A 115,343-nucleotide genomic window follows, 5' to 3' on the forward strand; every position below is an offset into this window, starting at 1 on the left:
GGCGACTCGCACGTCACCGGCCCGGCGGGGCCCGGACACCGGACGGCCGGCTGGTGGGAGGACGTCGTCGGCCCCGGTCGGGCGATCGACATCGACCGGTGGTTCGTCGTCGCGCCGAACATGCTCGGCGGCTGCCAGGGCACGACGGGGCCGTCCGCACTCGCCCCCGACGGCGTCGAGTGGGGGTCGCGGTTCCCGTTCCTCACCGTCCGCGACCAGGTGGGCGTCCAGGCGCGCCTGGCGGACCATCTGGGCATCGACCGGTTCGCGGCGGTCGTCGGCGGTTCGATGGGCGGCATGCACGCCCTCGAGTTCGCCGTGACGTACCCGGAGCGGGTCGAGCGGCTGGCGGTGCTGTCGGCACCGGCGCAGACCACGGCGGACCAGATCGCGGGGAACTCCCTGCAGCGCGCCGCGATCCAGATGGACCCCGGGTATGCCGGCGGCGACTACTTCGACGCCGAACCCGGCGACGGCCCGCACCGCGGCCTCGCGCTCGCCCGCCGGATGGCGCTCCTGACCTACCGCGCTCGCGACGAGCTCAACGGGCGGTTCGCCCGGAGCTGGCAGAGCGATGTGTCGCCGCTCGGCGACGACGGACGGTTCTCGGTCGAGAGCTACCTCGACTTCCACGGGAACAAGTTCACCCGCCGGTTCGACGCCGACTCGTACCTGACGCTCCTGCACGCGATGGACTCCCACGACGTCGGGACCGGCCGAGGCGGCGTCGTCCCGGCACTCGGGCGGGTCCGTGCCCGCACCCTCGTCGTCGGGATCACGAGCGACCGCTTGTTCCCCCTCGAGGACCAGGACCGCATCGCCGCGGGCATCCCGGACACCCTCGACGGCGACCGCGCGACGGTCATCGCGAGCGCGTACGGACACGACGGCTTCCTCATCGAGCACGAGGCCGTGGGGCGACACCTCCGGCGGCTGCTGCACGACGCGTGACCGCGGCGATCGTTCGCTGGTGATAACGATTCAGCACCAGACCGGGGACCCGGACCGTGCCGGATCCCCTCGAACGGGTGCCGTCTGTGCGAGCATGGTCGAACGCGAAGGAACCACCTCGCGGATCCGTTTCCCCCTGCAGGACATCGATGGACCTCATCGCGCAAGAACGTGACCGGTTGCTCCGGACGACGACGCGCGTTGTCGGCATCGTCTGCGCACTCGTCAGCGTCGTGGCGGTCCTGTGCGCGGGCAGCATCCCGACCGCGCCGCTCGTCGTCGGGCTCCTCGGCGTCGCGGTGCTCGTCGGCGCGCTCTGGGGTGTCGGTGCGAACGGCGCCTGGTACTGGACCGTCCTGGCGGTCGTGGGCGGCGTCGGTGCCCTCGTCGCGCTCACCCAGTCGGTCGGCGACGCCGGCGACCGCGACGTCGTCGCCGCGGGCCTGGTCCCCCTCGCCGCGGGTGGCCTGTCGTCGCTCGTCATGTCGCAACGCGGCCGTCCGGCGCTGCTCGTGCTCGTGCTCCTGTCCGGCGTCGCCGCGGTCGGCATCGTCGTCTGGACGTGTCGCTCGCCGTTCGCGAGCCCCGTCGGCGGCGTGCTGCTCGGCTGGGTGCTCACCTGCGTCATCGCCTACTGGGTGTCGCTGAGCATCCCGCGGGTCGCTCGCAGGATCTTCAGCATCGGCAACGCACACCGCGCCGAGCGGCAGGCGAGCGAGACCGAGGCACAGCGTCGCCAGGGGGCCCGCCTCCTGCACGACACCGTCCTCGCGACCCTGACGCTCCTCGCCCACTCCGGGGTCGGCGTCTCGGAGCAGGCCATGCGCGAGCAGGCAGCGGAGGACGCCCGACTGCTCCGCCACCTCCGCCTCGGCGCGACCCCGCAGCCCCAGGAGTCGAACGGCTACACGCTGACCCAGACCGAGGAGTCACCCCTCGGGCAGACCCTCGAGTCCGTCAAGCAGCGGTTCGGCCGCATGGGACTCGAGGTGAGCTGGCACGGCACCGGTCAGGTCCTCCTGCCCACACACGTGCTCGACGCATTCCTGCTCGCGCTCGCCGAGTGCCTGGAGAACGTGCGCCGCCACGCGGGTGTCGCCGAGGCGCACGTCACGATCGTCCACGACACGAGCATGGTCCGCGCCATGGTGACCGACTCCGGCGTCGGGTTCGAGATCGACTCCATCAACGAGGAGCGCCTCGGGTTCAAGGAGAGCGTCGTGAACCGCCTCCGAGAGGTCGGCGGCGACGCCCGCCTGTTCTCGGCGCCCGGCTCGGGCACGACGGTCGTCCTGGAGGCCCCGCGATGACCTTCCCCGAGGACACCATCGGCCGCGAGACCATCGGCAGCCGGGAGGAACCCCCACGCACACGGCGCGAGGCCCGCGAGCGTGCGAAGGGCAACGACCGGCGCCAGGCGCGTGGTCTGCCGTCGACCTCGACCGGGGCGCGCTCGTTGCAGCAGGCGGCGCAGCCCGGGGCGTCGCTCGGCACCGGTCACCTCGGCCTCGGTGCGGCCGTGCTCACCGCCCTGCAGGCCGTGTCGGGCATCGTGCTGTTCCTCGTGCACTGGCCCGACTACAGCGACCCGTACGCCGCCGCGGCCGCGTGGCTGCTCTACATCGTCGCCGCGATCGGGGTGACCGCGACGGTGCTGACGTACGGCGAGCGCCTCACCGGGCTCGCGTTCACGCTCATCTGCCTCGTGCTCGCCTGCGTCGTCGCCCTCGACTTCATCGCGGTCTGGCCCGAGCACGACATCGCCCACACCGCGACCGCGTCGATCGCCGCCGGATTCGCGCTCCTGCCGATGACCACGCTGCGTCCCGCCCGCGAGGTCGTCGTGGCGATCGTCGCGCTCGGTGTGGCGTTCGTCGTCATGACGTTGGTCTCGACGCCGATCGACCGGACGACCCTGCCCGGGCAGGTCTCGATGCTCGCGCTCGTCCTCGTCCCGCCGTCGGTCGCGCTCTTCATCGTGCATCGGTTCCGACAGCTCGTGCAGCGCGAACTCGACCGCGTGCTCGTCCAGAGCACCGTGACGGCGCCGCAGTTCGCCGTCGGGATGCTCGCGTCCGAGGAACTCGCGCGCCTCGACCTCGCCGCCGAGAAGCTCCTGGACAGCGTCGCGAACGGCACCGATCCCCTGCCGCTCTCCCCCGCCAGTGCGTCCGTGGCCGCGCAGCTCGCCACCGAGCTCCGGCTGCACCTCATCGAGGGGCGCCGGGAGACCTGGCTGTACCACGCGATCACGGAATCCGACCACCTCGGGCGCGCCGTGAGCGTGACCGATCCGGGCTCGCTCGCCGGCCACCTGACCCCCGCGCAGCGCGACGGTCTCCTGCAGGCGATCTGGCTCATGGTCGGCGACGGACGCGCCGCGACGACCGGCAGCGCGACCGTGTCGGTGACCCTCGGTCCGATGGGCGCCGCCGGTCATCCCGTGTCGGACGAGACGATGGACGTGCCCGTCGTCATCGAGTCACGCGGCGTCCCACGACGTCGGCTCGGCCCGGCGGCGTGGAGCGCGCTCCAACGCGTGGGGCCGTACACGGACACCGTCCGCGACGGCGTCCTGCACGTCGTCGTGCACTGCGTGGTCAACCGACACCCGTCGATGTGACCGCCGTCACCGGATCCCGGGCACCAGCCGCGACACACTGACCGCCTGTTCCTCCACCGCCGATCGATCCACCTAGGATCCCGGTACCGCCAAGAAAGGACGCCGCTCGTGGCAGCTCCCGAGGACCCCATCCGACTCGCACTCGTCGACGACCACCGCATGCTGCTCGGAGCGCTCACGGAGTGGATCCGTGGAGCCGCCGACGACATCACGCTCGTCGCGGCGGTCACCACGTGGCCCGAACTCCTGACCAATCCGGCGTTCCCCGTCGACGTCGTGCTCCTCGACCTCGACCTCAAGGACTCCATCCCGATCTCCCTCAAGATCTCCACGCTGAAGACCGCGGGCGTCACGACCGTCGTCATGAGCACCTACTCGGAGCCGAACGTCGTGCGCGAGGCCCTCGGCTCCGGTGCGATGGGCTACCTCGTCAAGAGCGAGGGCGCCGAGATGATCGTCGAGGCGATCCGCTCCGCCCACCGCGGCGAGCCGTACATCTCCGCTGAGCTCGACCTGGCGCTCAACGCGGGGGACGTCGGCGGCGTGCCGAAGCTGAGTGCCCAGGAGCGCCGCGTCATGGCGCTGTACGGCGGTGGCGAGCCGGTCAAGAGCGTCGCCTACCAGCTGGGGATCTCGGAGGAGACCGCGAAGAGCTACCTCAAGCGCATCCGCGAGAAGTACCGGGTCGCGGGCTTCGACGTCGGCACGAAGGTCGCCCTGCGGAAGCGTGCGATCACCGACGGCATCATCATCCAGACGGACGCTCCGCACGGGCTCTGAGGATCCGCGACGGCCGAGACCCCGAGGGGTCTCGGCCGTTTCGCACGTCAGACGGTCGGCACCGGCGACGTGATCGGGCCGGTGCGCGGGTGCTGGTCCCGCGCCAGGGCCGTGCGACGGTTCGTCCGCCGCTCCATCGAGAAGCTGATGGTGATGATGCCGAGGCCGAGCAGTGCCAGGACGATGCCGATCCAGCCCGGGGCGGCGTAGCCCCAGCCGGCGGCGATCGCGCTGCCCCCGAGGAGCGCGCCGAGGCTGTTCCCGATGTTGAACGCCGAGTGGTTGAGCGCCGCGGCGATGCCCTTCGACTCCCCCGCGACGTCCATGAGCCGCGACTGGACACTCGGCGAGATCATGGACGAGGTGGCACCGAGGGCGAACATCCCGACGAACAGCCCGACGACGGTCGCGGCGGTGAGCGTCACGAGCAGGAGCGCGGCGATGAGCGCGGCGAACCCGACGTACGTGGCCCGGCGCAGGTCGACGTCGGCGAAGTGACCACCCGCGATGTTGCCGACCGTCATGCCGACGCCGACGGTGACGAGCACGAACGGAACGAACGACACGGGCAGGTGCGTGACGTGCTGCACCAGCGGTGAGATGTACGAGTACACGGCGAAGAAGCCGCCGAAGCCGATGGCACCGCACGCCATCATGATCCACACCTGCGGGACCCGGAACGCGCGGAGCTCCCGCCGGAACGACGCGCCCGGCTCGGCCGGGTGGAACGGTACGAGCGTGGCGACCGCGACGAAGGTGAGCGCGAACAGCGCCGCGACGATGAGGTACGCGGCGCGCCATCCGGCGTGCTGACCGATGAACGTGACGAGCGGGACGCCGACGACGTTCGCGATGGTGAGTCCGCCGAGCACCATCGACACGCCCTTGCCGCGGCTGCCCGGGCCCATGATCTCCGCGGCCACGAGCGAGGCGATGCCGAAGTACGCCCCGTGCGGCAGGCCGGCCACGAACCGCGCCGCGAGGACGAGGCCGAACGACGGGAGCACCGCGCTGGCGACCGTGGCGAGCGTGAAGCCCACGAGCAGGCCGAGCAGGAGCTGCTTGCGGGGGAACCGCGCCGCCGCCGCCGCGATCGTCGGAGCGCCGACGACGACGCCGAGCGCGTAGGCGCTGACCAGCCAGCCCGCGTGGGCGATACCGGCCTCGGGGTCGACCACGTACTGGTGGTGCAGCAGGGAGGACGCGAGGTTCGGCAGGAGGCCCATGGCGACGAACTCGGTCGTGCCGATGGCGAACCCACCGAGGGCGAGCGCGAGGAGCGCCGCGGTCTTGCGCGCGGGCGTGAGCGTGGTCATGGCGTGTCTTCCGGCGGGGGTCGGACGGGATCGCACCGCGGAGCTGGTGTCAGGGCCCCGCTGCTCCCTCGCCGCGCCGACGGGGCCGTCACGACCGGCGGAGCCGGGGCGCTCGGCGGCGAGCATGCCCGTTCGCAACGGGCTCCGTCCATGCTAGGTCGGCATCAGTGGCCTCGGAAGCACAGCTCGGCGTGTCCGGTCGAATCGGTTCGACCTGCTTGACGTCCGGCCCACGCCTCGGTTCGGGCCGTGCATGCGCTCAGGCCGCGCGAGCCGCGACCTCGTTGTCGTCGCTGCGGTCACGGGCGGACGTCCTCGGCTCGGGAAGCGCGTCACGCCAGGTCCAGCCGACACCGCACTCGGTGCAGGTCGCCCACGCCTGCTCGCCGTGCTCCGGCCCGTCGCCGGTGTCCACCAGCACGGTCTGCAGATCGCAGTCGGGGCACCATCCCTCGAAGATCATCCGAGCCTCCTGTCCGTGACCACGTCGTGGCCCGTCGCGCTTCGTCCTGTCGACCGGGTCGGGCAGGTCCCTGGTGTGGGGATCACGTCCGCCCCGATGATCCAAGGACACACCCGACCACCGACATCGCCAGAACCACCGCGGCGTGTCGGCCGATCGCACGCAGCGCTCCCAGGTCTGCGCATGCGCCGCTCGCGGCGAGCACCGGAGCCGGCCGAAGTCGCGGCCCGGTCAGCGCTCAGCCGCGGCGCCAGCAGTGCTCAGTCGCGGCCCAGAGCGCGCTCGAGGCGGGCGAGCTTGCCGTCGATCTCGCCCGTGTGCCCCGGCCGGATGTCGGCCTTGAGCACGAGGGACACGCGCGTGCCGAAGGGTGCGACGGCCTCGGTCGCGGCCTTGACCACGGCCATGACCTCGTCCCACTCGCCCTCGAGCTCGGTGAACATCGACGAGGTGCGGTTCGGGAGCCCGGACGCCCGCACGACGCGGACAGCCGCGGCGACGGCGTCGTGCACCGAGCCGTCCTCGGCGGCGGCGGGACCCCCGGACGGGGCGACGGAGAACGCGACGATCATGCGTCCATCGTGCCACCGACCCGTCGACCGTCCTCCCGGTCGCCGGCGGTGACGGGACGTCGCATGCGGACGAGCGCGACGACCGCCCACACGAGGATCGCCAGTTCGAGCGCGTTCCGCACGGACAGGACCGCCAGGGTCACCGGGTCGAGCGCCAGCAGCCGGTCGTACGGGGCGGGGTACACCAGCTGCGTGGTGAACGCGGTGACGAGGGCGAGCCCCGCCGACGCCAGGAAGCGCAGGGCGCTCGCCCGACCCGCCAGGAGGCCCCACACCACCGGCACCGCGAACCACCCGATGTACTGCGGGGACCCGACCTTGTTCGTGACGAGCAGCGCGCCGACGAGCGCGGTCGCGAGGACCGGAGCGACCTCGGCTCGTCGTGCACCGCCGGTCACGGCCCACAGGGCGAGGAGCACCACGGCCACGACGACGAGTGCCATGAACGGTGTCGAGAGGGCGGCGGCGGCGGCCGTCCCGGATCCGCGCACCTGGAACGTCAGGATCGTCTGGTCGTAGTACACGACGGTGCCGGGCACCCCGGCGTGCGCGCGCCACAGGAACGCGGTCGCCAGCGGCGCCTCGATCTGGAGGCCCCGCCCGGTCTGCTGCCCGACGAACGACAGCAGGTGGGCGCCCCCGCCGAGCACGAGGTCGACCAGCACCACGACGAGGGTCGTCGCCCCGGCCGCCATGAGCACCGGTCGACGACCGCGCCGCAGGAGCACGAGCGTCCCGACGAGCACGGCCGGCCAGACCTTGATCCAGGCGGCGAGGGTGAACAGGGACGACGCGACGGCCGGACGCGCGGCGAGGACGACCACGCCGGCGAGGGCGAGACACGTCGCCACGGTGTCGATCCGACCGAGGGCGATCGGTCCGAGCGCCACGAGGAACACCGTCCACCACCACGCGACGCGCACCCCGAGGACGCGGTGCCGCCAGAGCAGCACGAACACCCCGAGGTCGAGCACGGTCATGAGCACGAGCCAGCCGGTGCCGATGGTCGCGACACCCCCCGCCGCGGCGAGCACCATCGGCACGAGGGCGACCACCGGGTAGACCCAGTCGCGGTCGATGCCGACCCAGGTGCCGGATGCGGCGCCCTCGGCGACCCAGTTCCGGTAGGTGTACGTGACGTCGCCGAGCGGCAGGTTCGGGAGCACGCGGTCGAGGTACCAGAGCAGTGCGTGCACGCCGAGGAACGCGACCACGAGCGCGAAGTCCGCCGAGCGGGCGACGAGGGCGCGACGCGCGTGCGACGCGACGGCGTCAGGCGGGGCGGTCACCACCGGACGAGCGTAGCGGTGGCCGGTGCGGGTGCCCGCGGCGACGGGCGGCGTTCCTGCGGTCCGTGGCGGGGTCTCCAGGGACCTCCCAGGGGTGACGCAGCGCGCCGTGCCACGGTTCGGCCATGCGCAAGCGGACGATCTGGATCGGCATCGGCGTCGTCGTGGTGGTGTTCGCGGTGATCGCCGCGGTCGTCGGCCCCGTGGTGTACCGGAACCACGTGGATGCCCAGGCCGAGGCGACCCCGAGCGTCGCCGCGAGCCGGGCACCGTCGACGCTCCACACCGCGGAGATGGACGGCACCTGGCGCGTGGCGAGTGGCTCGACCGCGGGGTACCGCGTGCACGAGGTCCTCAACGGGCAGCCGGTCACGGTCACGGGTCGGACGGGGCAGGTGTCCGGCACCGCCACGGTGGCGGGCAGCGCGATCACGGCCGCGACGATCCGGGTCGACGTGGCGAGCATCCACACGGACTCCAGCCAGCGCGACGCGTACTTCCGGGACTCGGCGATGGACGCCGATGCCTTCCCGACCGCCACGTTCACCACGACGGCGTCGACCCCCGGTGCGGTGCCGTCCTCGTCGAGCAGGACGACGACCAGCCGGGTCACCGGGGAACTCACCCTGCACGGCGTGACGCGGACGGTCACGGCGACCATCCAGTCGGGACTCGACGGCGACGGTGCGGACGTGTCCGGCACGATCCCGATCCGGTTCGCCGACTACGGCGTGACCGCCCCGAGTCTCGGGTTCGTCAGGGTCGAGGACACCGGGTCGGTCGAGTTCGAGGTGCACGCGACCCCGGCCTCCTGACCCTCCCTGCCGCACGTCCGCGCACGTGCCCCCGCGTACGGTCCTCGGCATGGGCACCCCGAGCAGCGGAACGATCGACATCCCGGGCCTCGGCCCCGTGGACTGGCGCGGCGAGGACGAGGTGGACGACCGCGGTGGACCGACGAGGCGGGTCGTGCACGAGGCGAAGCGCGCGGACGGCACCAACCTCACCCCTCCCGAGCTGAGCCAGGTCAAGCGGCAACTCGACGCGCGGTAGCCCCGCGCGGGCAGCCTCCGACCCCGCTGCCGTGTCCCCAGGACTGGCGGTCGCGCCGGAGACCCGATCTGCGGTCGGATGGTCGAGTGACCGACACCGCGCTGGACGGGGCTCCGACCGTCGACGACCGCCGCACCCCGATCCTGGAGGCGGCGATCGCGATGTTCCGCGATGTCGCGTTCCACGAGGCGTCGCCCGAGCTGCTCGCGGAGCGCGCGGGGACGACGGTCGCGGAGCTCGAGGAGACGATCGGGCCCTGGGACACCCTCGTGCTCGCCACCATCGAGCACTGGAACGCACAGCGGATGGCACCGATCCTCCCGCTCGCCGAGCGCTACGGCGCCGTGCGGTTCCTCCGCGGCATCGTCGAGGCGAACGTCGAGGACCCGGCGCTCATGCGTCTGCTCACGGCGATGCTCAACATCGCCGCGACGCCCGGGCACCCGCTCGCGCCGCGCCTCCAGGACCGGTGGCTGACGTTCCAGCTCATGGTGCAGCGGCAGCTGTCCCGCGACATCGAGGCCGGACGGGAGCCGGACACCATGGTGCCGGCGTACGGCTCCGAGCAGCTCATCGCGCTCTACGAGGGCCTGCAGCTGCAGTCGATGGTGCGCCCGGGCATGGACCTGGTCGAGGCGTTCGACCGCGCGATCACGCGCATGCGCGAGGGGTGGTCCCGTGCCTACATCCCGCCCGTGTGGGAGATCGACCTGCCGCTGTAGCGCTCCGCCACTCTCAGACGGTCCGTCCGGTCGCGAGGTCCGCGACGACACGCGAGACGTGTTCCGCGAGTGACGTCATCGTGAACGGGCCACCGTCCGAGGCACGGACGGCGGCGGTGCCGTGCAGCACGGCCGCCGCCGCAGCCAGATGCGCCAGGTCCGTCGGTGTCAGTGGGCCCCGCGCGGCCCGCGTCGCCACGAGCGCGCCGAGCACGCCGCCGAGCGCGTCCCCGGCGCCCGCCGCCGCGAGCCACGGGGTGGCGCTGTCCGCGGTGAACGACGGCCCGCCGTCGGGTGTGGCGACGTGCGTGATCCGGCCCTTGAGCAGGACGGTCGAGCCGGTCCGGTCGGCGGCGCGACGCGCGGATCCACGCGGATCTGCCTGCACCGCGGCCCGGTCGACGCCGAGGAGCTTCGCCAGCTCGCCCGCGTGGGGCGTCAGGACGGCGGCCGGTCCGAGGTCGACCGCGCCGAGCGCCCCGGCGTCCACGACGACCGGCACGCCGTCGTCCGACGCGTGCGCGAGCCCCTCACGGGTCTCGGCGTCGAGGGCGTCGGCGTTCGTCCCGGAGCCGACGAGCCACGCCTGGACGCGTCCCACACCGGACACGACCTCGGGGCGTCGCGCGAGCACGAAGTCCGTCGCCCGCTCCGGGCCGACGTACCGCACCATGCCGACGCCCGTGTGGACGGCCGCGTCGACACCGATCACGGCAGCGCCCGGGTACGCACTCGACCCCGTCGCGATGCCGAGCACGCCGCGACCGTACTTGTCGGTGTCCGGCTCGGGCGGGGTGATCCAGTCGGCGGCGTCCTCGATGCGGAAGGGGCGGAATGCGTTCACGTCCCCCACGTTACGGTTGAGCGGAGGAGTCCGTTCCGCTCGGGGCCACGGAGGACGCCGGGCCGACGGCGGCACGACGCCGTCCCCGTCCCGCGGGCACTCCTCCACACCCTCGCCGCACCGTCCGGCGCGGCGGGCACCCCCGACACGAGGAGACCACCGCGTGACGCACGCCCTGTTCGAACCCATCACCCTCCGCGGACTCGAGGTCCGCAACCGCATCTGGGTCTCCCCGATGTGCCAGTACTCGGTGGAACGACAGGACGGCGTCCCGACGCCGTGGCACCTGGTGCACCTCGGGTCGTTCGCGCGTGGGGGCGCGGGTGCCGTGCTCGCCGAGGCCACGGCCGTCGTGCCGGAGGGACGCATCACCCCGCACGACCTCGGGATCTGGAACGACGAGCAGCGCGACGCCTTCCGTCCGATCGTCGACTTCATCCACAGCCAGGGTGCGGCCGCCGGCATCCAGCTCGCGCACGCCGGCCGGAAGGCGTCGACCCACCGCACCTGGGCCGAACAGCACGGCAGCGTCCCCGCCGACGAGGGCGGATGGACGACCGTCGCGCCGAGTGCGATCGCGTTCGACGGCTACGCCGAGCCGGCCGCGCTCGGCACCGACGGCATCCACGAGGTCGTCCGGGCCTTCGCCGCCGCCGCTCGCCGTGCCGTCGACGCGGGCTTCGACCTGCTCGAGGTGCACGCCGCGCACGGGTACCTGCTCCACCAGTTCCTCTCGCCGCTGAGCAACACCCGGACCGATGCTTACGGAGGCTCCCTCGAGAACCGGGCACGCGCGCTCGTCGAGGTGGTCGACGCCGTCCGGGCCGAGGTCGGCGCCGACGTGCCGATCGTCGTGCGGTTCTCGGCCACCGACTGGGTCGACGGCGGATGGACGCTCGAGGACACCGAGCAGGTGACACGCTGGGTCGCCGAGCACGGAGCCGACATGGTGGACGTCTCGACGGGTGGCAACGTCCCGCAGGCCACCATCCCCGTCGGTCCCGGCTACCAGGTGCCGTTCGCGGCGGCCATCCGAGCGGCGACCGGTGTGCCCACGGCAGCGGTCGGGATGATCGACGAGCCGCACCAGGCCGAGCAGGTCCTCGTCACCGGGCAGGCGGACGTCGTCATGATCGGTCGGGCACTCCTGCGCGACCCGAACTTCGCCCTCCGGGCCGCGGCGGCGCTCCGCGTCGAGCTGCCGTACGCGCCCCGGCAGTACCACCGCGCGCCGATCGTCTAGTCCGGCCGAGCGGGCCCGCTCCGGGCCCGCTCGGGACTATCGTGAGCCCGTGAACCGGACCGACCGCCTGTACGCGATCGTCGAGGAACTCCGTGCCGTCGCACCGCGCCCGCGGAGCGCCGCGTGGCTCGCCGACCGGTTCTCCGTCAGCCGACGCACGATCGAACGCGATGTCAGCGCGCTGCAACAGTCGGGTGCCGCGGTGTGGGCCGAGCCTGGTCGGACGGGTGGGTACTGCATCGACCGCGCGCGGACGCTCCCGCCGGTCAACTTCGGTCCGGACGAGGCGGTCGCGGTCGCGGTCGCCCTGCAGGCCCTCGCCGGCAGCCCGTTCCGCGACGCAGGAGCCGTGGCACTGCGCAAGGTCCTCGCGGCCATGCGGTCCGACGACGCGGACGCCGCGCGGGACCTGGCCGACCGCGTGCACTTCCTCGGCGCGGTCCCGCTCGACGCCGCCGCCCCGCCCGCGCTCGGGCACGCGGTCTCGGCGCGGCGCGTCCTCCGGCTCCGCTACACGGACCGTGCGGGGCGCACGACACTCCGGGACGTCGAGCCCGTGGGATGGATCGGCGCCGCCGGCGGGTGGTACCTCCTCGGGTGGTGCCGCCTCCGTGACGACCTCCGCGCGTTCCGCGTCGACCGGATCGACGGCCTCACGGTGACGGCCGAGACCGCGCCGCGCCGGACCGTGCGCCCCGAGGAGATCGCGGTGCCGGACGGGGACCTCCGGACGCTGACACTCGTCTGACGCGGATCGGCCATCGGCACCGGAAACACCGACACAGGGCTGTCGCTCGCGCCCGCGATCCTGGTCGTCGCCGCACTCCGCGGCCGTCACCGTGCCGCACCAGCGGCGCCACCGAACCGGGAGCCCCACTGTGAACCTCGTCTCCGTCCGCCTCATCACCGACGACGTCGACCGCCTCGTCGCCTTCCACGAGCGCGTGACCGGTGTCACCGCCGTCCGCCCCGCACCGGACTTCGCCGAACTCCGGACCGCCGGCGGGACCCTCGCGATCGGCAGCACCCGCACGATGGTCGCCGTGCTCGGCGGCCGGTCGGACCGGAGCACGGGCCGGACGCCGATCGTCGAGTTCCTCGTCGACGACGTCGACGCGCTCGCGGCCGAACTCGACGACGGCACGGTCGAGGTGGTCGCACCGCCGACGACGATGCCGTGGGGCAACCGGTCGCTGCTCCTCCGGGATCCCGACGGCACGCTCGTGAACTGCTTCACGCCGGTCACCCCCGCCGCGATCACGAAGTTCGAGGGCGTCCCGCGCTGAGTTCCCGCGTGCCGGCACGAGCCGACCGCGCGCGCCGCCGTCCGGGAGGCGCGACCCGGCTCAGCGACGCCGGGTCGCGTCCTCGACCTCGCCGACGAGTTCCTCGAGGATGTCCTCGAGGAACAGCACGCCCGTCGTCCGACCGTCGGCGTCGAACGCGCGCGCCAGGTGGACACCCGCCGCCCGCATCGTCGCGAGTGCGTCCTCGAGGTCCATGTCGCGGTACAGCGAGATGAGCTGGCGGATGCGCTTCGGCGGCACCGGGTCGTCGAACTCGTCCTCGCGCAGGTCGATGACGTCCTTGACGTGCACGTAGCCCGTCGGGTCGCCGTCGTCGCCGACGAGCACGTACCGGGAGAACCCACGGGTCGCGACCGCCCGTTCGACGTCGCCCGGCGTGGCGTCGTCCGGGAGCGTGACGAGGTCGGGCATCGGCACCGCGACGTCCCGCACCTTCTTCGCCGTGAACTCGAACGCGGCGGCGAGCGTGCCGGCGGCGTCGACGAGCGTGCCCTCGCGGCGGGACTGCTCCACCATCGTCTGGACCTCGTCGACCGTGAACGCGCTGACGGCCTCGTCCTTCGGCTCGACCCGGAACACGCGGAGGAACCCGTTCGCCAGTGCGTTCAGGACCACGGTGATCCCGCGGACGCCGTGCCCGAGGTACCAGAGCGTCGGGACGAGCACGAGCGCGGCCCGGTCCGGCATCGAGAACGAGATGTTCTTCGGCACCATCTCGCCGAACACGACGTGCAGGAACGACACGATCACGAGCGTGATGACGAACGCGATGGTGCCGGTCACCTCGACGTCCCACCCCGTGAGGTGCAGCGGCCCCTCGAGCAGGTGGTGGATCGAGGGTTCCGAGACGTTGAGGATGAGCAGCGAGCACACGGTGATGCCGAGCTGCGTCGTCGCGAGCATGCGGGTGGCGTGCTCCATCGCCCAGAGCGTGCGCTGCGCGGCCCGCGAGCCCTGCTCCGCGCGCGGTTCGATCTGGGACCGTCGCGCCGAGATGACGGCGAACTCCGCAGCCACGAAGAACGCGTTGCCGAGCAGCAGCACGACGAGCCAGAGGATGCCGAGCCAGTCGCTCATCGCGGGACCCCCAGTCGGACCCCGACCTCGTCGGGCACCTCGGGCGCGATGCTCGACGACCCGGGCACCGCCGGTTCACCCTCGTCGACCGCCGTCGGCGTGGGCGTGAACCGGATGCGGTCGATCCGGCGGCCGTCGAGGCGCTCCACACGGAGCATCCCGCCGTCGACGGGGACCGTGTCGCCGACCACCGGGAGGCGCCCGAGTCGGCTCATCACGAAGCCACCGATGGTCTCGTACGGGCCGTCGTCGGGGACACGGACGCCCGCACGGTCCTGCAGCTCGTCCGGGCGCAGCAGGCCCGGGAACGTCAGCCAGCCCCGGGACCGCACCACGTCGACCCGCGTCCGGTCGTGCTCGTCGGAGACCTCACCGACGAGCTCCTCGACGAGGTCCTCGAGCGTGACGACCCCGGCGGTGCCGCCGTACTCGTCGACGACGATCACCATCTGGTACCCGCGACCGCGGACGGCGGTGAGCAGGGAGTCGAGGTGCATCGTCTCGGGGACGCGCTCGGCCTCGGTCCGGAGCGCACCGACCGGCACCTCCGCCCGTTTGTCGCGCGGTACGGCGACGGCTGCCTTGACGTGCACGATGCCGACGACGTCGTCCGCGTCCTCGTCGATCACCGGGAACCGGCTGAACCCGGTGCGGCGGGCGAGGGCGATGACGTCGGCGGCGGACTCGGCCACCCCGATCGTCGACACCCGCGGGCGCGGCGTCATGACGTCGCTCGCGGTGTGCTCCGAGAACGCGATCGTGCGGGTGAGCAGCGTGGCGGTGTCCTGCTCGAGGCTGCCCTCCATCGCGGATCGGCGGAGCAGGCTCGTGAGCTCCTCGGCGCTCCGGGCACCGGACAGTTCCTCTTGCGGCTCGATCCCGATCGTGCGGAGCACGGCGTTCGCGGTGCCGTTGAGCAACGCGACCGCGGGACGGAACACCGTCGTGAACACGATCTGCACGGGCACGACGAGTCGGGCGGTACCGAGCGGCAGGGCGAGCGCGAAGTTCTTCGGCACGAGCTCTCCGAGCACCATCGACAGCAGGGTCGCGATGACGAGCGCCACGACGGACCCGACGGGCTCGACGACCTCGTCCGGCAGACCGAGCGCCGTGGACGGGCCCTCGATGAGATGCGCGATGGAGGGTTCGAGGAGGTACCCGCTGAGGAGCGTGGTGAGCGTGATGCCGAGCTGGGCGCTCGACAGGTGGGTCGCCGTCACCTTGAGCGCCTGGATGACGGGCGTCAGCCCCGCTGCGCCGCGCTCACGCCGGGCCTCGAGGTCGGCGCGGTCGAGGTTGACGAGCGCGAACTCGCTCGCGACGAACACGCCCGTCCCGAGGGTGAGGAGGACGCCGCCCACGAGCATGAGGAGGTCGACGACGGTCATACCGAGGGCCTCCGGAACAGGAGGAGCTGGCGGCGCGGGCGGGCGTGTCGGGCCGCGTTCGGATGTCGGCCCGGCGACGTGCGATCAGGAGGGTCGTCCACAGTGTGGTCAACAGTAGCGCCCGGGGGCCCGCCCTGGCCGGGAATCCCCCCAGCGCGGAACCGATGCGCTCGGCGCGGTGCCGCTCAGCGGGACACGGTCCGGTTCACCAGGACACCGGGACCGGCTTGCCCTCCTCGTACCCCGCGGCGGACTGGATGCCGACGAGCGCACGGTCCGCGAACGCGGGGAGATCACGTGCGCCGGCGTACGTCGCCGAGCTCCGCACTCCGGCCGTGATCATGTCGAGCAGGTCCTCGACGCTCGGACGCTCCGGGTCGAGGTAGATGGTCGAGGACGAGATCCCCTCGGCGAACAGGGCCTTGCGCGCGCGCTCGTACGGGTCGAGCCGCTCGAACCGCTCGCGAACGGCCTTCGCGGACGCCATCCCCCAGCTCTCCTTGTACCGTCGCCCCTGCGCGTCGACCTTGAGGACGCCCGGCGCCTCGACCGTGCCGGCGAACCACGACCCGATCATGACGCTCGCGGCGCCGGCCGCCAGGGCGAGGGCGACGTCGCGCGGGTACCGGACACCGCCGTCCGCCCAGACGTGGGCGCCGAGCGCCCGCGCCGCCGCCGCGGTCTCGAGCACCGCCGAGAACTGCGGTCGCCCGACCGCGGTCATCATGCGGGTCGTGCACATGGCCCCGGGGCCGACACCGACCTTGATGATCGAGGCGCCCGCGTCGACGAGGTGCGTCACCGCGTCGGCGGTCACGACGTTGCCCGCGACGAGCGGGACGCCGAGTCCGAGGTCGGCCACGGTGCGCAGCGCACGGAGCATGCCCTCCTGGTGCCCGTGCGCGGTGTCGAGGACGAGCACGTCGACGCCCGCGGCGACGAGCGCGGACGCCTTGCGTGCCACGTCGCCGTTGATGCCGACCGCGGCGGCGACCCGGAGCCTCCCGTCCGCGTCGACCGCGGGCCGGTAGATGCCGGAACGGATCGCACTCGTGGGACTCGTGGTGCCCACGACGCGACCGTGCCGGAGGACGGGCGCGAAGTCGACCTCGGCGGCGGCGAGCAGGTCGAACACGGCCCGCGGCGAGTCGACGTCGTCGGCGTCGATCGCGGTCACCGCGCCGTGCAGGAGGTCACCGACCGTCGCGTCCTCGCCGGCGGTCGCGAGCCGGACCGCGGGGACGCAGCCGAGGTACTCCCCGCCGGCGTCCTGCACGACGACGCCGTGCCCGGGGACCGGCGCGAGCTGCGTCAGCGCCTCGGCCACGGTCGTGTCGGGCGTCATCGTGACCGGGGTGTCGTGATCGACCGGCTGGGCCTTGACCCAGCGGATGGCGGCGTCCAGGTCCTGCGGGTGCATGTCCTGCGGCAGGACCCCGAGGCCGCCGCGCCGCGCCAACGTGGCCGCGAGCCGCGGACCCGTGACCGAGTTCATGTTGGCGCTGACGACCGGGATGGTCGCGCCGGTGCCGTCGGGCGGCGTGAGGTCGACGTCGAACCGGCTCGACACGCCGGAGCGGCTCGGCACGAGGAACACGTCCGAGTACGTCAGGTCGTGGGTCGGTCGCGTCTCGTAGAACCTCATGCGCTCACCGTAATACGGCCCTCCTCGGGGGCGACCGTGCCGCAGCGGGGTGACGGCCACCGGGGCGGACGGGTCCGTCCCGACACCCTGGGCGCTCCCGCCGAGGCGGCCCGCAGGCGGGTTAGGCTTGACGGGCGCGGGCGATGCTGCCCGCACGGTGCACGGGTCGTGTGTGTGCGACCGGCACCAGCATCAATCGACGGAGAGTGGGCGATCGGCTGTGTCGAGCCATCTGACGGGGACATCGGACGAGACCGCAGGCGAATTCGGCGCGAACGAGTGGCTGGTGGACGAGCTCTACGAGCAGTTCCTGGTCGACAGGGACGCCGTGGACCGGTCCTGGTGGCCGGTCCTCGAGAGCTACCACCGGACGCAGGTGAGCGACCCGGGCGCGTCCGACGACCGCCCGGGAGGTCCCTCCCCGGCTGCCGGGTCCACTCCCGATCCGGCGGGTCCCGTCGAGCCGGCCGCGCCGGTCGCGCAGCCCGCGCGCGCCGCGGACGGCGGTGCCCCGCGCACCTCGTCGATCCAGATGCCGGCACGGACGACGTCGAAGCAGCCGACCCCGGCCCCGATCCCGGCCGACCCGAGCGACGAGCGGGACGACCACGAGGAGACCCACGAGGACGTCCGGACGCCGCTGCGGGGCATGGCGAAGACCCTCGCCGCGAACATGGAGGCCTCGCTCCAGGTACCGACCGCGACGAGCGTGCGGACGATCCCCGCGAAGCTCATGATCGACAACCGCATCGCCATCAACAACCACCTGCGGCGGACGCGCGGCGGCAAGGTGTCCTTCACGCACCTCATCGGCTGGGCGCTCGTCAAGGCGGTCCAGGAGTTCCCGAGCCAGAACGTCTACCACGACGAGCAGGACGGCAAGCCCGTCGTCGTGACCCCGGCGCACGTCGGCCTCGGCATCGCCATCGACGTCCCGAAGTCCGACGGCACCCGTGCGCTGCTCGTCCCGAGCATCAAGCGGGCCGAGACCCTGACGTTCTCGCAGTTCATCGCAGCGTACGAGGACCTCGTCAAGCGCGCGCGGGCGAACAAGCTCACGGCCGAGGACTTCGCCGGCACGACGATCTCGCTGACGAACCCGGGCGGCATCGGCACGGTGCACTCCGTGCCGCGGCTCATGAAGGGGCAGGGGTCGATCATCGGTGCCGGTGCCCTCGAGTACCCGGCGCAGTTCCAGGGCTCCGCGCCGAAGACCCTGGTCGAGCTCGGGGTCGGCAAGACGATCACGCTGACGAGCACCTACGACCACCGCGTCATCCAGGGCGCCGGGTCCGGGGAGTTCCTCAAGACGGTCCACGAGCTGCTCATCGGCGAGCGCGGCTTCTACGAGGGCATCTTCGCGGCGCTCCGGATCCCGTACAAGCCGATCCGCTGGGCGAACGACATCAACGTCGACCTGTCGTCGCGCGTCAACAAGACCGCACGCGTGCAGGAGCTCATCAACAGCTTCCGGGTGCGCGGACACCTCATGGCGGACATCGACCCGCTCGAGTACCAGCAGCGGACCCACCCGGACCTCGAGATCGAGAACCACGGGCTGACGTTCTGGGACCTCGACCGCGAGTTCGTCACGGGTGGCCTCGCCGGCACCACGAGCGCGCCGCTCCGGGACATCCTCGGGATCCTCCGCGACTCGTACTGCCGCACGATCGGCGTGGAGTACATGCACATCCAGGACCCGGCCCAGCGCCGGTGGATGCAGGACCACGTCGAGGTGCCGTACGCCAAGCCGGGCAAGGACGAGCAGCTGCGGATCCTCGGCAAGCTCAACGAGGCCGAGGCGTTCGAGACCTTCCTGCAGACGAAGTACGTCGGCCAGAAGCGGTTCAGCCTCGAGGGCAGCGAGTCGATGATCGCGTTCCTCGACACGCTCATCCAGGAGTCCGCGCGCGAGGGTCTCGACGAGGTCGCGATCGGCATGGCGCACCGTGGTCGGCTCAACGTGCTCACGAACATCGCGGGCAAGACCTACGGGCAGATCTTCCGCGAGTTCGAGGGGACACAGCTGCCCGGCGCCGTCGCGGGCCAGGGCTCCGGCGACGTCAAGTACCACGTCGGGACGGAGGGCGTGTTCCGCTCGGCCGAGGGCACCGCGATCCCGGTGACCATTGCCGCGAACCCGTCGCACCTCGAGGCCGTCGACGGCGTGCTCGAGGGCATCGTCCGCGGCAAGCAGGACCGGACCCCGATCGGCACCTTCGGCGTCCTGCCGGTGCTCGTCCACGGCGACGCGGCGATGGCCGGACAGGGCGTGGTCGTCGAGACCCTGCAGCTGTCGCAGTTGCGGGGCTACCGCACGGGCGGCACCGTCCACGTCGTGGTGAACAACCAGGTCGGGTTCACGACGTCGCCGAGCGCGTCGCGGTCATCGGTGTACTCGACCGACGTCGCCAAGACGATCCAGGCGCCGGTCTTCCACGTGAACGGGGACGACCCGGAGGCCGTCGCACGCGTCGCCGAGATCGCGTTCGCGTACCGGCAGCAGTTCCACCGCGACGTCGTCATCGACCTCGTCTCGTACCGCCGCCGCGGCCACAACGAGGGCGACGACCCGTCGATGACGCAGCCGCTCATGTACAACCTCATCGAGGCGAAGCGCTCGGTCCGCACGCTCTACACCGACGCCCTCGTCGGTCGCGGCGACATCACGCAGGACGAGTACGACCAGGCGCACCGGGACTTCCAGGACCGCCTCGAGCGTGCGTTCGCCGAGACCCACGAGGCACAGACGGGGTCGATCCCGGTCGTCCCCGCGGACGGCGGCGCGGTGCAGGGGCTCGAACGGCCCTCCGCGCAGCGCGACGACTCGGAGCACGAGGTGCACGAGACGGCGGTGAGCGCGGACGTCCTCCGACTCGTCGGCGACGCGCACGACAACCCCCCGGCGGGGTTCACGGTCCACCCGAAGCTCCAGCAGCTGCTCACCAAGCGGGTCGAGATGTCGCGCAGCGGCGGCATCGACTGGGCGTTCGCGGAGCTCGCCGCGATCGGGTCCCTCCTCGTCGAGGGCAAGCCGGTCCGGCTCACCGGCCAGGACACCCGGCGTGGCACCTTCGTGCAGCGCCAGGCGGTGTTCCACGACCGCGTCAACGGCCAGGAGTGGCTCCCCCTCGCGAACCTCACCGAGGACCAGGGCCGGCTGTACATCTACGACTCGCCGCTCAGTGAGTACGCGGCCATGGCGTTCGAGTACGGCTACTCCGTGGAGCGGCCCGAGGCCCTCGTCATGTGGGAGGCCCAGTTCGGCGACTTCGCCAACGGGGCGCAGACGGTGATCGACGAGTTCATCTCGTCGGCCGAGCAGAAGTGGGGCCAGCGGTCCGGGCTCGTGCTGCTCCTCCCCCACGGCTACGAGGGCCAGGGGCCGGACCACTCCTCGGCTCGGATCGAGCGCTACCTGCAGCTCTGCGCCGAGGACAACATGGTCGTGGCGCGGCCGTCGACCCCGGCGTCGTACTTCCACCTGCTCCGTCGGCAGGCCCACGCGCGTCCGCAGAAGCCGCTCGTGGTGTTCACGCCGAAGGCGATGCTCCGCATGCGGCAGGCGACGAGCGCGGTCGAGGAGTTCACGACCGGCGGCTTCCGAGAGGTGATCGACGACCAGCGGATCGCCGACCGTCAGGCCGTGCGGCGGGTCGTGCTCCACTCGGGCAAGATCCACCACGACCTCGCTGCCGAGGTCGCCAAGCGCGGGGTCGAGGACATCGCACTCGTCCGGCTCGAGCAGCTCGCGCCGCTCCCGCTCGACCAGATCCTCGCGACCCTCCGCTCCTACCCGCAGGCGGACCTCGTCTGGGCGCAGGAGGAGCCGGAGAACCAGGGCGCCTGGCCGTTCGTCTGCATGGCGCTGTCGCGCCACCTCGACGGCCGTCCGCTCTCGGTGTCGTCACGTCCCGCCAGCGCGGCTCCGGCGACGGGGTCGTCGAAGCGCTCCGCGAGCGAGGCGGCCGAGGTCATCGACCGCGCGCTCACCATCTGATCGGGCGCCGACCCCGACCGGCCGGGAGACCCCCCGCACCGCCGCCGACGAGGCGGACGGCGGGCGGGCCTCCCGGTCGGGTCAGTGGGTCGCCTGCGCCTCGCGCAGCGCGGCGATGACCTGGGTCCGCAGGTCCTCCGGGGCGGTCTCCTTGCAGGCGCGCTGCACGGCCGTCATGAGCACCACGCCGACGCGGTGCTCGCTCGAGCAGTCCTCGCAGCCGGCCATGTGCTCGCGGATGTCCGCGAGGTCGTCGCGCTCGAGCTCGTCGTGCAGGAACTCCTCGAGCTCCGCCTTGGCCTTCGAGCAGTCGCAGCCGCTCATCGTCCGTTCCTCCCCGTGCTCCGGCCCGTCGTGGCGGGCGTCTTCGTGGTGCGGGTCCGCGGTCGCATCGTCTCCGTCGACGCTGCGTCGGGCACCACACCGGTCTCTCGTGCGTGGTCGGCCAGCAGCCCGCGGAGCAGGCGCCGGCCGCGGTGGAGCCGGCTCATGACCGTGCCCACCGGGGTCTTCATGATGTCGGCGATCTCCTGGTACGAGAACCCCTCGACGTCGGCGAAGTAGACCGCCATCCGGAAGTCCTCGGGGATCGCCTGCAGGGCGTCCTTGACCGCGGACGACGGCAGGTGGTCGATCGCGTCGGCCTCGGCCGACCGCGACGAGATGCTCTGCGTGACGCTCTCCGCCCCGCCGAGCTGCCAGTCCTCGAGCTCGTCGATGGTGCCCTGGTAGGGGTTCCGCTGGTTCTTCCGGTAGCTGTTGATGAACGTGTTCGTCAGGATCCGGTACAGCCAGGCCTTGAGGTTCGTGCCCTGCCGGAACGACCGGAACGCCGCGAACGCCTTGACGAAGGTCTCCTGCACGAGGTCCGACGCGTCGGCCGGGTTCCGTGTCATCCGCATCGCCGCGCCGTACAGCTGGTCCATGAACGGCAACGCCTGCTCCTCGAACAGCCGGCGGAGCTCCTGCGCGTCGGGGGTCGTGACCGCGTCCGCACCGTCCGTCTCGGCGAGCGCGAGGGACTCCTCCTCGACGGCGTCGAGCTGCTCCTCCGTCTCGTCGACCGGGGGTCGTCCGAGCGGACCGTCGGGGTTCGTCGCGTCGTCCTGGCTCGTCATCGCCCGCCATCGTAGTCGGCGGTCGTCGTCGAGGTCCCCGATCAGCGACGTCGACGCGGACGGGAACGTCCGCACCCGTGGACGCTCCGTTGTCAGCGCGGTGGCCATGGTCCTCCTGTCCGGCACGCACCTCGCCAGGCAGGCGGGGCACGCGCATCGCTATCCTGGGGAACCGATGCAGGCTCCCGTTGATTCCCGCTCTGTCCCCGCCGGTGACGACTGGCCGGCGCCCGTGGCGCGCGGTCCCCTCCACGGCGACGTCGCCCTGCCCGGGTCGAAGTCCCTGACGAACCGCGAGCTCGTGCTCGCGGCCCTCGCCGACGGTCCGTCCACGATCCGGCTCCCCCTGCACTCGCGGGACTCGGCGCTCATGGTCGACGCCCTCCGCGCGCTCGGTGTCCGGATCGACCCGGCGGGTGGGGCCGGCCCGTACGGCCCGGACCTCCGCGTGACCCCCGCGCCGCTGCACGGCGACGTCCGGGTCGACTGCGGCCTCGCCGGCACCGTGATGCGGTTCCTCCCGCCCCTGGCCGCGCTCGCCGACGGTCCAGTGGTGTTCGACGGTGACGAGGCCGCGCGCCGGCGCCCCATGGACACCACCATCGCGTCGCTCGTCGCGCTCGGTGTGGACGTCACCGACGACGGCGGGGGCAGCCTGCCGTTCGCGTTCACCGGGACGGGCCGTGTGCGCGGTGGCGAGCTGACGATCGACGCGAGCCGTTCGAGCCAGTTCGTGTCGGGCCTCCTGCTGTCGGCGCCCCGGTTCGACGAGGGCCTGCTGCTCCGGCACCGCGGGGAACGGCTGCCGAGCATGCCGCACATCGCGATGACCGTCGCGGCGCTCCGCGACCGTGGGGTCGTCGTCGACGAACCCGACACGGGCGTCTGGCACGTGCACCCGGGTCCGATCGCCGCCCGCGACGTCACGATCGAGCCGGACCTGTCGAACGCGGCACCGTTCGCGGTGGCCGCGCTCGTCGCCGGAGGGACCGTCCGCATCCGGACCTGGCCGACCGCCACCACCCAGGTGGGCGCGGACCTCGAGACCCTCCTGCCGCACTGGGGCGCGACCGTCACGCGCGACGGCGCGGACCTCGTCGTCGACGGCGGCGTCGGTGTCCGTGGCGGGGCGTCGCTGCCCGGCGTCGACCTCGACCTGTCGCGCGGCGGCGAGCTCGCGCCCGCGCTCGTCGCGCTCGCGGCCCTCGCCGAGGGCCCGTCGACGGTCACCGGCATCGGGCACCTGCGCGGACACGAGACCGATCGGCTCGCCGCACTCGCCGCCGACGTCGTCGGTCTCGGAGGCGCGGTGACGGAACTCGACGACGGCCTCCGGATCGAGCCCCGTCCGCTGCACGGGGGGGCGTGGGGCGCGTACGAGGACCACCGGATGGCGACCGCGGGCGCGATCATCGGCCTCGTCGTCGACGGCGTCGCGGTCGACGACATCGGGTCCACCGCGAAGACCCTGCCGCAGTTCCCGGAGCTGTGGGACGCCCTCGTGGCGACGTCGGGCGCATGAGCTGGTTCGACGGCGGGGACGACGACGACCTCGACGAACCGTACGGGCAGTACGACGAGTCCGCGGTGCGGGTGCGGCCGAACCCGAAGGGCAGTCGTCCGCGCACCAAGCAGCGCCCCACCCACGAGGACGCCACGCCCGGCTGGGTGACGAACGTCGACCGCGGACGGTTCGGCGTGCTCGTCGGGGGCGGTCCCCTCGACGCCGAGTCCGGCCAGGCCCGGGTGATCACCGCCACGAAGGCGCGCGAGCTCGGCAAGAAGGCCGTCGTGACCGGTGACCACGTGTCGCTCGTCGGCGACGTGAGCGGCGACGAGGGCTCCCTCGCCCGCATCGTCAAGGTCGCGGATCGCTCGACGTTCCTCCGCCGCAGCGCGGACGACACGGACGACGTCGAACGCGTCATCGTCGCGAACGCGGACCAGATGCTCATCGTCATCGCCGCGGCCGACCCCGAGCCCCGGCCCCGGCTCGTCGACCGGTACCTCGTGGCCGCCTTCGACGCCGGGCTCGACCCGGTGCTCTGCATCACGAAGACCGACCTCGCCGACCCGGAGCCGTTCCTCGCGCACTTCGCGTGCCTCGACCTGCGCGTCGTCACGAGCGCCGCGGGTGACGTGCCGTTCGACGCGTTCGCGGCCGTGCTCCGTGACCAGGTGACGGTGACGGTCGGACACTCGGGCGTCGGCAAGTCCACGCTCGTGAACGCCCTGACGGGGGCCTCCCGGGCGACCGGCGTCGTGAACGCGGTCACCGGACGCGGGCGCCACACGTCGTCGTCCTCGATCGCGCTGCCGGTGCACGGCGGCGGCTGGATCATCGACACTCCCGGCGTGCGGTCGTTCGGCCTCGGGCACGTGCAGCCCGAGAACGTGTTCCGCGCGTTCGCCGCGCACGCGGTGCCGGTCCGCGAGCCCGCCGACGGCATACCGCTCGACCAGGCGCACGACTGGGAGATCGTCGACCGGGTCCAGGACGGCGAGCTCGGCCCCACGGGCATCGAGCGGCTCGACTCGTTCCGCGCGCTGCTCACGGGCATGGGCGAGCTGGACCCGGGCGCGGACTGACCTGCCCCGGCCCCTCGCCCCTCCTTCCGCCGCCATCGCAGTCGTTGCCGCTCCGACCGGTCTGCGAGCGGCACCGGGCGCGATCTCGCGGGGAAGGACGGCCGGGCCAGGTGCACCGTCGGTGCTCGGTAGGCTCGGCGCGTGGACCTCGCCGCCGACCTCGCGTTCGCCCGTTCCCTGGCCGACACGGCGGACGCGATCAGCCTCGCCCGCTTCCGGGCGGCCGACCTGCACGTCGACGTCAAGGCCGACCGCACGCACGTGACCGACGCCGACCAGGCGGTCGAGGCGGCCCTCCGCGAGCGGATCGCGGCCGAGCGTCCCGACGACACGTTCCTCGGCGAGGAGTCGACCGCTGCCGCAGGGACCACCGCGAGGAGTTCCGGACACCGGCAGTGGGTGATCGACCCGATCGACGGCACGGCGAACTACCTGCGCGGCGTGCCCGTGTGGGCGACGCTCATCGCCCTGGCCGTCGACGGCGTCCCCCGGGTCGGCGTCGTGTCCGCCCCCGCGATGGGCAAGCGGTGGTGGGGGGCGACGGGACTCGGGGCTTCCTCGTTGGAGGGTCCCCTGCGGGTGTCGGGGGTGGCGGAGCTGGCGGACGCCTCGGTGAGCTACCAGAGCCTCCAGGACTGGGACGAGGCCGGGCGGCTCGACGGCCTCCTGCGGTTGTCCCGGTCCGTCTGGCGGACCCGTGCCTACGGCGAGGCCTGGGCCTACATGATGGTCGCCGAGGGCACCCTCGACGTCGCGGGCGAGGGTGACCTGAAGCCGTGGGACATGGCTGCGATCGTCCCCGTGGTCGAGGAGGCGGGCGGGCGCTTCACGTCGCTCGACGGCGAGCCCGGCCCGTGGCACGGCACCGCCCTCGCGACGAACGGGCTCCTGCACGACGCGGTCGTGCGCACCATCCGCGGGTAGCCGCGACGACCCGGCGACGTCTCAGGCCTCCTGCGGCACGGGCGTCTCCTCGCCGCGCTTCTTCCGCGACACGAGGTCGACGATCGCGAGCGCGAGCACGAGCACGACGAGTCCCACGGTGAACGCCGTGCCCGCGCGGAACGCGTCGTGGTACGCCGTGAGGTCCCCCGCCTTCCGGTCCTCGCTCCGCACGATCCCGTAGAAGACGCTCGTGGCGACGGCCGTGCCGATCGCGGTGCCCACGCGCTGGCCGAGCTGCTGCATCGACCCCGCGACACCGGAGTGCTCGACGGGGACCTGCGCGAGCGTCAGGGTCTGGTTCGGCGACACGACGAGGCCACCGCCCGCGCCACCGATGAGGAACGCACCCGCCATCGCCCATGGCGTGATCGACGCGGGGGTCGTGGTCGCGGCGACGAGCAGCGCCACGAACCCGACGACCACCGCGCAGAGCCCCCAGACGACGAGCGCCCTGCCGATGCGGTTGACGAGGCGACCGCCGAACCAGGCGCCGGCGGCGGCCGTGGCGGCGAACGGGATGCTCACCATGCCGGCGAACAGCGGCTCGAGGTGCAGGCCCTCCTGCAGGTAGAGGGTCACCATGAGGAACGTCGCCGGCAGCGCCGCGAAGTACACCGCGGCGATGAGCAGGCCGTTCCGGTAGGACGACAGCCGGAACAGGTCGAAGTGCACGACCGGGGACCGTCCCGTGTGCGCGTAGTGCCGCTCCCACCAGACGAACAGGGCCCCGGACACCGCGGTGCCGACGAGTGCGAGCCACCGCAGGGGCGAGTCGCCCGTGCCCGAGGTGAGCACGAACGGCAGCATGAGCGTGACGACCGCGACGCCGAGCAGGACGATCCCGACGAGGTCGAGCTCGCGGTCGCGTGACGGGTCCTGGCGCTTCCGGGGCAGCAGGCGGACCGCGAAGTACAGGGCCGCGAGGCCGTACGGGACGTTGAGCCAGAAGATGTAGCGCCATCCGGTCTGTTCGCCGCCGAGGGCGATCAGCGCGCCGCCGATCGTCGGACCGAGCGCGGTGGAGATGCCCACCATCGCCCCGAAGATGCCGAACGCGCGCCCGCGCTCCTCCCCACGGAACAGCTGCTGCACCAGGCCGATCACCTGGGGCATCTGCGTCCCCGCGGCGAAGCCCTGCAGGATCCGCGTGACGACGAGCACCTGGATGGACGGGGCGATCGCGCACAACAGGCTGGCGGTCGTGAACGCGATCAGGCCGACCACGAACATGAGCCGGCGGCTCCGGAGGTCACCGAGGCGCCCGGCCGGGACGAGCGCCAGGCCGAACGCCAGTGCGTAGCCGGCGACGATGAGCTGCAGCTCCGAGTTCGACGCGCCGAGCGACCGCTGGATCGACGGCAGCGCGACGTTCACCGTCGACAGGTCGATGATCGTGATCCCGGCGACGGCGATGCACACCGCGAACGCGTGCCACCGCTGCCGGTCGCGCTCGGTGTCCTGGTCGCCGGCGTCGGATCGGGAGGTCGTCGTCACCCGTCTCGTCTACTCCGCGTCGACGCCGTGGTCGCCGAGCGGACGTCCCCCATGCCGGCGCGCGTCTGCCACCGCGGCTCCACCAGGAGCGCCGATCGGCGGCGGCCGGGGGTCGCCCCCCGCGTTCCCAGGCTCGACATCGGCCGGGTGCGCGAAGATCCCCGGGTGCCGTCCGCCGCGCTCCTGGTCGCCCTGCTCGTCGGGGCGGCGCTGCCCTTCGTGCCCGCCGTCGGACGCGTCGCCCGGATCGCCACGACCATCGTGCACGAGGTCGGCCACTGCGTCGTCGTCGTGCCGTTCGGCGGCCGCATCCGCCGGATCGACCTCCACGCGGACGGCTCGGGAGAGGCATGGGTCGACCTCGGTCGCGTCCCCCGCGCCGCGCGGTGGGCGGTCCGGCTCGGCAACCTCTACGCCGGGTACTCGGCACCGCTCTGGGCCGGGGCCCTGCTCGTGATCGGGTCCGTGCACGCCGACCGCGTGCTCACGACTGCCGTCCTCGGCGTCGCCGCCGTGGTCGCCGTCCTGTTCGTCCGGAACGCCTTCGGCGTCCTGGTCGTCGTCGGGTTCGCGGCCGTCGCCGTCTGGGTCGCGGTGCGTCCCTCGGAGTGGACCGTGCTCGTCGTCGCTGCGATCGGCGCGCTGTTCGTCGTCGACGGTGTGCGGTCGGTCGTGCGGGTGGCCGGCTGGATCGCCGCCGGCGCTCCGGTCCGGACGGACTTCCACATCGTCGCGAGCGAGTACCGGCTCCCCGCAGCGGTCTGGTACGTCCTGTTCGTGCTCGTGGAACTCGGCGTCGTCTGGCTGGCGCGGGCCCCGCTCGGCGCGGTCGTCGACACGGTCGCGGTCGGTGTGCGGACGCTCGTCGTGGGGGTGGTGTCGTAACCGGACGACGCCGGTCGTGCCTCCCGGCTCCGGCAGTGGGAGGATCGCCCGATGGGCGCAGGTGCGCCGGCAGAGGCAGAGAGAGGTGGGACGTGCCCGAGAGCGACACGGCGACGGCGGGGTTCGGGTTCAGCACCGAGCAGGTGCACGGCGGGGTCGTGCCCGACTCGGCGCACGGCGCGCGGATCACCCCGATCCACATGTCGTCCGGCTTCCTGTTCGACGACTTCGGGCAGGCGCGCGACCGGTTCGCCGGCGACGACGCCGGGTACACGTACACACGGCTCGGCAACCCGACGAACGCCTCGCTCGAGCGCCGCGTCGCCGTCCTCGAGCGCGGGGTCGAGGCGATCCTCGTCGGCAGCGGACAGGCCGCGGTGACCGTGGCGCTCCTCGGTCTGCTGCAGGCCGGCGACCACGTCGTGTCGGCGTCGAGCATCTACGAGGGCACCCGCGGCCTCCTGCTGCAGAACCTCGGACGACTCGGGATCAGCGTGGACTTCGTCGACGACGCCCGTGATCCGGACGCCTGGCGGGCGCTGATCCGCCCCGAGACGCGGCTCCTGTTCGGCGAGTCGATCCCGAACCCGAAGAACGACGTCCTCGACATCGCGATGGTCGCCGCGGTGGCGCACGAGCACGGCGTACCGCTGGTCGTCGACAACACACTCGCCACGCCGTACCTCGTCCGGCCGCTCGAGCACGGCGCGGACATCGTGGTGCACTCCGCGTCGAAGTTCCTGGCGGGACACGGCTCCGCCATCGGTGGGGTCGTCGTCGACGGCGGTCGCTTCGACTGGGCTGCCAGGGGCGGCCGGTTCCCCCATCTGACCGAACCGGACCGCGCGCTCGGCGGCCGGAGCCACGTCGACCGCCACGGCGACCGGGCGTTCGTCGTGTACGCACGCGACGTCGTCGCCGCACGGCTCGGCCCAACCCCCTCGCCCTTCAACGCGTTCCTCATCCAGCAGGGCGTCGAGACGCTCTCGCTGCGCATGGAGCGACACGGCGCGAACGCGCTGACGATCGCCCGGTGGCTCGACGCGCAGCCCGAGGTCGCGAACGTGGACCACGCGGGGCTCGAGTCCAACCCCTACCACGACCTCGCGACGCGCTACCTGCCGCGTGGGGCCGGTTCGGTGTTCGCCTTCTCGCTCGTGGGCGGACGGGACGCCGCCCAGCGGTTCGTCGACGCACTCGGCCTGTTCAGTCGCATGACGCACCTCGGCGACGTCCGGTCACTCATCCTGCATCCGGCGTCGACGACGCATGCCCAGCGGACGCCCGAGGAACGCGCCGCAACCGGCATCGACGAGGGCCTGCTGCGCGTCTCGGTCGGCATCGAGGACGTCGAGGACCTGATCCGCGACCTCGAGCGCGGCTTGGCGGCGGTCCGGTCCGCCGAGGGGCCGGGGGTCGGTCTGCCCGCCGACGGTCCGGGAGGCCCGACACCGGTCGCGGAGACCGCCACCGTGGACGAAGACGTCCGGTCCGGCGAGTTCGGCGCTCCCCACATCGTGCTCGAGGAGATCTGATGCCACGGATGCAGCACTTCGGGTGGTTCTTCGCCCGCGGGTTCGGCCCCCAGGGGTGGGGTCGGCCCGACTGGGACTGGGGGTACGACTGGACCCGTCCGGACCTGTACCAGCAGTCCGTCCGGACACTCGAACAGGCCGGCCTCGACCTCGTCATCGCCGAGGACGCGATCTCGCTCGGCAACCCGTCGACCCTCGACCTGCGCATCCGGCAGGCGTACGGCGGCCCGAAGCACGATCCGCTCCTGCTCGCGCCGTACCTCTTCGCAGCGACGCAGCACATCGGCGTCGTGCCGACCGTCAACGCGGGCATCACCCCGCCGTACCTGGCGGCACGACAGGCGTCGACCCTGGCGCACCTGTCGGGCGGCCGGTTCGGGCTCAACGTCGTCACCGACGTCGGGAGCGCGCGGCACGTCGGCGCCGCGCCGCTGCCCCATGACGCCGCGTACGACCGCGCCGAGGAGTGGCTCGGCGTCATCCGGCACCTGTGGCACAGCTGGGGCGAGGACGCCGTCGTGGCCGACACCGACACGTGGCACTTCGCCGACGGCGAGCGCACCGACGGCTCACGGCGTCAGGGCACGTACTTCGACGTCACCGGCCCCCTCAACGCGCTCCCGCTCGCGGACGACCCGGTCATCGTCTCGCCGGGTGGCTCAGGGCGTGGGCTCGCGTTCGCGGGCACGCACTCGGACGTGCAGCTCGCCCTCGCCCCGCTCGACGCCGCCACGGTGCGCGGCTACCGGTCCCGCATCGCCGAGGCGTCGGCGGCCGCCGGACGGGCACCGGGTGCCGTCCGGACGATGTTCGTCGTGAAGCCGGAGATCGTGTCCTCGGCGGCGGAGGCCGACCGGCTCGTCGACGCGTCGCGGCACCCGAGCGACGAGGACCTGCTCGTCGTCGCGATGGGCCAGTCGAGCGACCTCGAGACGGACCTCACGACGCTCGACCTCGACGCACCCCTGCCCGCGGGACTGTTCGGCGACCACGTCTCCGCGGGCACGATCCGCGGTCTCGTCGGCGACACCCCGGACGCCCCGCTCCGCGCGCTCCTGGCCCGCAAGGCACGGAAGGGCCGGCTCGCGGACCGCACCGGCTTCGTCGGCACGGCGGAGGAGTTCGCCGACTTCGCCGAGGAGCTCGGCGACGACGCCGACAACGACGGCTTCATCCTCTCCGGAGACCTCCACCCCGTCGCCGTGACGCGGATGCTCGCGGACCTCGTCCCGGTCCTCCGTCGCCGCGGTCTGCTCCGTCGCGAGTTCGGTGACGGCGGCCTCCGGGCCAACCTCACCGACTTCTGACGCTCGACCGCGCCACGATCACGGGTCCGGGAGCGACGAACGGGAGGCGGTGCGCACGTCGTGCGCACCGCCTCCCGTTCGATGTGAGCGGAGACCGCGATCAGTGGGTCGGCACGGCGTCGACGACGCTGGTCTCCTCGGTCTCGCGGACGTCCTCGGCGGTACGGAGGATCTCCTCACGGCTCGAGGCGCTGTTCACGGCCCAGTAGTAGATGACGATCGAGAACACCGCGGTGACCGCAATGTCCCACCAGAGCGGGAACCACGGGTGCTTCAGCGGACCGAAGTCGCTGAGGAACACGATGAGACCCATGCCGATGAGGTACGGGAACAGCCACTGCGCGGCCCGCCAGTCCCAACGCGGCTGGACCGCACGGTTCCCACCGAGCACCCGGTTCAGGATGATGATGACGAAGCCGAGCGCCACCGCGATCCCGAGCTTCCAGTCCGTGGACCAGCCCGTCCACAGGATGATGAGGTTCGCGACGATGAACGACAGCGGTGCGAGGACGCTGGCGGCCGGCAGCCGGTAGGGGCGCTCGGCGTCCGGGATCCGCTTGCGGAACGCACCGAGCGCGAGCGGGGCACCGCCGTACATGAGGACCGAGGCGCTCGTGATGAGGCCGACGAGCGACTGCCAGGACGGGAACGGCAGGAAGCACACGACGCCGATGACGAAGGCGAAGATGAGGCCGAACCACGGCACCGCGCCCTTCGTGATCCACTCGAACGCCCGCGGGAAGTACCCGTTCTTGCTGAGGCCGTACGAGACACGCGACGACGCCGTGACGTAGATGAGGCCGGTGCCACCGGGCGAGATGACCGCGTCGATGTAGATGATGACCGCGAGCCAGGTGATCCCGGCGCCCATGGCGATGTCCGCGAACGGGCCGGTGAACTTCGTGTAGGCACCGGAGAGCCAGGTGTGGCCGATCTCGGACGGGTTGAGCGCACCGAGGAAGAAGATCTGGAGCAGCAGGTAGATCACGAGGCCGATGACGACCGAGCCGATGACCGCGCGCGGGATGTCACGCTTCGGGTTGCTCGACTCACCCGCGAGCTGGTCGGCCTGCTCGAACCCGAGCAACGAGAAGATGATGCCCGAGGTCGAGACCGCGGCGAGGATGCCCTTCGCACCCTCGGGAGCGAACCCGTCGGCGGCCGTGAAGTTGCTGCCGTGGAACCCGGAGAACCCGAGCACGATGATGACGAGGACGGGGATGCCGACCTTCCACCAGGTCGCCGCGGAGTTCGTGTTCGCGAGGATCTTGACGCTGAACAGGTTGATCACGGTGAGGATCAGCATGAGGAAGATCGCGACGGCGATGCCCGAGCCCGTGAGGACGCCCGTCGACGGCGTGACGAAGGTCTGCGCCCACTTCCAGTGCTGCGCGTAGTTGATCATCGCCTCGACCTCGATCGGGGCGACGGTCGCGGCCTGCAGCCATGAGAACCAACCGAACGACGCGCCGGCGACGCCACCGAACGCGATGTGCGGGAAGCGAGCCGTGCCTCCGGCGATCGGGAACATCCCGCCGAGCTCGGCGTGGACGAGTGCGAGCACGAGGATCGCGACACCGCCGATCGCCCACGAGATGATCGCCGAGGGACCAGCTGCCTCGAGGGCATGCTGGGAACCGAAGAGCCACCCGGAACCGATGATCGATCCGGTCGAGGCCCAGATGAGCCCGATGAAGCCGACGTTGCGCTTGAGTCCGGTGTCCGGCGGCGTCGTCGTGGTGGTGGTCGTAGCCAAAGTCGCTCCTGTGTCGGATTGCTGAGGACTATGCGACTCTTCCACCATCCGCACCCGGTGAACGTTCAGGCAACGCGATCGGAACACAGCCGTAACCGGATGGAAACACAGCGACTGTACGATCACACAGGTTTGGACGGGTCACCCGCACCGCGGGACCCTCGTGTGAGCGAGCGGACCGGCGCCCGCCGACCCGACGCCGACGCTCCCGACGGGACACGCTCGATCGATCGCGCTGCCCAGGCACCCCACGAGAACCCGACCGTGTAGGTACGCAGGCCCGGAGTACCTGTGCCTCCGAGCACCGATGAGCCCCGGAGAACCGCCGGGCCCCGGAGAACCGCGGGGTGCCGGAGAACCGCCGGGCGCCGGAGAACCGCCGGGCGCCGGAGAACCGCTGGGCGCTGGAGATGGGGGCTGAAACGTCCGAGGCCGCACCGGCGCCCGCGGAGCGGAACCGGTGCGGCCTCGGACGACCACGTGTGTGACAGTGACCCCGCGGATCGATCCGCAGTGGTGGAGATGGGGGGAATTGAACCCCCGTCCATCGCTGTGATTCGACGTCTTCTACGGGCGTAGCCAGATGAGGCGTTCTGCTCGACTCCGCCCTTTGCTACTGGCTTCTAGGACGACGAGCCCAGCCCGGATGCAAGTCCCGCGTGACCTCCGGACGGAATCACGCAGCGAGTCCCCTGGATGACGCCGGACACGGGATAGGGAACGATCACCCGGCCGACGGACTTCATGTGGCTCTACTGCTTACGCAGCGAGAGCGAAGTCAGTGCGCTTGGAATTGGCACTTGTTGTTTTCCACGGATCGTTGACGAGATGACCGTGGATCCTCGGCCCGCTTCCCGTCGGCACGCAGGCGATGTCGAAACCGATCATCCCCATGACGGAGGGCCACTGTCACACTGTGGAGTTGTCAGCGCCGCGTGAGCGGCACCACACGCCTCGTGGTGGAGGCGGTTGCCCAGTCTAGCGCGCTCACACCGGACCCTGCCAGGCCCGCACGGTCCTCCCGGGTCCGCCGGGGGCGAACGGCGCCGGAGCGAACGGCTCGCGAGGCCCGCCCCGTCACTCCCCGAGGTGCCCGCGCGTCGAGATGGCGCGCTCGGCCTCACGGCGATCCTGGCGCTCGCGCAGCGCCTGCCGCTTGTCGTGCTCGCGCTTGCCCTTCGCCACGGCGATCTCGACCTTCGCCCGGCCGTCCGAGAAGTAGATCTGCAGGGGGACGAGGGTGTACCCGCCCTCCTTCGTCTTGTGGCTGATCTTGACGATCTGCTGCTTGTGGAGGAGCAGCTTGCGCTTGCGGCGGGGCGCGTGGTTGTTCCAGGTGCCCTCGGTGTACTCGGGGATGTGCACGGCGTCGAGCCAGGCCTCACCGCCGTCGATGAAGGCGTACCCGTCGACGAGCGAGGCCCGGCCCTGTCGCAACGACTTCACCTCGGTGCCCGAGAGCACGATGCCGGCCTCGTACGTGTCCTCGATGAGGTAGTCGTGCCGCGCGCGCCGGTTCGTCGCGACGACCTTCTCCCCGCGTTCCTTCGGCATGTCGAGTCCTCTCCGCCGGCCACCGGTGTGTGGCGGCCGCCCAGTCTACCCAACCGGTGTCGACCACCCACGCTTCCCGAACGACAGCCGCAGCAGCGCGCGGGAAGGTCAGACCTTGAGGTACCGCCGGATCGCGACGCTCGCGGACAGCGCCGCCAGGATGCCGCCGATGACCACCACCGCCGGCACCACCAGCACCGTCTCGCTCATGCCGATGAACGGCGTGCCCGTGAACCGCGTCGCGAGGTAGCCACGCACGAAGAACCAGACGACGGCGACGATCGCTCCCCCGGCGAGGACCGCCCCGATGAGCGAGGCGATCACCCCCTCGAGGATGAACGGTGTCTGGATGAACCGGTTCGACGCACCGACCAGCCGCATGATGCCGAGCTCTCGACGTCGCGAGAACGCCGACAACCGGATGGTCGTCGCGATGAGGAGCACCGCCGCCACGAGCATGAGGGCCGCGATGCCGACCGCCGTGTACGACGACGCGTTGAGCACCGAGAAGATCGGCTGCAGGTACCCCCGCTGGTCGACGACGCTCTGCACCCCCGCGAGCTTCGACAGGCTCTCGATGAGCACGTCGGACTGTGACGGGTCCTTGAGGTTCACCCAGAAGGTCTCGTTGAGGTACTGCGGCTTGACGAACTCGGTCGCCGGGGAGTCCTTGAACTGCGACTTGAAGCGTGTGTACGCCTGGTCCTGCGTCTCGAAGTAGGTCTTCTGGATGAACGGCTTGAGTGTCGACGAGCGGAGCTGCTCCTCGACCTGCTGACGCTGGTCCGCCGTCGCCTTCGCCCCGGTGCAGTTCCCCGTGGTGTCCGTGTCGGTGCACAGGTAGACGGCGACCTGCGCCCGGTCGTACCAGTACCCCTTCATCTGGGTGATCTGCATCTGCAGCAGGATCGCGGTGCCGACGAACGTCAGCGAGATGAACGTCACGAGCACGACCGACACGACCATGGACGCGTTGCGGCGGAGGCCGGAGCCGACCTCCGACATGACGAGCCCGAGCCTCATCGGACGATCCCCGGCAGCGTCTGGATGCCCGTGGTGGTCGACACCGGCTGCTGCCGCACGATCGGCACCGCCTGCGTCTGGTAGCCACCGGACTGCTCGTCGCGGAGCACGTTGCCCGCCGACAGCTCGATCACGCGACGCTGCATCTGGTTCACGATGCCGGCGTCGTGCGTCGCCATGAGCACGGTGGTCCCGCCCTGGTTGATGCGCTCGAGCAGGGCCATGATGCCCGCCGAGGTCGTCGGGTCGAGGTTGCCCGTCGGCTCGTCCGCGAGCAGGATCGCAGGCTTGTTCACGACCGCACGGGCGATCGCGACGCGCTGCTGCTCACCACCGGAGAGCTCGTGCGGCAGGCGGTTCGCCTTGCCCGACAGTCCGACCATCTTGAGCACGTCCGGCACGGCCTCGCCGATGAACCCCTTGCTCTTGCCGATCACCTGCAGCGTGAACGCGACGTTGTCGAAGACGTTCTTGTTGGGCAGGAGCCGGAAGTCCTGGAACACCACCCCGAGGTTGCGGCGGAAGTAGGGGACCTTGCGCGATGACAGGGAGCCGAGCCGCTGCCCGAGGACGTGGATCTGACCCTTGGTGGGGCGCTCCTCCTTGAGGACGAGCCGCAAGAAGCTGGACTTGCCGGAGCCGGAGGCCCCGACGAGGAACACGAACTCGCCCTTGAGGATCTCGAGGGTGAGGTCGTTGAGCGCCGGATTCGGGTTGCCCGAATACACCTTGGTGACCTGGTCGAATCTGATCATGACCCGATCAGGGTAGGTGCCGTTCCTCGGAACGCAAGTCAGGCGCGCGGTTCGCGGCCGGGAGGGACGGGGCCGGTCCCGGCGCCGTCGTCACGGGCTCCTCAGGCGGCGACGCGCAACGCTGGCGCGGTGCCTGTCAGGCGTCGCCGCGCTTGCGCCACCGGATCCCGGCGTTGAGGAAGCCGTCGAGGTCGCCGTCGAACACGGCGCTCGGGTTGTTGACCTCGTACTCGCTCCGGAGGTCCTTGACCATCTGGTACGGCGCGAGCACGTACGAGCGGATCTGGTCCCCCCAGCTCGCCGTGATGTTCCCGGCGAGCTCCTTCTTCTTCGCGTTCTCCTCTTCCTTCTTGAGGAGCAGGAGGCGCGACTGCAGCACGCGCATCGCCGCGGCGCGGTTCTGGATCTGGGACTTCTCGTTCTGCATCGAGACGACGGTGCCGGTCGGGATGTGCGTCAGGCGGACGGCGGAGTCCGTCGTGTTCACCGACTGTCCACCCGGGCCGGAGGACCGGAACACGTCGACCCGGATGTCGTTCTCGGGGATGTCGATGGCCTCGGTCTCCTCCATGAGCGGGATGACCTCGACCGCGGCGAAGGACGTCTGGCGCTTACCGGCGGCGCCGAACGGCGACATCCGGACGAGGCGGTGGGTGCCGGCCTCGACCGACAGGTTGCCGAACGCGTACGGGGCGTCGACCTCGAACGTCGCGGACTTGATCCCGGCCTCTTCCGCGTAGCTGGTGTCCATCACCTGGACCGGGAACCCGTGCTGCTCGGCGTACCGGAGGTACATGCGCAGGAGCATCTCGGCGAAGTCCGCGGCATCGACGCCGCCCGCGCCGGCGCGGATCGTGATGACGGCCGGGCGTGCGTCGTACTCGCCGTCGAGGAGCGTCTGCACCTCGAGCTCGCCCATCGTCCGCGAGAGGGCGGTCAGCTCGTCGCGGGCCTCCTGCGCGCTCTCCTCGTCCTCGGCCTCGTTCGCCATGTCGACGAGGACCTCGAGGTCGTCGAGACGCTGCTCGGTCTCGGTGATCTTCTTGAGCTCGGCCTGCCGGTGGCTCAACGCGCTCGTCACCTGCTGCGCGTGCGCGGTGTCGTCCCACAGATCAGGCGCGCCGGCCTGCTCGCTCAGCTCGGCGATCTCACGCTCGAGGCGGTCCACGTCGACCACCGAGCGGATGTTCCCGAACGTCTCGCGGAGGGCGGAGATCTGCTCGCTGATGTCCAGTTCGACCATGATCGACAAGCCTACCGGCCCAGCCGCCACCGTCCCCGCGGCCGGGGTCGGCAGTGGAGCAGCATGCGCGGCGGCACCGTCCGCGCCACCGTCGTCCCGGCTGGCGGCCTCAGCGGGCGCCGATGGCGGGCGCGTGTCCGGCCATGCCCGCGCGGGTGGCTCGTCGGACCGCGTCGGGCAGTGCATCGAGGAACGCGGCCACGTCGTCCGCCGTGCTCGTGTGCCCGAGGGTGATCCGCAGCGCGCCGCGCGCGGTCTCCTCGGACAGGCCCATGGCGAGCAGGACGTGCGAGGGCTCGGGCACCCCGGCCTGGCACGCCGACCCCGTCGAGACCGCGACGCCTGCCGCGTCGAGCAGGAACAGCAGGGAGTCCCCCTCGCACCCCGGGAACGTGAAGTGCGCGTTCCCCGGCAAGCGGTCCACCGGGTCGCCGCGCAGCACCGCGGTCGGCACGCGCTCCGCGACCCCGGCGACGAGCGCCTGCCGGAGCGGCGTGAGGTCCGGGTGGGGCGCCGACGCGGCGACGCCGAACGCCGCGGCCGCCGCCGCGTCCTGCGTCCCGGACCGGACCTGTCGCTGCTGCCCACCACCGTGGAGGAGCGGCTCGACCACGGCGGTCCGCGACAGGACGAGCGCACCGATCCCGACGGGGCCGCCGATCTTGTGCGCCGAGACGCTCATGGCGTCGACACCGCTGCTGTGGAAGTCGACGGGCACCTGGCCGAACGCCGAGACCGCGTCACAGTGGACGGGCACGCCCGCCGCGTGCGCCAGGCGGACGACGTCGGCCACGGGCTGGATCGTGCCGACCTCGTTGTTGGCCCACAGGAACGTGACCAGGGCGACGTCCGCGGGATCGGCGAGCGCCGCCTCCAGGGCGACGAGGTCGAGGCGACCCCGCTCGTCGAGCGGGACCACGTCGACGACCGCGCCCTCGTGCCGGGCGAGCCACTCGACGGTGTCGACGGTCGCGTGGTGCTCCCCGGCGGGTACCACGACGCGTGGTCGACGGGCGTCGCGCTGCCGGGCCCAGTACAGGCCCTTGACGCCGAGGTTGACGCTCTCCGTGCCACCGGAGGTGAAGACGACCTCGACCGGATCGGCGCCGAGCGAGCGAGCGACCCGTTCCCGGCCCGTCTCGAGCGTCGTGCGCGCCCCCTGGCCCGCGCTGTGGATGGACGCGGGATTGCCGACCACCGACAGCGCACGCGTGTACTCGGCGAGCGCGGCGGGCAGCATCGGCGTCGTCGCAGCGTGGTCGAGGTAGACCGGCACGGTGCCTCCCGGGTGGTGCGTCCTCGCGCCCCCGGCCGTGGGCGCCTCCACAGGGTACGCCGGTCGCTCGCTAGCCTTGATCGGGTGCAGACCGTCGACATCGTGCCCGAGCCGGGGCTCCGTCCCGACGCTGACGGCGCGTCGTTCGCCGTCCGTTCCGCCACCGCGACCGCGGTGACCCTCGTGGTCGACGCCTCCGCGTCCCACGGTCCGATCCACGTCCCCCTGCAGCGCGACGGCGACGTCTGGACCGGCCGCGCCGACGGCGCCCGTGTGGGCGACACGTACCACCTGCTCGCGGACGGACCACGGGGTGCCCGTGACGACTTCGACCCCCTCCGTCCGCTGCTCGACCCGTACGCGCGCGGGATCGAGCCGGCCGGCGACGGCTGGACCTCGGTCGTGGTGGACGAGGGCTTCGACTGGGGCGGCGTGCCGAAGCCGGGCACGCCCATCGACCGGACCGTCCTGTACGAGGCACACGTCCGCACCCTGACCGCCGGCAACCCGGCCCTGCCCGAACACCTGCGCGGCACCTACGCGGGACTGGCGCACGAGAGCACGATCGCCCACCTCCGGCGGCTCGGGGTGACCGCGGTGGAGCTCCTGCCCGTGCACGCCTTCCGCTCCGAGGAGTGGCTCCGGCGAGCCGGGCGCGAGAACGCCTGGGGGTACAACACGCTCGGGTTCCACGCCCCGCACGCGCCCTACGCCTCGGCGAGCGCCCGGGCGGCCGGGGCGACCGCGGTGCTGCGCGAGTTCAAGGGCATGGTCCGGCTCCTGCACGAAGCCGGCATCGAGGTCGTGCTCGACGTCGTCTACAACCACACGGCGGAAGAGGGCCTCGGCGGCCCGACGTCCGGACTGCGCGGGCTCGACGGGGCGACGGCGTACCGCTGGGCGGAGGAACCAGCGGCGGGCGCGGAGCGGTACTTCGACACCTCCGGATGCGGCAACACCCTGGACACCTCCCAGCCGGCGATCGCCGACCTCGTCGTCGACAGCCTGCGGTACTGGGCACGCGAGGTCCAGGTCGACGGGTTCCGGTTCGACCTCATGGCGGCCCTGGCACGGGACGCCCACCATCGGTTCGACCCGGCACACCCGCTCCTGCAACGCCTGCGCGACGACCCGCTCCTGCAGGACGTCAAGCTCATCGCCGAGCCCTGGGACGTGGGGCCGGACGGTTGGCGGACGGGTTCCTTCGGGCCGCGCATCGCCGAGTGGAACGACGGCTTCCGCGACACGGTGCGGCAGTTCTGGCTCACCGACATCGCCCGGGAGCGCCGCGACGGCAGCCCGATGACGGGCATCGGTGCCCTCGCGGGTGTGCTCGCCGGGTCCCGTCACGTCTTCGGCGCGGACCGTGGCCCCACGGCGGCGGTGAACTTCGTCACGGCGCACGACGGCTTCACGATGCGTGACCTCGTGTCGTACGACCACAAGCACAACGAGGTGAACGGCGAGGACAACCGCGACGGCACGGACGACAACCGCTCGTTCAACCACGGCGTGGAGGGGCCGACCGACGACCGCGGGGTCCGTGCCGCACGGCAACGGTCCCTCCGGAACCTCATGGGCACGCTGCTGCTGTCCGCGGGCGTGCCGATGATCACCGCCGGCGACGAACGAGGTCGGACCCAGCACGGCAACAACAACCCGTACGCGATCACGGACGCGTCGATGTGGGTCGACTGGAGCCCGGACCCGGACGTCGAGTGGATGGTCGAGCAGACCGCGGCCCTCGTGCGTCTCCGGGCGGCGCACCCGGCCCTCCGGCCGTCGCGCTTCGGCACCGACGGCGCCGACACGCCCTCGGCGACCAGGATGACCTGGTACGCGACCGACGGCACCCCGATGACGGACGACCGATGGGACGAGCCGACGCACCGGGCGCTGCAGTACTTCGCCGAGTCGACGCCCGAGGACGAACCCGACGACCGCGTGCTCGTGATCGTCCACGGCAGTGGACGCACCCGCGACATGACCCTCCCGGCGCACGGCGACGTCGGCGCCTACCGCCTGGTCTGGTCGAGCGAGAAGCACCGCGACCACGAGCGGCACCGGTCCGTCGGCGCGGTGTTCACCGCCTACGGACCGGGCATCCACGTGTTCGAGATCGTCTGAGCGTCGCCCGCGCCAGGGCCCGCGGCGGACCCGCCCGCGGTCCTCCGAGTACGGTCGAACCGTGGCCACTGCAGACCGACCCGTCATCGGGCGCATCCCCATCACCGCGATCGAACCCTCGACGCCGAACGGCTTCCCGAGCAAGGCGTTCGACTCCGAGGTCGTCACCTTCGCCGCGACCGTGTTCCGAGAGGGCCACGGCGTCATCGGGGCGGACCTCGTGCTCGAGCGCCCCGACGGCGCCGTCCGGGCGGTGCCGATGGCACTCGTCGGCGAGGGCACCGACCGCTACGCCGCGACCGTGCAGGTCGACTCGGTCGGTCTCTGGACCTGGCACGTCGAGTCCTACGCCGACGACTGGGCGACGTGGATCCACGCGGCACGGCTGAAGATCGCCGCGGGCGTCGACACCGAGGCGACCCTGCTGGACGGCGCGGTGCTGCTCGACCGACTCGCCGACGAGGCCGAGTCGACCGCGGCCGCCGACGCGGCCGCCGTGATGCGCGACACGCAACACTCCCCCGCCGCACGCCTGGCCGCCGCCGACGACCCGCGCGTGACCGCCGCGCTCGTGGACGCACCGCTCACCTCGCTCCGCACGACCTCCGCGACGCAGGAGCTCGACGTCGAGCGCACCCGCGCCGGCGTCGGGGCCTGGTACGAGTTCTTCCCGCGCAGCGAGGGCGCGCGCCGACAGGCCGACGGCACATGGCGGAGCGGGACGTTCCGCACGGCCGCGCGCCGCCTCCCGGGTGTGGCGCGCATGGGGTTCGACGTGATCTACCTCCCCCCGATCCACCCGATCGGCGTCACCGCACGCAAGGGGCCGAACAACACGCTGCACGCCGGCCCGGCGGACCCGGGCAGCCCCTGGGCGATCGGCAGCGCCGACGGCGGACACGACGCGATCCACCCCGACCTCGGCAACGAGGAGGACTTCCGCTCCTTCGTGGAGACGGCGAAGAACACGGGCATGGAGGTCGCGCTCGACTTCGCGCTCCAGTGCTCGCCGGACCACCCGTGGGTCACCGAGCACCCCGACTGGTTCACGCAGCGCGCCGACGGCTCGATCGCGACCGCGGAGAACCCGCCGAAGCGCTACCAGGACATCTACCCGATCCAGTTCGACACCGACCCCGAGGGGATCGTCACCGAGGTCCTCCGTGTCCTCCGGCACTGGATCTCGTTCGGCGTCGGCATCTTCCGCGTCGACAACCCGCACACGAAGCCGCTGTGGTTCTGGGAGCGCGTGATCCGCGAGATCCGCACGGAGAACCCGGAGATCGTGTTCCTCGCCGAGGCGTTCACGCGTCCGCCGATGATGCGCGCGCTCGCCGAGGCCGGGTTCACGCAGTCCTACACGTACTTCACGTGGCGGAACACCAAGGAGGAGATCGAGTCCTACCTGGACGAGCTCGCGCACGAGACGAGCGCCTACCTCCGGCCGAACCTGTTCGTGAACACCCCGGACATCCTCTCGGAGTACCTGCAGTTCGGCGGGCGCGCGGGCTACAAGGTGCGGGCCGCGCTCGCGGCGACGGGTGCCGCCACCTGGGGTATGTACGCCGGCTACGAGCTGTTCGAGGACGTCGCCCGGCCGGGCAGCGAGGAGAACATCGACAACGAGAAGTACGAGTACAAGCCCCGGGACTTCGGTGCCGCCGAGGCCGCCGGAGCATCGCTCGCGCCGTACGTGACGATGCTCAACCGCTTCCGGTCCGCCCACCCCGCGCTGCGTCAGCTCCGCAACCTGCACGTGCACCACACCGACAACGACGGGATCGTCGCCTACTCGAAGCACCTGCCCGGCACGTACACCCGGTCGGGCCGCTCGGACACCGTCATCGTCGTCGCGAACGTCGACCCGCACTCGGCCCGCGAGGCGACCGTGTTCCTCGACCTCGCCGCGCTCGGGCTCCCGACCGACGGGCTGTTCGACGTGCGCGACGTCGTCACCGGCGCCCGCTGGACCTGGGGCGCCGCCAACTACGTGCGCCTGGACGCCTTCCAGGAACCCGTGCACCTGCTCGTCGTGGAGGGACCACACCGATGACCGAGACCACCGAACCCACGCGCGAGCCCGACGAGGGCCGCCCCGCACGGCGTTCGACCTTCGTCCCGACGGCGTCGGCGCCCCGTGACGAACCGAACACGTCCGCGCCCGGCGAGGACCTGCCCGGCGCGCCCGCGACGGCCGCCGAGGCCCCGGACCGCTCCGTCGCCGAGGCCGACACGCTCGCCGGCCGCGGGGCGAGTGCCCCGGCCACGACCGACGACACGGACGCCGCGGCCACGGCGACCGACGCACCCGTCCCCGCGGGCGCGACGACGCCGGGTGCGACCAGGACGGACACCGGGGTCGAGCCGACGGGCGCGGGCACGGCCTCCCGGCCGACCGACACCGATGTCGACACCGACGCCGCCGCAGCGAGGACCGATGTCGCACCGGCCGCGGAGCCGGCCCCCGGCCCCGTCGATGAGTGGCTCCTGCAGCAGGTCGCCGAGGGCCGATGGTCGCAGCCCCACGACGTCCTCGGCCCGCACCCGGTCGACGGCGGTACGAGTGTGCGCGTCGTGCGTCACCTCGCGAACGCCGTCACGCTCGTGCTCCCCGACGGCACGGCCGCGCCCCTGCACCACGAGGGGTTCGGGGTCTGGGCCGGTGCCCTGCCCGGCACCGTGACGGGCTACCGCGTCGAGGCCGAGTACGACGACGAGACGTGGACGAGCGACGACGCCTACCGCTTCGCCCCGACCCTCGGTGACGTCGACCTGCACCTGTTCGCCGAGGGCCGCCACGAGCAGCTCTGGCACCTCATGGGTGCGCACCTCCGGTCGATCGACGGCGTCGAGGGCGTCTCGTTCGCGGTGTGGGCGCCTCGTGCCACGGCGGTGCGGGTGATCGGTGACTTCGAGGGCTGGTCCGGTCGGACCACCTCGATGCGCAAGCTCGGCGGTCTGGGCGTGTGGGAGCTGTTCGTCCCCGGCGCGAAGGACGGCCAACGGTACAAGTTCCAGATCCTGACCGACGGCGGCTGGGTGGAGCGAGCCGACCCGTTCGCGCGCCGGACCGAGGTCCCGCCGCTCACCGCGAGCGTCATCACCCGCGCCACCCACGAGTGGAGCGACGGCGATCGCGCCTGGATGGAACGGCGGGCTCGGACGAGCACGCACGACCACCCGATGAGCGTCTACGAGGTCCACCTCGGGTCCTGGCGCCCCGGCCTGTCGTACCGCGAGGTCGCGGACGACCTCATCGGGCACGTGCAGCACCTCGGGTTCACGCACGTCGAGTTCCTGCCGCTCGCGGAGCACCCCTTCGGCGGTTCGTGGGGCTACCAGGTCACCGGCTACTACGCCCCGACCGCTCGGTTCGGCAGCCCCGACGACCTCCGCTACCTCATCGACCGTCTGCACGAAGCCGGCATCGGCGTCATCATGGACTGGGTGCCGGGACACTTCCCGAAGGACGAGTGGGCGCTCGCCAAGTTCGACGGCTACGCGCTGTTCGAGCACCCGGACCCCCGGCGCGGCGAGCAGCTCGACTGGGGCACGTACGTGTTCGACTTCGGTCAGCCGCAGGTCCGGAACTTCCTCGTCGCGAACGCCCTGTACTGGCTCGAGGAGTTCCACATCGACGGTCTCCGCGTCGACGCCGTCGCCTCGATCCTCTACCTCGACTACTCGCGCACCGAGTGGCTGCCGAACAAGTACGGCGGACGCGAGTACCTCGAGGCGATCTCGTTCCTGCAGGAGACGAACGCGACGGCCTACAAGCGCTACCCGGGCATCGTCATGATCGCCGAGGAGTCCACCTCGTGGCCCGGCGTCACCCGTCCCACGAGCGAGGGCGGCCTCGGGTTCGGGCAGAAGTGGAACATGGGCTGGATGCACGACTCGCTCGAGTACATCCACCGCGAGCCCGTGTACCGCTCGTACCACCACGACGAGATCACGTTCTCGTTCGTCTACGCGTTCAGCGAGCAGTTCACGCTGCCGATCAGCCACGACGAGGTCGTGTACGGCAAGGGCTCGCTGTACGGCAAGATGCCCGGCGACCAGTGGCAGCGCCTGGCGAACGTCCGCGCGTACCTGTCGTTCATGTGGGCCCACCCCGGCAAGCAGCTGCTGTTCATGGGGCAGGAGTTCGCGCAGCCGAGCGAGTGGAACGAGGCCGGCGGACTCGACTGGTGGCTCCTCGACGACCCGGGACACCGCGGCGTGCAGGACCTCGTGGCGGAGCTGAACCGCGTGTACGTCGCGAGTCCGGCACTGTGGACCCACGACGACTCCCCGGAGGGGTTCGAGTGGCTCGAGGGTGGCGACGCCGAACACTCGACCATCGGTTTCATCCGGAAGGCCGGAGACGAGCGGATCGCCGTGTTCACGAACTTCTCGGGCGTCCCGGTCGAGCGTCGGTTCGGGCTGCCCGAGGCGGGCGTCTGGCGCGAGGTCCTCAACACCGACGCCACCGCGTTCGGCGGCTCCGGGGTGGGCAACATGGGCGCCGTCACCGCCGAGGACCAGCCCTGGGCCGGTCGTCCGGCGTCGGCTGACCTCGTGGTCCCGCCGCTCGGGTCGGTCTGGCTCCGACTGGAGCGGTGAGCGATCACCGCGCCGCACGCGCGCGGTGACGAACGGAACGGCCGGGAGGCGTGCCTCCCGGCCGTTCCGTTCGTCCTGCGTCCGTTGGGGGCGCGCCACGAGCCGGTGCCGGCCGGGCTCGTCGGACTCAGTAGAGCAGCGTCGCGAGCCGACGGCGTGCCGCCACGACGCGTGGGTCGTCGGCGCCGACGAGCTCGAAGTACTCCACGAGCCGCGCGCGGACGGCCTCGCGCTCCGCGCCGTGCACGGTCGGGAACACGTCGAGGAGGCGCCCGAAGGCGTCCTCGACGTGCCCGCCGCTGATGTCGAGGTCGGCGACGCCGAGCTGGGCAGCCGGATCCGTCGGTGCTGCGGCCGCTGCGGCACGGAGCTCGTCGGCGGTCGCGCCCTGCAGCCGGTCGAGGAGCGACACCTGCGCCAGCCCCGCCACGGCCATGCGGTCGTGCGGGTCCTGCGCGATCGCGGTGCGGTACTCGGCGATCGCCGTCGTGTAGTCACCCTGCTCGATCGCGTCGTACGCGGCCTGGTGGTGCGGCGGCAGCGGCTCCGGTTCGGGCTCGGCGGCGGCGTCGGCGTCGGCGTCGGGGGCGCCGTCGGCCACCTGCACGCGTCCGGCGATCCCGTTCTGCGCGGCGGCCTGGAGCACCTGCTCGATGACGTCGCGGACCTCGGCCTCGGGCAGGGCGCCGACGAACAGCCCGAGCGGACGACCACCGATCACGGCGGCGACCGTCGGGATCGACTGTGCCTGGAACGCCTGCGTGAGCTGGGGGTTCGCGTCGACGTCGACCTTGGCGAGGACGATGCGCCCGTCGTACTCCTGCGCGAGGCGCTCGAGCACCGGCGACAGCTGCTTGCACGGCCCGCACCACTCGGCCCAGAGGTCGACGATCACGGGGACCTGCATGGACAGCTCGATGACGTCCTGGAACGTCTGGTCCGTCACGTCGACGACCAGCGAGGGCACCACGAGGGCGTCCGAGACCCCGGCGGCTGCGCCTCCGGGCCCGCCGGGGGCGGCAGCAGCCGCGGACGCCGGAGCCGGAGCCGGCGGCGATGCAGTGCCGCGGTTCACGAGGGACGACAGGTCGACCGCGCCACGGAGACCGGCGGGGGTCGGGGGGATGTTGCTCATTGCACCTCACTCGCTGCGATCAGGCCCTGCGTGAACCCGAGCAGTTCTATCTTGGCCTTGGATCCGACCGGCGGCACCGAGAACAGCACCTGCACGCCGTAGGTCGCGCTGATCCCCTTCGTGCTCGACCCGACCTTCGAGAGCGCCTTCACCGCTCCCTCCGTGTTCAGCGTCGCGCCCGACTGGGTCGGGGTCACCTTCTCGATCTCGTCGAGGCTCGTGGAGACGAGCGCGCCGGCGCCGTTCGTCGCGAGCGCGATGCTCGAGTCGGCCGACGGGACCTCGGACGAGTACGCGATCTTCGCGGTCGAGGACAGGCTCTTCGCCTTCTGGTCCTTGTAGGACTTGCCGATCTTCTGGCGGAGCTCGTCGCCCTCGGACGAGAAGACGTCGGCGTACTCGCTCGCCGTGTCGTTCGCGAGGATGTCCGCGTAGGCGGAGGCCACCTGCCCGGGCGGCAGGGTCAGCAGCTTGACGTCCGGCGAGAGCTGCGCGGCACCAGTGGTGACGGGCGCGACCGACGGGAGCTTCGCGTCCGCCTCGAGCGAGACGTCGTACTCGACCTTGTACTGCGCCCGCGGCGACGCCTGCACCAGCGTCAGGGCCTGCGGAGCGACGTCCTTCTGCTGCTGCGATCCCGTCAGCACGACGAACACCGAACGCGGCCAGGTGTCGGTCTGCTGCGGCAGGGCGACCGAGATGCCCGACGACGGGATCGTCGGCGGGGCGTCGACGTCGGTGTCGCTCCCCCGGATCGTGTAGTTCGCCTTGCGCAGGTCGAGCGCGGACCCGGTGAAGCGCTCCGCGGCCGTGGTGGCGTTCCGCGAGCTGTCCGCCTGCGCCGCGACCGCGGCGACGCGCGCCACGATGCGGCGGATCTGCGGGAGCGTCGCCGCCGTGGGCTCGGCGGCCGCGGCCGGGCCCGCCGTCGCGGTGACGGTCGGCGTCGGCGTCGGCGTACCGGAGGTCCCGTGCGGCCAGTACTCCGACGAACACCCCGCGAGGGCGAGTGTCGTCAGCGCGACGACCGGCGCGACCGCGACCATGCGGCGGCCGCGGCGTGGACGCGGCGGGACCTGCGCGCCCGCGGCGACCGCGCGACGGCGCGAGACCCGTGCGCGCGGCGGCCGGGTGCCACCGCTGCGCCGGCGGGGTCCGCGCAGCCGCCGCTGGTGGATGATGGCCCAGATGTAGAGCGCGATGCCGAGCGCGACGAAGAACCCGCCCGCCGTCATCAGAGGGCCGACGAGTGGTGTGGCGGTGTCCCGCGGCCAGGTGACCGAGAGGTGCGCGGGGGCCGGGTCCGACCCGTTCGACACGATGACGAGCGCGGTGTCCGCCGGCAGGTCGACGGTGAAGTCGAGGGTGTGCCCCTCGTACTCGCCGTACCAGAGGTCACTGCCCTTCGGCGACGGGACGTGTCGCTGCGTGCCCGAGACGCGGTCCCGGAGCGATGTGGTCTCGGCGTCGTAGCGGATGGTGTTGTGCCGGGCCTTCCCGACCCAGGCCATCACGTCGGCGGTGCGCCCGTAGGCCGCGAACGCGGTGCCCGTGCCCCCGGAGACGCGGACGCGCTGGTGGCCCGCGTTCGCGATCAGCGTCCGACCCGGGATCACCGTCACCGGAGCGTCGCCCGTCGTGGTCGTCGACGCCACGGTCGAGGAGGGCGGCGCGAACACCGTCCGCTGCCCGACCCCGAGGCCGACGAGCACGACGCCGATGACGAAGCTGATGATCGCCAGGACGAAACGCACGTGTACTCTCCCTCCGCGCCGGGGTGGGTTGCGGCGCGACGCCCCCACGACATCGGACGCGGGGTCCCGCTTCGGATGGCGGGCGCCACGCTCCCGGGGGCCGCGCCGGAGCACGCCGCACGGGCGCGCGGAACGACGGTCCAGGATAGCCAACGAGCCTGGGAGGCGCATCTTCCCGGCGGCCGGTGTGGACCGGCGGACGATGCCCGCATGACCGTCGTGCGCTCCCGCCGTGCTCGCCGGACCCACCACTACAATCGACCCCGGGCGGAGCCGCCTCGACGAGTGACATCAGGAGCGACACGTGGCGTACGACGAAGCAGAGTTCGGTTCGGAGCTCCGGGGCTACCGGCGGGACGACGTCGATCGCGCACTCGGTGAGCTGCGCCGTGAGCTCATCAAGTCGAACAACGACCGTGCCGAGGCCGCCAAGGAGATCCGCCTGCTGCAGGCCCGGGTCGACGACCTGCAGTCCGAGCTCGACGAGGCCGGCACGCCGACGTACAGCGGGCTCGGCACCCGGCTCGAGAACACCCTGCGCGTCGCCGAGGAACAGGCGACCCGCCTCATCAGCCAGGCCGACATCGACGCCGAACGGCTCCGTGCGACGAGCAGGACGGAGGCCGCCCGCCTCGTCGCGGACGCCCAGCGCGAGGCGACCGACACCCTCGAGGACGCCCGGGCCCGCGCGACGAGCGACGTGGCCCGAGCACGCGCCGAGGCCGCGGACACGATCGAACGCGCCCGGTCCGAGGCCGGATTGCTGCTCCAGGACGCCCGGAACGAGGCCTCGGCCACGCGCGGCGCCGCGGTCACCGAAGCCGCCGAGACCCGCTCCGTCGCCGTCCGCGAGACCGCTGCGCTCCGTGCGCAGGTCGAGCGCGAGGTCGCCGAACTGCGCGAGGTCGCCCAGCGCGAGGCCGCAGCGGCGCGCGAGGCCGCCGCGGCGCTCGACCGCGAGACCGAACACCGCCGTGGTGTGTTCGAGGCCGAGCACGAGCGACGCACCGCCGAGCTCGAACGCGCGATGCGCGAGGGCCACGAGACACTCGACCACGAACTGCGGAGCGGCCGCGAGTCCTGGGCCAGGGAGCTCCAGGCAGGTCGCGACGCCCTGGCGCTCGAGCTCGAGACCGGACGCGCGCAGCTCGAGGACGAGGTCGCCAGTCGGCTCGAGGCCGTCGACGCGGAACTCGCCAAGCGCCGTGACGACACCGAGGCCGGGCTGGCCGCCGAGCGTGCGGCGTGGGAGCACGAGGCCGTCCGCGCTCGGACGGACCTCGAGCAGGAGCTCAGCGCGGCCCGTGCCCGGTCGGACCAGGAACTGGCCGCGGCGCGCAGCGACCTCGACCACGAGATCGAGTCGGCGCGTGCCGCGATCGCGGTCGACACCGAGCAGACGCGCCTCGAGAACGAGCGCCTGGTGGAGGAGACCGCCGAGCGGATCGCGCGCGAGACCGCCGACCACCAGGCCCGGATCGCGCGGGAGCGGGCCGCTGCGGAGGACGCGGCGGAGCGGGCCGCTGCGGCACACGAGCACGAACTCGCCGAGCGCTCGGCACGGGAGCACGCCGCGCTCGACACCGAGATCGGCGAGCGGCGCACCGCCGAGATCGGCGCACTGCTCGCCGAGCGGGACGCACTCCGCGAGCAGATCGACGTCGCCCGAGCCGACCTGGACCGTGAGGTCGACGAGATGCGCGCCGCCCTCGCCCGCGAGCGCGAGGACGCCCGCGCCGCCCTCGAGTCCGAGCTCGCCGGTCGCCGCGACGAAGCCGAGCAGGACTACCTGCAGAAGCACCAGGACACCGTCGCGGAGACCCAGAAGTACCTCGACGAGGCGAACCTGCAGCTCGCCGAGGCCGTCCGACGCGCCCACGACGCCCGAGCGGAGGCCGACCGGCTCGACCGCGAGTCGCAGGACGCCGCTCGCGCGCGCGAGGACCGCGCGGCCGAGCGTGCGGACGAGACCCTCCGCGACGCCCAGGAGCGCGCCCGCACGCTCGTCGCCGAGGCCGAGGAGCGGACCGCTCGCCTGGTCGCCGACGCGGAGGACCGCCTCGCCGCCATCCGCATGGAGCGCGAGGCGGTGGCCGGGTACCTCGAGAACCTCCGCGGAGCGCTGACGCACGCGGTCGAGGTCCAGCGGGACTGAGCACGAGCCACGGCAGCGCCGCGCCGGCTCCCTCCGACGGCGGGGCGTCCGCCTCAGTCCGCGACCGGCCAGGTGGTCGGCAGCGGCGCGGATCCCGGCACGACCAGGTCGGCGATGGCGTCGAGCACGACCCGGACGGCCCGCTCCCCCACCCAGAGGTGCTTCGCCCCGGCGACGGGGACGACGCGAACGGCCGGCGCGATCGCGAAGCGACGGGCTGCCTCGTCGGGGCGCAAGAAGTCGTCGTGTTCCGGCACGAACGCGACGACGGGGACCTCGAGGTCGCGCCATCGCGCCAGGACGTCGTCGGTCGTGCGGTGGAGGGGCGGCGACAACAACACCACGCCCGCGACCGCACCGGACCGGACGTGTTCGATGCCGTGCTGCAGGACGACCTCGGTCCCGAAGGACCACCCGACGAGCCACGGCGCCGGGAGCCCGCGGTCACGGACCTCCGCCACAGCCGCACGGAGGTCGAACCCCTCGGTGACGCCGTCCCCGAAGGCGCCCTCGGACGTTCCCCGCGGCGACGACACCGAGCGGAAGTTGAAGCGGAGCACCGCGATGGCGGCGAGGGCCGGGAGGCGCGCGGCGGCTTTCCGGAACACGTGGGAGTCCATGAACCCGCCCGCCGTCGGCAGGGGGTGCAGCGTCACGATCGTCCCGGCGGCGGGCCGTCCCTCCGGCTCGGCCAGTTCGCCGACGAGCACGAGGTGGTCGTCGGTGACGAGATCGACCTCCGTGCGCAGCGCGGGCAGCACGACGTCGCTCCGGATCTCGGTGACGCGGTCGTCCGGGGCCGTACTCACGCGATCCTCCAGCAGTGGACGTGCCAGTGCCGACGACTGGCGAGGTCGGCGGCGTCACCGAGGACGCCGTCCTGCCGCCACACCACGAGGTGTGCGACACCGGGCTCGATCGTCCCCCCGCACCCCGGACACACGTATGCCTTCTGTGCGGAGGACGCACTGATCGGTTGCACCGTGAACGTCCTGCCGCGCCGCGACTCGGTGCGCGCCCAACCGGTCAGGAGGCGGTCGAGACCGGACTCCTCATCGGGATCCGCGCGCCCACGTCGCCGGGGCCGGTTGCTCCGCGGCACGCCAGGCGCCGATCAATACCAGTTGAAGGCGTTGCTGTGCGCCCAGGCCGCGCACGGCGTCCCGTACGAGCCCTGGATGTACCCGAGCCCCCACGCGATCTGCGTCGCCGGGTTGGTCTGCCAGTCGGCCCCGACGCTCGCCATCTTGCTGCCCGGCAGCGCCTGCGGGATGCCGTACGCACCCGAGGGGTTGTACGCGTAGACGTTCCAGCTGGACTCACGGGTCCAGAGCGACACGAGGCAGTTGTACTGGTCCGTGCCCCAGCCCTTGGCGGTGACCTGCGTCAGCGCGATCGCCTTGGCGCTGCCCGGGTCCGGCGTACCCGCGGCAGGTGCGGCGTCGCTCGCGGTCGACGCGGCGTTCGAAGCGGTCGAAGTCGACGCTGCTGCGGCGGTCGTCGTCGTGGTCGTCGTCGGCGCGGTCACCTTCGGCGTCACGACCACGGGCTTCGTCACCTGGTAACCGTCGCGCGTGACGACGACGTTCTGGTACGTGCCGTGCGCCGTGAACTGCTGCGCGGGCGCCGAGGGCAGCGTCGGCGCGAGGACCGCCGCGGACGCGTACGAGCCGGACAGTGGATTGACCAGTGAGCCGCCGACGAACCCGAACACCGCGAAGAACGACAGCGCGGGGATGGTCGCGCGACGACGGAGGAACGCGGTCACGCCGACGGCACGCTCCGGACGCTTCGGCGGAGCCACCGGAGCGCGCCGCACCCGGACGACGCGGGCGGCGACGTCACGCTGCGCGGTCAGGGCCGACTCGGCGGCGGTCGTCGCGTGCAGCGCCGCCTCGCCCCGAGCGATGGGTGCCGAGACCCGGTTGTCGGCGACCGAGACCGGCGTCGGCAGCGCGGGAGTGGCCTCCCGGGCCGCCACGCGACGGGCCGCGGGCCGCTCGGCGCGAGGCCGCCCGAGGGCTGCCCGACGTTCGCCGATGACGGAGCTGGACCTGCCCTGGTCGACGGTGTCCTGCTGGAAGGACTCGTTCTGACGGGGGGTCCGGACGGATCGTGGTTCTGCGGTGTGCCTGCCCATGAGTCCGTCCAGGGTAACGGATGGATCACGGAATGCGAAGCACTGACTCACCGAACGGCGAGCATGACCTCCACCACGGCGTCGAGCACCGCGTCGACCTGGCCCTCGCGGTACCCACCGTGCTTGGGCCGGAACACCACCGATCGCACCTCGGTGAGGCTCAGGGGCTTGCCGTCGTGGAAGTACCCGCGCAGTCGGGCGGCGAAGGTGTCCACGTCCTTCGGGTGGTAGCCGACCGTCAGGAAGCCGACCCGTTGGAACCGCTGGCCGTCCGGGCGGTCGAGGCGCGCCACCACGTCGGACGCCTTGGCGCGGGCCTCGGCGTACCACGCCTTCTGTCCGTGACGGCTCAGCTCCGCCTCGCGCTCCCGAGCCGCGAAGGCGTCCTCGAGCCGCTCGAGCGCCGCGTCGACGTGCTGCGTCGAGTACCCGCCCTTGCGCATGCTGAAGGCGGTCGCGCGGATCTTGTCCGAGGCGACGTGGCCGTCGGCGCCGTCGTCCGTGTAGGCCCGCCGCGCGTCCTCGAGGAACCGGTCGACCTCGTCGACGTCGTAGCCGAGGGTCGAACGGTCCACGGTCGGGAATGTCGAAGCCACGGCGACATCATGCCATCACCGCCCATGCGAGCAGCACCGCGCCGTCGGCTCGGCTCGCGCCTCAGTGCACCACGAGGTACAGGACGTACGCGACCGCCGCCGACGGGAGCACGCTGTCGATGCGGTCGAGCAGGCCACCGTGCCCCGGCAGGAAGGTCGAGATGTCCTTGATGCCGAGGTCGCGCTTGATCATCGACTCGGTGAGGTCCCCGATGGTCGCCGAGGCCGTGATCGCGACACCGAGGACGACGCCGAACCACCAGGGCTCGTCGAGGAGCAGCACGGACACGATCACGCCCGCGATCATGCTGGCCAGCAACGACCCGCCGAAGCCCTCCCACGTCTTCTTCGGACTGATCCTCGGCGCCATCGGGTGCTTGCCGAACGACAGACCACTCGCGTAGGCGCCCGTGTCGACGGACACCACGACGATGAGGAACGCCATGGTCCACCACTGGCCGTGTGGCAGCGCGGTGAGGAGCACCGCACATCCGGCGAGCAGTGCGACGTACACCTGGACGAACAGACCCGCCATGAGGTCGAGGACCACACTGTTCGCCGCCAGGCGCGGTCGGGTGGCAGCGAGCTCGACCAGGCGCCACACCGTGATGAGCACGATCCCGGCGATGAGTTCGAGGAGCGCGGCGCGCGGCCCCCCGAAGAAGGCGATCGGGGCGATGGCGACGCCGGTGAGGACACTCGGGATCCGGGGGACGTCACGGCCACCGGCGCGCATGGCCGTCGCGAGCTCGTAGACCGCGACACCGACCAGGAACGCGCCGACGAGGATGAACAGCGCCTTCCAGATGACGAGGCTGCCGACCATCACCAGGCCGAACACGACTCCGATGCCGATCGCCGCGGGCAGGTTGCGTCCGGTGCGCGCGGTCAGCTGTTCGTTCCGGGCCTCGATCTCAGCACGGCGCTGCCGCAGCTGCGTCTCGAAGTCGGTCCGCGCCGACCGTGCGCGCGCGTCGAGGTCGGCGCGGAGCCGCCGCGCGGTGGAAGTGGGCCGGGTCGCGCGATCGTGTTCGCCCGACTCGGGGCGGGGGTCCCCCTGCGACTGCTCCATCAGACCTCGAGGAGTTCCGCTTCCTTCTTCTTGAGCGCGTCGTCGATCTGGTCGACGTAGCGCTTCGTGAGGGCCTCGAGCTCCTTGTCGGCGCGCGAGATCTCGTCGTCCGAGATCTCGCCCTTCAGCGCGTCGAGGTCGTCCTTCGCGCGACGGCGGATGTTCCGGATGACCACCTTGTGGTCCTCGCCCTTGCCCCGGACGATCTTGACGAACTCCTTGCGGCGGTCCTGCGTCAGCTCCGGGATCGTGACCCGGACGATCTCGCCGTCATTCGACGGGCTCGCGCCGAGGTTCGGGAACGTCGCGATCGCGCGCTCGATCTCCTTGAGCGCGGTCTTGTCGTACGGCGTGACGATGAGGGTGCGCGCCTCGGGCGTCTGCAACGACGCGAGCTGCGCGAGCGGCGTCGGCGAACCGTAGTAGTCGACCGGGATCTTCTGGAACAACGCCGCGTTGATGCGGCCGGTGCGGACGGTCGAGAAGTCGTCCTTGGCCACCTCGACGGCGCGCGTCATCTTCTCGGTCGCCTCGGTCAGGACATCACTGATCACGGTCGTTCTCCTTCGGTACGCGTCGAGTCTAGTCGCGCGGGGTCCGTCGACCGTCCGGGAGGCCCCGCGCGCCTCGACCTCGCAGGGCTCAGTTGCTGACGACGGTCCCGATGCGTGCGCCGCGGATGGCGGCGGCGACGTTGCCCTCGCCCTCCATCCCGAACACGTGCATGGGCATGCCGTTGTCCATGCAGAGACTGAAGGCGGTGGCGTCCACGACCTTGAGCCCGCGGACGAGGGCGTCCTGGTAAGTGACCCGCTCGAGCTTCTCGGCCGACGGGTCCTTCTTGGGGTCCGCCGAGTACACCCCGTCGACACCGTTCTTCGCGACGAGGACCTCGTTCGCGCCGATCTCGAGCGCACGCTGCGCGGCCACGGTGTCCGTCGAGAAGTACGGCAGCCCCGCGCCGGCACCGAAGATGACGACACGGCCCTTCTCGAGGTGCCGCTCCGCCCGGCGCGGGATGTAGGGCTCGGCCACCTGCGTCATCGCGATCGCCGACTGGACCCGCGTCGCGGCACCCGCCTGCTCGAGGAAGTCCTGGAGCGCCAGCGCGTTCATGACGGTCCCGAGCATGCCCATGTAGTCGGCGCGGCCGCGGTCCATGCCGCTCTGGCTGAGCTCGGCGCCGCGGAAGAAGTTCCCGCCGCCGACGACCACGGCGATCTCGACGTCGCGTGCTGCTTCGGCGATCTCGCCCGCCAGGCGGCTCACGACCGCGGGGCTCACACCGAGGGATCCGGCGCCGAACGCCTCTCCCGAGAGCTTCAGGAGGACGCGCCTGCGGCCGGTCTTCTCGTCGGTCATCGTTCGGTTCGCCCTTTCGTCGTCGTGCTGGAGGGAATCTATCGGAAGCGGACATGACGACGGGGTCCGGAACATGTCGTTCCGGACCCCGTCGGTGGTGGGTTACGCGCCGACCTTGACGCGGGCGAAGCCCTCGATGGTCAGACCGGCGTCCTGCGCGACCTTGGCCACGGAGACCTTCGAGTCCTTCGCGTAGCCCTGCTCGAGCAGCACGATCTCCTTGAAGAAGCCGTTCAGGCGGCCCTCGATGATCTTCGGGAGGGCGGCCTCCGGCTTGCCCTCGGCGCGCGTGGTCTCCTCGACGATCCCGCGCTCCTTCTCGACGGCCTCGGTCGGGACGTCCTCGCGCGTCAGGTACTTCGGGTCGGCGAACGCGATGTGCTGCGCGATCGACCGAGCCGTCTCGGCGTCGTCACCCGAGTAGGCGACGACGACGCCGACCTGCGGGGGCAGGTCCTGGCTGGTCTTGTGCAGGTAGATCGCGAAGTTCGTGCCGTCGACACGGGCGACCGTGCGGAGCTCGACCTTCTCGCCCATGAGCGCGGCGTTGTCGTTGATGTAGTCGCTGACCGTCTGGCCGTTGACCGTCGCCGCGTTGCCGGCCTCGACCGTGTCGGCACCGGCCTCGGCGACCGCGCCGAGGACCTCGGACGCGAGCGCGATGAAGCGGTCGTTCTTCGCGACGAAGTCGGTCTCGCTCGCGAGCTCGATGATCGTGGCGGCACCGGTGGTCTCGGTGGCGGCGACGAGGCCCGCGGTGGTCGCACGGCCTTCGCGCTTCGCGACACCCTTGAGGCCCTTGACCCGGAGGATCTCGATGGCCTTCTCGATGTCGCCGTCGGCCTCGACGAGCGCGTTCTTGCTGTCGAGCATGCCCGCGCCGAGGCGGTCACGCAGGGTCTTCACGTCAGCTGCGGTGAAGTTCGCCATGGTGGACGTCCTTTCTGGACTCGCGTGTGGTGATGAACGGGGAGGCGCCGGACGGCGCCTCCCCGGTGTGTCCTGTGCGGCTGGTGTTACTCGGCCGGGGTGGTCTCGGCGGCGGCAGCGGCCTCGGCCGTCGGCTCCGCGTTGACCGTCTCGAGCGGCTCGCCCAGCGGCTTCTCGGCGACCTGCGCGTCGGCGTCGTTCTCCTCGACCGTGGCGCCCTCGCCCTCGGTCTGGCCTGCGGCGGTGTTCGACCCGCCCTGCGCGAGGAGCTCCTGCTCCCACTCGGCCAGCGGCTCGACGGGCTCGTCCGACCCGCCCTGGTGGCGGACGGTCAGGCCCTCGGCGGCGGCGTCGGCGACGATGCGCGTCAGCAGACCGACCGAGCGGATCGCGTCGTCGTTGCCCGGGATCGGGTAGGTGATCTCATCGGGATCGCAGTTGGTGTCGAGGATGCCGATGACCGGGATGCCGAGCTTCTGCGCCTCGTCGATGGCGAGGTGCTCCTTCTTGGTGTCGACGACCCACAGGGCGCTCGGCGTGCGCGTGAGGTTGCGGATGCCACCGAGGGTCTTGTGCAGCTTGTCGAGCTCGCGCTTCTTGATGAGGAGCTCCTTCTTGGTGAAGCCCTTCGTCGTGTCGTCGAAGTCGATCTCCTCGAGCTCCTTCATGCGGGCGAGCCGCTTGGAGACCGTCTGGAAGTTCGTGAGGAGACCACCGAGCCAACGCTGGTTGACGTAGGGCTGGCCGACGCGCGTCGCCTGCTCGGCGATGGAGTTCTGCGCCTGCTTCTTGGTGCCGACGAAGAGGATCGTGCCGCCGTGGGCGACGGTCTCCTTGACGAAGTCGTAGGCGCGGTCGATGTAGGACAGCGACTGCTGCAGGTCGATGATGTGGATGCCCGAGCGCTCGGCGAGGATGAAACGCTTCACCTTCGGGTTCCACCGGCGGGTCTGGTGCCCGAAGTGCACGCCGCTGTCGAGCAGCTGGCGGATGGTGACGACGGCCATTGCCGTTCTCCTTTTCCGGCGCACGGCACGGCCGCGCGCTGATGTTGCGGTTTGTCGACCACGACCGGCGGTCGGGTCCCTGGTGCCCGGCGCACGACCGCCGCGACGCCGGAGAGGACCAGCGGGCGGACCGATGGGCGTGGAGGCCGATGGGCACGCGAAGTCAGCGCTCAGCGCGCTGCTGCACTCAGGATAGCACCAGCCGGTCGCGCCGCAGGACGCCGGGAGGCACGGTGCCGGTGACTCGATCGTCTCCCGTGCCCCGTGCCTCCTGGACGACCGGCAACGCCGATCGCGATGGTCCCGCGCCCGTCAGGACCTGCTGCCGACCTTGCCGCCCTCGGCGCTGACACCCATCTCCTCGAGCGAGCGGCCCTTGGTCTCCGGGATCTTGGCGAGCACGAAGAAGAACGACACGAGCGCGAACAACGCGTAGATGCCGTACGTGACCGTCAGGTTGAAGCCCGACAGCGCGGGGAACGTGATCGTGACCACGAAGTTGGCGACCCAGTTGGCCGCCGAACCGATGCCGAGCGCGGTCGCGCGGATGCGGTTCGGGAACATCTCACCCAGGAGCACCCACATGAGCGGGCCCCACGTCGCACCGAACGACACGACGAACAGGTTGGCGAAGACGAGCGCGATGACGCCCCACGGACCCGGCAGGTGCGGATTGCCGCTGGAGTCCAGCGACGCCTGCGAGAACGAGATCGCGACCATGAGCAGCGACACGAACATGCCGGCCGATCCGGCGACGAGCAGGGGCTTCCGACCGAGGCGGTCGACCGTGAAGATCGCCACGAACGTGACGACGACGTTGATCACCGACGAGATGGTCGAGATCGTGAAGGAGTCCGACGCCTTGAACCCGACGGCCTGCCACAGGGTCGTCGAGTAGTAGAAGATCACGTTGATGCCGACGAACTGCTGGAGCACGGCGAGGATGATGCCGACCCAGACGATGCCCTTGAGGCCGAAGCGGTCGCCGCGGATCGTGCCCTTCTGCTGCTGTTCCTCCTGGCGGATGCCGTCCTCGATCTCGTCGAGGGACGTGTCCACGGTGTCGCTCGGCACGATCTTCGTCAGCACCTCCCGCGCATCGTCCTTGCGCCCCTGCGCGGCGAGGTACCGCGGCGACTCGGGCAGCACGAGCGCCAAGACGCCGTACACGACCGACGGGATCACCCCGACGAGGAACATCCAGCGCCACGCCTCGAGGCCCCAGAAGTGCCCACTCGCGGTGCCGCCACCGCCGATCGCGATGACCTGGTCGGACAGCAGCGCGGCGAAGATGCCCAGCGTGATCGCCAGCTGCTGGAACGACGCCAGTCGACCGCGGATGCCCTTCGGCGCGACCTCGGAGATGTAGGCGGGCGCGATCACCGACGCGGTGCCGATGCCGAGACCGCCGATGAGGCGGAACACCACGAAGAACGTGGTGTCGGGCGAGAACGCCACCGCCACCGAGCTGACGAAGAACAGGATCGCCGCGATGAACATCACGCGGGTGCGGCCCCAACGGTCCGCGACCCGCCCGGCGAAGTAGGCGCCGAAGGCGCAGCCGATCAAGGCGCTCGCGACCGCGAAGCCGCTCCCCCCGGCCGACAGCTTGAACTGGTCGGTGATCGCCGACTCGGCGCCGTTGATCACCGAGCTGTCGAACCCGAAGAGGAACCCGCCGACCGCTGCGGCGATGGCGAACGCAGTCACCTTGCCCTTGAACGCCCGGTCTGTGCCGGACCTCGTCGTCGATGTGCTCACGTGCTCCTCGTTCCCGCCGGCGTACGACCGAGTCGCCGTGCGCTGCCCCGGAGGTCGGCTGGTCGCCGTCCGGGGCGGCGTTGCTCGGGACCGGAGCGCCTGCCACGGTACCCCTGGGGCCGTGTCCGTGGTCGTCATCGCACGCCGCAGTCGCTCCCCCTCCCCAGGACCCGCCACCAAGCAGCACTCCCCGCACGCTCGCGCAGCGTCCCCTCGAGACGTGCGGTGGGGACCAGGCTCGGCCCATGAACACGACAGGACGGTCGCGAGCGGTGCCCTCTCCCCTGCGGACGACGACGCCGCGCAGATCCTGGACGCGCCTCGGCGCGGCGCTGGTGGTCGTCCCGCGCGTCCTCGTGCTGTACGTCGTCGCGCTGTGCACCGTCACGTTGGGCGCTGGGCCCGCGCGTGCTGGTTCCTCGTGCGCTGGACCCCCGTGTGCAGGGGCACTCCGGCGCCCGGCGTCGATCCCGTCGGCGAGCATGACGGCGTCGGCCTGGACCTGGCCCGTCCCGGAGCGCGTCGTCCTCCGGCCGTTCGAACCCCCGGCACACGACTACGGCGCGGGGCACCGCGGGATCGACGTCCGCGCATCCGTCGGCACGCTCGCGCTGGCCCCGGCGGCGGGGACCGTGGTGTTCGCCGGGCCCGTGGCAGGACGCGGCGTCGTGACGATCGACCACGGCCGTGGCGTCCGGAGCTCGCTCGACTCGGTCACGCCGGACGTCGTGGTCGGCACCACGGTCGCGGCCGGGACCCCTGTCGGTCGTGTCGCGGTCGGACACTGCCCGGCCGCCGCGCCCTGCGTCCACCTGGGTGTGCGGGTCGACGAGCGGTACGTCGACCCGCTCGCGTACCTCGCACCGGCGGCCTGGCCCGTGCTCCTGCCACCCGGTGATCACGCCCGAGGGTGAGCACTCCGGTACGCCTCGCGCAGGCGCGCACTCGACACGTGGGTGTAGATCTGCGTCGTGCCGAGGCTCGCGTGCCCGAGCATCTCCTGCACGGCCCGGAGATCGGCCCCGCCATCGAGCAGGTGCGTCGCCGCGCTGTGCCGGAACGTGTGCGGGCCCGCGGGACCGTCCCCCGGTTCAGACGCCAGGATCCGCGCGATGAGCCGGTACACCCCGCGGACGCCGAGCCGGGCACCCCGGTCACCCAGGAACAACGCCGACGGGTCCGGCGCCTGGGCACGGCCGACGAGCACCGGTCGGCCCTGTTCCATCCAGGCACCGAGGGCGTCGTCCGCGGGCACGCCGAAGGGGACGACCCGTTCGCGTCCGCCCTTGCCCAGGACACGGACCGTCAGCCGGTTCCGGTCGACGTCCGCGAGGTCGATGCCCACGAGCTCACCGACCCGCAGCGCCGACGCGTACAGGAGCTCCACGACGGCGCGGTCACGGAGGGCTCCCGGATCGCCGTCCGCGGCGCGGTCACCGAGGGTCGTCAGGATGCCCTCGACACGGTCGGCACGCACCACTCGCGGCAGGTGGGCGCCGCCCTTCGGCGCACGGAGCCGGACGCCGGGGTCGGTGGCGATCCGACCGGTCTCGGCGGCCCACCGGGTGAAGGCGCGCACCGACGAGGCCCGGCGGGCGATCGTCGTCCGAGCGAGTCCACGCTCGGTCGCACGCCACAACCAGTCCCGGAGCACCTCGAGGGTGAGCTCGTCCGGCCGACCGACACCACGCTCCGCCGCGAACGCCACCAGGTCCTCGAGGTCACCGCTGTAGGCGCGGACCGTCTGGGCGCTCAGACCACGACCGTGGACGAGGTGGTCGAGGAACGCGTGCGTGGCGCGGACCAACTCCAGGTCCTCGGCCGCGGGCGTCATGGGCCAACCGTAGTCGCCGCCGGTCGCCCTCACGGAACCAGGCGCCACCCCGTCCGGTGGCGTTCCGCCCGGCCCTCGAGCTCGGCCAGGGCGAGCGCGTCCTCCGTCGCGGCGGTCCCCAGCCCGGACCGTCGAGCGACCTCGTCCACGGACAGTCCCGCGCGGCGGCTGAGCGCATCGAGCACACGGAGCAGCTCGGGGTCGTCCTGCGCCGATCGGATGCGGAGCGGCCCGCCGTCGGCGTCCGGACCGCTCACCGCCCGCACCGCATCGGCGGGGGCGGTGAGCAGCGTCGCCCGACCGCTGGACACCAGTCGGTGGCACCCGACCGACGACGGTGAGGTGAGCGGACCCGGCACCGCCAGCACGGGTCGACCGAGCTGAGCGGCGTGATGGGCCGTGTTGAGCGCCCCGGACCGCGCGCCCGCCTCGACGACCACCACGGCGTCGGCGAGGGCCGCGATCAACCGGTTGCGCTGGAGGAACCGCCACCGCGTCGGCCGGACCCCGGGTGGCGCCTCGGCCACGACGGCCCCGCGCCGCATGACGCGGTGGAGGAGTTCCACGTTCGCCGCCGGGTAGAGCTGGTCGACACCGCCCGCGAGCACCGCCACGGTGGGTGTACCCGCAGCGAGGGCCACGCGGTGTGCCACCGCGTCGATCCCGTGTGCGCCGCCCGACACGACCAGCACGCCTGCATCGGCCGCGGCCGAGGCGAGGTCGGCCGCTGTCTCGGCTCCGTAGGGGGTCTCCGCGCGGGACCCCACCACCGCGAGCGATGGCGCGGACGCCCACCACGACGCGGGCGGGGCGGTGCTGCGCACCCAGAGCGCGAGCGGTGCGTGCGGGCCGAGATCCGCCAGCCGCTCGGGCCAGTCACGGTCCCCGGGAACCAGGAGTCGTGCGCCGACCGCCGCCGCCGCGTCGAGCACGCGATCGGGGTCGAGATGTCGCAGCCGCGGCGCCCAGCGGGCGAGCGCGGCGACGAGCGCCTGCACGAGTTCGCGGTGGTCCTCGTCGGCCACCGGAACCTGTGCGCGGCAGGCGTCGGCGATGCGGAGGGCGTCGTCGCCGCGCCTCACCAGGCGGAGCGCGTCCACCGCCCCCAGGGCGGCGACGAGGTGCCCGGCGACCGCGTCCCCCGGCTCCGTGACGACGGTCCAGAGCGCCGCGGCGACGGCCGTGTCCGGATCGCCGTCGTCCGTCCTGCCGACGCCGCGCAGGCGAGCGGCCGCGGTGGCGCTCACAGGGCGCTCCGCAGCGCGATCGCCTGACGCACGTGGTCGGTGTCGGGCCGCTCCTCGCCCGCCAGGTCGGCGAGCGTCCACGCCATGCGCAGGATCCGGTCGTACCCGCGCATCGTCAGCGTCCCCCGTTCGAGTCCGACATCGAGCGACCGTGTCGTCGTGGTCGGCAACGCGATGTCGGCGCTCCGGAGATGGGTGCCGGGGACGTGGGCGTTGAGCCGCCACGGGGTGCCTCGCCAGCGCCGGGACATCGCGGCCCGGGCGGCGACGACGCGCTCTCGCGCCACGGCCGTGGTCATCGGGTCATCGACGTCGGAGCGGATGCGAGCAGGGGTGACCCGGGGCACCGCGAGCCGGACGTCGATCCGGTCGAGCAACGGGCCGGACAGCCGTCCGAGGTATCGACGCCGCGCGAGCGGCGGGCACTCGCACGGCGGTCCGGGGACGCCGTACCGGCCGCAGGGGCACGGGTTCGCCGCGAGCACGAGTTGGAAGCGTGCCGGGAAGTGCGCGCGTCCCACCGCGCGGTGGATGGTCACGGTGCCGGACTCGAGCGGCTGCCGCAGGGTGTCGAGCACGCTCCGGGGGAACTCGGTCGCCTCGTCCAGGAACAGCACCCCGTGTGTCGCACGGGACACGGCGCCCGGCAGGATGAGACGGCTGCCGCCGCCGATCAGCGCGACCGGACTCGTCGAGTGGTGCGGGTGCTCGTACGGCGGCCGGACCGTCCACGACTCCGCGCCGTGGCCGGCGAGCGACCGGATGGCCGCCACCTCGAGCGCGGTGACCGGATCGAGGTCGGGCAGGAGGCCGGGCAACCGTTCGGCGAGCATCGTCTTGCCCGCGCCGGGTGGGCCGAGGAACAGCACGTGGTGACCACCGGCGGCCGCCAGGACGAGGGCGCGGACCGCGGTCGGGTTGCCGACGACGTCCGCCAGTTCCTTCGGTTCGGGGTCCGCCGCCGTGACCGCCGCGGCGGTCACGGGTTCGGCCGGCTCGGCGAGCAGGTCGGCTCCTGCCAGGATCGCGGCGTCGCGGAGGGTGACGACCGGCTCGACACGGATGCCGGGGACGTACGACGCCTCGGCGGCGTTGCCCGCCGGCACCACGGCACGCTCGGCACCCGCCTCGCGCGCGGCGGCGAGCATGGGGATGATGCCGGGGACGGGACGGACTCGCCCGTCGAGCCCGAGCTCGCCGATGTGCACCGTCCCGGCCGGGTCGGCGGGCACGACCCCCGCGGCGACGAACACCGCCATGGCGATCGCGAGGTCGAACCCGGAGCCGTGCTTCGGCACGGAGGCCGGGATGAGGTTGACGGTGATGCGCCGCGCGGGCAGCGCGCTGCCCGCGTTCGACGCCGCGGCACGGACCCGCTCGCGGGCTTCACCCAGGGCCGCGTCCGGCAGGCCGATGATGCTGAACGAGGGCAGCTGACTCGACAGGTGCGCCTCGACCTCGACCATGCGGCCGGTGATGCCGAGCAGCGCGACGGCCGTGGTCCGCCCGATGCCGCTCACGCGATGTCCTCGAGGTGCTCGACCGCGACGTGGTCGCCGACCATGAGGACCGCGACTGCGTCGACGCGGACGGCCGCGGCGCGAGCGACGCGGGGATGTGTCGCGCACCACTCCGCGGCGAGCCGGCGGAGCCGGGTGCGTTTGCGGCGGGTGATCGCCTCGAACGGGTGTCCTGCAGTCGTCACCGTGCGCGTCTTCACCTCGACCACGGCCACCGTCTGCCCGTGGCGCACCACGAGATCGAGCTCCCCGCTCGGGCCTCGCCAGTTCCGGTCGAGGACGCGGGCCCCCCGTTCCTCGAACCACCGCGCTGCGATGTCCTCTCCCGCCGCCCCGGTCCGGCGGTTGTGACCGCCATCGTCCTGTGTCACCTGCATCGTTCCTCCCGGACCGAGCCTGCCGAATCCGGGATCCACGCATTTCGCGTGGCGCGGATCGGTGGAAGGAATGCGATTCGGCTGGATTGTGGAGGACGGGAGGAATTGACAGGACGGATGTCCTGCTGAGAACACGAACGGCGGATCCGCGTGCGCGGATCCGCCGTTTCCCGACGGTCGTTCAGCGATCGTCGGAATGCGTCGTCAGTGGGCGGCCGCGTAGGCCTCCTGCACCGCCGCCGAGATACGGCCACGGCTGGAGACGTTGTGACCGTTCTCCTGCGCCCATTCCCGGATCTTCGCGAGATCGGCCGAGTTCCCGCGCTTGGCCGGGGTCTTGGTCGAACCCGATCCGGAACCCGAACGCCGGGCCCCCACCTTCCGCGCTGCGGCGATGTAGTCCGACAGGACTTCGCGGAACGCGTCGACGTGGTCGTTGGACAGGTCGATCTCGTAGGTCGCTCCGTCGAACGCGAACTCGACGGTCCGGCCGTCGCCCGCGCCGATCGGGGTGTCGTCGAGATCGTCCACCAGCTGAACGGTCACCTTCTGGGCCATGTGCACACTCCTTGCCCACCGTGGGGACGGTGGTTCTCCGGTCGTTGACGACGTCGATGACGTGGGGCATGCGGACATGTCCACGAATTGACGCCAGCACACAGCGTAACCATCCCGGATTGCACTCGCTCCCGGAATTGCGGAATGCCGTCGAATTCGTCGGCGCCGGGTCCCTGATTTCACCCCGCCGGGGTGAACACCCCGTGCACGGCGCACCTACTCGTCGAGGGCGAGTTCCTTGGGGAGTTCGAGCTCCCGACTCGTCAGTTCCTCGACGTTGACGTCCTTGAACGTGAGCACTCGAACTGATTTGACGAAGCGATCGGAACGGTAGACGTCCCACACCCAGACGTCGTTCATGCTCAGTTCGAAGTAGAAGTCGTGCTCGGTGTCCCGCCGGACGAGTTCGACCTCGTTCGCCAGGTAGAACCGTCGCTCGGTCTCGACCACGTAGCGGAACTGGGACACCACGTCGCGGTACTCACGGTACAGCGCGAGCTCGACCTCGCGGTCGTAGTCGTCGAATTCGTCGTCATCCATCGCCGCACATCCTACGGCGCGACGAGCTTCAGGAGCGCTCGGGGTCGGCTCCGACGAGCGGGCGGACCCCGTCGTCGACCGACGGGACCGCGTCGTGGGCGGATGGGACCGCGTCGTCGCCGGACGGGACGTCCTCGTCGAGCTCGAACAGCGGCTCGACCTCGACGACGGGATCGCATCGGTGGAGCCACGACCGACGGTGGAGCGCGTGCGGACCGGCGGCACGGATGCCGTCGTAGTGCTCCGTTGAGCCGTACCCCTTGTTCGACGCCCAGGCGTAGTGCGGGGCCTCCTCGTGCGCGGCGACCATGAGGGCGTCGCGCCGCACCTTCGCGACGACCGACGCGGCGGCGACCGAGGCGCAGTCGCGGTCGGCCTTGACCCGCACGAGCACGTCGACCGGGTCGCGGAGCGCTCGGCTCAGCCAGTCGAACGAGCCGTCGAGGACCACGACCGCACCGTCCAACGCGATCCCGGCCGCGACGAGCTGGTCGATGCCGCGCGCCCCGGCCACTCCGAGCGCCGTGACGATGCCCTGCTCGTCCACGAGGTCCGCCGATGCCATCCCGACCGCGGTGGTCGCCCAGGCCTCGAGCCGCGGCACCAGCGCCTCACGCTTGGCGGGCGAGAGCAGCTTCGAGTCCGCGAGCCCGCTCGGCATCCGGCCGACCGCGATCGTGACCGCCGCGACCCCGACGGCCACGGGGCCGGCGATCGCTCCGCGACCGACCTCGTCGCACCCGATGACGGTCACGCGACCCTGCTCGAGCAAGGAGCGTTCCCATCGCAGGGTCGGCCGCGCAGGCCGCTTCGCGCCGCGCACTGCGCTCGCCGCCGTCACGAGTCCCGCTGCTCCACGCCCGCGAAGACGTCCGGGTAGTCCCCGAGCCACGACCACCGGCTCGTCGGCCACGAGATCACGAACGCGCGCCCCACGACGTCGGACTCCGGCACGAAGCCATGGCTCGGCGTCTGCCGGTTGTACCGGGAGTCCTTCGAGTCGTACCGGTTGTCACCCATCACCCACAGCGAGTGGGCCGGCACGGTGATCGAGAAGTCCGTGCCGGATGCGCGGGTCTCCCCCGCCGGCAGGGTGATGTACGGCTCCTTGATGGGCACGCCGTTCACCGAGAGCTGTCCGAAGTCGTTGCAGCAGGACACCTTGTCGCCCGGCAGCCCGATCACGCGCTTGATCAGGTGGTCGTCGCTGTCCGCGGTCCCGAGGCCGACCTGCGTGAGCAGCCACTCGGCGGCCTTGCCGAGCGCCGTGTGCGGGGTCAGGTCGGGGAGCTGCTCGCCGTCGAGCCATCCACCCGGGTCCTTGAACACGACGACGTCACCGCGTTTGAGTCCGACCACGTGCGGCACGAGTTCGTTCACGATGACCCGGTCGTTCGGGACGAGGGTCTCCTCCATCGACGCCGAGGGGATGTAGAACGACCTGATCAGGAACGTCTTCACGAGGAACGACACGAGCAGCGCCGCGAGGAAGATGATGACGAGGTCGCGGAGGAAGGTGAGCGCTCCATTGCGGCGGCGCGGCTCGCCCCGGCGACGGGTCTCCCCGTCGGTGATCGGTTCGGTCATTGACGTCCTGCTGGTCCTTGAACGGTGACGGACGAGACAGCGAAGGCCCCCCGTCCAGCGAACACGCTACATGGACGGGAGGCCCTCGCCGACGCTCGGCGCGCTGGCTGATCCTTCGAGGAGGATCAGGCTTCGCGCTTCTCCTTGATCTTCGCCTTCTTGCCGCGGAGCTCGCGGAGGTAGTAGAGCTTGGCGCGACGCACGTCACCGCGGGTCACGAGCTCGATGTGGTCGATCACCGGGGAGTGCACCGGGAAGGTCCGCTCGACGCCGACCTGGAAGCTGACCTTGCGGACCGTGAAGGTCTCGCGGACCCCGTGGCCCTGTCGGCCGATCACGACGCCCTGGAACACCTGGACACGCGAGCGCGTGCCTTCGATGATGTTGACGTGCACCTTGACGGTGTCACCGGCGCGGAAGGCGGGGATGTCGCTCTTGAGCGAGGCGGCGTCCACCTGGTCGAGGAGCTGGCTCATGATGTGTCACTCTCTGCGGCCGCGCACGGGTCGGTCGCTGATCGATGGGAAGATGTGGTGCGTGCCCCACGAGCGGCGGTTCCCCCGTGGCAGAACCAGGCCAGGGCACGGCTGTCCATCTTGCCACAGGCTGTATGGCCAGCGCCACCCGGGCCGTCAGCCTGGACCACGTCCCGCGCGGGGTCGGCGTGCCGAAGCGCGGCCCGTGCGGTGCAGGATGGTGTGCATGATCGAACTGCGCACCCCCGCCGAGCTCGACGGCCTCCGCACCGCCGGACGGTTCGTCGCGGACGTCCTGGACGCGCTCGTCGACGCCACCGACGTCGGCGTCGACCTGCTCGACCTCGACGCGCTGGCCGGTCGGATGATCGCGGAGCACGGCGCGGAGAGCTGCTACGTCGACTACCACCCGTCGTTCGGCGCGATGCCGTTCGGCCGGTACCTCTGCACGTCCGTCAACGACGCCGCGCTGCACGGCCTGCCCCACGCGCAGCGCCTCGTCGACGGCGATCTGGTGAGCCTCGACTTCGCCGCGAGCGTGGACGGCTGGGTCGCGGACTCGGCCGTGACGGTCCAGGTGGGGACCCCGCGCGCCGAGGACCAGCGCCTCGTCGCGACCGTCCGGCGCGCGCTCGACGCGGGGATCGCCGCGGCCCGTCCCGGCAACCGTCTCGGCGACGTCTCGTCGGCCATCGGCTCGGTGGCACGGGATGCGGGCTACCCGGTCAACCTCCAGTTCGGCGGCCACGGTGTCGGCCGCTCGATGCACGGCGACCCCCACGTCCCGAACGACGGCCGCGCGGGCCGGGGGATGGTCCTCCGTCCCGGTCTCGTGATGGCGATCGAGCCGTGGCTCATGGCCGGCACGGACGAGCTCTACCAGGACCAGGACGGCTGGACCCTGCGCAGCAGCGATGGGTCGCGGGCGGCGCACGTCGAGCACACCGTGGCGGTCACGGATAACGGCCCGGAGGTCCTCACGCTGCGCAGCGCCGAGCGGGCCGCCCTCCTCGCCTGACGTCTAGTCGCCGAGGAGGTCCGGCCGGACCCGCCGCGTCCGCTCGAGCTGCTGCTCGTGGCGCCACGCAGCGACGCGCCCGTGATGCCCGCTGAGCAGGACCTCGGGGACGTCGAGACCCCGCCAGGACGCCGGTTTCGTGTAGCTCGGGTACTCGAGCAGGCCGTCCTCGTGCGACTCCTCGGTGAGGCTCCCGGGGTTGCCGACGACGCCCGGGACGAGCCGCCCCACGGCCTCGACGATCGCCATCGCCGCGACCTCGCCACCGTTGAGCACGTAGTCCCCGAGCGAGACCTCACGCACGGACGCGCGAGAGGACGCCCACTCGACGATCCGCGCGTCGATGCCCTCGTACCGGCCGCACGCGAACACGAGGTGTTCCTGCTCGGCGAGGGCACGCGCGGTCTCCTGTCGGAACGGCACCCCGGCAGGGGTCGGCACGACGAGGGTCGAGGACCGGTCGGGCCGCAGGAGCCCTTCGAGCGCGAGGCCCCACGGCTCCGGCTTCATCACCATGCCGGCACCGCCGCCGTACGGGGTGTCGTCGACGGTCCGGTGGCGGTCCGAGGTGTGGTCGCGGAGGTCGTGCACGTGCACGTCGAGCAGACCCCCCTGCCGCGCGCGACCGAGGAGCGAGACGTCCAGCACGCCGAAGAACTCCGGGAAGATCGTGACGATGTCGATCCGCACGGGTCAGTCCTCGTCGTGGTCGGTGGCGGACCCGTCGGCCTCCGCCTCCGACGCACCGGCGGCGTCCTCCGGGCCGTCGGCGGCGTCCTCGGGCGCTTCGATGACCTCCTCGAACAGCCCGGTCGGGGGCGTCACGGTGAGCGTGCCCCCGGCGATGTCCACCGACGGGACGATCGCGCTCACGAACGGGACGAGGACCTCGCCACGGGACGGCGTGTCGATCGCCAGCAGGTCCTGCGCCGGCAGGTGGTCGACCCGCGCGACCGTCCCGACCTCGACGCCCTCGCGGAGGACCCGGAGCCCGACGAGCTGGTGGTCGTACCATGCGTCGTCCTCGCCCGTCGGCTCGTCCTCGTCCTGCTCAACCCAGAGGATCGCCTTGACGAGCGTCTCGGCGACCGTCCGGTCGGGGACACCGACGAAGAACGCGACGGGGTGCGCGTTGTACCACCGGAGCTCCTGGAGCTCGAGGTCCTTGCCGGACCACGGCGAATCGTCCGGCACCTGGAGCGAGAAGACGGCTCCCGGGGTGAACCGACGGTCCGGGTCGTCCGTGTAGAGCTCGAGCTTGAGACCGCCCTTGAGCCCGTGCGCCTTGCTGAGTCGACCCACCCGGAGCTGGGTCGTGCGACTAGGAATCGGTGTCGACCACGTCGACCCGCACCCGCTGACCGTCGGCGAGCGCCGACACGAGGGTGCGGAGCGCCTTCGCGGTCCGTCCGGCGCGTCCGATCACGCGGCCGAGGTCCTCGGGGTGCACGCGCACCTCGAGGACCTCGCCACGCGGAGAGGTGGAGCTGGCGACGCGCACGTCGTCAGGGTGATCGACGATCCCCTTGACGAGGTGCGTCAGCGCGGATTCGAGCAAGACCTACGCCTCGGCGGCGGTCTCGTCGGTGGCGTCCGCGGCCGGAGCGGCCGGGGCCTGCTTCTCCGACTTCGGCTTGAGGACCGGCTTCTTCTTGTCGTCGGCGACGAAGGCCTGCTTCGGCTCGGCGGTCTTGACGGTGCTCGTCGCCGAGGCGTCGCCCTTGAACTTGCCCCAGTCACCCGTGAGCTTGAGGAGGGCGGCGACCTGCTCGGTCGGCTGCGCGCCGACGCCGAGCCAGTACTGCGCGCGGTCCGAGTCGATGTCGATGACCGAGGGCTCCTCGGTCGGGTGGTACTTGCCGATCTCCTCGATGACACGACCATCGCGCTTGGTGCGCGAGTCGGCGACGACGACACGGTAGTACGGCGCTCGGATCTTCCCGAGGCGCTTGAGGCGGATCTTGACAGCCACGTTTGCTCCTGTTGCGTGTTCAGAGTGGTTGAACTGCCGACCGTGGGCGTGGGGGCACACGCGGCGAAAGCTCGGATGGAAGTCGCGCACCGCCTGATAGAGGGTCGGGCGGGCAGGACTCGACCGTTCATTCTTGCAGATGACCGGGAGGCTCGCCAACCGGCACGCGGTCGGGCGTCAGGGAGCGAGCCGCCGGACCGCTTCGAGCGCCTCCGTGGTCGCGCGGACCGCGTCCACCGAACGGGCGTCCCGCGCACCGCCGACGACCGCGAACGGCACCCCGGTCGCCGCGAGTTCCGACGCCAGGTCGCTCGACGCCTCCTGCCCGGCGCAGAGCACCACCGTGTCCGCGGGCACGGCGACCGGTGTGCCGTCCTCGTCGAGGATCCGGAGCACCCCGGGCTCGATCCCCACGTACTCGCGCACGCCTCCGATGAAGCAGACCCCCGCGTCCCGGAGACGGCCGAGCGCGACCCAGCGCGAGGTGATCCCCACACCCTGTCCGAACTTGCCGGAGCGGCGGAGCACGGTCACGTCGGGCCCCGGCCGGAGCGTGCGGTCAGCGGCGGGTTCGCGCTGCGGCAGGTCACCGACGAGCCCGTCGAAGCCGTCGAGCCCCCAGCGCTCGTCGAACTCCGCGGCCCGACGCGACTCGTCGGGCGACTCCACGAGGAACGCGGCCGTGTCGACACCGATCCCACCGCCGCCGATCACGGCCACGCTGCCCGCGGGAACGCCGTGCCGGAGCGCCTGCTCGTACGTGACGACGTGCGGCAGGTCCGCTCCGGGGATCGTCACCGTGCGGGGCACGACGCCGGAGGCGAGCACGACGCCGTCGCTGTCGGCGAGGTCGGCGGCGGTGGCGGTCCGGCCGAGCAGGACCTCCGCGCCGCGCTCGACGAGTTCCGCGTGCGCGGACCGGACCGGACCGGCGTAGTCCTCTTTCCCGGGGATGCGGGAGGCGAGCCCGAACTGCCCGCCGAGCTCGTCCGCGCGCTCCCAGAGTCGCACCCGGTGCCCGCGACGCGCCGCGTCGACGGCCGCCGCGAGACCCGCCGGTCCCCCGCCGACGACGTCGATCCGCTTCGGCTCGGCCGTCGGACGGACCGGGAACGCGACCTCACGAGCGGCCCGCGGGTTCACGAGGCACGACACCGGCTGACCGACGATCGACCGGTCGAGGCACGCCTGGTTGCAGCCGATGCACGTCGTGACCAGGTCGAACCGGCCGCGGAGGCTCGTGCCGACGATGGACGGATCGGCGAGGAACGGGCGGGCGAGGGCCACCGCATCGACGAGCCCGCGTTCGAGGACCGCCTCGACGTCGCGGAGGTCGGTCATGCGGTTCGACGCCAGCACCCGGACGTCCGGGCGGTCGGAGGAGCGCACGACGCGCGCGATGCGTTCGACGTACGACAGCCAGACACCGTGCGGCACGGCGGCCTGCACGGTCGGTACCCGGGACTCGTGCCAGCCGACCCCGACGCTGATGCCGTCGATCCCGGTCGGCAGCAGGTCGCGGACGAGTGCGTCGACGTCCTCCGGCGACGACGACCCCGGCATGAGGTCGACCCCGGACAGGCGGATCGTCACCGCGAGGTCCGGTACCGCGCTGCGGACGGCGCGCGCGACCTCCACGGCGAACCGCCGCCGACGCTCGGGGTCGCCACCCCATGCGTCGTCCCGCTGGTTCGTGAGCGGCGAGCAGAACTGGTTGACGAGGTAGCCCTCGGACGCCATGATCTCGACGCCGTCGAACCCGATGTCCCGGGCGGCCCGGGCCGCGTCGGCGAAGTCCTCGATCGTCCGGAGGACCTCGTCGTGGGTCAGCGCCTCGGGCACGACACCGCGCGCGGCCGCCCACGGCAGGGGCGACGGCGCGACGGCGCGCTGCGGCGCACCGTTCCGGTCCGTGAGCCCGGCGACCAGGGCGTAGCGACCAGCGTGGAAGAGCTGGGCGAGGATGGCGCCGCCCTCGGCGTGCACGGCGTCGACGGCGGTGCGGAAGCGGTCGTCGGTGTCCCCCACCCCGAACACCGCGAAGTCCGGGCCGCCGCGCGCCTCGTCGTTGACCGCGATGCCGCCGGTGATGAGCAGCGCCGCTCCCCCGGCGGCTCGCTCCCGGTAGAACGCGGCCATGCCGGCGCCACCGTCGTCGTGCACCTCGAGTCCGGTGTGCATGCTGCCCATCACGACACGATGCGGCAACGTGATCGGACCGAGCGACCACGGGGTCGTGGTGACGGCGAGCGGTGCGGCGGTCGTCAGCGGTGTCGACGGGTCGGACATGGGCGCGAGGGTCCTACTCCGGCAGGACGGCGTCGCGCAGCGGCGACGTCGTGTCCGACCAGAAGGGCGGCGCGATGACGGTGAGCCCACCGTCGACCGACAGCACCTGTCCGGTGATGTAGGACGCCTTGTCCGAGAGCAGGAAGTCGACCGCGTCCGCCATGTCGTCCGGGGTGCCGGGCCGCTGCAGCGGCAGCTTCTCGAGCACGGTGTGCATCGGGGCCTGACCGGGGACGTTCGAGTAGAAGTAGTCGAGCGAGTCGGTGTCGATGAGTCCGCCGTTGACCGCGTTGACGGTGATCTGCCGCGGACCGAACTCGACCGCCATGTACTTCATGTAGGACTCGGTCATCGCCTTCGCGGCGCCGAGCGCGGCGTACGTGGGGAACGCCCGCAGCGAGCCGTAGGACGTGACGACGACGATCCGACCGCCGTCGTCCATGAGCTCCGCCGCGCGCTGGGCGCCGAGCACGAACGACCGCGCGTTGGTCGCGTAGCTGCGGTCGAGGTGGTGGAGCTTCAGCTCCTTGACGGCCTTGAACGCGCTGGCTGCCGCGTTCGCCACGAAGTAGTCGAGCCGTCCGTAGGTGTCGCGGACGACGTCGAAGAGCGCGTCGATGGACTCGGGCTGCTCGATGTCGACCTGGGCGGTGATGCCGTCACCACCGGCGGCCTTGACGTCGGCGAGCGACTCCTCGGCCAGGTCGGCGTTGCCCTTGTAGGTCACGACGACGGTGACGCCGCGCGCGCCGAGCTTCTTCGCGAGCAGGCGGCCGATGCCGCGGGATGCGCCGGTGATGACGGCGACGGGTGCACTGGTGGTGTCGGCCACGGGGGTTCCTTGTCTCGCTGGTGCCGGCGCGTGCGCGCCGGTCGGGGGTGGGGCGGAGGTCACGCGGGTGGGACGGTCACGCTGGTGCTGACGGTCGGGAGGCACGGGACGGGCCCGCCCCGCGCCTCCCGACCGAGGTCATGTCAGAATCGCGCCTGCCCGGTGACGACCGCGCGGCCGACCACGAGCTTCTGGATCTCGTTCGTGCCCTCCTCGAAGCGCTGCGCACGGGCGTCTCGGTACACGCGCTCGATCGTGTTGCGCTTCCAGTAGCCGGATCCGCCGTGCACCTGCAGGGCCTTGTCGGTGACCCGCGCGAGCATGTCCACGGCGACCATCTTCGACGCGCTCGAGAGCGTTCCCGCGTCGGGGCGGCCCTCCTCGTAGGCGCGGGCGGCCTCGTACACCAGGGCCCGCGCGGCCGCGATGTCCGCGTAGTTCTCGGCGAGGTAGAACTGGATCGCCTGTCGGCTGCTCAGCTTCTTGCCGAAGGTCTCGCGGGTGTTCGCGTACTCGACGGCCAGTTCGTTCGCACGCTCGGCCAGACCGACGGCGCTCATCGCGACCGACACGCGGCTCGGCAGGAGGAACCCGCCGAGCGCGACCTCGAGCCCCTGGCCCTCCTCGCCGAGGCGCGCGGACACCGGCACCGGGACGTCGTGGAACTTGAGGATGGCGTGGTCGGTGCCCCGGATGCCCATGGTGTCCGAGTCGTCGATCACCTCGGCGCCCGGCAGACCCGAGTTCGGCATGAGGAACGCGACCGTGCCCTCCTGGCCCGTCGACCCCTCGAGCCGCGCCGCCAGCAGCCAGTAGTCGCACTTCACGCCGAACGTGATGAGGTGCTTCTCGCCGTTCATGACGTAGGTGTCGCCCTCGCGCCGGACGGTCGTGCGGATGTCCGCACCGGTACCCGCGGTCGCCTCGGTCAGCGTGAACGCCACGAGCGTGTCACCGGCGATCGACGGCTTGACGACCTCTTCGAGCTGCTCCGGAGTCGCGTACGGCGCCATGGCGCGCCACGTGCCGTTGATGACGTGCACGAGCATGCGGATCGAGCCGTGGGAGCGCGAGATGATCTCCATGATCTCGAGGTAGCGCGGGAACGGGATCCCACGACCGCCGAGCTCGACGGGCGCCGCCAGGCCCAGCCACCCACGCTCGCGCAGGTCCACGAGGACCTGCGGGGGGACCTGCCCGGTGCGCTCGATCTCGTTCGCGTAGTCCTCGCCGGGGCCGCGCACCCACGCGTCCACCTCGGCCTTGAGCTGCTGGAACGCGTCCTCGTCGAACGGGGCCACGGTCTCGGTCACCTGCGTCATGAGTTCTCCTTCTGGGCGACGAGCGCCGCGGCCTGCTCGCGCAGGACGTTCTTCTGGACCTTGCCCACCGCGTTCCGCGGCAGTTCGTCGATGTACTCGAGCCGCTCCGGCCAGTAGTACTTCGACACGTTGGCGTGCTCGAGGTACTGCTGCATCGCACCGAAGTCGAGGGTCTCGTCGTCACGCGACGACACCACGAACGCGCAGGCACGTTCCCCGAGTCGCTCGTCGGGCATCGCGACGATCGCGACGTCCGTGACGAGGGGGTGCTGGTACAACAGGTTCTCGATCTCGACCACGGGGATCTTCTCACCGCCGCGGTTGATGACGTCCTTCACCCGGCCGGTGATGCTGAGGAACCCCTTGTCGTCGATCCGCGCGAGATCGCCGGTGCGGTACCACCCGTCCGGGGTGAACACGTCGTCGGTGAGGTCGGGGCGGTCGAGGTACCCGTCGAACATCGTCGGCGAGTGCAGCTCGAAGTTGCCCTCGCTCCCCACCGGGAGCTCGGCGCCCTCGTCGTCGACGATGCGCAGGCGGATGCCCGGCAACGCGCGCCCGTCGTGCCCGTATGCGTCCGCCGGGTCGTCGCTCGGGCTCGAGAGCGCGCCGAGGCAGGTCTCGCTCGTGCCGAAGGCGCCGAGGATCGCGCTCCCGAGCACCGTCGCGGCGCGCTGCGCGAGCGCGCGTGGGACCGCGGCGCCCGTGGGCACGAAGATCCGCAACGACGCGGGCTGCTCGGCCCCGGCCTCGACGAGGTCGACGAGGTCGGTCAGGAACGGCGTCGCGCACTGCACGAACGTCGCCCCGGCCGCCCCGAACGCCTGGTCGAGCGCCACGCGGCCGTCCCAGACGGGCTGGATCACCTGCGCGACGCCGAGGCGGAACGCCAGGAGCATGCCGTAGAGGAACCCGGTCTGGTGTGCCAGCGGCGACGGGATGTAGATGCGGTCCTGGGCACCGAGGCCGGTCTGCGCGACGTGCATCGCGGTGGCCAGGCCCAGCGTCCGGTGCGGGTGCTGGACGCCCTTCGGCTCCCCCGTCGTCCCGGAGGTGAACAGCAGCTGGCAGATGTCGTCCGGACCGGGCGACATCGAGCGGATCTGCGCGGTGTCCGGTTGGACCGACTCGAGCGCGGTGTCGTAGTACCGCCAGTTCCACTCGGAGGCGTCGACGCGGTCCATGGCGTCAGCGGGCATCGGCGGCAGGTTCGTCGGGGTGTCCTGGTGCCCGCGGGCCTCCGACCGCAGGACCACGACGTGCTCGACCGCGAGCCGACGGTTCTGCGCAGCGGCCTCGTCCACCACGTCGAGCAGCTCGATCGCGGGCCGGCGCTTGCGGAACACGTTCGGCAGGAACACGACGCGGGCACGCGACCGCGCGAGCGTCATGGTGGTCTCACGCGGTCCGAACACCGGCATGATCGGGGTCGCGACGGCGCCGATCTGGACCGCGCCGAGCGTGATGGCGACGAACTCCCGCCAGTTCGGCAGCTGCATCGCGACCGACTCGCCCTTGCGCACGCCGAGCTCGAGCAGGAGCGCGGACACCTGGTCCGCCTCGTCCTGGAGCTGCTTCCACGTGGTCGTGACCGCGGCCGGTCCGCCGACCTCGATCACCGCGGCTCCGTCGGGGTCCGACTCGGCGAGTGCCCGGACGCGCTCGCTGAGCACGAGCGGCTCGGCGTCGATCCCCGCCGGGACCGCGGTCTCCTCGGCGGCGACGGCGCCGAGGTCCTCGGCGGCGTCCTCGGGGTCGAAGCCCTCGGCGGAGTCGGCCGCGGCGAGCGCCGCGGTGGCATCCCCGACCTCCATGTCGAGCCCGACCGAGTTCATCGCCTCGAGGAACGTCGGGTAGGAGATGCGGTACGCCCTCGGGTAGGTGAGCGCGGACACGCCGTCGGCCTTCGACGCCGCGACGGCGAGCGACATGAGCACGCGGTGGTCGTTGAACGACGACATCGGCGATCCGGTGAGCTGCTGCACCCCCGTGACGCGGAGCTCGTCCGCGCCCTGCTCCGCGCGGCCCCCCATCCGGTTCAGCTGCAGCATGGCGGCGACGCGATCGGACTCCTTGAGACGGATGTGCGCGACGTTCCACAGGCGGCTCGTGCCCTCGGCGAAGGTCGCCATGGTGGACAGGACGGGCAGGAGGTCCGGGATCGGTTGGCAGTCGATGTCGAGTGGCCGGAGCGGCGAGCCGTCGTGCGTGATGCGCACGAACCCGGTCTCCTCGTCGATGCGCATCGGGACGCCCATCGCGGTGGCGAGGTCGAGGAACTCGCTCTCGGGGTGGTCGGTGTCGGCGGTCCGGAACGAGGTCATCCCACGCAGGAGCACGTCCGATTCGCGGATGCCCGCGGCGGCGATCCCGAATGCGGCCGAGCCGATGTCCGGCGGGATGACGTAGTCGTGCGGCGTCGCGCGCTGGTTCGCCGGCACGCGGTACTCGAGCCAGTCGTCCGAGACCTCGACGGTCAGTCCGAACTGGCGCATCATCGCGACCGTCAGCTCGACGTAGGGCTGCTCGTTGAGGCGGCCGCCCGTGATGTGGATGCGGGTCTCCTGCTCGGCGAACGGGGCGACCAGGAGCAGTCCGGAGACCCACTGCGACAGGGTGCCGGCGATCGAGACGTCGCCACCGCGCGGCCGTCGGGGCTGCACGGTGATGGGCGGGCAGTCGTTCGTCGCCTCGAGTTCGACGCCCATCTGCGTGAGCGAGGTCAGGAGCGCCTTGATCGGGCGCCGCTGGAAGTACTTCATGCCCGTGAGCGTCATCGGGCGGTCGGCGAGTGCGGCCAGGCCCGTCATGAAGTAGAGGGTGGTCCCGGACGAGCCCATGTTGAGCAGACCGTCGGCGCCGCGGGAGCCGTGGTCGACGACGTCGGTGGCGACGTAGCGACCGCCGAGCCCCGTCACGAGGTAGTCGTTGCCCCGTCGCACGATGTCGACACCGAGCGCCCGCAGCGTCCCGACCGTCCACTCGACCTGCCGTGTCGTGCTGATGCCCGACACGACGCTGGTGCCCTCCGCCAGTGATGCGAGGACCAGCGCTCGATGCGCGTGGTACTTGGACACGGGGATGTCGAGTTCCCCGACGAGGGGTGCGGATGTCCCGCGGACGACCAGCTGCATGCGTACCTCATTCCGTGGCGGAGCGGATCCACCGTAGTCCTCGCTGAGCGCGGGTCGAAACCGCCGGGGGAACGACGCGCGGGAGCCGTTGTTGTGCGTGTCCGACAATGCACGAGGCAGGATGGGACCCGATCCGACAAACCGGCGCCCGACCCCGGGCGCGTGTCCCGAGCCGGCGACGGAGCCGTGGCCCCGGGCGCACCGACCGCCTCCGAAAGGCCGCGCATGGACATCGCGTTCACGTCGTCACGACCGTCCACGATCGGGATCGAGTGGGAGCTGCCGCTCGTCGATCGCACCACCGGCGACCTCACGCCGCGGGCGCCCGACGTGCTCCTCGCGGTGCGGGAGCGGTTCGGACACGACCGGGTCACGAACGAGCTCCTGACGAACACCGTCGAGGTCGTCTCGGGCGTCCACGACACCGTCCGCGACGCGGTCCGCGACCTGGCCGGCATCGTGAGCGCGGTGCGCACGGCCGCTGACGTGCTCGACACGGACGTGATGTGCTCGGGCACGCACCCCTTCGCGCAGTGGGACCAGCAGGAGGTCACGCCCGACAGTGAGCGGTACACGACCCTCATCGACCGCACACGCTGGTGGGGTCGCCAGATGCTCATCTGGGGCGTGCACGTCCACGTCGGCATCGACGACCGCGAGAAGGCCCTGCCGATCCTCAACGCGATGCTCGCGTCCGTGCCACACCTCCAGGCGCTGACGGCGTCCAGTCCCTACTGGGCCGGCGTCGACACCGGCTACGCCTCGAACCGGGCGCTCATGTTCCAGCAGCTGCCGACGGCGGGACTCCCCCCGCAGTTCGGTGCGTGGGCGGACTACGAGGAGATGGTGGACGACATGGTGCGCACCGGTGTCGTGGACGACCACACCGAGTTGCGCTGGGACCTCCGACCGTCGCCGAAGTGGGGGACGCTCGAGAACCGCGTCTCGGACGGCATCAGCACGGCGCACGAACTCGCCGCGGTCGCCGCGCTCGTGCAGTGCCTGGTGACCGAGGCGTCCGATCGGTTGGACGCCGGGGAGACCCTCCCCACCATGCAGCCCTGGTTCGTGCGCGAGAACAAGTGGCGTGCGGCTCGGTACGGGATGGAGGCGGAGATCATCGTGGACGCCGCCGGTGACGAGCGCCTCGTGTCCGACGACGTCCGCGACCTCGTCGTACGACTCGAGCCCGTCGCCGAGCGCCTGGGGTGCCTCGAGGAGCTCCACGGGCTCGACCGCGTCCTCGAGGAGGGCGCGTCCTACCAGCGGCAGCTCCGCGTCGCGGCAGAGCACGAGGACGACATGCGGGCCGTCGTCCGGTCCCTGGTCACCGAGCTCGGGGAGAGCATCGACGCGGTGCTGTGACCGGGCGACCGACGGGACGGACGGGAGGCGCACCGCACGTCCGTCCCGCCGCTACCGGTTCAGGAACTTGCCGAGCGCGGCCATCTCCTCTTCGGTGGGCGCCTTCGGGTTCTTCGCACCGCCGAGCCCGAAGCCACCGCCGGTCGGCGCCGTCGGCGCCTGCGGTCCGGACGCGATGGCCGCGTTCTGCGCAGCGCGCTTGGCCGGGTTGCCCGCCTTGGACCCCTTCTTCTTCGGCTGCTGCCGCTTGCCCGCGTAGGACGCACCGGGAACCGGGCCCATGCCGGGCACCTGGGGGACCCCGCCCTTGGCGACCGTCTTCATCATCTTCGCGGCCTGCTCGAACCGGTTCACGAGCTGGTTGACCTCGGTGACGGTCGACCCGGCACCGCGCGCGATCCGCAGGCGACGGGACCCGTTGAGGATCTTCGGCAGCGCACGCTCCTGCGGCGTCATCGACTGGATGATCGCCTCGGTCCGGACGATCTCGCGCTCGTCGAAGGAGTCGAGGGCCTCGCGCATGCCCTTCGCGCCGGGCAGCATGCCGAGCATGCTCTTGATCGACCCCGCCTTGCGGAGTTGCTGCATCTGCTTGAGGAAGTCGTCGAGCGTGAACGAGTCGGTCGCGATCTTCTCGGCGACCTTGCGGGCTTCGTCCTCGTCGAAGGCCTGCTGCGCCTGCTCGATCAGCGACAGGACGTCACCGAGGTCGAGGATGCGGCTGGCCATGCGGTCGGGGTGGAACGGCTCGAAGTCGTCGAGGTTCTCGCCCGTGGACGCGAACATGATCGGTCGGCCCGTGATGCTGGCCACCGACAGCGCGGCACCACCGCGGGCGTCACCGTCGAGCTTGGACAACACGACGCCGGTGAAGTCGACGCCCTCTTGGAAGGCGCGCGCGGTCGCCACGGCGTCCTGACCGATCATCGCGTCGATGACGAACAGGACCTCGTCCGGGTCGACGGCCTTGCGGATGTTCGCCGCCTGCTTCATGAGCTCGGCGTCGACGCCGAGCCGCCCGGCGGTGTCGACGATGACGGTGTCGAACTGCCGGTCCACCGCGACCTTCATCGCGTTCTTGGCGACCTTGACCGGGTCCCCGACGCCGTTGCCCGGTTCCGGCGCGTAGACCTCGACGCCGGCCTGCTCGCCGACCACCTGGAGCTGCGTGACCGCGTTCGGCCGCTGCAGGTCCGCGGCGACGAGCATCGGGGTGTGGCCGTCCTTCTTGAGCCACTTGCCGAGCTTGCCGGCGAGCGTCGTCTTGCCCGCGCCCTGGAGGCCCGCGAGCATGATGACCGTCGGCGGGCGCTTCGCGAACTCGAGGCGGCGCTGCTGGCCGCCGAGGATCCCGACGAGTTCCTCGTTGACGATCTGGACGACCTGCTGGGCCGGGTTCAGCGCCTTGTTGACCTCGTCCGACAAGGCGCGTTCGCGGACCGACGCCGTGAACGACTTGACGACCTCGAGCGCCACGTCGGCGTCGAGCAGGGCGCGCCGGATCTCACGGACGGTGCCGTCGACGTCGGACGGGGTGAGTCGACCCTTGGACCGCAGGTTGCGGAAGGTCTCGGTGAGCCGATCGGAGAGTGTGCCGAATTGCGCCATGGTCCCGCGATTCTACGCGCCGGACCCGTGCCGTGCCTCCCGGCCCGCCCACCGCGGGCGCGCGCGCCGGTCCTCAGGCGCGACGACCGGTGACGAGGCGCACCAACCACCCGATCACCGCGATCACGAGCACGACGATCCCGATCCAGAGCAGGATGCGCAGGGCTGCGCCGAGCAGACCGACGACCAGCAGGACGATGCCGACGATGATCGCGATGGTGAGGAGCCAGCGCATGAGAGCCTCCGGGTCGAGCCGACGGCCGGGCGACCGCCCGACCACCGTCGACGCTAGCCCCGCGGGCGCGAGCTGTCCGGGAGTAGAAGGGTTCGAGATCGCCGCGCAGGTGGTCGTGGACGAGGCGGTGCGCATGGAGTCGGTGGACGAGCAGCGACGTGGACCGGTGCTCGGCGCGCCCCTCCCGAGGGTCGAGGGCGCCGACAAGGTCCGCGGACGGGCTCGGTACGCCGCCGAGACCGGCGGCGAGGACGTCGCCTGCTACGCGTGGGTCGTGCAGGCCGCGATCGCACGCGGCCGGGTCGTGGCGATCGACCGGGAGGCGGTGCTCGCCATGCCGGGGGTCGTCACCGTGATCGCGGCCGACGACGCACCACGGCTCACCGCCGTCCCGACGACCGAGCTCTTCGTGCTGCAGAGTGACCGCGTCCACTACCGGGGCGAACCGGTCGCGCTCGTCGTCGCGGAGACCTTCGAGACCGCGCGGGCGGCCGCGGCCGCGCTCCGGGTGACCTACGACGCCGAGCCGGCGGACACGGTGTTCCCCGACGAACCGTCCTTCGGTCCGGACGACGCCCCCGGGGTGTTCGTCGCCCCGGAGTCGATCAACGGCGACCTCGAGCCGGACACCGACCAGGGCGACCTCGACCGCGCGCTCGCCGACGCGGACGTCGTCCTCGACGCGACCTACACCACGCCGCCCCAGGTCAACAACCCGCTCGAGCCGCACGCCGCGACCGCGTGGTGGGTCGGCCCGTCGCGCGAGCAGGACGAGGACGGTCGACCGCGCGCCGCTGCCGGCGCCCGGCTCGAGCTCATCGAGGCGACGCAGGGGCCGTCCCTGGCCGCGGGTGTGGTCGCCGACCTGTTCGGCATCGACGACAGCGCGGTCCGGCTCCGCGCCGAGCACGTCGGCGGCGGGTTCGGCTCGAAGGGCTCGCCGAAGCCCGATCTGCCCCTGGCCACCATGGCCGCACTCGTCACCGGCCGTCGTGTGAAGCTCGTGTTCACGCGGCAGATGGTGTTCTCGATCGGTGGCTACCGCACGCCGACCGCCAGCCGGATCCGCCTCGGAGCGCGTCCGGACGGCACGCTCACCGCGATCGGTCACGACGTCCGCACCCAGACCTCCACGATCGGCACGTTCGTCGAACAGGTGGCGGACTGCACCCGCCACGTGTACGCCGCACCGAACCGCCGCACCTCGCACCGGTACGTCGCACTCGACGTGCCGACACCCCGCTTCATGCGCGCTCCCGGAGAGGCACCCGGGAGCTTCGCGCTCGAATCGGGGATGGACGAGCTCGCCGCCACGCTCGGCATCGATCCCGTCGAGCTCCGCCTCCGGAACGAGCCGGACGTCGACCCGATCGACGGGGCGGCGTTCAGCACCAGGAACCTCGTCGGGTGCCTCCGCCGGGGGGCGGAGCTGTTCGGGTGGGAGGCCCGTGGGCGCGAGCCGCGCATGCGTCGCGACGGACGGTGGCTGGTGGGCGCGGGTGTCGCCGCCGCCTACTACCCCGCTCGCGTCGTCCCGAGCGGAGCGACCGTCACCGCCGAGGCGGACGGGACGTTCACCGTCGGCGTCGCCGCCTCGGACATCGGGACCGGGTCCCGCACCGTGCTCCTGCAGGTCGCGGCCGATGCCCTCGAGGTCGGGGTGGACCGCATCCGCATGCACATCGCCGACTCGACGCTCCCGCAGGCCGCGCTCGGTGCGGGGTCGTTCGGGACGACCTCGTGGGGATGGGCGGTCGACAAGACCTGCCGCTCGTTGCGAGAGCGACTCGAGCGCGGAGCGGTCGTGCCGTCCTCCGGTCTCTCCGTGACGGAGCGGACCGACGACGACGTGCAGCACCTCGCGGAGCGGTCGCGGCACGCGTACGGCGCGCAGTTCGTCGAGGTCCGCGTGGACACGGACTCCGGCGAGGTACGGGTCGACCGCATGGTGGGCGTGTTCGCCGCGGGCCGCATCTACAACGCCCGCACGGCCCGAGCGCAGCTCGTCGGTGGGATGACGTGGGGCATCGGCATGGCGCTGCACGAGGACGCCGAGATCGACCCCGTGGCGGGCGACATCGGCAACCACGACCTCGCCACGTACCACGTCGCGACGAACGCGGACGTGGAGTCGATCCACGCCGAGTGGCTCGACGAACCCGGCGAGGACCTCACGCCGCTCGGCGGCAAGGGGATCGGGGAGATCGGGATCGTCGGTGCTGCCGCGGCGCTGGCGAACGCCGTCTGGGACGCGACCGGCGTGCGGGTCCGTCGCCTGCCGATCCGACCGGACGCCCTCGTCGATCGGATGCCGGCCCGAGCCTGATCCGGCGCCCGCTCGGACACCCGGGCACGGTCACCGTCCAGGCGTCGAACGGTCAGCCGACGAGGTTCTGCACGAAGACGTGGGGCGTGAACCCGGTGAGGTCGTTGATGCCCTCGCCCTGGCCGATGAGCTTGATGGGGATCCCCGTCTTCTCCTGCACGCTGAGCACGAACCCGGCCTTCGCCGAGCCGTCGAGCTTCGTGATGACGAGACCGGTGACGCCCGCGCCCTCGATGAACGCCTGCGCCTGCGCGAGGCCGTTCTGCCCGGTGGTGGCGTCGAGGACGAGCAGCACCTCGGCGATCTCCGTCTGCTTCTCGACGACGCGCTTGATCTTCGAGAGCTCGTCCATGAGGCCCGCCTTGGTGTGCAGGCGGCCGGCGGTGTCGATGACGACGATCTCGATCCCCTCGCGCATCGCCCGGTCGACGGTCTGGTAGGCCACCGACGCGGGGTCCTGTCCGGGCTGCTGCGGTCGCACGACCTCGACCCCGGCGCGCTGGGCCCACGTCGCGACCTGCTCCACCGCCGCGGCACGGAACGTGTCCGCGGCGCCCACCAGCACGCTGCGGTCGTAGGTACGGAGGAACTTGGCGAACTTGCCGATCGTCGTCGTCTTGCCGACGCCGTTCACACCGACGACGAGCACGACGGCCGGGCGGTTCGACAGCTTCAGCGTGGTGTCGAGCTTCGACAGGCGCTCCTCGAGCACCTCGCGCAGCATCCGGTTCAGGTCCGCCGGATCGGTCGTCTGGTACCGGTCGACCTGCGCACGGAGGTCGTCGACGACCTCTTCGGTGATGTCCGGCCCGAAGTCGGCACCGATGAGCGCCGCCTCGAGGTCCTCCCAGGTCGTCTCGTCGATCGTGCGCCGTTGGAACAACCCGCGGAGCCGACTCGAGAGGGACCAGGAACTCGCCATGCTCCCAGCTTAGAGCGGGCCGAACGCGCGCGATCACCGGTAGCCTGGCACCACGAAGGGGAGTATTCCTCCCGCGGTGGTGCCGTCAGTACGGTCCGGGACGATCCGGGCCCGGTGCCATCGGCCGCTCGTCCGGGCGGCGGAAGAGACCTTCAGTCGTCGTCGTCCCCGATTCCGGGAACGGCCCTACTGGAGGATCCACATGGACGTCCACATCGCCGTCTGGCTCGGCACCATCGCGCTGGTGCTCGCGCTCCTCGTCTTCGACTTCTTCTCGCACGTGCGCAAGGCGCACGAGCCCACCATCCGCGAGTCGACGACCTGGTCGCTCGTGTACATCGGGATCGCGGTCCTCTTCGGCCTCGGCGTCTGGGCGTTCGGCGGCCACCAGGCGGGCGGCGAGTTCTTCGCCGGGTGGATCACCGAGGAGTCGTTGAGCATCGACAACCTCTTCGTGTTCCTCATCATCATGACCGCGTTCAAGGTCCCGCGCGCCTACCAGCAGAAGGTCCTCCTCGTCGGCATCGCGATCGCGCTCATCGCACGCGGCGTGTTCATCGCCCTCGGCGTCGTCATCATCGACAACTTCTCGTGGGTCTTCTACCTGTTCGGCGCGCTGCTGTTCTGGCTCGCCTGGAGTCAGGCGCGCGGCGGGCACGAGGACGAGAGCGCCGGCGAGTCGCGGCTGATCCGCGTGCTGCGCCGCATCCTGCCGACCTCGGAGGACTACGACGGCGACCGCGTCACCACGAAGGTCGACGGCCGTCGCCTGCTCACGCCGATGGCGCTCGTCATGGTGGCGCTCGGCCTCACGGACGTGCTCTTCGCCCTCGACTCGATCCCCGCGATCTTCGGGCTGACGCAGGACGCCTACATCGTCTTCGTCGCCAACGCGTTCTCGTTGCTCGGTCTGCGACAGCTGTACTTCCTCATCTCCGGGCTCCTCGAGCGCCTCATCTACCTCGGGCAGGGACTCGCCGTCATCCTCGGGTTCATCGGCGTGAAGCTCGTGTTCCACGCCATGCACGTCAACGAGCTCCCGTTCGTCAACGGCGGTCACCACATCGAGTGGGCTCCGGAGATCCCGATCTGGTTCTCGCTGTCGTTCATCGTGCTCGTCGTCGCGGTGGCGACGATCGTCAGCCTCGTCGTGTCCGCGCGGCGGGTCCGCCGCGGAGAACCGCTCGACGGCCATCACGACCAGCGCGTCGAGGCCTGATCCGCTGATCGGGGCGCTCAGCTCGCGGCGCGCTCGCGCTCCGCGTCCTGCACGCGCTGCCCGACGACCGCGCTGACGCCGTCCTGCCGCATCGAGACGCCGTACAGCGCGTCGGCGATCTCCATCGTCCGCTTCTGGTGCGTGATCACGATGAGCTGCGACGAGGTCCGGAGGCGTCCGAACACGGTGAGGAGTCGCCCGAGGTTGGCGTCGTCGAGCGCGGCCTCGACCTCGTCCATGATGTAGAACGGGCTGGGCCGGGCCGTGAAGATCGCGACGAGCAGCGCGATCGCCGCGAGTGAGCGCTCGCCGCCGGACAGCAGGGTGAGCCGGTCGATCTTCTTGCCCGCGGGGCGCACGGCGACGTCGATGCCGGTGGCGAGCATGTCGTCCGGATCGGTGAGCTCGATCGTGCCCGTCCCGCCGGGGAACAGGATCGGGAACACCTCGTCGAAGGCCCGCTTGGTGTCCTCGAACGCCGAGCGGAAGATCTCCTGCATCTTGCCGTCGAGCTCCTCGATGATCGTGAGGAGGTCCCCCCGCGTGCTCGTCAGGTCGTCGAGCTGCTCGGTGAGGAACCGGTGCCGCTGCTCGAGCGCCTGGAACTCCTCGAGCGCGAGCGGGTTCACCTTGCCGAGCTGGCCGAGGTCCCGTTCGGCGTCGCGGAGCCGGCGTTCCTGCTCCGCGCGCACGTACGGCACGGTCGGGACCTCCGCATCGGCCTCGGAGCGGGGCGCGGCGTCCGGGTCCGGGAGCGCGGCGCCGCCGGGCAGTGTGGAGACCTCGGCATCGAGCGTCGCGGGGTCGGCGTCAGCGTCGGCGTCGACATCCGCGTCACGGTCGACTCCCGCCGCGCGCATCGCCTCGCGGTGCTGGCGCGCACGCACGCGGGGGTCGACGAGCACGTCCACGGGGACCGGGACGTCGGGGCCGTACTCGGCGACGAGCACCTGCTCGACCAGGCCGAGTTCGCTGCCGGCGCGTTCGAGCAGCGATGACACGTGCAGCTTCTTCTCGTAGATCTCCATCTCGAGCCCGTGGAGGCCGTCGGTGACCGACTGCAGCCGGTCGCGGAGGGACTGCTCCTCGGCCCGCAGGGTCTGGAGCTCCGTGTTCCGCCGCGCACGGTCGGCCTCGGCGGCGGTCAGCCGGACGCGGGCCTCAGCCACGGACCGATCGACGGCGTCCAGGACCGCGGGGAGGTCGGCGATGACCCCCTCGGCGGCCTCGATCTGCCGGCGACGGATCACCGCGAGGCGCGCTTGTTCGTCGGCGGCCGCGCGCTCCGCGGCCAGCTGCCGCTCCAACGCCGCGCCCCGCGCCCGTTCGGCGCGCGCCCGCTCGCGGATGGTCTCGACCTGGATGCGCTGGTCGATCTCGTCGCTCCGCGCGGCCTCGAGGTCGTCGAGGAGGTCGTCACGCGCGGACGCGTCGAGGATCGGCCGTGGCGCGGCGAGGAAGGCGGCGTGCTCCTGGTCTGCGGCGGCGAGCGCCTGCTCCGCCTGCTCGACGGCGCCCGCGGTCTCGGCGAGCGCGGCGCGGAGCCGGTCGGCCTCGCCTCGAGCGTTCTCCGCGCGGGTGCGCGCGGTCGCCGACGCCCGGTCGAACGCCGCCTTCGCGGCCACGTGGGCGCGGAGGGTGCGGTCGGCCTCGTCCGCCGCGGCGCGTGCCGCGTCCACGGCGTCACGCGCAGCTCGGAGGTCGGTGCCCGCCGCGTCGGCGGCCGCGACGACCTCGACGTGCCGGCTCGCGGCCGTGTCCCGCTCGGCCACGAGTTCGAGCCGCGACGTCGCGCGTTCCCCGCCGCCCGTCACGAGGACCGCGCGGACGACGTCACCCGCGGCGGTGACGACCGTCGCCTGCGGGACGGCGGCGAGCAGGGCCTCCAGATCGGCCGCGGCCGGGTCCGCGCCCGGCTCGACGACGACGGTGTCCGCGAGCAGCGCCACGATCGCGGGAGGCCCGTCGACCACCTCGAGTGCCGGACGGACGCCGGACGGGAGGGCCGGGGGCAGGTGCGATCCCGTGCCCGGGGCGTCGGCGACGACGACGTCGATGCGACCGATGTCGTTCGTCCGTGCCGCGGTCACGGCGTCGAGCGCGGCGGACCGGGTGGCGGCGAGCACCGCGTCGGCGAGTCCGCCGAGGGCGGCCGCGACCGCGGCCTCGTACCCGGCGGCGACCCGGATGTGGTCGGCGAGCCGGCCGAGCACCCCGGCGCGCCCGGCGTCGATGAGCGCCTGTGAGCCGTCGCGGACGTCGAGCGACAGCCCGAGCGCGGTCACGCGTGCGGCGAGGGCGTCACGCTCGCGCTCGAGCCGATGCAGCCGCTCCCGCGCCTCGTCCCGTCGCGACTGGGCGCCCTCGAGCGCCGCCCGGGCGTCCGTGAGCAGCTGCGCCAGGTCGTCCTCGTCCGCGTCCAGTCCCGGGTCGCGGGCGACCCCGGCGAGCTCCTGTTCGGCGCGTCCGGCACGCTCCTCGGCCTCGGCGAGCGCCCGCTCCCGACGGGCACGGTCGGCCGTGGCGGAGGCGAGCCGCTGCCGTGCCACGTCGACGCGGTTGCCGAGGCGCTGGGCGTCCAGGTCGTGCTGCGACACGAGTGCGCTCTGCGCCGCGATCTCCTCGTCGAGGGCGTCGAGCGACGCACGCGCCCGGGCCACGCGCTCGGCCGCCGACGCCAGCGCGCCCTGGAGGTCCTCGGCGTTCGCCTCGAGACGCTCGGCCTCGTCCCGCGCGTCCGCGACCATCGACGGGGTGACGGTGGGGCCCTGGGCGGGCACGTCCGCCTGTTGGGCGAGCAGCAGGAGGCGCTGGTTCGCGAGGGTCGACAGCCCCCGCAGTCGCTCCTGCACGCTCTCGAGGCCGTGGAGCACCGTCCGCGCCCGGTCGACGTCGTCACCCACCATCGTCTGCTCGACGTGCTGCTGTCGGATGCGCGCCTGGTCGAGCCGCTCCTGGAGCACGATGCGCTCGCTCTTCCGGCCGGCCTCGACCGCGAGGTGCTCGGCGAGCTCCCGCCGCAGCCGGACGACGTCGTCCGCGAGGATCCTGGCCCGCGCGTCCCGGGCGACCGCCGCCACGGACTGCGCCTTGCGCGCGACCTCGGCCTGCCGTCCCAGCGGCTTCAGCTGACGCCGGATCTCGCCGGCGAGGTCGGACAACCGGGTGAGGTTCGCCTGCATCGCGTCGAGCTTGCGGAGCGTCTTCTCCTTGCGCCGACGGTGCTTGAGGATGCCGGCGGCCTCCTCGATGAAGCCGCGTCGGTCCTCCGGCGTCGCGTGGAGCACCTTGTCGAGCTGTCCCTGCCCGACGATGACGTGCATCTCGCGGCCGAGCCCCGTGTCCGACAGGAGTTCTTGGACGTCGAGCAGGCGACAGTTCTCGCCGTTGATGGCGTACTCGCTCCCGCCGTTCCGGAACAGGGTCCGCGAGATCGTGACCTCCGCGTACTCGATCGGGAGCACGCCGTCGCTGTTGTCGATCGTCAGGGTGACCTGCGCGCGGCCGAGCGGTCCCCGCGTCGAGGTGCCGGCGAAGATGACGTCCTCCATCTTGCCGCCGCGGAGCGTCTTGGCGCCCTGCTCCCCCATCACCCACGCGAGGGCGTCCACGACGTTCGACTTGCCCGAGCCGTTGGGACCCACGATGCAGGTCACGCCCGGCTCGAGTGCGAAGGTCGTCGGTTGCGCGAAGGACTTGAACCCCCTGAGGGTCAGGCTCTTCAGGTACACGGACGGCCTTCCATGCTCGCGCGATCGGTGGGCACAGGCTAGCCCAGGCGCGACCGCGGCCGACGCTGGCACACGGGGCAGCGGTGGCTCGAGCGGTTCATGAACGCCTCGCGCACGATCGTCGCCCCGCAGCGGGGGCACGGCTGACCTTGTCGCCCGTACACGGCCAGCCGCTGGGAGAAGTACCCGGACTGCCCGTTCACGTTGACGTACTGGGCGTCGAAGCTCGTGCCGCCGTCCTCGAGCGCCCGGCGGAGCACCGCGCGCACCTCGTCGAGCAGGCCGGTCAGCGCGCGCCGGCTCAATGCGTCGGCGGGGCGGTCGTGGTGCAGCCGGGCCGCCCACAGGCTCTCGTCCGCGTAGATGTTGCCGATCCCGCTGACCACACCCTGGTCGAGCAGCACCCGTTTGATGCCGCTGTGCCGCCGGTGCGCGAGCGCGACGAACCGCGCGTCGTCGAACGCGGGGTCGAGGGGGTCCCGTGCGATGTGCGACACCTGCGTCGGGATCCGCCGTCGCCACGCCCCGTCGGGATCCGCCTGGTCGGCGGCACCGGCGTGCCCCGCGGGTGCGCTGTCGACGGTCGGGACGGTCGCGTCGACCGCCATCGAACCGAAGGTCCGCTGGTCGACGAACTCGAGCTCGACCGGCGGCTCGACGAGGCCGTCGGCGGTCCGGCCCGCGGGCTGCACCGCGAGGACCACCCTTCGGTGCCGAGCGGCCGGGCGGTCCCGACCGAGCAGGATCTGACCGCTCATGCCGAGGTGCGCCACGAGGGCCTCGGGACCCGCGCCGACGTCGTCGAGCGGCATCCACAGGAACTTGCCGCGCCGCACGGCGGCCTGCACGGTGCGCCCGGTCAGGCGGGCGACGAAGTCCTCGGCCGGGCCCCGGTGTCGCGTCAGAGCGCGCTCGTCGACGACGTGGACGTGGAGCACGCGGGCGCCCGTGACGGACGGTTCGAGGCCCGCGCGGACGACCTCGACCTCGGGGAGTTCGGGCACTAGCGGGCGTCACCCGTGCCCGCGTCGGGGCCGTCCGCCGCGAGGAGGTCGACCGATTCCTCGCCCCGGCCGGACAGTCGCGTCCACGCGCCGAGCGCCGCGGCCATCTCGGCGTTCTTCTTGCTCGATCCGGTACCGCTCGCGATGTCCTCGCCCATGAGCACCACGGTGGCGTGGAACGTCTTGTCGTGGTCGGGGCCCTCTTCGGTGACCCGGTACGCGGGGTTGCCGAGGGACCGTGCCGACGCCAGTTCCTGCAGGCTCGTCTTCGGGTCCATCGCGGCGCCGAAGCGGTCGGGGTCGACGAGCAGGGGCTCCACGAGGCGCAGCACGAGCGCGGTGGCGACGTCCGGCCCCGCGGACAGGTAGGTCGCGCCGATGACGGCCTCGACCGTGTCGGCCAGGATCGACGACTTGTCCCGGCCGCCCGTGAGCTCCTCGCCGCGACCGAGCTTGAGGAAGGCGCCGAGGCCGATGATGCGGGCGATCTCGGCGAGGGCGACGGTCGACACGAGACTCGCGCGTCGCTTGGCGAGCTCGCCCTCGTCCAGATCCGGGTAGTCGCGGTAGAGCTTGACCGTCACGGCCTGCCCGAGGATCGAGTCACCGAGGAACTCGAGTCGCTCGTTGTGCGCGATGCCCCCGTGCTCGTAGGCGAACGAGCGATGCGTCAACGCCAGATCGACGAGATCCGGGTCGACGTCGACGTCGAGGACGGCCAGCAGACGTGCAGCGTCCGACTCCGCGGGGGTCGACCCACGGGAACCGGACGCTGCACGCACTGATCCGCCTCGATCAGACGTCGGCGACCTTGCGGCCCTTGTACTCCATGTAGAGCGCGGTGCCGGCGCTGTCCTCGACGACCTTGGCGCGGTGCGGGAGGCTGTAGGTGACCTTGCCGTTCTCGACGGTCTTCACGAGCGCGACGGGCGCCGCCTTCCACTGCGAGCGGCGGGCGTGCGTGTTGGCGCGGGACTTCTTGCGCTTGGGAACGGCCATGACTTATCTCTCTTCCTTGTCGGCGTCAGGACGAGCGCCGTCGGGGTCGGTGGTGTCGATTCGGAGTGCTGCGAGCGCGGACCAGCGCGGGTCGATGACCTCAGGGGTCACACGCTCGCCGACGTCCGCCAGGCGCTCACCCGTCACCGGGTCCAGTCCTGGGCAGTCCGGTCGGCAGACCGGTCGGAACGGCAGTGCGAGCACCACCGCGTCTCGGATCACCGGTTCACAATCCACGTGATCATCGTGAACCTGGAGATCAGAATCCTCCGAGGCATCATACGCGAACAACTCGGTGAAATCGACCTCGACCGGCTCGGTGATGTCGATCAGACAGCGGCTGCACTCGCCGACGGCCTCGGCGTCGGCGTGGCCGGACACCAGGATCCCCTCGTGCAGCCCCTCGAGTCGGACCTCGACGTGGAGCGCCCCACCGACCGGTACGGCGACCTGTCCGGCACCGAACGGTTCCGCGAGCTCGACGTCGATGACGTGCTCGCGCATCTCGCCCGGGCGGTGCATGATGTCACGCACCGGCAGGGTGTACGGGGTGTTCACGAAGCCAGGCACGAGGATCGATCCTACCGCGCATCCCGCCCGAGAGCGAGCGCCAGCATGCGGCGCGCACCCGGTGCGGTGCGGGCAGGACGGCGGCGCCCGCCACCGACGGTCACCGCTCCGGGTCAGTGGGCCAGGGCCTCCGCCACGACCCGCGGCACGTAGGGCGAGACGTCCCCACCGAGCGACGCGACCTGCCGGACGAGCGAACTCGACACGTGCGAGCGACCGGGCTCGGGGACGACGAACACGGTCTCGACGCCCGCGAGGTCGCGATTCACGGCCGCCATCGGTGTCTCGTACGCGACGTCCGCGCTCGACCGCACCCCCTTGACGATCACGCGCGCACCGACCTGCCGGCAGTAGTCCACGAGCAGACCGGAGGACCACGACTCCACCCGGACGCCGTCGTGCAACCCGGCCTCGTCGAGCGCGGCGTCGATGAGCCGGACCCGTTCCGCGGCGTCGAAGAGGCTGCTCGTCTTGTCCGGGTTGTGCACGACGAGGACGTGGACCTCGTCGAAGATCGTGGCGGCACGCTGGATCACGTCGAGGTGCCCGACGGTGACGGGGTCGAACGAGCCGGGGACGACGGCGATCTGGGGCATGGACCGACCCTACCGACGCCGCCGTGTCAGTTCTTGCCGAGGAACGCCGCGTCGGTCTCGTCGAGGCGTCGGTCGAGCGCGGCCCGGAGCACGGCGTGGCGCTCGAGCGTCGGGTCCGCCGTCAACAGCCGCTCCGCCTCGCCCCGGGCATCGACGATGACGTCGGCGTCCCGCACGACCCGCAGGAGCGTCAGCGACGACCGGCCGCCCGACTGTCGCTCACCGAGCACGTCGCCCTCACGTCGGAGTTCGAGGTCGACGCGTGCGAGCTCGAACCCGTCGTCCGAGCCAGCCACCGCGTCCACGCGCTCGCGCGCCGGTGTGCCGTCCTCGGCGCTCGTCACGAGCAGACAGACGCCCGGGTGACCGCCACGCCCGATGCGCCCACGGAGCTGGTGCAGCTGGGACACCCCGAACCGGTCGGCGTCGAGGACCGCCATCATCGAGGCGTTCGGGACGTCGACGCCGACCTCGATCACGGTCGTCGCGACGAGCACGTCGACGTCCCCCGCGGCGAACGCGGTCATGGTGGCGTCCTTGTCCTCGGCGGGCATCCGGCCGTGGAGGACCGCGATCCGCCGGTCCCGCAGCTCCGGCATCGCGCGGATCCGCTCCGCCGTCCCGACGACGGTGGCAGGGGGACGACGAGTGGGACCCGTTGCGCCCGCGTCGGCCTGGACCGCGTCGTCGCCGGCTTCCTCGCCCTCCTCGACCGAGCCGTCCTCGATGGCCGGGCACACGACGAACGCCTGCCGCCCGGACGCCAGTTCCTCGGCCATCCGGGTCCAGATCCGGTGCTCCCAACCCGGGTGGTCCGCGAGGGCGACGGTGTGGGTCTCGACGCTGGCCCGCCCCGAGGGCAGCCCCTGGATCGTCGACACGTCGAGGTCGCCGAAGACGGTCATGGCGACGGTGCGCGGGATCGGGGTCGCGGTGAGGACGAGCACGTGCGGCGGGGTCCTGCCCTTGGTGCGCAGGGCCTCGCGTTGTTCGACGCCGAACCGGTGCTGCTCGTCGACGACGACCAGGCCGAGCTCGGCGAAGTCGACCCGATCGCCGAGGAGCGCGTGCGTGCCGACGACGAGCCGTGACCCGCCGCTCGCCGCCGCGAGGAGCGCCCGCTGCCGCTCGCGGGAGGACTGGGAACCGGTGACGATCACCGGCCGGAGCTCGGCGGCGAGGTCCGGTCCGAGGAACCGCACGATCGAGCGGAGGTGCTGCGCCGCCAGGACCTCCGTCGGTGCGATGAGCGCCGACTGGCCGCCGGACTCCGCCACCGTGAGCATCGCGCGGATCGCCACGAGGGTCTTGCCGGATCCGACCTCGCCCTGCACGAGCCGGTGCATGGGGTGGTGCTCGGCCAGGTCGGCGGCGATCTCCACGCCGACGGCCGTCTGGTCGTCCGTCAGCGTGAAGGGGAGGTGCCGGTCGAAGCGCTCGAGCACGCCACCCGGCGCCGCGACCCGCGGCGTCGACGCGGTCGCCCGCGCGGCCAGGCGCCGTCGGACGAGCGCGGTCTGCAGCACGAAGGCCTCGCGGTACCGGAGCGCGTCCTGCGCGGCCTTCCAGTCGGCGGTCCGCTCGGGCCGGTGCAGGAGCTCGAGCGCGCGCCGGTGCCCGAGCAGGCCCAGTCGGGCGCGCACCGACGACGGCACCGGGTCCTCGAGCTCGGGCAACGTGTCGAGCACGACCCCGACGGCCTTGGCGATCTGCCACGACGACAGCGTCGAGGTCGCCGGGTAGATCGGGATCGGCTGTCGCGACCAGCGCATCGCCTGCTCGCCGTCGGCGTCGGCCGTGGCCCGCGGGTCGTCGGCGTCGAACAGCTCGTAGTCGGGGTGCGCGAGCTGCCGTGCGCCCCGGTAGTCGGACACCTTGCCCGCGAAGATGCCGCGTGCGCCCGCGACGAGGTCCTTCGCGCGCCAGCCCTGGTTGAAGAACGTGAGTGTGAGGATGCCGTTGCCGTCGCCGATGCGTGCCTCGAGGATGGACCCGCGCCGCTGCCGCATCGTCCGTTCACGGACGTCCACGACCTCGGCCACGATGGTCACGGACTCCCCCACCGCGAGCTCGTCGAGGGCCGTCAGCGCGCCGCGCTCGGCGTACCGCCGCGGGGCGTGCGCGAGCAGGTCGCCCACCGTGCGGATGCCGAACGCCTTCTCGAAGGCCGTCGCGGTGCGGCCGCCGAGCACCCCACTCAACCGTGCGTCGAGCGGGTCCGGGGTGACTGCCGGGGACGACGCGGACGCGGGACTGGCGGTGACCACGTCGCAACGGTAGTCGCTCCCGCCGACATGCACCGGGCCTCCCAGCCGTGCACGACGTCCGCTGGTGCCGATACGGTGTCGTGCGTGACCCGGATCATCGCGGGGGCCGCTGGCTCCACGACGCTGCGCGTGCCGCGGGCCGGCACGCGACCCACGAGCGACCGTGTGCGCGAGGCCCTGTTCTCCTCGCTCGACGCGCGGGGACTCGTCGCCGGCGCGGCGGTGCTCGACCTCTACGCCGGCACGGGCGCTCTGGGCCTCGAGGCGGCGTCACGCGGCGCGGTCGAGGTCGTGCTCGTCGACCGCGCAGCACCCGCGGCAGCCGCCTGCCGCGAGAACGCCCGGTCGGTCCAGCGGAGGACCGGCGGCGCCACCCACATCGACGTCCACGCACAGTCCGCGCTCGGGTACCTCCGATCCACCGGTCGCCGCTTCGACCTGGTGTTCATCGACCCGCCGTACGAGGTGGACGAGGACGAGATCCAGGCCGTGCTCGCGGCCCTCGTCCCCCGACTCGGGCCGGAGGCGCTCGTGGTCGTGGAACGCAGCACCAGGTCGCCACAGCCGACCTGGCCCGACGGGCTCCAGGCCTGGAGCAAGCGCACGTACGGCGACACCGTCGCGTGGGAGGCCGCGCCCGACATCACGGACTGACCCCGGCGCCCACCGCGCTCGTCCTGGCGTCAGCCGACGGCGCCGTCCCAGCCCACGTACGGGTCCCACCCCTGCGTCGACACCGGGACGCCCCCGCGCGTCACGCCCGGCGCACCGGCCGCCGACACGACCGTCCCGATCCGCCGGAACCCGGCCGGGAGGCCCGACCCGCGTGGGAACGTCGCGAACAGTCCGTGGTCCTCACCGCCGTGCAGGGCCGGCCCCTCCGGGACCACCGACGGGTCGAGGTCGATCGTGACACCGCTGGCCCGGGCCACGCGACCGGCATCGATCGCCAGCCCGTCGGACAGGTCGAGCATCGCGGTCGCCCCGGCCTGGGCGGCGAGGACCCCCGCGGCGACCGGCGGACTGGGGCGACGCTGCCGCTCGACGCCCGGGTCCGTCCCCCCGGGCGAGGCCGCCAGGAACGCCGCGGTCCGTTCGGCGTCCGGTTCGCCGCGGTCGTCGACCCCCTCCGCGAACAGCCGCGCGAGTCCCCGGGCCGCGACGCCGAGTTCACCCGCGACCGCGACCTGGTCACCCGCTCGCGCGCCCGACCGGACCACCGGCGCCCGGCCCTCCAGGTCCCCGAACGCCGTGACCGTCACCGTCGCGGTCGCCGACGTCGACAGGTCGCCGCCGACCACGCCGCAACCCGGGGCGAGGGTGGCGCACGCCGCCGCGAACCCGTCGGCGATGGCCTCGAGCACGCCCACCGGGGTCTGCGGCGGCACGGCCAACGCCACGAGCAACGCGGTGGGGCGCGCCCCCATCGCGGCGACGTCGGACAGGTTCGTCGCGGCCGCCTTCCAACCGACGTCCGTCGGCGAGGACCACGCCCACCGGAAGTCCGGGCCGTGCACCATCATGTCCGTCGTCACGACGAAGCGTCCGTCCGGCGCGGCGACGACCGCGCAGTCGTCGCCCGGGCCGAGCAGGGCGGATGCGGCGGACGGGAGCCGACGGGTGATCCGAGCGAGCACGCCGAGCTCGCCGACGCTGCCCACCGTGTCGTCGCTGTCGTGCACTCTCCGACCGTACCGCCCGCTCGGGTAGCCTGATGGCGATGCACTCCTCGCGCCGACTCCCCCGGGCACTCGGGGCGATCGCCCTGGCGGTCGGCCTCGTCGCGGCCCTCGAGGGCTGTGCTGACGCCGTCGCGCTGACACCGGCGCCGGCGGCGAACTCCGTGGCCTGCGCCGCGGTCCAGGTGCGCCTGCCGACCACCGTCGAGTCGAAGCTCGCGATCCGAGCCACGAACGCGCAGTCCACGGCCGTCTGGGGCACCCCGGCAGCCGTGGTCCTGCACTGCGGCGTGCCCGTGCCGACCGTGTCCGACCTGCCGTGCTTCACCCTCGGATCGGTCGACTGGATCCGGGACGCCCGGAAGGACTCCATCGTCTACACGACGTTCGGACGCTCGCCCGCCGTGCAGGTCGCGCTCGATCCGACGGCGGCGACGAGCGACGTGCTGCAGGACATCGGGGATGCCGTGTCGACCCTGCCGAAGGACGGCCACGCGTGCCTCGACCCCTCGGACGTGGCAACGCCCTCCGCGCCCGCCACGCCGTCGGCGAGCGCCACCCCGGCGGGCTGACCCGCCACGACCGGTCAGCGGACGGCGACCGCCCCGAGCTCGACGAGTTCGCGGACGAGGTCCGGGTAGGGCAGCCCGGACGCGGCCCAGCATCGGGGGTACATCGAGAACGGGGTGAACCCGGGCATGGTGTTGACCTCGTTGACGACGAACCCGTCGTCCGTGAGGAAGCAGTCGACCCGTGCGAGGCCCGAACCGGCGATCGCCTCGAAGGCGCGGGCGGCGATGGAACGGACCTCGTCGGTCTCGTCCTGGGACAGCGGGGCGGGACACCGGAGCTGCTCGTCGCCGCCGAGGTACTTCGCCTCGAAGTCGTAGAACCCCGCTTCGTCGACGACGATCTCGCCCGGGAGGCTCGTGCGCGGGGTGCCATCGCGACCCTCGAGCACCGCGACCTCGATCTCGCGCCCGACGATGCGTGGCTCGACGATGACCTTGCTGTCGTGCTCGAACGCGGTCGCGAACGCCGCCGGGAGCTGCCCCGGCTCGTCGACCCGCGAGACCCCCATGCTCGACCCGGCACGCGCGGGCTTCACGAACAGCGGCCACCCGTGCGCGGCCGCTCGCTCGAGGACGTCGGCCTCGTCGGCGTCCCATTCACGGCGGAGGACCGTCGTCCAGGGCGCCACCCGGAGACCGGCGTGCTCGAGCACGACCTTCGACAGGTGCTTGTCCATGCCGACCGCGCTCGCGAGGACGCCGTCGCCCACGTAGGGCAGCCCCACCAACTCGAGGAGGCCCTGGACCGTGCCGTCCTCGCCGAAGGGGCCGTGGAGGATCGGGAACACGACGTCGACGTCGCCGAGCGCGGTGATGGATCCGTCGGCCTGCACCACCGCGAGGGCGCGGGAGTCGATCGAGTCCGGCCAGCGCACGCGGGTGCCGTTGTCCGGGACCGAGGGGAGGTCGGAGCCGCGCAGGGCCCAAGCGCCCGGGTCGTCCGACTGCAACGTGAACGCGCCCGCACGGGTGATGCCGACCGGCACGACGTCGAACAGCGAGCGGTCCATCGCGGCCATGATCCCACCCGCGGTCACGCAGCTGATCGCGTGCTCGCTCGAGCGGCCGCCGAACAGGACCACGACACGGGTCCGAGCCCCGGGTCCGGCAGGCCGGGCGTCGATGGCGGTCGTCTGCGTCATGGGATCACTCGCCCTGGGGTTCGTCGGTCTCGGTCAGGTGCGGCGCGATGTTCCGCGGGTCGAGCCTACCGGCGAGCACCTCGCCCACCTGGCTGACGATGGGCATGTCGACGCCGTGGTCGGCGGCGAGCGCCAGGATCGGAGCGACCGACGCCAGACCCTCGGCGGTCTGGTTCATCTGCCGGACGACCTCGTCGTATCGGTAGCCCTGGCCGAGCAGTCGGCCCGCGGTGTTGTTCCGCGACAGGGGTGACTGGCACGTCGCGATGAGGTCGCCGAGCCCGGCGAGACCGGCGAGCGTCTCGGGGCGCGCACCGTTGGCGACCGCGAACCCGGTCATCTCCGCGAGGCCGCGGGTGATGATCGACGCCTTCGTGTTCTCGCCGTAGCCGACACCGTCGACGATGCCGATGGCCACCGCGATGAGGTTCTTGAGCACGCCGCCGAACTCGGTGCCGATGACGTCGGTGTTGATGAACGACCGGAAGTACGGGTTCGTGGCGGTCGCCGCGACGGCGGTCGCGGTGTCGGTGCTCGTCGACGACACGACGGCCGCCGTCGGCTGTCGTCGTGCGATCTCGAGTGCGAGGTTCGGGCCGGACGCCACCGCGATCCGATCCGGATCGATGTCGAGGCCCTGCTGGAGGACCTCGCTCATCCGGAGGCCCGTGCCCTTCTCGACGCCCTTCATGAGGCTCACGACGGGCGCCTCGACGGGCAGCAGTGTCCGGACCGCCTCGAGGTTCGCGCGCAGGCTCTGACTGGGCACCGACACGTAGACCTGCTCGGCGCCGTCGAGCACGCGGTCGAGGTGGTCCGAGGCGGTCAGCGTGCGCGGGAGGTTGATGCCGGGCAGGTAGTCGGAGTTCCGCTTCGTCTCGGTGATCTCGCGCGCGACCTCGGGTCGACGCGCCCAGAGCACGACGTCGGCCCCGCCCTCCGCGAGCACCTTGGCGAACGTGGTGCCCCAGCTCCCCGCGCCCAGCACGGCGACCCGTCGCGACTCGGCGCGACGGAGGACGACGTTGATGGCGGCGGTGTCGACCGCGCCGCGGCCTGGATGGTCGGGCGCGTCAGGCAAAGCGGCCGGTCTCCTTCTGGTTGTTCGCTGCCGGGTCCCACCGCTCGGCGGGTGCACGCTCGCCGCGCAGCTCCTCGACGAGCGCGGTGATCGCCTGCATGAGCTCGGCGGTCGCCTGCTGCAACAGGTGCTGGTCGAGCGGACGTCCCCGGTACGCGGAGAGGTCGAGCGGCTCGCCGATCGCGACGTCCACGCGCGACGGCGGGAAGAGCCGGAGCGTGCGCCCGTACCGCGGCATGATGCGCTGGGTGCCCCAGTGGGCCATGGGGATGAGCGGGACGTCGTTCTCGAGCGCGAGTCGGACCGCGCCAGTCTTCCCGCGCATGGGCCAGAGGTCCGGGTCGCGCGTGAGCGTGCCCTCGGGGTAGACGATGAGACCGCCGCCGCCCGCCACGAGGGCACGACCACCGGTGAGCGGGTCGCTGCCGCGGGTCCGTCCGGAGCGCTCGACGGGGACGTTGCCCATGCCGCGCATGAAGTACCCGAGCACCGGGACCCGGAACAGCGAGGCCTTCGCGAGGTACTGCGGGAGTCGACGGTGCAGCCACACGACCGTGCCGACGACGAGCGGGTCGATGTTCGTGTAGTGGTTTGGCGCGACGATGAACGGACCCTCGGCCGGCAGCCGCGTGCTCCCGTGCCACCGGAACCGGGCAGCGACCCGGATCATCGGGATGACGATCGACGCGACGACCCGGAACGCACCGTTCAGGTCGCCCCGATGGAACCGCCGTCCCGGGGTGGGCAGGCCAGCGGTGACGACCTCGCGCCCGCCGCCCTGCTGCCCGCTCGTCGACCCCGTGCCGTTGTCCGGCACCGCGCCCTCACCCGGCAAAGTCGAAGTCCGCGCCGAGCTTGCGGAGCTTCGGGATGAAGTGCTCGTACCCACGGCTGATGATGCCGACGTTCGTGATGTGCGACTCACCACTGGCGGTGAGCGCGGCGATGAGGTGGCTGAACCCGCCCCGGAGGTCGGGCACGCGCACGTTCGCGCCGTGCAGCGGCGTGGGTCCGGTGATCACCGCGGCCTGCTCGAAGGGACGACGAGCGACTCGACGGTCGTGGCCGGGCAGTCCCTCTTTGTGCACGACGATGTCCGCACCCATCTCGTTGAGCGCGTCCGTGAACCCGAACCGGTTCTCGTACACGGTCTCGTGCACCACGCTGCGGCCCTCGGCCTGCGTCAGTGCCACGACGAGCGGCTGCTGCCAGTCCGTCATGAACCCGGGGTGGACGTCGGTCTCGATGACGACGGGCTTGAGCACCTCGACCTCGCGGTAGAAGCGGATGCCGTCCTCCTGGATGTCGAACCCGCCGCCCACCTTGCGGAAGACGTTGAGGAAGGTCATGAGGTCCTGCTGCTTGGCACCCTCGACGAAGATGTCACCGTTCGTGGCGAGTGCGGCGGCGGCCCAGCTGGCGGCCTCGTTGCGGTCGTTGATCGCCCGGTGCGTGTACCCGCGCAGCTTCTCGACGCCCTCGATGAAGATCGTCCGGTTCGGCTCGACGGAGACGACGGCGCCCATCTTCTGCAGGATCGCGATGAGGTCCATGATCTCGGGCTCGATCGCGGCGTTCCGCAGCTCGGTGACACCCTCGGCCAGCACGGCGCTGAGGAGCACCTGCTCGGTCGCGCCGACGCTCGGGTACGGCAGTTCGATGTTCGCGCCCTTGAGACCGTTCGGTGCCTCGAGGTGGATGCCGGCGACCTGCTTGTCCACGACGGCGCCCATCGCGCGGAGCGCGTCGAGGTGGAAGTCGATCGGGCGGTCGCCGATGCGGCAACCGCCGAGGTCGGGGATGAACGCCTCGCCGAGCTTGTGGAGCAGCGGACCGCAGAACAGGATCGGGATGCGGCTCGACCCGGCGTGGGCGTCGATCTCGGCGAAGTGTGCGCTCTCGACGTTCGAGGGGTCGAGGATGAGCTCGCCACGGGCAGGATCGCTGATCCGGACGCCGTGCACCTCGAGCAGGCCCCGGACGACCTTGACGTCGCTGATGTCCGGCACGTCGCGGAGGATCGAGGGTGTGTCGCCCAGCAGCGCGGCCACCATCGCCTTGGTCGCGAGGTTCTTCGCGCCGCGGACCTCGATGCGTCCCACGAGCGGCTTGCCGCCGCGGATGACGATCTCGTCCGACTTGAGACCGACGCGAGCGCCTGCAGCCGCTGCGTCCTGTACGAGAGAGTTCACTTACTTCACCGGCAATGTCTCGGGCCGCCACGAGGCGCGGCGGGATTCGAACTCCGTGATCGACGGTTCGTCGCGGAGGGTGAGCCCGATGTCGTCGAGCCCTTCCATCAACCGCCATCGAGTGTATGCGTCGATCTCGAACGGGACGTCCACATCACCCACCGACACGCGCTGCGCGACGAGGTCGACCGTCGCCTCGGCTCCGGGCGCGGCATCGATCGCCGCCCAGATCCGCTCGACGTCGGACTCGGTGACCACGGCGGTCAGCAGCCCCTGTTTGCCGGCGTTGCCGCGGAAGATGTCCGCGAACCGCGGCGAGACGACCACCCGGAACCCGAAGTCCCGGAGCGCCCACACCGCGTGCTCCCGGCTCGACCCCGTGCCGAAGTCCGGACCGGCGACGAGCACGGACGCACCCTGGTACTCGGGACGGTTGATGACGAACTCGGGATCCTGCCGCCAGGCGGCGAACAGGGCGTCCTCGAAGCCCGTCTTCGTCACCCGCTTGAGGTAGACGGCCGGGATGATCTGGTCGGTGTCGACGTTCGCCCGACGCAGCGGTGCCGCCACGCCGGTCACGACCGAGAGCTTGTCCATCAGTGTTCCTCCTCGGGCTGCGCGACGCCGGCCTCGGCGTCGGCGACGGTCGTGCGACCAGCGGCGACACCGACCGGCGTGACCTCGTCCACGGCACGCCGCGCGTCGTCCTCCTCGAGGTCCCACGGGCTCGACAGCGTGCCCCGGACGGCGGTGGCCGCGGCGACGAGCGGTGACACGAGGTGTGTCCGGCCGCCCTTGCCCTGGCGCCCCTCGAAGTTGCGGTTCGACGTGGACGCACATCGCTCGCCGGGGGCGAGCTGGTCGGGGTTCATGCCGAGACACATCGAGCAGCCGGCGAACCGCCACTCCGCGCCGAAGTCGAGGAACACCTGGTCGAGCCCCTCGGCCTCGGCCTCGAGGCGGACCCGCGCGGACCCGGGCACCACCATGACCCGGACGCCCTCGGCCTTGGTCCGACCGCGGACGATCGAGGCGAACGCGCGGAGGTCCTCGATGCGCGAGTTCGTGCAGGAGCCCATGAACACCGCGTTGACGGGGATCGCCTTCATCGGGGTGCCGGGAGTGAGGTCCATGTACTCGAGCGCCCGTTCGGCGCCCGCACGGGCGTTGGCGTCGGCGAAGTCGGCCGGCGAGGGCACGGTCGCCGACAGCGAGACGCCCTGACCGGGGTTCGTCCCCCACGTCACGAACGGCTCGAGCTCGTCGGCGTCGATGAACACCTCGGCGTCGAACACGGCGTCGTCGTCCGTCGCCAGCGTGTCCCAGTAGGCGACGGCGTCGTCCCAGTCCTGCCCGCTCGGGGCGTGCGCCCGTCCGCGGAGGTAGTCGTAGGTCGTCTGGTCGGGTGCGACCATCCCGGCGCGTGCACCGGCTTCGATCGACATGTTGCAGATCGTCATCCGGCCTTCCATCGAGAGCGCCCGGATCGCGCTGCCGCGGTACTCGAGGACGTAGCCCTGACCACCGCCGGTGCCGATCTGCGCGATCACGGCGAGGATGACGTCCTTCGCCGTGACACCGGGGCGCAGCGTCCCCTCGACGGTGATCGCCATGGTCTTGAAGGGCTTGAGCGGCAGCGTCTGCGTGGCGAGGACGTGCTCGACCTCGCTCGTGCCGATCCCGAACGCCATGGCCCCGAACGCGCCGTGGGTCGAGGTGTGCGAGTCGCCGCACACGACGGTGATGCCGGGCATGGTGAGGCCGAGCTGCGGTCCGACGACGTGCACGATCCCCTGCTCGGCGTCCCCGAGCGGGTGCAGCCGGACACCGAACTCCGCGCAGTTGCGCCGCAGGGTCTCGATCTGCGTCCGGCTCGTCGGGTCGGCGATGGGACGGTCGATCGCGAGCGTCGGCGTGTTGTGGTCCTCGGTGGCGATGGTGAGGTCGGGGCGGCGGACGGGCCTCCCGGCCTGGCGGAGGCCGTCGAACGCCTGCGGACTCGTGACCTCGTGCACGAGGTGGAGGTCGATGTAGAGGAGGTCGGGGGTGCCGTCCTCGCCCTTGACCACGACGTGGTCGTCCCACACCTTCTCGGCGAGCGTCCTGCCCATGACCTCGTGCCTCCCATGCGTGTGGTCGCCTGTCCTGTCGGACGGCGACCGGGTCGTCCGCGCACCCCGAGCGAGGTGCGCGTCCCGCGTGTCGCGGGCCCGGCGGGCGCCGGGTCCAGCGAGTCTACGCTCGCGTCCGGGCCCTCCGAGGCCCGTGGATGCCCGCAACCACGGGCCTCGAGCGTCCATTCCCGGTCCGATCCGCATGCTGGCGCGGATTGGTATACCAGCAGGACGACACCTGTCGTTCTTCTCCGTCTCGCGCGTCGTCCGGGCGTCCTCCCCCAGCACGCCCGGTGGGATGATGGACAGGACATGACGACGACCGAACGACCGCCCCACTCCGCCCGCACGATCAACATCGAGGGAGCGGCACGGGCCGCCGTGGCCGGCGGGGTCCCGCTCGCCGTGCTCATCGGTTCCGGTCTGTCGGGCTACGCCGCCTTCGCGCTCTTCGCCGGGTTCGCCGCGATCCCGGGCGCGCGGGAGCCCTACGGACGACGCGTCGTCACCGTCACCACCGCGGGCCTGCTGCAGGCCGCGTGCATGCTCGCCGGCGTCGCGATGAGCATGACCGGGGCGCCGCTCTGGGCCGAGGCGGTCGGACTCGCGGTCGTCCTCGTGGTGGCCGTCGGCACGCTCTCGGTCCTCCAGGCGATCCCCGCGCAGCCCATCTTCCCCGTGTTCGCGTTCGTCGTCTGCTCGCTCGTACCGGTGACCCCGGCCCAGCTGCCGGGCGTGGTCGGGATCGTCCTCGGCGCCGTGGCGTTCGCCTGGGTGGTGTCGATGGGCGGGTTCCTCGCCCGGGCCGTGTGGGGCGAGTCGATGCGCCACCTGTTCCGACCCTTCGTCGAGCCACGACGCCGGTCCTTCGCCGTGCTGCGGAGTCCCGCCCTGTGGGAGACCGTCGGCCTCAACCTGGTCGGCGCGCTCGTCGCCGGCGCGGTCGGCGAGGCGACGGGGCTGGGACACCCGTACTGGGCGGTGGTGGCGGTCGTGTCGACGCTCCCCGCGCTCCGGCAGCGGCACACGATCCAGCGCGCTGTGCAGCGCGTGGTCGGCACCATCGGCGGCACCGTGGTCGCCGTCGGCGTCCTGCTCCTGCACCCGACGGACTGGTGGATCGTCCTCATCGCGGTGCTCGGCCAGTTCTGGGCCGAGATCTTCGTCGCGCGGAACTACGCGGTCTGCCTGCTGTTCCTCACGCCGCTCGCCCTCGCCGTCTCGTGGCTCAGCCTCCCCGAGGCACCCGAGCGTCTCGCGGTCGAGCGGATCGTGCAGACCGCGCTCGGGGCGGCCGTGAGCGTCCTCCTGCTCCTGGCCGGGCGCGCCGTCGAGCGTCGCCGTGGCCGGCCCCTCGGTGCGACGAGCGCGATCCGCACCGTCTGACGGCCGGGAGCCGTCCGACGGCTGGGAGGGCCGGGGAACGACAGCGCGGAACTCCCGGCACCGGGGCCGACGGTTCGACGGCCGGGAGGGACGGGCCGCCCCGGCCCTCCCGGCCGTCGGGCCTATCCCGGCTGGACGTTCCAGTGGTCGATCACCGGGCGGCCGTGTTCGTAGCCGAGCACGCTGACCGAGGCGGTCGAGAGCGCGAGGACTGCGCCGTCCTGCGGCGCGAGTCGGATCCAGGCCGCACCGATCGCGCGGAGCACGTGCCCGTGCGCGACGAAGATCGCGTCCTGCCCCTCGGCGAGCACCGGTCGCGCCCGGTCGAGCACCCGTTCGGCCCGGACCCGGACCTCGGCGGCGTTCTCACCAGGGGTGTCGCCGGCGGGGACGCCGTCGGTCCAGAGGTCCCAGGGCCCGTGCCGCTGCACCTTGATCTGCGGCGTGGTCAGTCCCTCGTACGCGCCGTAGTCCCACTCGAACAGGTCCTCGTCCGGCTCGGCGTCGACGCCGACGAGCCGCGCGGTCTCGCGCGCTCGCTCGAGCGGGCTCGACAGCGCGAGGGCGAAGTCGCGATCGGCGAGGAACCGCCCCGCGCGCTTCGCCTGTTCGATGCCGTTCTCCGTCAGGGGGATGTCCGTCCTACCGGTGTGCTGGCCGCTCTTCGACCACGCGGTCTCTCCGTGGCGGACGAGGACGAGTTCACCGGGGCGTTCCGAGGTCATGTGTTCCTTCCGAGGAGGAGGCCGAGCGCTGCGGCGCCGACCGAGACGACGAGCATGCCGATCCCGTTCAGCAGCGCGAGCCACGGATGACCGGCACGCACGAGCTGGACCGTCTCGACACTCGCCGTCGAGAACGTCGTGTACCCGCCCATCATGCCCGTCCCGAGCGTCGCGACGACCAGGCTCGGGAGCAGCCCGGCCGTTCCGAGTCCGGTGACGTACCCGAGGACGAGCGATCCGCTCACGTTGATGACGATCGTCCCGAGGGGAAGTGAGCGCGGCCAGTGCGCTCTGACGGCGCCGTCGAGGACGAAGCGGAGCACGGCGCCGACGCCACCGCCGGCCGCGACGAGCACGAGTTCGACCGTGCTCACCGACGTGCTCCCCTGGCGTCGGGGCGCGTCACCGCCGCGACCACCAGACCCACGACGACCGCGACGAGCCCCGCGACGACCGAGAGGAGGCCGTACCCCACCGCGGTGCCCGCGTGGCCGGTCCGGAGCAGCGTGGCCGCGTCGACCGCGAGCGTGCTGTAGGTCGTGAAGCCCCCGAGCACGCCCGTCCCGAACAGGAGCCGTAGGGATCGGCGGCGCCCCTCGTCGGAACCGCGGCGCGTCAACGCCTCGAGCAGGAGCCCGAGGCAGAACGCGCCGAGGACGTTGATGCCGAGGACCGGCCACGAGGCGGGACCGGACGGCAGGGCCGAGGTGATCAGCGCTCGCGCAGCCGTCCCGACCGCTCCGCCGAGCGCCACGAGGCCGATGGACGGCCAGCGGAGATGCAGCGGACGGATCGGCGCACCGCTCGCGGCGTCGTCGACCTCGACGTCAGGGTCGGACGGCAGGCCGTCACCGCTCGACGCTGGGGCGGCGCTCGGTCCGCCGGACGCGTTGGTCATGGTGCTCCCATCTGCTGGACGCGTCGAGGACGCGCGATCGGAGACAGGGACCGTCGTCGCTCGACCGGCCGGTCGGCGAGGTTCGGGTCCGGCAGGCCCCACTGCCGGGGTCGGAGACCCCTGGAGCGTACCAAGCCGGAACGACGGAATCCCCCGCCCGCGGGCGAGGGATTCCATGCGGCTGCCGTGCTGGTTCTGCAGTCACTGTGCGCGTGACCCCAGCGGGATTCGAACCCGCGTTACCGCCGTGAGAGGGCGGCGTACTAGGCCACTATACGATGGGGCCGTTCCGGCAACCAGAAGAGTATGACACAGGTCCGGGTCACGACGCAAAACGAGCGGCCGTCGGTGTGTCGGCCCGGCGCCGGGGCATACCGTGGGGCGATGCCCGACCCCGACCCCGACCCCGACCCCGACGACCGCGCCGAGTCCATCGAGGGCGAAGGGCGCATCGGGGGCGCCGCCACCATCGGGGGCACCGACCGTCGCGCGCTCGCCCGGTCCGCCGGGGCCCCTCCGACGGGCGCCCTCGCCCGCGTCGGGCTCTCCGGGTGGCAGTATGACGGCTGGCGGGGCGACTTCTACCCGCAGCGCCTCGCCAAGCGCCGCTGGCTCGAGTACGTCGGCGATCGGTTCCCGACCGTGGAGCTCAACGGCTCGTTCTACTCGCTGCAGCGCCCCGAGCGGTACCAGGCGTGGCGGCACGCCGTCCCCGACGGCTTCGTCTTCGCCGTGAAGGGCGGGCGCTACCTCACCCACATGCTGCACCTGCGGAACGTGCACACGGCGCTCGCGAACTTCATGGCGTCGGGCGTCCTCGAGCTCGAGGACCGGCTCGGGCCCGTCCTCTGGCAGCTCCCCGCGGCCTTCGCCCCCACCCCCGACGTCCTCGACGCCTTCCTCGACCAGCTGCCCACGACCTTCGACGCCGCACGGGCGCTCGCCGACGACCACGACGCGAAGGTGCGCGCGTCGGACAGCGTGCCCGGTTCCGACGGCGACGGTGACGGGCGATCCGGGGACGGCACGCCGGGCGGACGGGTCATCCGTCACGCGCTCGAGGTCCGCACCCCCGCCGCCGTGACGCCGGACCACCTCGCCGTGCTCCGCCAGCACCGGGTGGCGTTGGTGGACAGCGACGCCGGTACGGCCTGGCCCCGCTTCGACGAGCCGACGACCGACTTCGCGTACCTGCGCCTGCACGGCAGTCCAGAGGTCTACCACAGCGGCTACGACGAGCACGCGACCGGGCAGTGGGCGCACCGGGTCGAGGAACACCTCCTCGCCGGGCGGGACACGTTCGTCTACTTCGACAACGACGCCGAGCGCCACGCACCCTGGGACGCGTTGGCGCTCGACGCGGCGCTCGCTGCGCGGGGTGCGGTCAGCCGGGAGGCACCGCACCGGCCCGGCGGCACCCTCGGGTCCTGACCGCGCGCGGTCGCGATCCGTCAGCCGCTCCCGCCGACGTCATGGGAGGCCTCCCGTCCGTCGTGCCCGCCGGTCCGGCGGACGAGCGCCGCGCGCCGATGCAGCAGAGCCGCGACGAGCGCGACGACGACGAGCAACGCGAGCGCCCATCCGAGCGCGGACCGCCCGGTGAGCTCGCACGTGATCGTCACGACGAGGAGGACCGCGCCGAAGAACCCACTGAACCCGATCAACGTGTCGGTCGTGTCCGTGGGCCGCGGCGGCCGCATGCGCGCCACGATCAGCCCTTGACGCCACCGGCCGTCAGACCGGCGACGATCCGACGCTGGAAGACGAGCACGAGGATCACGAGCGGGATCGTGACGATCGTGCCCGCGGCCATGACCGCCGTGTACGGCTCCTGGTGGGGCTGGCTGCCGGCGAAGCTCGCGATCGCCACCGTCACCGGCTGTGTCCGGTCGCTCGAGAGCTGACTCGAGATGAGGTACTCGTTCCACGACGAGATGAACGCCAGGATCGCCGTCGTGAAGACCGCGGGAGCGGCGAGCGGCAGGATGACCCGTCGGAACGCCTGGATCCGCGTGCAGCCGTCGATCCGCGCAGCCTCCTCGAGGTCCCACGGCATCTCGCGGAAGAACGAGGTGAGCGTGTAGACCGTCAGCGGCAGCACGAACGAGATGCTCGGCAGGATCAGGGCCTGGTAGGTGCCCATCCAACCGAGGTCCGTGAACAGCTGGAACAGGGGCGAGATGAGCGCCACGCCGGGGAACATGGACGCGGCCAGGATCGCGCCGGCGATCACCGACTTGCCGCGGAACTCGAGTCGGGCCAACGCGTAGCCGGCACTCGTCCCGACGAGCAACGCGATCACCGTCACGGTCCCACCGATGACGAGGCTGTTGCCGAGGGCACGTCCCAGGTGGTTGCCGAGTCCGGTGGAGAACGCCGTCCGGTAGTTCTCCAGCGTCACGTGGGTGGGCCACGGCGTCGCGTCGAACGTGAAGCCGACGTCGCGGAACGACGTGACGACCATCCAGTAGAAGGGCAGGAGGCACCAGATGACGATCACGGCGGCGCTGATGCCCGTCCGGATCGCAGGACCTCGGTGCCGCTCGACCCGGATGGTCGAGGTGGTCGTGTCGCGATCACGGACGGCGGCGCGGGCCCGTGGCGCTGCGATGGTCATCGGAGTTCACCCTTCTGCTGCGCGGCGTGCGTCTGCACGACGTTCGCGCCGAGGAACCGGACGAACAGGAACGCCACGGCGAAGATCACGAGGAACGTGATCGTCGACAGGGCCGACGCGGAGTTGAACCCCTGTCGGATCTGCTCGACGACGAGGATCGAGAGCGTCGTGGTGGCGTTCCCCGATCCCCCGCCGCCGCCCGTGAGGATCGCCGGGAGGTCGTACAGGCGCAGCGCGTCGAGCACCCGGAACAGCACGGCCACCATGAGGGCTGGGCGGACGAGGGGCAGCGTGATGTGGAGGAACCGCTGGACCGTCGTGGCACCGTCCACCTTGCCGGCCTCGTAGACCTCCTCGGGGATGAGCTGCAGGCCCGCGAGGATGAGCAGCGCCATGAACGGGGTCGTCTTCCACGTGTCGGCGATGACGATCGCGAACCGCGACGACCACTCCCCGCTCGTCCAGAGCACGTGGGTCCCGAGTACCTGGTTGAGGACGCCGTTGACGTCGAAGATGAAGTACCAGAGCTTGGCCGTCACGGCGGTCGGGATCGCCCACGGAACGAGCACCGCGGCCCGGACCAGCGCCCGCCCGGTGAACGGTCGGTTCATGATGATCGCCATCCACACCCCGATCACGGTCTCGAAGACGACCGTCACCGCGGTGAAGAAGAACGTGTTGCCGAACGACGTCCAGAACGTCGCGCCGAGGCTGCCGGGCGGACACGCGACCGCGCTCCCACCGGTGCCGCACCGCTGTCCGAGCCAGTGCACGTAGTTGGCGACACCGGCGAAGCCGCCGCTGACGAACATCCCGGTCGCCTTGTCCAGGCCGGCGTCGTTCTGGAACGACTGCACGATCGCGCTCACCACCGGGTACCCGATGACGATCGCGAGCAGGAGCAGGGTCGGGCCGATGAGCCAGACGGCCCACCGGCCGTGCGCGGCGTTGAGACCGCTCCGTCCCCGACGTCGTGGTTCCATGCCCGACGGGGCCGGGATCGCGGCCGGGATCTCTGTTGCTGCTGACACGGTGGCCTCCTCGCCTGGTGTCGCTTCGTACCGGTCTCCGGACGGAACGGACGGGAGGGGCGGCGCGGCTCCGTCACCGCGCCTCCCGTCCGTCGGTCGGGAGGACCTGGAGGGTCAGTTCGAGTTCGACGCCGACTTGACCGCGGCCTGCATGTCCTTGAGTGCCTGCTGCACCGACTTCGAGCCCTTGAGCGCGGCGTACGCGTTGTCCTGGATCGCCTTCGTGACCGCGGGGTAGTACGGCGTCACCGGACGGGGTTCGGCGCTCTTGATCGAGGTGAGCAGCGTGGGCAGGTACGGCAGCTTCGACGTCAGGGCCGGATCCGTGTAGAGGCTCCCGACGACGGGCGCGAGGGACCCCTGCGTCGCGAAGAACTTCTGGGTCTCGTTCGACTCGAGGAACTCGAGGAAGTCATGCGCGGTCGCCTTGTGCTTCGAGTACACGCTGATCGCGGCGTTGTGACCACCGAGCGTCGACGATCCGATGCCGTCGGCGCCCGGGATCGGCGCGATCCCGAACGTGTCCTTGACCGTCGACGAACCATCGGTCTTCGCGAGGTTGTACACGTACGGCCAGTTGCGCAGGAACAGCAGCTTGCCGGACTCGAACGCCTGGCGTCCCTGTTCCTCCTGGTACGTGATCGCCTCCGCGGGGATGTCGCCGTCCTTGAACGCGGTGACGAGGTTCTGCAGGCCTGCCCGGGCCTTCGCGGTGTCGAGCGTCGGTGTCGAACCGTCCTTCGCGAGCACCGATCCACCGGCACCGTTGATCGCCTCGGAGGTGTTCACCGTGAGGCCCTCGTACTTGGCGAACTGACCCGCGTAGCACCCGATCCCGGCCCGCTCGGCGATCGAGCAGTCCTGCATCATGGCCGACCACGTCGTCGGCGGCGTCGTCACGAGGTCCTTGCGGTAGTACAGGAGCGCGCCGTCCGACGTCTGCGGTGCGGCGTACAGCGTGTTGTTGTACGTCGCCGTCTTCACCGTCGGTGCGAGCAGCTTCGAGGTGTCGATCCGCATCTTCCCCGTGAGCGGCGTCAGCCAGCCCTTCGCCGCGAACTCGGCCGTCCACACGACGTCGACGTCGACGACGTCGTACCCCGAGTCCTTCGCCTGGAAGTGCTGCACCAGGTCGTCGTGCTGCTGGTCGGCCTGGTCGGACTGCTCCTTGAACGTCACCTTCTCGTTCGGGTGCGCGGCATTCCACTTGGCGATGAGCGGGCGGACGACGTTCGAGTTGTCCTTGCCCTGCACGTACGTGATCGGCCCGCGGCTGGTCTGGCCCGAGGTCGCGTCGCCGCCACCCGAACCCGAGCCGGAACCGCCGCTCGAACACCCTGCCAACGTCAGTCCGATCACCGCGACGCCGGCCGCACAGACGATGCGCAGCTTCCCTCGTGTCCTGTCCACTGTCGTCTCCTCGTTGAGATCGCAGGCGACACGCCTGAGCAGGCCTCATTGCCCGCTGGTTCGGGACGGTACCCCCGGAAGGGGGAGGCGCGCACCCGCTCGGGGCGTCGCGACACCACATCGTTATCAACCCGCTGGACGCCGGCCCGACTCCGAGGACGAGGCTGGTGCGGGGTTGACTGAAGCGCTTCAGTCATCCACGCTCGGTCCACGGCGAAGAACACCGCCACCCACCCCACTCGACGAGGAGTGCCATGCGCAGGACCACCACCACCACCACCACCACCGGGACCCGCGGGACCGTCACCCCCAGGAGCACCAGGCGATGGTGCATCGGGGCCGCGGCCGCCATCACGCTTGCGGCCGTGCCGCTCGCACCGTCCGCTGCGAACGCGGCGACGGCAGGCCGTCCGGACCACGGACATCAGCAGCACCACGCCGTCAAGCACGGCCCGACCAGCGTCGCGTACGTCGAGGTCAACAACGACCAGCTCGCGAACGTCGGCCGCTACACGCTCGCCGACGGGGCGAACGCGTTCGACATCGGGATCATCTTCGCCGCGAACATCGACGACGACGGCACGAAGGCGCAGCTGTCGCTCAACGCCAACGTCCAGGCGACGCTCGACCAGGCCGCCACGCAGATCCGGCCCCTCCAGGCGAAGGGGATCAAGGTCGAGCTGTCCATCCTCGGCAACCACCAGGGCGCCGGCATCGCGAACTTCTCCACACCCGCCGCCGCCGCGGACTTCGCACGGCAGGTCCGCGACGTCGTCACGAAGTACCGCCTCGACGGCATCGACCTCGACGACGAGTACTCGGACTACGGCGTGAACGGCACGCCACAGCCCAACGCGCAGTCGATCGGCTGGCTCATCTCGGCGCTCCGGGCAGACCTGCCGCACAAGCTGCTCTCGTTCTACGACATCGGCCCGGCATCGACCAGCCTCGACGCTTCGAGCCCGCGCATCGGCTCGAAGCTCGACTACGCCTGGAACCCCTACTACGGCACCTACAGCGCCCCGGCGACACCCGGCCTCCCGAAGTCGCGGCTCTCCCCCGCCGCCGTCGACATCCAGAGCACCCCGATCGCGACCGCGCAGGCGCTCGCACGACGGACCGAGGCGGAGCACTACGGCGTGTTCATGACGTACGACCTGCCCGACGGTGACGACAGCGCGTACGTGTCAGCACTCATGCAGAGCCTCTACGGACAGGGTGCGACGTACCGCTGACCGGAACGGCCGCGCGCGACACCCGGCGCGGGAGGGACGGTGGCGGCACCGTCCCTCGCGCTCGCCCCAGGAGATCGTGCCGTCGACGGGCCGGCACGCCCGCCGGGCGCTCGCGGCTGTTCCCCGGAAAAGCAGCAGGCCCCCGATCGCTCGGGGGCCTGCTCGCTGCTGGGGTACCTGGACTCGAACCAAGAACAACTGAACCAGAATCAGCCGTGTTGCCAATTACACCATACCCCAATGGTCACGAGGCAGCCTCGGACCATGGTTCCGTGGTGTCCGGAACCGAGTGTCTACTGTACAGCATCCCGAGCAGGCCGAAGACCACGGACGAGGTCACGATGGACGGCAGCGGCCGTCACGGCGCCGGCACCAGCCGCGACGATGAGCTGCTCGGGGCCGGGCGGGGTGACATCGCCCACGGCGTACAGTCCCGGGACACCCGTCCGGCCGTGCCGGTCGACCACGACGAACCCGTCCTCGTCGTGGTCCAGCCGCGTGTCGAGGAAGTCGAGATCGACGTGCCACCGGGGTCGCACGAAGCCGGCGACACGCGGGACCACGACGCCGTCGACGAGCCGGACGCCCGTCAGTCCATCACGTCCGCCCTCGAGGTCGGCGATCGCCCGGTCCTCCACAGCCACCCCGGCGGCATGGAGGCGAGCGCGGTCGTCCTCCGACAGACGGCCAACGCCGTTCGTGAACACGACGAGGTCATCCGTCCACGCCGCCAGCACGAGCGCGCGCTCCGCCAGGTCGTCGGTCTCCCCGATCAACGCCAGCGGCTGCCCGGCCTTCTCGTACGCGTCGCACTCCACGCAGCTGTGCACGCTCGTCCCGTAGAACGCACGGACGCTCGGGAGGCTCGGGAAGCTCTCGCGGAGTCCCGTCGCCACGACGACGGCCGCACCACGCGCCGCGAGGGGCGTTCCCCGCCAGGCGCCCGAGACCACCCAGCCGCCAGCGTCCGCGTGGACGTCATCCACCACCGCCTGCGTGACCGTCGCCTCGGGGTAGGCCTCGACCTCCTCGCGACCGAGCTTCCGGAGCTCGAGGGGCGAGACGCCGTCACGGGTGAGGAACCCGTGCGACCGCAGCGTCGCCGCGTTCCGCGGGCGGTTGGCGTCCACGAGCAGCACCCGCCTGCGCGCGCGCACGAGGTTGAGCGCGGCGCTGAGCCCGGCAGGGCCGGCCCCGATCACGACGACGTCGTAGTCGTCCGCGGGAGGCACGTTGGGGCCGTGCGGCGCCGCAGGGGCGCTGCGCGGGGGCACCGCTCCCGCTCCGGGCGAATCCGTCACCGGTCGCGGAGCCGGCGGAGCCGGGTGAGCGTCGACGGCTTTCCCAGGATCTCCATCGACTCGAACAGCGGCGGACTCACCCGTCGCCCGGAGACCGCGACCCGCAGCGGACCGAAGGCGACCCGGGGCTTCAGGCCGAGCCCGTCGATGAGCGCAGCGCGGAGCGCCGACTCGATGGGCTCCGCGCGGAAGTCCTCGATCGCTTCGAGGGCGTCGATGGAGGCGTCGAGCACCGTCCGCGCGTCCTCCTTGAGGGTGGCGAGCGCGTCGTCCTCCATCGTGAGGTCGTCGTCCGCGACGAAGAGGAAACCGAGCATCCCCCGCGCATCACTCAGGACGTTCATGCGTTCCTGCACGAGCGGCGCCGCGCGCTGCAGCATGGACCGCTCGTCCACCGTCACCGGGTCGCTCAGCACGCCGTCGAGGTACGGCACCAGACGATCCGTGAAGTCGTCGACGGCGAGGAGTCGGATGTGGTCGCCGTTGATCGACTCGGCCTTCTTGGGGTCGAACCGCGCCGGGTTCGGGTTGACGTCCACGACGTCGAACGCCGCCACCATCTCGTCGAGGGAGAACACGTCCTGGTCCGCCCGCAGCGACCAGCCGAGCAGCGCGAGGTAGTTCACCAGCCCCTCGGGGATGAACCCGTTCGCCCGGTGGTGGAACAGGTTCGACTCCGGGTCGCGCTTGGACAGCTTCTTGTTGCCCTCGCCCATCACGTAGGGCAGATGCCCGAACCGCGGCACGAACGAGGTCACGCCGATCTGCACCAGGGCCTCGTACAGCGCGATCTGCCGTGGCGTCGACGAGAGCAGATCCTCGCCGCGGAGCACGTGCGTGATCCCCATGAGCGCGTCGTCGACCGGGTTCACGAACGTGTACAACGGCTTGCCGTTCGGTCGGACGACCACGAAATCCGAGAACGATCCGGCGGGGAACGTGATGTCGCCCCGGACGAGATCAGCGAACCCGAGATCGCGGTCCGGGACCCGGAGACGGAGCGCCGGCTGCC

General features: G+C 71.9%; 103 protein-coding genes, 2 tRNA genes and 1 other RNA gene (2 of these 106 running past the window's edge). 31 read left to right on the top strand and 75 right to left on the bottom strand.

What is annotated here, in order from left to right:
- From DEI81_RS04160 to DEI81_RS04175, 4 genes are all read left to right on the top strand, one after another.
- Positions 1-951: the 3' portion of a homoserine O-acetyltransferase gene (locus DEI81_RS04160; RefSeq protein WP_111009234.1), read on the top strand. Its footprint begins 270 nt before the window's first position; the window shows 951 of its 1,221 coding nt (coding positions 271-1,221); the start codon falls outside the window, past its left edge; it ends in the stop codon at positions 949-951.
- A gap of 149 nt (positions 952-1,100) precedes the next feature.
- The gene (locus tag DEI81_RS04165; protein ID WP_111009235.1) at positions 1,101-2,261 is read left to right on the top strand and encodes a sensor histidine kinase; all 1,161 of its coding nucleotides are present in this window, start codon (positions 1,101-1,103) and stop codon (positions 2,259-2,261) included.
- On the top strand, positions 2,258-3,574 hold the full coding sequence (locus tag DEI81_RS04170) for a hypothetical protein (protein ID WP_111009236.1): 1,317 nt from the start codon (positions 2,258-2,260) through the stop codon (positions 3,572-3,574). The genes DEI81_RS04165 and DEI81_RS04170 overlap by 4 nt, the downstream gene beginning before the upstream one ends.
- Before the next feature lie 108 nt (positions 3,575-3,682).
- A complete protein-coding gene (locus DEI81_RS04175; RefSeq protein WP_111009237.1) occupies positions 3,683-4,354 on the top strand; it encodes a response regulator transcription factor in 672 nt (223 codons plus the stop codon).
- 47 nt (positions 4,355-4,401) lie between these two features.
- Here the strand turns inward: DEI81_RS04175 and DEI81_RS04180 are convergent, their stop codons facing one another.
- The 4 genes from DEI81_RS04180 to DEI81_RS04195 form a co-directional block, all read right to left on the bottom strand.
- On the bottom strand, positions 4,402-5,670 hold the full coding sequence (locus tag DEI81_RS04180; RefSeq protein WP_111009238.1) for an MFS transporter: 1,269 nt from the start codon (positions 5,668-5,670) through the stop codon (positions 4,402-4,404).
- A 259-nt stretch (positions 5,671-5,929) separates the two neighbouring features.
- Positions 5,930-6,133 carry a hypothetical protein gene (locus tag DEI81_RS04185; RefSeq protein ID WP_111009239.1) on the bottom strand — a complete coding sequence of 68 codons (204 nt, stop codon included), beginning with the start codon at positions 6,131-6,133 and terminating at the stop codon, positions 5,930-5,932.
- Positions 6,134-6,393: 260 nt separating this feature from the next.
- Positions 6,394-6,705, bottom strand: coding sequence for a thiamine-binding protein (locus tag DEI81_RS04190; protein ID WP_111009240.1), 312 nt, complete (start codon positions 6,703-6,705; stop codon positions 6,394-6,396).
- Positions 6,702-7,994: a glycosyltransferase 87 family protein gene (locus DEI81_RS04195; RefSeq protein WP_146244010.1), complete on the bottom strand. Its 1,293-nt coding sequence runs from the start codon at positions 7,992-7,994 to the stop codon at positions 6,702-6,704. The genes DEI81_RS04190 and DEI81_RS04195 overlap by 4 nt, the downstream gene beginning before the upstream one ends.
- Before the next feature lie 125 nt (positions 7,995-8,119).
- Between DEI81_RS04195 and DEI81_RS04200 the strand changes: the two genes are divergently transcribed.
- From DEI81_RS04200 to DEI81_RS04210, 3 genes are all read left to right on the top strand, one after another.
- Positions 8,120-8,809: a YceI family protein gene (locus DEI81_RS04200; protein ID WP_111009242.1), complete on the top strand. Its 690-nt coding sequence runs from the start codon at positions 8,120-8,122 to the stop codon at positions 8,807-8,809.
- Between the two features lie 49 nt (positions 8,810-8,858).
- Positions 8,859-9,047 (top strand): hypothetical protein, encoded by a 189-nt coding sequence (locus DEI81_RS04205; RefSeq protein ID WP_111009243.1) that lies wholly within the window; start codon positions 8,859-8,861, stop codon positions 9,045-9,047.
- An 86-nt stretch (positions 9,048-9,133) separates the two neighbouring features.
- Positions 9,134-9,769: a TetR/AcrR family transcriptional regulator gene (locus DEI81_RS04210; RefSeq protein WP_111009244.1), complete on the top strand. Its 636-nt coding sequence runs from the start codon at positions 9,134-9,136 to the stop codon at positions 9,767-9,769.
- A 13-nt stretch (positions 9,770-9,782) separates the two neighbouring features.
- Here DEI81_RS04210 and DEI81_RS04215 read toward each other — a convergent pair whose 3' ends face one another.
- Complete coding sequence (locus tag DEI81_RS04215) at positions 9,783-10,613, bottom strand: ADP/ATP-dependent (S)-NAD(P)H-hydrate dehydratase (RefSeq protein WP_181435323.1); 831 nt, start codon at positions 10,611-10,613, stop codon at positions 9,783-9,785.
- Between the two features lie 163 nt (positions 10,614-10,776).
- Here DEI81_RS04215 and DEI81_RS04220 point away from each other — a divergent pair, with 163 nt between their 5' ends.
- From DEI81_RS04220 to DEI81_RS04230, 3 genes are all read left to right on the top strand, one after another.
- The gene (locus tag DEI81_RS04220) at positions 10,777-11,856 is read left to right on the top strand and encodes an NADH:flavin oxidoreductase/NADH oxidase (RefSeq protein WP_258368484.1); all 1,080 of its coding nucleotides are present in this window, start codon (positions 10,777-10,779) and stop codon (positions 11,854-11,856) included.
- A gap of 49 nt (positions 11,857-11,905) precedes the next feature.
- Positions 11,906-12,604, top strand: coding sequence for a YafY family protein (locus tag DEI81_RS04225; protein ID WP_111009247.1), 699 nt, complete (start codon positions 11,906-11,908; stop codon positions 12,602-12,604).
- A 130-nt stretch (positions 12,605-12,734) separates the two neighbouring features.
- Positions 12,735-13,142, top strand: coding sequence for a VOC family protein (locus tag DEI81_RS04230; protein ID WP_111009248.1), 408 nt, complete (start codon positions 12,735-12,737; stop codon positions 13,140-13,142).
- A gap of 60 nt (positions 13,143-13,202) precedes the next feature.
- Here DEI81_RS04230 and DEI81_RS04235 read toward each other — a convergent pair whose 3' ends face one another.
- From DEI81_RS04235 to DEI81_RS04245, 3 genes are all read right to left on the bottom strand, one after another.
- A complete protein-coding gene (locus tag DEI81_RS04235) occupies positions 13,203-14,240 on the bottom strand; it encodes a hemolysin family protein (protein WP_111009249.1) in 1,038 nt (345 codons plus the stop codon).
- A complete protein-coding gene (locus tag DEI81_RS04240; protein WP_111009250.1) occupies positions 14,237-15,631 on the bottom strand; it encodes a hemolysin family protein in 1,395 nt (464 codons plus the stop codon). The genes DEI81_RS04235 and DEI81_RS04240 overlap by 4 nt, the downstream gene beginning before the upstream one ends.
- Before the next feature lie 205 nt (positions 15,632-15,836).
- Entirely contained in the window at positions 15,837-17,276 is a 1,440-nt protein-coding gene (locus DEI81_RS04245; RefSeq protein ID WP_111009251.1) for a GuaB1 family IMP dehydrogenase-related protein, read from the bottom strand.
- Between the two features lie 220 nt (positions 17,277-17,496).
- Between DEI81_RS04245 and DEI81_RS04250 the strand changes: the two genes are divergently transcribed.
- Positions 17,497-21,276, top strand: a complete 3,780-nt coding sequence (locus DEI81_RS04250) for a multifunctional oxoglutarate decarboxylase/oxoglutarate dehydrogenase thiamine pyrophosphate-binding subunit/dihydrolipoyllysine-residue succinyltransferase subunit (RefSeq protein ID WP_111009252.1) — start codon at positions 17,497-17,499, stop codon at positions 21,274-21,276.
- An 81-nt stretch (positions 21,277-21,357) separates the two neighbouring features.
- Here the strand turns inward: DEI81_RS04250 and DEI81_RS04255 are convergent, their stop codons facing one another.
- Both DEI81_RS04255 and DEI81_RS04260 read right to left on the bottom strand, forming a co-directional pair.
- A complete protein-coding gene (locus DEI81_RS04255) occupies positions 21,358-21,600 on the bottom strand; it encodes a zf-HC2 domain-containing protein (RefSeq protein ID WP_111009253.1) in 243 nt (80 codons plus the stop codon).
- On the bottom strand, positions 21,597-22,502 hold the full coding sequence (locus tag DEI81_RS04260) for a sigma-70 family RNA polymerase sigma factor (RefSeq protein WP_284158401.1): 906 nt from the start codon (positions 22,500-22,502) through the stop codon (positions 21,597-21,599). Before DEI81_RS04260 ends, DEI81_RS04255 begins: the two co-directional genes overlap by 4 nt.
- Before the next feature lie 67 nt (positions 22,503-22,569).
- On the opposite strand from DEI81_RS04260, the gene aroA (DEI81_RS04265) reads away from it, so the two are divergent.
- From aroA (DEI81_RS04265) to DEI81_RS04275, 3 genes are all read left to right on the top strand, one after another.
- On the top strand, positions 22,570-23,916 hold the full coding sequence (aroA, locus tag DEI81_RS04265) for a 3-phosphoshikimate 1-carboxyvinyltransferase (protein WP_111009370.1): 1,347 nt from the start codon (positions 22,570-22,572) through the stop codon (positions 23,914-23,916).
- Positions 23,913-24,983, top strand: coding sequence for a ribosome small subunit-dependent GTPase A (rsgA, locus tag DEI81_RS04270; RefSeq protein ID WP_111009254.1), 1,071 nt, complete (start codon positions 23,913-23,915; stop codon positions 24,981-24,983). Before aroA (DEI81_RS04265) ends, rsgA begins: the two co-directional genes overlap by 4 nt.
- 141 nt (positions 24,984-25,124) lie before the next feature.
- Complete coding sequence (locus DEI81_RS04275; RefSeq protein WP_111009255.1) at positions 25,125-25,907, top strand: inositol monophosphatase family protein; 783 nt, start codon at positions 25,125-25,127, stop codon at positions 25,905-25,907.
- A gap of 21 nt (positions 25,908-25,928) precedes the next feature.
- Here DEI81_RS04275 and DEI81_RS04280 read toward each other — a convergent pair whose 3' ends face one another.
- A complete protein-coding gene (locus DEI81_RS04280; RefSeq protein WP_111009256.1) occupies positions 25,929-27,422 on the bottom strand; it encodes an MFS transporter in 1,494 nt (497 codons plus the stop codon).
- A gap of 165 nt (positions 27,423-27,587) precedes the next feature.
- Between DEI81_RS04280 and DEI81_RS04285 the strand changes: the two genes are divergently transcribed.
- From DEI81_RS04285 to DEI81_RS04295, 3 genes are all read left to right on the top strand, one after another.
- Positions 27,588-28,307 (top strand): M50 family metallopeptidase, encoded by a 720-nt coding sequence (locus DEI81_RS04285; protein WP_181435318.1) that lies wholly within the window; start codon positions 27,588-27,590, stop codon positions 28,305-28,307.
- A gap of 92 nt (positions 28,308-28,399) precedes the next feature.
- Positions 28,400-29,842 (top strand): O-acetylhomoserine aminocarboxypropyltransferase/cysteine synthase family protein, encoded by a 1,443-nt coding sequence (locus tag DEI81_RS04290; RefSeq protein WP_258368485.1) that lies wholly within the window; start codon positions 28,400-28,402, stop codon positions 29,840-29,842.
- Positions 29,842-31,149: an LLM class flavin-dependent oxidoreductase gene (locus DEI81_RS04295; protein WP_111009258.1), complete on the top strand. Its 1,308-nt coding sequence runs from the start codon at positions 29,842-29,844 to the stop codon at positions 31,147-31,149. Before DEI81_RS04290 ends, DEI81_RS04295 begins: the two co-directional genes overlap by 1 nt.
- A gap of 100 nt (positions 31,150-31,249) precedes the next feature.
- Here DEI81_RS04295 and DEI81_RS04300 read toward each other — a convergent pair whose 3' ends face one another.
- The 7 genes from DEI81_RS04300 to DEI81_RS04335 all read right to left on the bottom strand — a co-directional run bounded on the left by DEI81_RS04300 (position 31,250) and on the right by DEI81_RS04335 (position 38,756).
- Positions 31,250-32,905, bottom strand: a complete 1,656-nt coding sequence (locus DEI81_RS04300) for an APC family permease (protein WP_220035624.1) — start codon at positions 32,903-32,905, stop codon at positions 31,250-31,252.
- A 514-nt stretch (positions 32,906-33,419) separates the two neighbouring features.
- Positions 33,420-33,797, bottom strand: a transfer-messenger RNA (tmRNA) gene (ssrA, locus tag DEI81_RS04310).
- Positions 33,798-33,982: 185 nt separating this feature from the next.
- Complete coding sequence (gene smpB / locus DEI81_RS04315) at positions 33,983-34,459, bottom strand: SsrA-binding protein SmpB (protein WP_111009260.1); 477 nt, start codon at positions 34,457-34,459, stop codon at positions 33,983-33,985.
- 108 nt (positions 34,460-34,567) lie between these two features.
- Positions 34,568-35,482 carry a permease-like cell division protein FtsX gene (gene ftsX / locus DEI81_RS04320; protein ID WP_111009261.1) on the bottom strand — a complete coding sequence of 305 codons (915 nt, stop codon included), beginning with the start codon at positions 35,480-35,482 and terminating at the stop codon, positions 34,568-34,570.
- Complete coding sequence (gene ftsE, locus DEI81_RS04325; protein ID WP_111009262.1) at positions 35,479-36,237, bottom strand: cell division ATP-binding protein FtsE; 759 nt, start codon at positions 36,235-36,237, stop codon at positions 35,479-35,481. Before ftsE ends, ftsX begins: the two co-directional genes overlap by 4 nt.
- Before the next feature lie 136 nt (positions 36,238-36,373).
- Positions 36,374-37,480 (bottom strand): peptide chain release factor 2, encoded by a 1,107-nt coding sequence (prfB, locus tag DEI81_RS04330; protein ID WP_111009263.1) that lies wholly within the window; start codon positions 37,478-37,480, stop codon positions 36,374-36,376.
- A 109-nt stretch (positions 37,481-37,589) separates the two neighbouring features.
- On the bottom strand, positions 37,590-38,756 hold the full coding sequence (locus DEI81_RS04335) for a cysteine desulfurase family protein (protein WP_111009264.1): 1,167 nt from the start codon (positions 38,754-38,756) through the stop codon (positions 37,590-37,592).
- An 84-nt stretch (positions 38,757-38,840) separates the two neighbouring features.
- Between DEI81_RS04335 and DEI81_RS04340 the strand changes: the two genes are divergently transcribed.
- From DEI81_RS04340 to glgB, 3 genes are all read left to right on the top strand, one after another.
- Positions 38,841-40,883: a glycogen-debranching protein gene (locus DEI81_RS04340; protein WP_111009265.1), complete on the top strand. Its 2,043-nt coding sequence runs from the start codon at positions 38,841-38,843 to the stop codon at positions 40,881-40,883.
- Between the two features lie 61 nt (positions 40,884-40,944).
- Entirely contained in the window at positions 40,945-42,936 is a 1,992-nt protein-coding gene (locus DEI81_RS04345) for a maltotransferase domain-containing protein (RefSeq protein ID WP_111009266.1), read from the top strand.
- Positions 42,933-45,488: a 1,4-alpha-glucan branching protein GlgB gene (gene glgB, locus DEI81_RS04350; RefSeq protein WP_111009267.1), complete on the top strand. Its 2,556-nt coding sequence runs from the start codon at positions 42,933-42,935 to the stop codon at positions 45,486-45,488. Before DEI81_RS04345 ends, glgB begins: the two co-directional genes overlap by 4 nt.
- Positions 45,489-45,615: 127 nt before the next feature.
- Here the strand turns inward: glgB and DEI81_RS04355 are convergent, their stop codons facing one another.
- On the bottom strand, positions 45,616-46,623 hold the full coding sequence (locus DEI81_RS04355) for a tetratricopeptide repeat protein (protein WP_111009268.1): 1,008 nt from the start codon (positions 46,621-46,623) through the stop codon (positions 45,616-45,618).
- On the bottom strand, positions 46,620-48,377 hold the full coding sequence (locus DEI81_RS04360; protein WP_111009269.1) for a hypothetical protein: 1,758 nt from the start codon (positions 48,375-48,377) through the stop codon (positions 46,620-46,622). The genes DEI81_RS04355 and DEI81_RS04360 overlap by 4 nt, the downstream gene beginning before the upstream one ends.
- 304 nt (positions 48,378-48,681) lie before the next feature.
- Between DEI81_RS04360 and DEI81_RS04365 the strand changes: the two genes are divergently transcribed.
- Positions 48,682-50,532 (top strand): DivIVA domain-containing protein, encoded by a 1,851-nt coding sequence (locus DEI81_RS04365; RefSeq protein ID WP_111009270.1) that lies wholly within the window; start codon positions 48,682-48,684, stop codon positions 50,530-50,532.
- A 53-nt stretch (positions 50,533-50,585) separates the two neighbouring features.
- Here the strand turns inward: DEI81_RS04365 and DEI81_RS04370 are convergent, their stop codons facing one another.
- The 10 genes from DEI81_RS04370 to DEI81_RS04415 all read right to left on the bottom strand — a co-directional run bounded on the left by DEI81_RS04370 (position 50,586) and on the right by DEI81_RS04415 (position 59,400).
- Entirely contained in the window at positions 50,586-51,341 is a 756-nt protein-coding gene (locus DEI81_RS04370) for an alpha/beta hydrolase (protein WP_111009271.1), read from the bottom strand.
- Entirely contained in the window at positions 51,338-51,634 is a 297-nt protein-coding gene (locus DEI81_RS04375) for a hypothetical protein (RefSeq protein ID WP_181434894.1), read from the bottom strand. The genes DEI81_RS04370 and DEI81_RS04375 overlap by 4 nt, the downstream gene beginning before the upstream one ends.
- Positions 51,635-51,646: 12 nt before the next feature.
- Entirely contained in the window at positions 51,647-52,672 is a 1,026-nt protein-coding gene (locus DEI81_RS16485) for a lytic transglycosylase domain-containing protein (RefSeq protein ID WP_258368487.1), read from the bottom strand.
- A gap of 47 nt (positions 52,673-52,719) precedes the next feature.
- The gene (locus DEI81_RS04385; RefSeq protein ID WP_309146664.1) at positions 52,720-53,247 is read right to left on the bottom strand and encodes a DivIVA domain-containing protein; all 528 of its coding nucleotides are present in this window, start codon (positions 53,245-53,247) and stop codon (positions 52,720-52,722) included.
- A gap of 82 nt (positions 53,248-53,329) precedes the next feature.
- Positions 53,330-54,340, bottom strand: a complete 1,011-nt coding sequence (locus DEI81_RS04390) for a phosphatidate cytidylyltransferase (RefSeq protein WP_111009273.1) — start codon at positions 54,338-54,340, stop codon at positions 53,330-53,332.
- On the bottom strand, positions 54,340-54,894 hold the full coding sequence (gene frr, locus DEI81_RS04395) for a ribosome recycling factor (RefSeq protein WP_111009274.1): 555 nt from the start codon (positions 54,892-54,894) through the stop codon (positions 54,340-54,342). Before frr ends, DEI81_RS04390 begins: the two co-directional genes overlap by 1 nt.
- Before the next feature lie 88 nt (positions 54,895-54,982).
- Positions 54,983-55,702 carry a UMP kinase gene (pyrH, locus tag DEI81_RS04400; RefSeq protein WP_111009275.1) on the bottom strand — a complete coding sequence of 240 codons (720 nt, stop codon included), beginning with the start codon at positions 55,700-55,702 and terminating at the stop codon, positions 54,983-54,985.
- A 102-nt stretch (positions 55,703-55,804) separates the two neighbouring features.
- Positions 55,805-56,632, bottom strand: a complete 828-nt coding sequence (gene tsf, locus DEI81_RS04405) for a translation elongation factor Ts (RefSeq protein WP_111009276.1) — start codon at positions 56,630-56,632, stop codon at positions 55,805-55,807.
- 86 nt (positions 56,633-56,718) lie between these two features.
- On the bottom strand, positions 56,719-57,639 hold the full coding sequence (rpsB, locus tag DEI81_RS04410; RefSeq protein WP_111009277.1) for a 30S ribosomal protein S2: 921 nt from the start codon (positions 57,637-57,639) through the stop codon (positions 56,719-56,721).
- 312 nt (positions 57,640-57,951) lie between these two features.
- Positions 57,952-59,400 carry a sugar porter family MFS transporter gene (locus DEI81_RS04415; protein ID WP_258368489.1) on the bottom strand — a complete coding sequence of 483 codons (1,449 nt, stop codon included), beginning with the start codon at positions 59,398-59,400 and terminating at the stop codon, positions 57,952-57,954.
- 482 nt (positions 59,401-59,882) lie between these two features.
- On the opposite strand from DEI81_RS04415, the gene DEI81_RS16135 reads away from it, so the two are divergent.
- Positions 59,883-60,314 carry a murein hydrolase activator EnvC gene (locus tag DEI81_RS16135; RefSeq protein ID WP_181435319.1) on the top strand — a complete coding sequence of 144 codons (432 nt, stop codon included), beginning with the start codon at positions 59,883-59,885 and terminating at the stop codon, positions 60,312-60,314.
- Here DEI81_RS16135 and DEI81_RS04425 read toward each other — a convergent pair.
- The 9 genes from DEI81_RS04425 to rplS form a co-directional block, all read right to left on the bottom strand.
- Positions 60,299-61,234: a tyrosine recombinase XerC gene (locus DEI81_RS04425; RefSeq protein WP_146244012.1), complete on the bottom strand. Its 936-nt coding sequence runs from the start codon at positions 61,232-61,234 to the stop codon at positions 60,299-60,301. The two genes, DEI81_RS16135 and DEI81_RS04425, sit on opposite strands and share 16 nt — an antisense overlap.
- A gap of 29 nt (positions 61,235-61,263) precedes the next feature.
- Positions 61,264-62,481, bottom strand: a complete 1,218-nt coding sequence (dprA, locus tag DEI81_RS04430; RefSeq protein WP_111009279.1) for a DNA-processing protein DprA — start codon at positions 62,479-62,481, stop codon at positions 61,264-61,266.
- Positions 62,478-63,947: a YifB family Mg chelatase-like AAA ATPase gene (locus DEI81_RS04435; protein ID WP_375334759.1), complete on the bottom strand. Its 1,470-nt coding sequence runs from the start codon at positions 63,945-63,947 to the stop codon at positions 62,478-62,480. The genes dprA and DEI81_RS04435 overlap by 4 nt, the downstream gene beginning before the upstream one ends.
- 50 nt (positions 63,948-63,997) lie before the next feature.
- On the bottom strand, positions 63,998-64,372 hold the full coding sequence (locus DEI81_RS04440; protein WP_258368491.1) for a YraN family protein: 375 nt from the start codon (positions 64,370-64,372) through the stop codon (positions 63,998-64,000).
- A gap of 210 nt (positions 64,373-64,582) precedes the next feature.
- Entirely contained in the window at positions 64,583-64,936 is a 354-nt protein-coding gene (locus DEI81_RS04445; protein ID WP_111009282.1) for an Lsr2 family protein, read from the bottom strand.
- A gap of 216 nt (positions 64,937-65,152) precedes the next feature.
- Positions 65,153-65,476, bottom strand: a complete 324-nt coding sequence (locus DEI81_RS04450; RefSeq protein WP_111009283.1) for a DUF2469 family protein — start codon at positions 65,474-65,476, stop codon at positions 65,153-65,155.
- A 28-nt stretch (positions 65,477-65,504) separates the two neighbouring features.
- Positions 65,505-66,230, bottom strand: coding sequence for a ribonuclease HII (locus DEI81_RS04455; RefSeq protein WP_258368492.1), 726 nt, complete (start codon positions 66,228-66,230; stop codon positions 65,505-65,507).
- Positions 66,231-66,313: 83 nt separating this feature from the next.
- Positions 66,314-67,063 carry a signal peptidase I gene (lepB, locus tag DEI81_RS04460; RefSeq protein WP_111009284.1) on the bottom strand — a complete coding sequence of 250 codons (750 nt, stop codon included), beginning with the start codon at positions 67,061-67,063 and terminating at the stop codon, positions 66,314-66,316.
- A gap of 125 nt (positions 67,064-67,188) precedes the next feature.
- Positions 67,189-67,539 carry a 50S ribosomal protein L19 gene (gene rplS, locus DEI81_RS04465; protein WP_111009285.1) on the bottom strand — a complete coding sequence of 117 codons (351 nt, stop codon included), beginning with the start codon at positions 67,537-67,539 and terminating at the stop codon, positions 67,189-67,191.
- A gap of 226 nt (positions 67,540-67,765) precedes the next feature.
- Here rplS and map point away from each other — a divergent pair, with 226 nt between their 5' ends.
- A complete protein-coding gene (gene map / locus DEI81_RS04470; RefSeq protein ID WP_111009286.1) occupies positions 67,766-68,557 on the top strand; it encodes a type I methionyl aminopeptidase in 792 nt (263 codons plus the stop codon).
- A gap of 3 nt (positions 68,558-68,560) precedes the next feature.
- On the opposite strand, the gene trmD is transcribed toward map, so the two are convergent.
- From trmD to aroA (DEI81_RS04510), 8 genes are all read right to left on the bottom strand, one after another.
- Positions 68,561-69,247: a tRNA (guanosine(37)-N1)-methyltransferase TrmD gene (gene trmD, locus DEI81_RS04475; RefSeq protein ID WP_111009287.1), complete on the bottom strand. Its 687-nt coding sequence runs from the start codon at positions 69,245-69,247 to the stop codon at positions 68,561-68,563.
- A 3-nt stretch (positions 69,248-69,250) separates the two neighbouring features.
- The gene (gene rimM, locus DEI81_RS04480; protein ID WP_111009288.1) at positions 69,251-69,859 is read right to left on the bottom strand and encodes a ribosome maturation factor RimM; all 609 of its coding nucleotides are present in this window, start codon (positions 69,857-69,859) and stop codon (positions 69,251-69,253) included.
- 19 nt (positions 69,860-69,878) lie between these two features.
- Entirely contained in the window at positions 69,879-70,115 is a 237-nt protein-coding gene (locus DEI81_RS04485; protein WP_111009289.1) for an RNA-binding protein, read from the bottom strand.
- A gap of 3 nt (positions 70,116-70,118) precedes the next feature.
- Positions 70,119-70,529, bottom strand: coding sequence for a 30S ribosomal protein S16 (rpsP, locus tag DEI81_RS04490; protein WP_111009290.1), 411 nt, complete (start codon positions 70,527-70,529; stop codon positions 70,119-70,121).
- A 177-nt stretch (positions 70,530-70,706) separates the two neighbouring features.
- Positions 70,707-72,818 carry an FAD-dependent oxidoreductase gene (locus tag DEI81_RS04495; protein ID WP_111009291.1) on the bottom strand — a complete coding sequence of 704 codons (2,112 nt, stop codon included), beginning with the start codon at positions 72,816-72,818 and terminating at the stop codon, positions 70,707-70,709.
- A 13-nt stretch (positions 72,819-72,831) separates the two neighbouring features.
- Positions 72,832-73,650: an SDR family oxidoreductase gene (locus tag DEI81_RS04500; protein ID WP_111009292.1), complete on the bottom strand. Its 819-nt coding sequence runs from the start codon at positions 73,648-73,650 to the stop codon at positions 72,832-72,834.
- A 143-nt stretch (positions 73,651-73,793) separates the two neighbouring features.
- A complete protein-coding gene (locus DEI81_RS04505; protein WP_111009293.1) occupies positions 73,794-74,972 on the bottom strand; it encodes an acyl-CoA dehydrogenase family protein in 1,179 nt (392 codons plus the stop codon).
- Positions 74,969-78,106 (bottom strand): 3-phosphoshikimate 1-carboxyvinyltransferase, encoded by a 3,138-nt coding sequence (gene aroA, locus DEI81_RS04510; protein WP_111009294.1) that lies wholly within the window; start codon positions 78,104-78,106, stop codon positions 74,969-74,971. The genes DEI81_RS04505 and aroA (DEI81_RS04510) overlap by 4 nt, the downstream gene beginning before the upstream one ends.
- Before the next feature lie 225 nt (positions 78,107-78,331).
- On the opposite strand from aroA (DEI81_RS04510), the gene DEI81_RS04515 reads away from it, so the two are divergent.
- A complete protein-coding gene (locus DEI81_RS04515) occupies positions 78,332-79,471 on the top strand; it encodes a glutamate--cysteine ligase (protein WP_111009295.1) in 1,140 nt (379 codons plus the stop codon).
- Positions 79,472-79,522: 51 nt separating this feature from the next.
- Here the strand turns inward: DEI81_RS04515 and ffh are convergent, their stop codons facing one another.
- Entirely contained in the window at positions 79,523-81,079 is a 1,557-nt protein-coding gene (gene ffh, locus DEI81_RS04520; protein WP_111009296.1) for a signal recognition particle protein, read from the bottom strand.
- Positions 81,080-81,152: 73 nt separating this feature from the next.
- Positions 81,153-81,314 carry a hypothetical protein gene (locus tag DEI81_RS16140; RefSeq protein ID WP_181434892.1) on the bottom strand — a complete coding sequence of 54 codons (162 nt, stop codon included), beginning with the start codon at positions 81,312-81,314 and terminating at the stop codon, positions 81,153-81,155.
- On the opposite strand from DEI81_RS16140, the gene DEI81_RS04530 reads away from it, so the two are divergent.
- Positions 81,313-83,640 (top strand): xanthine dehydrogenase family protein molybdopterin-binding subunit, encoded by a 2,328-nt coding sequence (locus DEI81_RS04530; RefSeq protein ID WP_258368493.1) that lies wholly within the window; start codon positions 81,313-81,315, stop codon positions 83,638-83,640. The genes DEI81_RS16140 and DEI81_RS04530 overlap by 2 nt on opposite strands.
- 52 nt (positions 83,641-83,692) lie before the next feature.
- Here DEI81_RS04530 and ftsY read toward each other — a convergent pair whose 3' ends face one another.
- On the bottom strand, positions 83,693-84,562 hold the full coding sequence (gene ftsY, locus DEI81_RS04535; RefSeq protein ID WP_111009298.1) for a signal recognition particle-docking protein FtsY: 870 nt from the start codon (positions 84,560-84,562) through the stop codon (positions 83,693-83,695).
- A gap of 202 nt (positions 84,563-84,764) precedes the next feature.
- Between ftsY and DEI81_RS04540 the strand changes: the two genes are divergently transcribed.
- Positions 84,765-85,781 carry a TerC family protein gene (locus DEI81_RS04540; RefSeq protein ID WP_111009299.1) on the top strand — a complete coding sequence of 339 codons (1,017 nt, stop codon included), beginning with the start codon at positions 84,765-84,767 and terminating at the stop codon, positions 85,779-85,781.
- 17 nt (positions 85,782-85,798) lie between these two features.
- On the opposite strand, the gene DEI81_RS04545 is transcribed toward DEI81_RS04540, so the two are convergent.
- From DEI81_RS04545 to DEI81_RS04575, 7 genes are all read right to left on the bottom strand, one after another.
- Positions 85,799-89,512, bottom strand: a complete 3,714-nt coding sequence (locus DEI81_RS04545) for a chromosome segregation SMC family protein (protein WP_111009300.1) — start codon at positions 89,510-89,512, stop codon at positions 85,799-85,801.
- A gap of 38 nt (positions 89,513-89,550) precedes the next feature.
- Positions 89,551-90,516, bottom strand: coding sequence for a bifunctional DNA-formamidopyrimidine glycosylase/DNA-(apurinic or apyrimidinic site) lyase (gene mutM / locus DEI81_RS04550; protein WP_111009301.1), 966 nt, complete (start codon positions 90,514-90,516; stop codon positions 89,551-89,553).
- A complete protein-coding gene (gene rnc / locus DEI81_RS04555; protein WP_258368504.1) occupies positions 90,516-91,241 on the bottom strand; it encodes a ribonuclease III in 726 nt (241 codons plus the stop codon). The genes mutM and rnc overlap by 1 nt, the downstream gene beginning before the upstream one ends.
- 70 nt (positions 91,242-91,311) lie before the next feature.
- Positions 91,312-91,515, bottom strand: a complete 204-nt coding sequence (gene rpmF / locus DEI81_RS04560; RefSeq protein WP_111009303.1) for a 50S ribosomal protein L32 — start codon at positions 91,513-91,515, stop codon at positions 91,312-91,314.
- Positions 91,516-91,518: 3 nt separating this feature from the next.
- Positions 91,519-92,019 (bottom strand): DUF177 domain-containing protein, encoded by a 501-nt coding sequence (locus DEI81_RS04565; RefSeq protein ID WP_258368494.1) that lies wholly within the window; start codon positions 92,017-92,019, stop codon positions 91,519-91,521.
- Positions 92,020-92,198: 179 nt separating this feature from the next.
- Positions 92,199-92,681, bottom strand: a complete 483-nt coding sequence (gene coaD / locus DEI81_RS04570; protein ID WP_111009305.1) for a pantetheine-phosphate adenylyltransferase — start codon at positions 92,679-92,681, stop codon at positions 92,199-92,201.
- Between the two features lie 26 nt (positions 92,682-92,707).
- Positions 92,708-94,948 (bottom strand): ATP-dependent DNA helicase RecG, encoded by a 2,241-nt coding sequence (locus DEI81_RS04575; RefSeq protein ID WP_111009378.1) that lies wholly within the window; start codon positions 94,946-94,948, stop codon positions 92,708-92,710.
- Positions 94,949-95,032: 84 nt separating this feature from the next.
- Between DEI81_RS04575 and rsmD the strand changes: the two genes are divergently transcribed.
- Complete coding sequence (gene rsmD / locus DEI81_RS04580; RefSeq protein ID WP_111009306.1) at positions 95,033-95,602, top strand: 16S rRNA (guanine(966)-N(2))-methyltransferase RsmD; 570 nt, start codon at positions 95,033-95,035, stop codon at positions 95,600-95,602.
- Positions 95,603-95,631: 29 nt separating this feature from the next.
- Here rsmD and thiL read toward each other — a convergent pair whose 3' ends face one another.
- A complete protein-coding gene (gene thiL / locus DEI81_RS04585; RefSeq protein ID WP_111009307.1) occupies positions 95,632-96,630 on the bottom strand; it encodes a thiamine-phosphate kinase in 999 nt (332 codons plus the stop codon).
- A gap of 38 nt (positions 96,631-96,668) precedes the next feature.
- Between thiL and DEI81_RS04590 the strand changes: the two genes are divergently transcribed.
- Entirely contained in the window at positions 96,669-97,199 is a 531-nt protein-coding gene (locus tag DEI81_RS04590; protein WP_181435320.1) for a DUF3515 family protein, read from the top strand.
- A 14-nt stretch (positions 97,200-97,213) separates the two neighbouring features.
- On the opposite strand, the gene DEI81_RS04595 is transcribed toward DEI81_RS04590, so the two are convergent.
- From DEI81_RS04595 to leuC, 6 genes are read right to left on the bottom strand one after another with little or no spacing between them, the layout of a single operon-like run.
- Positions 97,214-98,341: a D-alanine--D-alanine ligase family protein gene (locus DEI81_RS04595; protein WP_111009309.1), complete on the bottom strand. Its 1,128-nt coding sequence runs from the start codon at positions 98,339-98,341 to the stop codon at positions 97,214-97,216.
- Between the two features lie 4 nt (positions 98,342-98,345).
- Positions 98,346-99,371, bottom strand: a complete 1,026-nt coding sequence (locus DEI81_RS04600; RefSeq protein ID WP_111009379.1) for an NAD(P)H-dependent glycerol-3-phosphate dehydrogenase — start codon at positions 99,369-99,371, stop codon at positions 98,346-98,348.
- Between the two features lie 43 nt (positions 99,372-99,414).
- Positions 99,415-100,239, bottom strand: a complete 825-nt coding sequence (locus DEI81_RS04605; protein ID WP_258368495.1) for a 1-acyl-sn-glycerol-3-phosphate acyltransferase — start codon at positions 100,237-100,239, stop codon at positions 99,415-99,417.
- 7 nt (positions 100,240-100,246) lie between these two features.
- Positions 100,247-101,614 (bottom strand): UDP-N-acetylglucosamine 1-carboxyvinyltransferase, encoded by a 1,368-nt coding sequence (gene murA, locus DEI81_RS04610; RefSeq protein WP_111009310.1) that lies wholly within the window; start codon positions 101,612-101,614, stop codon positions 100,247-100,249.
- Positions 101,615-102,211 (bottom strand): 3-isopropylmalate dehydratase small subunit, encoded by a 597-nt coding sequence (gene leuD, locus DEI81_RS04615; RefSeq protein ID WP_111009311.1) that lies wholly within the window; start codon positions 102,209-102,211, stop codon positions 101,615-101,617.
- Positions 102,211-103,725, bottom strand: a complete 1,515-nt coding sequence (leuC, locus tag DEI81_RS04620) for a 3-isopropylmalate dehydratase large subunit (protein ID WP_111009312.1) — start codon at positions 103,723-103,725, stop codon at positions 102,211-102,213. Before leuC ends, leuD begins: the two co-directional genes overlap by 1 nt.
- 315 nt (positions 103,726-104,040) lie before the next feature.
- On the opposite strand from leuC, the gene DEI81_RS04625 reads away from it, so the two are divergent.
- On the top strand, positions 104,041-105,114 hold the full coding sequence (locus DEI81_RS04625; protein ID WP_181435208.1) for an FUSC family protein: 1,074 nt from the start codon (positions 104,041-104,043) through the stop codon (positions 105,112-105,114).
- A 122-nt stretch (positions 105,115-105,236) separates the two neighbouring features.
- On the opposite strand, the gene DEI81_RS04630 is transcribed toward DEI81_RS04625, so the two are convergent.
- The 4 genes from DEI81_RS04630 to DEI81_RS04645 all read right to left on the bottom strand — a co-directional run bounded on the left by DEI81_RS04630 (position 105,237) and on the right by DEI81_RS04645 (position 107,023).
- Complete coding sequence (locus tag DEI81_RS04630) at positions 105,237-105,839, bottom strand: histidine phosphatase family protein (protein ID WP_111009314.1); 603 nt, start codon at positions 105,837-105,839, stop codon at positions 105,237-105,239.
- Positions 105,836-106,213 carry a CrcB family protein gene (locus DEI81_RS04635; RefSeq protein ID WP_111009315.1) on the bottom strand — a complete coding sequence of 126 codons (378 nt, stop codon included), beginning with the start codon at positions 106,211-106,213 and terminating at the stop codon, positions 105,836-105,838. Before DEI81_RS04635 ends, DEI81_RS04630 begins: the two co-directional genes overlap by 4 nt.
- Positions 106,210-106,737, bottom strand: coding sequence for a CrcB family protein (locus DEI81_RS04640; protein ID WP_111009316.1), 528 nt, complete (start codon positions 106,735-106,737; stop codon positions 106,210-106,212). Before DEI81_RS04640 ends, DEI81_RS04635 begins: the two co-directional genes overlap by 4 nt.
- A 213-nt stretch (positions 106,738-106,950) precedes the next feature.
- Positions 106,951-107,023: transfer RNA gene (locus tag DEI81_RS04645), tRNA-Glu, on the bottom strand.
- Between the two features lie 98 nt (positions 107,024-107,121).
- Between DEI81_RS04645 and DEI81_RS04650 the strand changes: the two genes are divergently transcribed.
- Positions 107,122-108,168: a DUF72 domain-containing protein gene (locus tag DEI81_RS04650; RefSeq protein ID WP_111009317.1), complete on the top strand. Its 1,047-nt coding sequence runs from the start codon at positions 107,122-107,124 to the stop codon at positions 108,166-108,168.
- A 20-nt stretch (positions 108,169-108,188) separates the two neighbouring features.
- Here the strand turns inward: DEI81_RS04650 and DEI81_RS04655 are convergent, their stop codons facing one another.
- From DEI81_RS04655 to DEI81_RS04670, 4 genes are all read right to left on the bottom strand, one after another.
- A complete protein-coding gene (locus tag DEI81_RS04655) occupies positions 108,189-108,437 on the bottom strand; it encodes a hypothetical protein (RefSeq protein ID WP_111009318.1) in 249 nt (82 codons plus the stop codon).
- 11 nt (positions 108,438-108,448) lie between these two features.
- Complete coding sequence (locus DEI81_RS04660) at positions 108,449-109,354, bottom strand: carbohydrate ABC transporter permease (protein WP_111009319.1); 906 nt, start codon at positions 109,352-109,354, stop codon at positions 108,449-108,451.
- Positions 109,351-110,337: a carbohydrate ABC transporter permease gene (locus tag DEI81_RS04665; RefSeq protein WP_111009320.1), complete on the bottom strand. Its 987-nt coding sequence runs from the start codon at positions 110,335-110,337 to the stop codon at positions 109,351-109,353. Before DEI81_RS04665 ends, DEI81_RS04660 begins: the two co-directional genes overlap by 4 nt.
- A gap of 162 nt (positions 110,338-110,499) precedes the next feature.
- Positions 110,500-111,795, bottom strand: a complete 1,296-nt coding sequence (locus DEI81_RS04670) for an ABC transporter substrate-binding protein (protein WP_258368497.1) — start codon at positions 111,793-111,795, stop codon at positions 110,500-110,502.
- Between the two features lie 254 nt (positions 111,796-112,049).
- Between DEI81_RS04670 and DEI81_RS04675 the strand changes: the two genes are divergently transcribed.
- The gene (locus tag DEI81_RS04675; RefSeq protein WP_111009321.1) at positions 112,050-113,030 is read left to right on the top strand and encodes an endo-beta-N-acetylglucosaminidase H; all 981 of its coding nucleotides are present in this window, start codon (positions 112,050-112,052) and stop codon (positions 113,028-113,030) included.
- Positions 113,031-113,198: 168 nt separating this feature from the next.
- On the opposite strand, the gene DEI81_RS04680 is transcribed toward DEI81_RS04675, so the two are convergent.
- The 3 genes from DEI81_RS04680 to gltX all read right to left on the bottom strand — a co-directional run.
- A tRNA-Gln gene (locus DEI81_RS04680) sits at positions 113,199-113,270 on the bottom strand.
- Positions 113,271-113,323: 53 nt separating this feature from the next.
- Entirely contained in the window at positions 113,324-114,262 is a 939-nt protein-coding gene (locus DEI81_RS04685; RefSeq protein WP_111009382.1) for an NAD(P)/FAD-dependent oxidoreductase, read from the bottom strand.
- 65 nt (positions 114,263-114,327) lie between these two features.
- Positions 114,328-115,343: the 3' portion of a glutamate--tRNA ligase gene (gltX, locus tag DEI81_RS04690; RefSeq protein ID WP_111009322.1), read on the bottom strand. The gene runs 472 nt beyond the window's last position; 1,016 of the gene's 1,488 nt are visible here — the last part of the coding sequence; its start codon lies beyond the right edge, outside the window — the gene reads right to left on this strand; the stop codon is at positions 114,328-114,330.

The organism is Curtobacterium sp. MCBD17_013 (assembly GCF_003234565.1).
Lineage (GTDB): Bacteria > Actinomycetota > Actinomycetes > Actinomycetales > Microbacteriaceae > Curtobacterium.

Coding starts and splice junctions, on each gene's coding strand:
- DEI81_RS04355 (WP_111009268.1), bottom strand. CDS start 46,623: ATGAGCAACATCCCCCCGACCCCCGCCGGTCTCCGTGGCGCGGTCGAC.
- DEI81_RS04640 (WP_111009316.1), bottom strand. CDS start 106,737: ATGACCAACGCGTCCGGCGGACCGAGCGCCGCCCCAGCGTCGAGCGGT.
- DEI81_RS04170 (WP_111009236.1), top strand. CDS start 2,258: ATGACCTTCCCCGAGGACACCATCGGCCGCGAGACCATCGGCAGCCGG.
- DEI81_RS04445 (WP_111009282.1), bottom strand. CDS start 64,936: ATGGCCCAGAAGGTGACCGTTCAGCTGGTGGACGATCTCGACGACACC.
- DEI81_RS16135 (WP_181435319.1), top strand. CDS start 59,883: ATGACGGCGTCGGCCTGGACCTGGCCCGTCCCGGAGCGCGTCGTCCTC.
- DEI81_RS04240 (WP_111009250.1), bottom strand. CDS start 15,631: ATGACCGTCGTCGACCTCCTCATGCTCGTGGGCGGCGTCCTCCTCACC.
- DEI81_RS04590 (WP_181435320.1), top strand. CDS start 96,669: ATGCACTCCTCGCGCCGACTCCCCCGGGCACTCGGGGCGATCGCCCTG.
- DEI81_RS04450 (WP_111009283.1), bottom strand. CDS start 65,476: ATGGATGACGACGAATTCGACGACTACGACCGCGAGGTCGAGCTCGCG.
- DEI81_RS04235 (WP_111009249.1), bottom strand. CDS start 14,240: ATGAGCGACTGGCTCGGCATCCTCTGGCTCGTCGTGCTGCTGCTCGGC.
- DEI81_RS04200 (WP_111009242.1), top strand. CDS start 8,120: ATGCGCAAGCGGACGATCTGGATCGGCATCGGCGTCGTCGTGGTGGTG.
- ffh (WP_111009296.1), bottom strand. CDS start 81,079: ATGGCGCAATTCGGCACACTCTCCGATCGGCTCACCGAGACCTTCCGC.
- DEI81_RS04650 (WP_111009317.1), top strand. CDS start 107,122: ATGCCCGACCCCGACCCCGACCCCGACCCCGACGACCGCGCCGAGTCC.
- DEI81_RS04190 (WP_111009240.1), bottom strand. CDS start 6,705: ATGATCGTCGCGTTCTCCGTCGCCCCGTCCGGGGGTCCCGCCGCCGCC.
- rpmF (WP_111009303.1), bottom strand. CDS start 91,515: ATGGCCGTTCCCAAGCGCAAGAAGTCCCGCGCCAACACGCACGCCCGC.
- DEI81_RS04205 (WP_111009243.1), top strand. CDS start 8,859: ATGGGCACCCCGAGCAGCGGAACGATCGACATCCCGGGCCTCGGCCCC.
- smpB (WP_111009260.1), bottom strand. CDS start 34,459: ATGCCGAAGGAACGCGGGGAGAAGGTCGTCGCGACGAACCGGCGCGCG.
- glgB (WP_111009267.1), top strand. CDS start 42,933: ATGACCGAGACCACCGAACCCACGCGCGAGCCCGACGAGGGCCGCCCC.
- DEI81_RS04540 (WP_111009299.1), top strand. CDS start 84,765: ATGGACGTCCACATCGCCGTCTGGCTCGGCACCATCGCGCTGGTGCTC.
- DEI81_RS04595 (WP_111009309.1), bottom strand. CDS start 98,341: ATGACGCAGACGACCGCCATCGACGCCCGGCCTGCCGGACCCGGGGCT.
- DEI81_RS04255 (WP_111009253.1), bottom strand. CDS start 21,600: ATGAGCGGCTGCGACTGCTCGAAGGCCAAGGCGGAGCTCGAGGAGTTC.
- DEI81_RS04185 (WP_111009239.1), bottom strand. CDS start 6,133: ATGATCTTCGAGGGATGGTGCCCCGACTGCGATCTGCAGACCGTGCTG.
- DEI81_RS04565 (WP_258368494.1), bottom strand. CDS start 92,019: ATGCGCGAGCACGTCATCGACGTCGAGCTCGCGGAACCGTTCGGTGCC.
- lepB (WP_111009284.1), bottom strand. CDS start 67,063: ATGACCGAACCGATCACCGACGGGGAGACCCGTCGCCGGGGCGAGCCG.
- rpsB (WP_111009277.1), bottom strand. CDS start 57,639: ATGGCCGTCGTCACCATCCGCCAGCTGCTCGACAGCGGCGTGCACTTC.
- DEI81_RS04630 (WP_111009314.1), bottom strand. CDS start 105,839: ATGACCTCGGAACGCCCCGGTGAACTCGTCCTCGTCCGCCACGGAGAG.
- DEI81_RS04425 (WP_146244012.1), bottom strand. CDS start 61,234: ATGACGCCCGCGGCCGAGGACCTGGAGTTGGTCCGCGCCACGCACGCG.
- rsgA (WP_111009254.1), top strand. CDS start 23,913: ATGAGCTGGTTCGACGGCGGGGACGACGACGACCTCGACGAACCGTAC.
- ftsE (WP_111009262.1), bottom strand. CDS start 36,237: ATGATCAGATTCGACCAGGTCACCAAGGTGTATTCGGGCAACCCGAAT.
- DEI81_RS04665 (WP_111009320.1), bottom strand. CDS start 110,337: ATGGAACCACGACGTCGGGGACGGAGCGGTCTCAACGCCGCGCACGGC.
- aroA (WP_111009294.1), bottom strand. CDS start 78,106: ATGCAGCTGGTCGTCCGCGGGACATCCGCACCCCTCGTCGGGGAACTC.
- DEI81_RS04295 (WP_111009258.1), top strand. CDS start 29,842: ATGCCACGGATGCAGCACTTCGGGTGGTTCTTCGCCCGCGGGTTCGGC.
- leuC (WP_111009312.1), bottom strand. CDS start 103,725: ATGGGCAGGACGCTCGCCGAGAAGGTGTGGGACGACCACGTCGTGGTC.
- DEI81_RS04495 (WP_111009291.1), bottom strand. CDS start 72,818: ATGTCCGACCCGTCGACACCGCTGACGACCGCCGCACCGCTCGCCGTC.
- DEI81_RS04180 (WP_111009238.1), bottom strand. CDS start 5,670: ATGACCACGCTCACGCCCGCGCGCAAGACCGCGGCGCTCCTCGCGCTC.
- coaD (WP_111009305.1), bottom strand. CDS start 92,681: ATGCCCCAGATCGCCGTCGTCCCCGGCTCGTTCGACCCCGTCACCGTC.
- DEI81_RS04245 (WP_111009251.1), bottom strand. CDS start 17,276: ATGAGGTTCTACGAGACGCGACCGACCCACGACCTGACGTACTCGGAC.
- DEI81_RS04625 (WP_181435208.1), top strand. CDS start 104,041: ATGACGACGACCGAACGACCGCCCCACTCCGCCCGCACGATCAACATC.
- DEI81_RS04675 (WP_111009321.1), top strand. CDS start 112,050: ATGCGCAGGACCACCACCACCACCACCACCACCGGGACCCGCGGGACC.
- DEI81_RS04505 (WP_111009293.1), bottom strand. CDS start 74,972: ATGACGCAGGTGACCGAGACCGTGGCCCCGTTCGACGAGGACGCGTTC.
- DEI81_RS04655 (WP_111009318.1), bottom strand. CDS start 108,437: ATGCGGCCGCCGCGGCCCACGGACACGACCGACACGTTGATCGGGTTC.
- DEI81_RS16485 (WP_258368487.1), bottom strand. CDS start 52,672: ATGGGCAGGCACACCGCAGAACCACGATCCGTCCGGACCCCCCGTCAG.
- DEI81_RS04260 (WP_284158401.1), bottom strand. CDS start 22,502: ATGGCCACCGCGCTGACAACGGAGCGTCCACGGGTGCGGACGTTCCCG.
- rplS (WP_111009285.1), bottom strand. CDS start 67,539: ATGAGCCAGCTCCTCGACCAGGTGGACGCCGCCTCGCTCAAGAGCGAC.
- pyrH (WP_111009275.1), bottom strand. CDS start 55,702: ATGACCGACGAGAAGACCGGCCGCAGGCGCGTCCTCCTGAAGCTCTCG.
- ftsY (WP_111009298.1), bottom strand. CDS start 84,562: ATGGCGAGTTCCTGGTCCCTCTCGAGTCGGCTCCGCGGGTTGTTCCAA.
- prfB (WP_111009263.1), bottom strand. CDS start 37,480: ATGGTCGAACTGGACATCAGCGAGCAGATCTCCGCCCTCCGCGAGACG.
- tsf (WP_111009276.1), bottom strand. CDS start 56,632: ATGGCGAACTTCACCGCAGCTGACGTGAAGACCCTGCGTGACCGCCTC.
- DEI81_RS04435 (WP_375334759.1), bottom strand. CDS start 63,947: ATGGTCGAGGTCGAGGCGCACCTGTCGAGTCAGCTGCCCTCGTTCAGC.
- DEI81_RS16140 (WP_181434892.1), bottom strand. CDS start 81,314: ATGCGCTGGCTCCTCACCATCGCGATCATCGTCGGCATCGTCCTGCTG.
- DEI81_RS04390 (WP_111009273.1), bottom strand. CDS start 54,340: ATGGAGCAGTCGCAGGGGGACCCCCGCCCCGAGTCGGGCGAACACGAT.
- DEI81_RS04530 (WP_258368493.1), top strand. CDS start 81,313: ATGAGAGCCTCCGGGTCGAGCCGACGGCCGGGCGACCGCCCGACCACC.
- map (WP_111009286.1), top strand. CDS start 67,766: ATGATCGAACTGCGCACCCCCGCCGAGCTCGACGGCCTCCGCACCGCC.
- leuD (WP_111009311.1), bottom strand. CDS start 102,211: ATGGACAAGCTCTCGGTCGTGACCGGCGTGGCGGCACCGCTGCGTCGG.
- DEI81_RS04165 (WP_111009235.1), top strand. CDS start 1,101: ATGGACCTCATCGCGCAAGAACGTGACCGGTTGCTCCGGACGACGACG.
- ftsX (WP_111009261.1), bottom strand. CDS start 35,482: ATGAGGCTCGGGCTCGTCATGTCGGAGGTCGGCTCCGGCCTCCGCCGC.
- DEI81_RS04515 (WP_111009295.1), top strand. CDS start 78,332: ATGGACATCGCGTTCACGTCGTCACGACCGTCCACGATCGGGATCGAG.
- aroA (WP_111009370.1), top strand. CDS start 22,570: ATGCAGGCTCCCGTTGATTCCCGCTCTGTCCCCGCCGGTGACGACTGG.
- DEI81_RS04660 (WP_111009319.1), bottom strand. CDS start 109,354: ATGACCATCGCAGCGCCACGGGCCCGCGCCGCCGTCCGTGATCGCGAC.